At 35.1% G+C, this 115,343-nt stretch carries 78 protein-coding genes and 4 tRNA genes (2 of these 82 cut by a window edge); 34 read left to right on the top strand and 48 right to left on the bottom strand.

Annotated features, from left to right (window positions below; genetic code table 11):
• From LNP23_RS20010 to LNP23_RS20000, 3 genes are all read left to right on the top strand, one after another.
• Positions 1-1,945, top strand: partial view of a hypothetical protein gene (locus tag LNP23_RS20010; RefSeq protein ID WP_230002590.1) — the 3' portion only. The gene continues 275 nt to the left of window position 1, outside the view; the window shows 1,945 of its 2,220 coding nt (coding positions 276-2,220); the start codon falls outside the window, past its left edge; it ends in the stop codon at positions 1,943-1,945.
• A 198-nt stretch (positions 1,946-2,143) separates the two neighbouring features.
• Positions 2,144-2,971 (top strand): DNA adenine methylase, encoded by an 828-nt coding sequence (locus LNP23_RS20005; protein WP_230002589.1) that lies wholly within the window; start codon positions 2,144-2,146, stop codon positions 2,969-2,971.
• A gap of 91 nt (positions 2,972-3,062) precedes the next feature.
• On the top strand, positions 3,063-3,434 hold the full coding sequence (locus tag LNP23_RS20000; RefSeq protein WP_230002588.1) for a hypothetical protein: 372 nt from the start codon (positions 3,063-3,065) through the stop codon (positions 3,432-3,434).
• A gap of 158 nt (positions 3,435-3,592) precedes the next feature.
• On the opposite strand, the gene LNP23_RS19995 is transcribed toward LNP23_RS20000, so the two are convergent.
• The 7 genes from LNP23_RS19995 to truA form a co-directional block, all read right to left on the bottom strand.
• A complete protein-coding gene (locus LNP23_RS19995) occupies positions 3,593-4,357 on the bottom strand; it encodes a LytR/AlgR family response regulator transcription factor (protein WP_047773561.1) in 765 nt (254 codons plus the stop codon).
• A gap of 240 nt (positions 4,358-4,597) precedes the next feature.
• Positions 4,598-5,917: a RagB/SusD family nutrient uptake outer membrane protein gene (locus LNP23_RS19990; RefSeq protein ID WP_230002587.1), complete on the bottom strand. Its 1,320-nt coding sequence runs from the start codon at positions 5,915-5,917 to the stop codon at positions 4,598-4,600.
• A 12-nt stretch (positions 5,918-5,929) separates the two neighbouring features.
• Positions 5,930-9,271 carry a SusC/RagA family TonB-linked outer membrane protein gene (locus tag LNP23_RS19985; protein ID WP_230002586.1) on the bottom strand — a complete coding sequence of 1,114 codons (3,342 nt, stop codon included), beginning with the start codon at positions 9,269-9,271 and terminating at the stop codon, positions 5,930-5,932.
• 18 nt (positions 9,272-9,289) lie between these two features.
• Positions 9,290-11,890 (bottom strand): zinc-dependent metalloprotease, encoded by a 2,601-nt coding sequence (locus tag LNP23_RS19980; RefSeq protein ID WP_230002585.1) that lies wholly within the window; start codon positions 11,888-11,890, stop codon positions 9,290-9,292.
• Positions 11,891-11,976: 86 nt separating this feature from the next.
• Complete coding sequence (locus tag LNP23_RS19975) at positions 11,977-13,548, bottom strand: histidine kinase (protein ID WP_230002584.1); 1,572 nt, start codon at positions 13,546-13,548, stop codon at positions 11,977-11,979.
• A 33-nt stretch (positions 13,549-13,581) separates the two neighbouring features.
• A complete protein-coding gene (locus LNP23_RS19970; protein ID WP_230002583.1) occupies positions 13,582-15,336 on the bottom strand; it encodes an ABC transporter ATP-binding protein in 1,755 nt (584 codons plus the stop codon).
• Between the two features lie 63 nt (positions 15,337-15,399).
• A complete protein-coding gene (gene truA / locus LNP23_RS19965) occupies positions 15,400-16,140 on the bottom strand; it encodes a tRNA pseudouridine(38-40) synthase TruA (RefSeq protein WP_230002582.1) in 741 nt (246 codons plus the stop codon).
• A 276-nt stretch (positions 16,141-16,416) separates the two neighbouring features.
• Here truA and LNP23_RS19960 point away from each other — a divergent pair, with 276 nt between their 5' ends.
• A complete protein-coding gene (locus LNP23_RS19960) occupies positions 16,417-16,911 on the top strand; it encodes a metallophosphoesterase family protein (RefSeq protein WP_230002581.1) in 495 nt (164 codons plus the stop codon).
• Between the two features lie 7 nt (positions 16,912-16,918).
• On the opposite strand, the gene LNP23_RS19955 is transcribed toward LNP23_RS19960, so the two are convergent.
• The 3 genes from LNP23_RS19955 to LNP23_RS19945 form a co-directional block, all read right to left on the bottom strand.
• Complete coding sequence (locus LNP23_RS19955; RefSeq protein ID WP_230002580.1) at positions 16,919-17,635, bottom strand: sensor histidine kinase; 717 nt, start codon at positions 17,633-17,635, stop codon at positions 16,919-16,921.
• Positions 17,636-17,836: 201 nt separating this feature from the next.
• Complete coding sequence (locus LNP23_RS19950; protein ID WP_047773550.1) at positions 17,837-18,499, bottom strand: response regulator; 663 nt, start codon at positions 18,497-18,499, stop codon at positions 17,837-17,839.
• Positions 18,500-19,033: 534 nt separating this feature from the next.
• Positions 19,034-19,447, bottom strand: a complete 414-nt coding sequence (locus LNP23_RS19945) for a DUF4293 domain-containing protein (RefSeq protein ID WP_230002579.1) — start codon at positions 19,445-19,447, stop codon at positions 19,034-19,036.
• A 183-nt stretch (positions 19,448-19,630) separates the two neighbouring features.
• On the opposite strand from LNP23_RS19945, the gene rho reads away from it, so the two are divergent.
• Entirely contained in the window at positions 19,631-21,472 is a 1,842-nt protein-coding gene (rho, locus tag LNP23_RS19940) for a transcription termination factor Rho (RefSeq protein WP_230002578.1), read from the top strand.
• A 929-nt stretch (positions 21,473-22,401) separates the two neighbouring features.
• On the opposite strand, the gene LNP23_RS19935 is transcribed toward rho, so the two are convergent.
• The 7 genes from LNP23_RS19935 to LNP23_RS19905 all read right to left on the bottom strand — a co-directional run bounded on the left by LNP23_RS19935 (position 22,402) and on the right by LNP23_RS19905 (position 30,409).
• Entirely contained in the window at positions 22,402-23,424 is a 1,023-nt protein-coding gene (locus tag LNP23_RS19935) for a M28 family peptidase (protein ID WP_230002577.1), read from the bottom strand.
• Between the two features lie 7 nt (positions 23,425-23,431).
• Positions 23,432-24,409 carry a DUF3667 domain-containing protein gene (locus tag LNP23_RS19930; protein ID WP_230002576.1) on the bottom strand — a complete coding sequence of 326 codons (978 nt, stop codon included), beginning with the start codon at positions 24,407-24,409 and terminating at the stop codon, positions 23,432-23,434.
• A gap of 38 nt (positions 24,410-24,447) precedes the next feature.
• Positions 24,448-25,221 carry a dienelactone hydrolase family protein gene (locus tag LNP23_RS19925; protein WP_230002575.1) on the bottom strand — a complete coding sequence of 258 codons (774 nt, stop codon included), beginning with the start codon at positions 25,219-25,221 and terminating at the stop codon, positions 24,448-24,450.
• 101 nt (positions 25,222-25,322) lie between these two features.
• Positions 25,323-27,524 (bottom strand): penicillin acylase family protein, encoded by a 2,202-nt coding sequence (locus LNP23_RS19920; RefSeq protein WP_230002574.1) that lies wholly within the window; start codon positions 27,522-27,524, stop codon positions 25,323-25,325.
• Positions 27,525-27,526: 2 nt separating this feature from the next.
• A complete protein-coding gene (locus LNP23_RS19915; protein WP_230002573.1) occupies positions 27,527-28,393 on the bottom strand; it encodes a cyanophycinase in 867 nt (288 codons plus the stop codon).
• A 19-nt stretch (positions 28,394-28,412) separates the two neighbouring features.
• Positions 28,413-29,936, bottom strand: coding sequence for a M20/M25/M40 family metallo-hydrolase (locus LNP23_RS19910; protein WP_230002572.1), 1,524 nt, complete (start codon positions 29,934-29,936; stop codon positions 28,413-28,415).
• A 20-nt stretch (positions 29,937-29,956) separates the two neighbouring features.
• A complete protein-coding gene (locus LNP23_RS19905; protein WP_047773536.1) occupies positions 29,957-30,409 on the bottom strand; it encodes an Lrp/AsnC family transcriptional regulator in 453 nt (150 codons plus the stop codon).
• Between the two features lie 200 nt (positions 30,410-30,609).
• Between LNP23_RS19905 and rocD the strand changes: the two genes are divergently transcribed.
• Positions 30,610-31,863, top strand: a complete 1,254-nt coding sequence (gene rocD / locus LNP23_RS19900) for an ornithine--oxo-acid transaminase (protein WP_230002571.1) — start codon at positions 30,610-30,612, stop codon at positions 31,861-31,863.
• Positions 31,864-31,928: 65 nt separating this feature from the next.
• Here rocD and LNP23_RS19895 read toward each other — a convergent pair whose 3' ends face one another.
• Positions 31,929-33,701 carry an amidohydrolase gene (locus LNP23_RS19895; RefSeq protein ID WP_230002570.1) on the bottom strand — a complete coding sequence of 591 codons (1,773 nt, stop codon included), beginning with the start codon at positions 33,699-33,701 and terminating at the stop codon, positions 31,929-31,931.
• A 433-nt stretch (positions 33,702-34,134) separates the two neighbouring features.
• Between LNP23_RS19895 and LNP23_RS19890 the strand changes: the two genes are divergently transcribed.
• The 4 genes from LNP23_RS19890 (at position 34,135) to LNP23_RS19875 (ending at position 40,081) form a co-directional block, all read left to right on the top strand.
• Positions 34,135-37,707: an RHS repeat domain-containing protein gene (locus tag LNP23_RS19890; protein ID WP_230002569.1), complete on the top strand. Its 3,573-nt coding sequence runs from the start codon at positions 34,135-34,137 to the stop codon at positions 37,705-37,707.
• Between the two features lie 5 nt (positions 37,708-37,712).
• Positions 37,713-38,402 carry a hypothetical protein gene (locus tag LNP23_RS19885; RefSeq protein ID WP_230002568.1) on the top strand — a complete coding sequence of 230 codons (690 nt, stop codon included), beginning with the start codon at positions 37,713-37,715 and terminating at the stop codon, positions 38,400-38,402.
• A 126-nt stretch (positions 38,403-38,528) separates the two neighbouring features.
• Positions 38,529-39,467, top strand: a complete 939-nt coding sequence (locus LNP23_RS19880; RefSeq protein ID WP_230002567.1) for a hypothetical protein — start codon at positions 38,529-38,531, stop codon at positions 39,465-39,467.
• Positions 39,468-39,475: 8 nt separating this feature from the next.
• Complete coding sequence (locus LNP23_RS19875; protein ID WP_230002566.1) at positions 39,476-40,081, top strand: hypothetical protein; 606 nt, start codon at positions 39,476-39,478, stop codon at positions 40,079-40,081.
• Positions 40,082-40,220: 139 nt separating this feature from the next.
• Here the strand turns inward: LNP23_RS19875 and LNP23_RS19870 are convergent, their stop codons facing one another.
• Complete coding sequence (locus LNP23_RS19870) at positions 40,221-41,618, bottom strand: RagB/SusD family nutrient uptake outer membrane protein (protein WP_230002565.1); 1,398 nt, start codon at positions 41,616-41,618, stop codon at positions 40,221-40,223.
• Between the two features lie 10 nt (positions 41,619-41,628).
• The gene (locus tag LNP23_RS19865; RefSeq protein WP_230002564.1) at positions 41,629-44,619 is read right to left on the bottom strand and encodes a SusC/RagA family TonB-linked outer membrane protein; all 2,991 of its coding nucleotides are present in this window, start codon (positions 44,617-44,619) and stop codon (positions 41,629-41,631) included.
• 549 nt (positions 44,620-45,168) lie between these two features.
• On the opposite strand from LNP23_RS19865, the gene LNP23_RS19860 reads away from it, so the two are divergent.
• The 3 genes from LNP23_RS19860 to LNP23_RS19850 are packed head-to-tail and all read left to right on the top strand — an operon-like array spanning position 45,169 to position 53,100.
• A complete protein-coding gene (locus tag LNP23_RS19860) occupies positions 45,169-45,624 on the top strand; it encodes a T9SS type A sorting domain-containing protein (protein ID WP_230002563.1) in 456 nt (151 codons plus the stop codon).
• A gap of 4 nt (positions 45,625-45,628) precedes the next feature.
• Positions 45,629-52,501, top strand: coding sequence for an RHS repeat domain-containing protein (locus tag LNP23_RS19855; protein ID WP_230002562.1), 6,873 nt, complete (start codon positions 45,629-45,631; stop codon positions 52,499-52,501).
• Positions 52,502-52,512: 11 nt separating this feature from the next.
• Entirely contained in the window at positions 52,513-53,100 is a 588-nt protein-coding gene (locus tag LNP23_RS19850) for a hypothetical protein (protein ID WP_230002561.1), read from the top strand.
• Positions 53,101-54,425: 1,325 nt separating this feature from the next.
• Here the strand turns inward: LNP23_RS19850 and LNP23_RS19845 are convergent.
• The 9 genes from LNP23_RS19845 to LNP23_RS19805 form a co-directional block, all read right to left on the bottom strand.
• On the bottom strand, positions 54,426-55,823 hold the full coding sequence (locus tag LNP23_RS19845; protein WP_230002560.1) for a RagB/SusD family nutrient uptake outer membrane protein: 1,398 nt from the start codon (positions 55,821-55,823) through the stop codon (positions 54,426-54,428).
• Between the two features lie 10 nt (positions 55,824-55,833).
• Positions 55,834-58,830 carry a SusC/RagA family TonB-linked outer membrane protein gene (locus LNP23_RS19840; RefSeq protein WP_230002559.1) on the bottom strand — a complete coding sequence of 999 codons (2,997 nt, stop codon included), beginning with the start codon at positions 58,828-58,830 and terminating at the stop codon, positions 55,834-55,836.
• A gap of 321 nt (positions 58,831-59,151) precedes the next feature.
• Positions 59,152-60,801 carry an arylsulfatase gene (locus LNP23_RS19835; protein ID WP_230002558.1) on the bottom strand — a complete coding sequence of 550 codons (1,650 nt, stop codon included), beginning with the start codon at positions 60,799-60,801 and terminating at the stop codon, positions 59,152-59,154.
• A gap of 30 nt (positions 60,802-60,831) precedes the next feature.
• Positions 60,832-62,094 carry a YeiH family protein gene (locus LNP23_RS19830; protein ID WP_230002557.1) on the bottom strand — a complete coding sequence of 421 codons (1,263 nt, stop codon included), beginning with the start codon at positions 62,092-62,094 and terminating at the stop codon, positions 60,832-60,834.
• 103 nt (positions 62,095-62,197) lie between these two features.
• Entirely contained in the window at positions 62,198-62,920 is a 723-nt protein-coding gene (locus LNP23_RS19825; protein ID WP_230002556.1) for a thioredoxin domain-containing protein, read from the bottom strand.
• A gap of 9 nt (positions 62,921-62,929) precedes the next feature.
• Positions 62,930-64,030, bottom strand: a complete 1,101-nt coding sequence (locus LNP23_RS19820) for a sterol desaturase family protein (RefSeq protein ID WP_230002555.1) — start codon at positions 64,028-64,030, stop codon at positions 62,930-62,932.
• A gap of 206 nt (positions 64,031-64,236) precedes the next feature.
• Positions 64,237-66,159 (bottom strand): arylsulfatase, encoded by a 1,923-nt coding sequence (locus LNP23_RS19815; RefSeq protein WP_230002554.1) that lies wholly within the window; start codon positions 66,157-66,159, stop codon positions 64,237-64,239.
• Positions 66,160-66,181: 22 nt separating this feature from the next.
• The gene (locus LNP23_RS19810; protein WP_230002553.1) at positions 66,182-67,654 is read right to left on the bottom strand and encodes a RagB/SusD family nutrient uptake outer membrane protein; all 1,473 of its coding nucleotides are present in this window, start codon (positions 67,652-67,654) and stop codon (positions 66,182-66,184) included.
• A 15-nt stretch (positions 67,655-67,669) separates the two neighbouring features.
• On the bottom strand, positions 67,670-70,792 hold the full coding sequence (locus tag LNP23_RS19805) for a SusC/RagA family TonB-linked outer membrane protein (RefSeq protein ID WP_230002552.1): 3,123 nt from the start codon (positions 70,790-70,792) through the stop codon (positions 67,670-67,672).
• Positions 70,793-71,734: 942 nt separating this feature from the next.
• Here LNP23_RS19805 and LNP23_RS19800 point away from each other — a divergent pair.
• From LNP23_RS19800 to cobA, 3 genes are read left to right on the top strand one after another with little or no spacing between them, the layout of a single operon-like run.
• On the top strand, positions 71,735-72,238 hold the full coding sequence (locus LNP23_RS19800; protein ID WP_230002551.1) for a molybdopterin-binding domain-containing protein: 504 nt from the start codon (positions 71,735-71,737) through the stop codon (positions 72,236-72,238).
• 45 nt (positions 72,239-72,283) lie between these two features.
• Positions 72,284-72,856: a molybdenum cofactor guanylyltransferase gene (locus tag LNP23_RS19795; RefSeq protein ID WP_230002550.1), complete on the top strand. Its 573-nt coding sequence runs from the start codon at positions 72,284-72,286 to the stop codon at positions 72,854-72,856.
• 5 nt (positions 72,857-72,861) lie between these two features.
• Entirely contained in the window at positions 72,862-73,650 is a 789-nt protein-coding gene (cobA, locus tag LNP23_RS19790) for a uroporphyrinogen-III C-methyltransferase (RefSeq protein ID WP_230002549.1), read from the top strand.
• A gap of 441 nt (positions 73,651-74,091) precedes the next feature.
• Here the strand turns inward: cobA and LNP23_RS19785 are convergent, their stop codons facing one another.
• A complete protein-coding gene (locus LNP23_RS19785) occupies positions 74,092-74,448 on the bottom strand; it encodes a hypothetical protein (protein WP_230002548.1) in 357 nt (118 codons plus the stop codon).
• Between LNP23_RS19785 and LNP23_RS19780 the strand changes: the two genes are divergently transcribed.
• Entirely contained in the window at positions 74,429-74,812 is a 384-nt protein-coding gene (locus LNP23_RS19780) for a hypothetical protein (RefSeq protein ID WP_230002547.1), read from the top strand. The two genes, LNP23_RS19785 and LNP23_RS19780, sit on opposite strands and share 20 nt — an antisense overlap.
• A gap of 829 nt (positions 74,813-75,641) precedes the next feature.
• Here LNP23_RS19780 and LNP23_RS19775 read toward each other — a convergent pair.
• Positions 75,642-76,226, bottom strand: a complete 585-nt coding sequence (locus LNP23_RS19775) for a DUF4202 domain-containing protein (protein WP_230002546.1) — start codon at positions 76,224-76,226, stop codon at positions 75,642-75,644.
• A 430-nt stretch (positions 76,227-76,656) separates the two neighbouring features.
• Between LNP23_RS19775 and LNP23_RS19770 the strand changes: the two genes are divergently transcribed.
• On the top strand, positions 76,657-79,437 hold the full coding sequence (locus tag LNP23_RS19770; RefSeq protein WP_230002545.1) for a polysaccharide lyase family 8 super-sandwich domain-containing protein: 2,781 nt from the start codon (positions 76,657-76,659) through the stop codon (positions 79,435-79,437).
• 379 nt (positions 79,438-79,816) lie between these two features.
• On the opposite strand, the gene LNP23_RS19765 is transcribed toward LNP23_RS19770, so the two are convergent.
• From LNP23_RS19765 to LNP23_RS19735, 7 genes are all read right to left on the bottom strand, one after another.
• Positions 79,817-81,097, bottom strand: a complete 1,281-nt coding sequence (locus LNP23_RS19765) for a TolC family protein (RefSeq protein WP_230002544.1) — start codon at positions 81,095-81,097, stop codon at positions 79,817-79,819.
• 75 nt (positions 81,098-81,172) lie between these two features.
• Positions 81,173-82,312 (bottom strand): ABC transporter permease, encoded by a 1,140-nt coding sequence (locus LNP23_RS19760; RefSeq protein ID WP_230002543.1) that lies wholly within the window; start codon positions 82,310-82,312, stop codon positions 81,173-81,175.
• A 108-nt stretch (positions 82,313-82,420) separates the two neighbouring features.
• Positions 82,421-83,356: an HlyD family secretion protein gene (locus LNP23_RS19755; protein WP_230002542.1), complete on the bottom strand. Its 936-nt coding sequence runs from the start codon at positions 83,354-83,356 to the stop codon at positions 82,421-82,423.
• A 14-nt stretch (positions 83,357-83,370) separates the two neighbouring features.
• Positions 83,371-84,093: an ABC transporter ATP-binding protein gene (locus tag LNP23_RS19750; protein WP_230002541.1), complete on the bottom strand. Its 723-nt coding sequence runs from the start codon at positions 84,091-84,093 to the stop codon at positions 83,371-83,373.
• A gap of 102 nt (positions 84,094-84,195) precedes the next feature.
• A complete protein-coding gene (locus tag LNP23_RS19745; protein WP_047773769.1) occupies positions 84,196-84,609 on the bottom strand; it encodes a DUF2141 domain-containing protein in 414 nt (137 codons plus the stop codon).
• A gap of 46 nt (positions 84,610-84,655) precedes the next feature.
• Positions 84,656-85,573, bottom strand: coding sequence for a DUF6268 family outer membrane beta-barrel protein (locus tag LNP23_RS19740; RefSeq protein ID WP_230002540.1), 918 nt, complete (start codon positions 85,571-85,573; stop codon positions 84,656-84,658).
• A gap of 107 nt (positions 85,574-85,680) precedes the next feature.
• On the bottom strand, positions 85,681-86,574 hold the full coding sequence (locus LNP23_RS19735) for a helix-turn-helix domain-containing protein (RefSeq protein ID WP_230002539.1): 894 nt from the start codon (positions 86,572-86,574) through the stop codon (positions 85,681-85,683).
• A 359-nt stretch (positions 86,575-86,933) separates the two neighbouring features.
• On the opposite strand from LNP23_RS19735, the gene LNP23_RS19730 reads away from it, so the two are divergent.
• Complete coding sequence (locus tag LNP23_RS19730; protein WP_230002538.1) at positions 86,934-87,698, top strand: META domain-containing protein; 765 nt, start codon at positions 86,934-86,936, stop codon at positions 87,696-87,698.
• Between the two features lie 720 nt (positions 87,699-88,418).
• Here the strand turns inward: LNP23_RS19730 and LNP23_RS19725 are convergent.
• Positions 88,419-89,699 (bottom strand): DUF2130 domain-containing protein, encoded by a 1,281-nt coding sequence (locus tag LNP23_RS19725; protein ID WP_230002537.1) that lies wholly within the window; start codon positions 89,697-89,699, stop codon positions 88,419-88,421.
• A 409-nt stretch (positions 89,700-90,108) separates the two neighbouring features.
• Here LNP23_RS19725 and LNP23_RS19720 point away from each other — a divergent pair, with 409 nt between their 5' ends.
• Both LNP23_RS19720 and LNP23_RS19715 read left to right on the top strand, forming a co-directional pair.
• Entirely contained in the window at positions 90,109-90,819 is a 711-nt protein-coding gene (locus LNP23_RS19720) for a class I SAM-dependent methyltransferase (RefSeq protein ID WP_230002536.1), read from the top strand.
• 277 nt (positions 90,820-91,096) lie between these two features.
• Positions 91,097-94,774 (top strand): PKD domain-containing protein, encoded by a 3,678-nt coding sequence (locus LNP23_RS19715; RefSeq protein ID WP_230002535.1) that lies wholly within the window; start codon positions 91,097-91,099, stop codon positions 94,772-94,774.
• A 150-nt stretch (positions 94,775-94,924) separates the two neighbouring features.
• Here the strand turns inward: LNP23_RS19715 and LNP23_RS19710 are convergent, their stop codons facing one another.
• The 3 genes from LNP23_RS19710 to LNP23_RS19700 form a co-directional block, all read right to left on the bottom strand.
• Positions 94,925-95,203, bottom strand: a complete 279-nt coding sequence (locus LNP23_RS19710) for a putative quinol monooxygenase (RefSeq protein ID WP_047773484.1) — start codon at positions 95,201-95,203, stop codon at positions 94,925-94,927.
• Between the two features lie 2 nt (positions 95,204-95,205).
• Positions 95,206-95,811: an NAD(P)H-dependent oxidoreductase gene (locus LNP23_RS19705; RefSeq protein WP_230002534.1), complete on the bottom strand. Its 606-nt coding sequence runs from the start codon at positions 95,809-95,811 to the stop codon at positions 95,206-95,208.
• A 106-nt stretch (positions 95,812-95,917) separates the two neighbouring features.
• A complete protein-coding gene (locus LNP23_RS19700) occupies positions 95,918-96,904 on the bottom strand; it encodes an aldo/keto reductase (protein WP_230002533.1) in 987 nt (328 codons plus the stop codon).
• 121 nt (positions 96,905-97,025) lie between these two features.
• Here LNP23_RS19700 and LNP23_RS19695 point away from each other — a divergent pair, with 121 nt between their 5' ends.
• Complete coding sequence (locus LNP23_RS19695; RefSeq protein WP_047773479.1) at positions 97,026-97,871, top strand: AraC family transcriptional regulator; 846 nt, start codon at positions 97,026-97,028, stop codon at positions 97,869-97,871.
• 388 nt (positions 97,872-98,259) lie between these two features.
• On the opposite strand, the gene LNP23_RS19690 is transcribed toward LNP23_RS19695, so the two are convergent.
• The 4 genes from LNP23_RS19690 to LNP23_RS19675 form a co-directional block, all read right to left on the bottom strand.
• A complete protein-coding gene (locus LNP23_RS19690) occupies positions 98,260-98,730 on the bottom strand; it encodes an RES family NAD+ phosphorylase (protein WP_047773477.1) in 471 nt (156 codons plus the stop codon).
• Positions 98,730-99,230 carry a type II RES/Xre toxin-antitoxin system antitoxin gene (gene parS / locus LNP23_RS19685; protein WP_230002532.1) on the bottom strand — a complete coding sequence of 167 codons (501 nt, stop codon included), beginning with the start codon at positions 99,228-99,230 and terminating at the stop codon, positions 98,730-98,732. Before parS ends, LNP23_RS19690 begins: the two co-directional genes overlap by 1 nt.
• A 471-nt stretch (positions 99,231-99,701) precedes the next feature.
• Positions 99,702-100,466, bottom strand: coding sequence for a C40 family peptidase (locus LNP23_RS19680; RefSeq protein ID WP_230002531.1), 765 nt, complete (start codon positions 100,464-100,466; stop codon positions 99,702-99,704).
• 69 nt (positions 100,467-100,535) lie between these two features.
• Positions 100,536-101,714: an acetyl-CoA C-acyltransferase gene (locus LNP23_RS19675; RefSeq protein WP_230002530.1), complete on the bottom strand. Its 1,179-nt coding sequence runs from the start codon at positions 101,712-101,714 to the stop codon at positions 100,536-100,538.
• A 241-nt stretch (positions 101,715-101,955) separates the two neighbouring features.
• On the opposite strand from LNP23_RS19675, the gene LNP23_RS19670 reads away from it, so the two are divergent.
• From LNP23_RS19670 to LNP23_RS19630, 9 genes are all read left to right on the top strand, one after another.
• A tRNA-Ser gene (locus LNP23_RS19670) sits at positions 101,956-102,039 on the top strand.
• A 14-nt stretch (positions 102,040-102,053) separates the two neighbouring features.
• A tRNA-Pro gene (locus LNP23_RS19665) sits at positions 102,054-102,128 on the top strand.
• Positions 102,129-102,143: 15 nt separating this feature from the next.
• Positions 102,144-102,217 (top strand) — tRNA-Arg (locus LNP23_RS19660).
• Between the two features lie 94 nt (positions 102,218-102,311).
• A tRNA-Arg gene (locus LNP23_RS19655) sits at positions 102,312-102,388 on the top strand.
• 296 nt (positions 102,389-102,684) lie between these two features.
• On the top strand, positions 102,685-103,587 hold the full coding sequence (locus LNP23_RS19650) for a BRCT domain-containing protein (protein ID WP_230002529.1): 903 nt from the start codon (positions 102,685-102,687) through the stop codon (positions 103,585-103,587).
• Between the two features lie 77 nt (positions 103,588-103,664).
• A complete protein-coding gene (locus LNP23_RS19645; protein ID WP_230002528.1) occupies positions 103,665-105,425 on the top strand; it encodes a tellurite resistance TerB C-terminal domain-containing protein in 1,761 nt (586 codons plus the stop codon).
• A complete protein-coding gene (locus LNP23_RS19640; protein ID WP_230002527.1) occupies positions 105,422-106,738 on the top strand; it encodes an ATP-binding protein in 1,317 nt (438 codons plus the stop codon). The genes LNP23_RS19645 and LNP23_RS19640 overlap by 4 nt, the downstream gene beginning before the upstream one ends.
• Complete coding sequence (locus tag LNP23_RS19635) at positions 106,738-108,870, top strand: DEAD/DEAH box helicase (RefSeq protein WP_230002526.1); 2,133 nt, start codon at positions 106,738-106,740, stop codon at positions 108,868-108,870. Before LNP23_RS19640 ends, LNP23_RS19635 begins: the two co-directional genes overlap by 1 nt.
• A gap of 138 nt (positions 108,871-109,008) precedes the next feature.
• On the top strand, positions 109,009-111,996 hold the full coding sequence (locus LNP23_RS19630; RefSeq protein ID WP_230002525.1) for a DEAD/DEAH box helicase: 2,988 nt from the start codon (positions 109,009-109,011) through the stop codon (positions 111,994-111,996).
• 62 nt (positions 111,997-112,058) lie between these two features.
• On the opposite strand, the gene LNP23_RS19625 is transcribed toward LNP23_RS19630, so the two are convergent.
• Both LNP23_RS19625 and LNP23_RS19620 read right to left on the bottom strand, forming a co-directional pair.
• A complete protein-coding gene (locus LNP23_RS19625) occupies positions 112,059-112,583 on the bottom strand; it encodes an ImmA/IrrE family metallo-endopeptidase (protein WP_230002524.1) in 525 nt (174 codons plus the stop codon).
• Between the two features lies 1 nt (position 112,584).
• Positions 112,585-112,923 (bottom strand): helix-turn-helix transcriptional regulator, encoded by a 339-nt coding sequence (locus LNP23_RS19620; RefSeq protein WP_230002523.1) that lies wholly within the window; start codon positions 112,921-112,923, stop codon positions 112,585-112,587.
• A 151-nt stretch (positions 112,924-113,074) separates the two neighbouring features.
• On the opposite strand from LNP23_RS19620, the gene LNP23_RS19615 reads away from it, so the two are divergent.
• The 3 genes in view from LNP23_RS19615 to LNP23_RS19605 are tightly spaced (at most 5 nt apart) and all read left to right on the top strand, a layout consistent with a single transcriptional unit that may run on beyond the window.
• Entirely contained in the window at positions 113,075-113,389 is a 315-nt protein-coding gene (locus LNP23_RS19615; RefSeq protein WP_230002522.1) for a DUF3892 domain-containing protein, read from the top strand.
• A 5-nt stretch (positions 113,390-113,394) separates the two neighbouring features.
• Positions 113,395-114,375 carry a nucleotidyltransferase family protein gene (locus tag LNP23_RS19610; protein WP_230002521.1) on the top strand — a complete coding sequence of 327 codons (981 nt, stop codon included), beginning with the start codon at positions 113,395-113,397 and terminating at the stop codon, positions 114,373-114,375.
• A gap of 3 nt (positions 114,376-114,378) precedes the next feature.
• Positions 114,379-115,343, top strand: the 5' portion of a protein-coding gene (locus LNP23_RS19605; protein ID WP_230002520.1) for a ThiF family adenylyltransferase. It continues 697 nt past the right edge of the window; only the first 965 of its 1,662 coding nucleotides appear in the window; the start codon lies at positions 114,379-114,381; the stop codon falls past the right edge of the window.

The following is a 115,343-nucleotide window of genomic DNA, read 5'->3' as shown; positions in this document are numbered from 1 at the left end:
CTCAAAAGTAACAGCTAACTATTTGGACATAGTAAACGATTTCACTACAGGTGGTACTACTAAATTAGCGAGTAGTGAAACTGTTAAAACTCTTTTTGAAACTAAGGAAGATGTTAGTAACAAAAGTTTGATAATTACGGCATCTTCAACCAATGATGATTACCCGTCCTCAAAATCGGTTTTTGATTTTGTTAATCAATTTGTTAAAAGTGAAAATATTTTACCGGTAACAAATATTATAAACTTGGTCGAAAACAAGAAGTTAGTTCCGGGTAATTATTATATGTTAAATGATTTTCAAACCATTTACACCATAAACGGCTCGGATTCTGCGCCACCAACTTATAAAAGAGAAATTACCTCATTTGTTTCTAATTGGGCAACTATGGATGTAGGTTATGATTATGATTTAATTGTAGGTAAGCTTGTAACAATTACTAAACTCCCAATTGGCTACTCAGGAGCATTGGCGGTCGGCCAAACTACTACAGTTTCAACAATGTCAAATAATTTCTATTTCAGATTTGCAAATGGTATGCAAAATGTAGTTGGACTAAAATTTAGTTTTACCACACCAAGATACACAAATGGAGTTATTGATAATTTAATTGTTAATGATGGAAATGGCAAGCCAGTAATTCGTCCGGGAGGTGTTTTAAATACCGAAGTTCATAATGGTACAGCTTTCATGGATATGACGGCGGCGGAAAATTTAGGAGTACCTTTTGAATCTTTGATTTTAAAGGCAAAATCTACTAACGAATTTGAATTTGAAGGAAAATCAGCGACCTACCCTGATGATGTGATAGAATACCGATTGCCATCAACCGGAAGTGTTGCGATAAAAGGCGAAATTCTTAGAAGATACAATAATGTACTTAATATTGATATACGGGATGATTGGAGGGTAAAACGTTACCGTCGATGGAAAATTGACGGTAACTCAATACTTAAAATTTTGAATCAAGATCAGGCCGTAACCTCATTAACAGGCTTTGCAGGAGTTTATCAATTTACAGCAACAAAATCAACAACATCAACCCTTGAACGATTTTATATTGCCGCAGATCTTGACTCACTCGCAAAAGCAATTGATGAAAATACAAAAGTTGTCGATTTTAGAATGACTGTTGCTTCAAATTCAGCAGCTAAAGATTATACTATAATTCCTTTAGACGCATTGCATTATCCAACTTCTGTAAAAATGATGAAAGTCTCAGGAGAATTTGAGAATACTGTGATTCAAAACAACCCGGGAGAATTAAACTATGATACAGAGATCGACGCGGAGGATATTTTCAATTCAACTTTTGTGTGTTCGGTTAAAACGACAGGAACTCATATTAAATTAGAAAATAGTTTGTTTCTCGACACTTTGAGTATTGTGTCAAATACTAAGTCGATAATTACGCTTAGAGAAGTGAAATTTTTGAATTTTGTAAATATAGAGCAGCCAATAGGTTTTCAAATGATTAGCACGGTAATAGGTGCTAATTCTAACAATTACAATGGAAATCCATTTCCTAATGTAAGGTGGATGAACCTTTATTACCCGAATTCATCCAGTGTATATAATTGTTTATTGGGAGGTTCAACACCATACCTGAGTTTTAGCAATTCCTTATTAGTGGATTGCACACTTTTTGTTTATCATAGTCCGTCAGGATTGCTTACCGCAGAAAACAGTAAAGTATCTTTTAATTTTTGCACAATGAAGTCGATGTCGATCTTCAATCGAGCTCGTTTGATCAATAGTGTTTTTGATAAAATAATTTTCAATATAAACACCACACCGGCTAACACCGCACAACGAGATTTGTATGTTAATAATACTGATTTAAGGGAAACGGTTGTCAAATACAATAAAACTTCAAGAAAGTTGTATTATGAAACACAAGATGCAAATGACGTAGTAACAATAAACACATTTGCCTTGCCTACGTAAAATTTATTCTTAAATGTATTCCAGAGGAAGGAATAAAAAAAGTCCTCCAAACTAATAATACTTCCTACGGTAATTATTTTTCATTAGCAATAAAGCCACAGTGTTCGGAGGACAAAATGTCTTCTGAGCTGTGGCTTTTTGCGTCATGTTTAATTACTGTAGGAAGTACAAATATAATCAATCATCAATCAAAATCGAATGGAAAAAAAGAAAATTTTTAAATCAGCTCCTTTGCCTTTTATGGGACAAAAAAGAAAGTTTTTAAGTCGGTTCAAATCTGCATTACAAAACTATTCACCGACAGCAACTTATGTTGATTTGTTTGGTGGTAGTGGCTTACTTAGTCATGCTGTAAAGTCAGTTTATCCAAATGCAAAAGTAATTTTTAATGATTACGATAATTACAGAGAACGACTTTCAAATGTAGATAAGACCAATCAACTTGTTACAGAATTAAGGTATTTACTGAAAGATTATTCTAAAGACAGTAAAATAATAGGCGATACAAGAAAAAATGTCTTAGATTGCATTAAACAAGCTGAAAAGAAAGGGTATGTCGATTATATAACACTTTCCAGCAACCTGATTTTTAGCATGAACTATGTTAAGACATTTGAATGCCTAGAAAAGGAAACAATTTATAATAGAATAAGACAATCAAATTATGATACAACTGGCTATTTAGATGGCATTGAAGTCACAAGTCAGTGTTACAAAACTCTTTTTGTAACTCATAAAGATAAACCTGAAGTAATATTTTTGGTTGACCCGCCATATTTGTCAACAGATACTGGAACATACAAAAGTTTTTGGAAACTACGTGATTACTTAGACGTTTTAAATCTACTTGATAATACAAAGTATTTTTATTTCACATCAAACAAATCATCGATCATTGAATTATGCGAATGGATTGAAACGAAAACTCCAATGAGTAATCCTTTTGCTGGTGCTTATACAGAAACGATGAATACAGCGGTTACTTTTCAATCAAGTTATACCGATATAATGATCTACAAAACATAATTATTGTTGATTTTGATACAATTTGAGACAATCAAATTTTGCAAATTGTAAAGTTTCATTATTAATTTTGCGATAATAAATATTTTTCATTATGACATCATCAGAAGAACTAGCAGTTGATGCCCATGTACTTGAAGCATCGAATTTACGAGTGACATCGCGAGGTTATAATGCGCTTAAAAGGCTTTTATCAACAGGAAATTTATTAAGCAAATCTTTAGGAGAAGATTACGGTATTTTTGTTGATTTCACTAAGGTCTTGGATTATCTACCTTTAGAATATCAGTTTGTTCCGTTCGGCTTAGAGCTAAAAGAGCACGCTAAAATTCATTATCTTCAGAATATGATGAATAGTAAAATTCGAGAGGTTAAACAGTCATATAACTACAAACCCCAGCAACTAGGAAAAGAGGAACGTCCAGAGGCTAGTGGATGGACAAGAACAAGAGAGAAAGATGTTTAAATAGTGTTTAAATCAAAATTAAAAAGCCAGTATAATACTGGCTTTTTAATTTAATTCCCCACAGACTTCAAGTAATGACTATATTTGCAAAAAAATGGAAATTTCGTTTCATAAAGTAGGAAATTTTGATTTTGCGATTATAAACGGTTTGCAGTGCTTTATTGATCAAGCCAGTTTTTAAAGTTATTGATTTCCTTTTTGCTGATAATTATAGGATCAGTTTCTAAGGGAGAAGTGGTAAGTTTCAATTCTATTTTTTGATTAGAATGTTTGATGACTTCTTTTATAATGTTTCTGTTTACAATGTATTTGCGGTTAACTTTAAAGAAAATCACCGGATCCAGATTGTGAATAATATCGGTAAGTGTATTGTTGTACAAATAACTATTCCCTGAATTTGCATAAATAAAAAGATGTTTACCGGAGGCTACAAAATAGGTGACATCATTTTCGTTGATCGAAATAAGTTTATAACCGTGATTGACCAAAAAGTGGCGCTGTACTTTACTGGTTTCAGGATTTTCGATAGCAACAAGGGATTGTATCGTAGCATCGCTATTGAAAGTGTTTTTTATTTTTTTGAACTTCTCGAGTGCTTCCAATAAATCCTGCTCTTCAAAAGGTTTCAGAAGATAGTCGATTGTAAAATGTTTGAAGACCGTTATCGCATAAGAATCGTAGGCGGTAACAAAAATAACAGGGCAGGCGATCGTGGTTTTTTCGAAAATCTCAAGACTTTTTCCGTCGCCGAGATGAATGTCCATAAAGGCCAGGTCGACAGGATTTCCTGTAAAAAAAAGAACGGCTTCTTTTACGGATTTTAGAATAGTGATTTCCGTTATCTGTAAAATATTTTGCTGCTCTAAAATAGATTTCAGAAAACTCGATGCAAGATACTCATCTTCAACAATGGCAATTTTCATCTTCTTTTGAATGTAAGGTTAATGATGCTTCTGTATCAAAGAAGCTGGTATTTGGCTCTGCAAATATATTAGTTACGCTTAATAATTAATAAAATTGGATTGTTTTTTTATCGAAATTTTTAAGTGATTCTGTTTTATTGTCAGGAAGATAAAAATTGATAAGGATATTTTTATTTCTTCCGTTTTGAGCAAAAAAAAAGTCCAGCTTTGAAACTGGACTTTTTAGAAAACAAATAGGCATTATAGATTGGGATTATTTAATCTCGCATTTGCCGGAAAAAGAATGGTATAACGCGGATCGTTTTGTATTAGAGTGTGAGTTTCACCATGTAAAGTGTGAACGATTTGTTTTTGAGAGGTTCTTCTCAAATCAAACCAACGTTGTCCTTCTACAGCAAACTCACGTTGTCTTTCTTGTAAAATTAAAGTGTTTAAATCTGTAGCATTCATTGTATTGATTGCAGTTTCAAGTTGTGTGTATCCAGCCGCAGTATATCTGTTTTTGATAAAGCTTAATACGATTGTTCTGGCATCGGCAAGTTTATCTAATTTTAATAAAGTCTCTGCTTTTGTCAAATACAATTCAGAGGTTCTGAAAGTACATTTTTGGTCGATATTGGCTCCTTTTTGAATTTTGAATTTACTTCCGCTTGCTACAAACAAAAGAGGGAAACGTAAATCTGCTGTTCTGTTGTAGGCTGTCAGTAAGTCTGTCGAAGCATAAGTAGCACGTTGAAGACCGGTCATATATCCTTCTTCTAAAGCTAATATAGATTCTTTTGAATCGTATTTATTTGGAAGGACGGGAGTTGCTTTTAAGTCAACAAGATTGTTATTAATTACCAAGGCTTTATTAGCAGCATCCAAAGATCTTTGCCATTGTTGCATGTACAAATAAAGACGGCTTTCGAAAGCATATAAAGCAACTTTAGAAAAACGGTAATTAATACCTTTTGCCTGAGTGTCTTTGTTAATTAATTGCCCTGCTTTATCAGTATCAGAAATAATTTGATTGTAAATTACTTCAACACTTTGAGGTATGTAAACCTGCTCTAAGTCAATTTCAAGCGCCAATGGAACTCCTTTGTCTGATGCAGCAGTTGTAGGATTGTAAGGTTTTCCGAAAAGGTTAATCAAATCAAAATATGCCATTGCTCTTAAAGCATAAGCTTCTCCTATTAATTGATTTTTTTCAGGAGAATTATCTAGCTTAGAGGATGCATCATTAATGACTACATTGGTGTAAAAAATAGTAGTATATAAATCCTGATAATGAAAAGTTTGTGTAAAACGATCCGGGTTAGCATCGTTCCAGTTATAAATGTCTTTGTAGAGATTGATTTCATCTCCAAATTCATCCATAATTAATTCGTCAGTACGAACTGCAGTTAATGATTTGTGCTGTGGGTAAGTGTTGTATCCTCTGGTCAGAAGGGCACGATATTGATCTAATGTTTCCGGAATAACTCGGCCCATAGGGGTAACATCGAGATAATTATCACAGCTTGTTATTGCAAGTACTGCAACAAAAAGGGCTATATATTTTGAGAATTTTTTCATCTTTAAATTTTATTAGAAAGTTACATTACATCCTAAAGTGAATGATTTAGGAACAGGTTGCGCATAAATATTTCCGAAGGTTTCCGGGTCAAAGTAACCTTTGTAATCAGAACTGATTACGAATAAGTTTCTTGCCTCAACATTAAGTCTGATACTTTGAATGTTTATGTAATCTGTAAATGTCTTTGGGAATGTATATCCTAAACGAACACTGCTTAATCTCATATAACTCATTTCACTGGTCCATGTGTCTAAGTAGTTCATTGTAGGTATTGGATTCCTTGTCGAAAAATATTGGTAAGCCATCCATGAATCTCCTGTACCTGATGTCTTGCTCGTAATTCCAGGTAAGTTAGAAGAGGTATTTGTCGGTGACCATGCATCTAAGATATCTCTGCTGTAATTTTGTCCTCTGTCAACTTGTGTTCCGTTGTATGGAGGAGTTCTTGTAACAGTCTGTTTGATATTAAAAGAAGCAGCGATGGCAAGATCAAAATTATTTACTCTAAAGGTATTTGTTAAACCTCCTGTAAACTTAGGATCTCTGTCTCCTAAATAAACAAATAAGTCTCTAAATTCAGTCGGTGTTAATTTTGAGTCAGCAAATTCTCCAGGAAAGAAATCTCCCCAAACGTCATATAAACCAAAGAAAGTTTGAGCATTTACAGTTTCTCCTTTTTTGTTTACAAATAACGGATAACCATTTTCGTCAATACCGTTTGTTTTAAAACCAAATACAGCGTTTACAGCGTAACCTTCCTGATTTGGTAAGAAACTATTGTCTCTTACAGCCAGACGATCTACGTTACTTTTGTTGTGAGAGAAGTTAATACTTGTATTCCAAGAAAAGTTTGGACGGTCGATATTTCTTGTAGATAAAGTAATCTCGAAACCTTTATTACTTACTTGTGCCCAGTTCATGTTAGTGAACTCAAAACCATTTTCTAATGGAAGTGCTTTCAGACCAATTAAGTCTGTACTTTTTCTTCCATAGACATCAGTTACAATGCTGATACGGTTGTTAAATAAACCAAGGTCCATACCGAAGTTGGTATTTTCTGTTTTTTCCCAACGCAATTTATCATTTGGAGGACTGGTAACATTAATAGTAGGCTCTGCTTGTCCTGGAAGGATAATGGCCGTACTGTTTGTACCTACTACATAAGGAGAAGTGTTTTTGTCAATATTTCCTTGTAAACCATATGAAGCACGAAGTCTTAAGTTAGAAATCGTTAGATTGTCTTTTAAGAAATCTTCTTCAGATACTGCCCATGAAGCAGAAGTCGACCAAAGCGGTAAATATTTGTATTTTGGATCTACACCAAACAAATCAGAACCATCATATCTAACACTTCCAAAGAAGCTGTATTTTCTGTTGTAGGTATAAGCAGCCGTTGCAAAGAATGATGCAAAAGCATTCTCGTTTTTAGATTTAGCGTAGGTTCTGTAATCTGATTCTTTAGCCAAACCAGCATTTGGGAAAACAATTTGCTGTGTAGTTAAATTGTTCTCATCAAAACCAAAACCTTTAGTAGCGATCGTTGTGTTGTAATTTCTTCTTAATTCATTACCAACCATTGCTTCAACTTCATGTTTTCCTCCTAAAGTTTTAGCGTAACTCACCATTGTTTTCAGGTTGTACTGGAAAAAGTCTGAGTTGGTGTTTTGGATAACACCACCAACCGGAAGAAAATAAAGTTGATTACCACCACTGAAGTAACTCGTTTTTTCTTTTAAGTTTCTTGTATAATAAGTGTCTTTACCGGCGAATTTCTCACTAGCGGTATTGTCTAATTGTAAACCTAATTGACTTGTTACTTTTAAACTTTTGGTAAGTTTGTATTCAGCATCAAATAAGGCTTTTAAGGCTCTTGCTTTTAATTCGTAAGAAGTGTTTTCTCTTTCTTCAATGAAATTAAAAGGTACTCGACGATCTGAATATCCTGCAATATCCTGATCGTATTTGTAGCTTCCATCAGCATTGTATGGAGTTAAGTACGGGTTTACGTTTCTGGAGTACGTTGACGGACTTGTAAAAGCGTAAGAATCTGTTAAGTAAGAGGTAGTTATGTTTTGAGAACCAAAAATACTAACACCCACTTTGAATTTGTCTGTTATTTGGTAATTGTTTTTTAAGGTTACGTTATAACGCTTGAAACCAGTTCCAATAGTAGTTCCTTTTTCATCATAATAACCTAGCGAGAAGTAGTAATCAGATTTTTCTCCACCACCGGATAAACTTAAACCGTGCTGCGTATTGATAGCAGTTTGGTATAATAAATTACCCCAGTTTGTATTGTTGCCTCTTAAACTGTTGATCGATTGTTGTGTGTTTGGGCTCAAAGAAGAGAATCCACCGGCTCTGAAAGCATCTAATTCATTCGATCCGTTAAGGATACGAGCTATATCACCACCGGTGTCTCTATACGTTAAATCTGAACGTCCTGCCATATAAAGTTCTAAATCTACTTTCTCAGAAGAATTCATCAAATTCAATTTAGAAAATTCAGGTCTTTGTGTAATAAAAGTATTGGTATTAAAACTTACCACCATTTTACCGGCTTTACCTTTTTTGGTAGTTACTACAATTACACCATTTGCAGCACGTGCTCCATAAATAGCTGTTGCAGCAGCATCTTTTAATATGGTAATATCTTTAATATCGTCAGGGTTTAAGCCTGCAATAGAATAGTTGTTTAAAACATCAATATTGTCTTTGTCAAAGTTTTTAGGAATATCATTTCCTTCTAATGGTAAACCATCAAGTACCCATAACGGATCTTGTGCACCACTTAAAGAGGCAGTACCCCTGATTCTGATTTTTGCAGGTGCTCCCGGTGCTCCCGATGGTGTGCTAACAGCAACTCCGGCAATTTGTCCAACTAATAACTGGTCAATACTCGAAACCCCTGTTTGCTGGATAGCAGACATGTCAATTTTTGTAATGGCAGAAGTAAGCTTTCTTTTCTCAATTTTTTGGTATCCTGTTACCACAACTTCTTGAAGTTTTGCAGTCTCAGATTTTAAACTGATTGTGTAATCTTTTTGAGATGGTGATAATTCTAAAGTATAAGAAGTATATCCCATAAAAGTAACTCTCAGGGCAGTAACATTTTTGGCTATTCTTAATTGAAATTTACCATCAAAATCAGAAGTAGTTCCAATTGTTGAAGTTTGAATGATTCCCGCCATAGAAGTTTTGTTGGAAATCGAGTTGTTTTCGACGAAAATAGAAACTCCTGGAATTGGAGATTTATCATTTTCATCGAGTATAATTCCCGTAATGGTTCGGGTTTCCTGCGAGTATCCTGCGATGGCCAGGAGTAGCAGTAAGGCATGTAAAATTTTTTTCATGTTTTCGGGGGTTATTTATTAAAAGGTTGTGTTACTTAATGCTTTTTCAATTCTTTGTATCAAATCGCTATAATGATTTTGTGTCGATTGATCTCCGGTATTCTTTTTACTTTTTATAAGTTGAAGTACTTTTGCAAGCTCTCCTTTTTTATCAGAAGTGACTTCTGTAACTCTTTTTAAGGATGATTGGTTGATGTTACGGGACATTTTTTCCTCCTGTAGAGAAGTACATAAATGTGGCATGCTTAAGGTTTGTAGTACCTCTATTGTTTTTTTAGGTTCTGTTTTTTCAAATAATTTGTTTGTTGAAACAATCAGCACATCTACATAGTTTTTTTGCGTCATACGTTCCAGAATCGATAATGATTTGTTTAAGATCGTTGGTGCAAAAACCTGTTGGTGTATTTTTCTGAATAACTCATTTACCGTAAAAACTTTTTCTTTGGCTTCGTTACGCTGATACAATTCGTTTTCAGTAATTCTCAGTAAACGGTCATCGCTAAACAAATCGTACATAATGCCATATTGCAATTCTCTTGACAAGGTATACGGCGTATATTCGTAAGGCCCCAAAGGAGAATCTTTCAATGGATTTGTTTTATCTAATATTGGATTAAAAAACAACCATTGTGGAATCGTAAGTACATTTTTAACCAAATAATCTGCTGCTCTTTTTTGCATCAAAGCAGGAACTGGAATATAACTTTGTTTGTTATCACCATGTACCGTTACATTTAGATAAACACCGCCAATATTGTTTAATACATGACGGTTGTACATTTGCCATTGACCAATAGTTCCGATATATAATTTGGCAGTTTCATAATACGACTGATCTTTATCGTAAGTCCAGTTTAAAATATTATCAACTACACGTTTTAAGTTCTTGATACCATATTCGCTGGCTTTAACAGCATCGTTTCCTAAATCTTCAGATTGAGAACGTGGGTCAATTAAATTTCCTCCATCTTGTTGCTCACCATAAAAATAGATCGGATCGTTTTGGTGTAAAGCGATTATAGCATTCTGTTTTAACTTTTCGTTCTCGTTGGCAGCGTACCATCTGTATCCCCATTCGATAGCATATTTATCATACTCACCGATTTTTGGAGTGATAGCGGTAACATTATCTTCCGGCTGTGCTACGTAATTGTAACGGGCATAGTCCATAATAGAAGGAGCAGTTCCACCCATTTTTGCAGTGAATTCTTTCGAACGTAACGACTCAACATCATACGCAAAAGAAGAACCCATATTGTGTTTCAGTCCAAAAGTGTGACCTACTTCGTGAGAGGATACAAATCGAATGGCTTCTCCCATATGTTCATCACTAAAAGTATTTCCTCTTGCTTTCGGGTCAATTGGTCCGGTTTGTATGCGCATCCAGCTTTGTAAAGAAGTCATTACATTATGCCACCAGATAATATCAGCTTCAATTATTTCACCACTTCTCGGGTCAACAACTGATGGTCCCATCGCGTTTGATTTTTGCGAAGCAGCATACGTAATAACCGAATAGCGTACATCATCTGTATCAAAATCCAAATCGTCAGCTGTTGGTTCTTTGGCAATAATGGCATTTTTAAATCCGGCTTTTTCAAAAGCAATTTGCCAGTCATGCACTCCGTCAATAATATATTTTCTCCATTGTTTAGGAGTCGATGGATCGATATAATAAACGATTGGTTTTTGTGGTTCAACCAATTCCCCTTTTAAATAACGTTCTTCGTCTTCTTTTTTAGGCTCTAATTTCCAGCGGGTAATTAGTTCTTTTTCCAACAATGCCTGTTGAGCGTCGGCAAAATACCAGTGTTTTTCTGAGAAGTATCCAATACGCTCATCAGAAAAGCGTGGTTTCATTGGTACTTTATCCAACAAAACAATATTACTGGTTACGCCAAGCGTTACAGATAATGCAGGGCCACCTTCACTAACAGAAGTGGTTAGCTGCGATTTTACCACCACATTTTTAGGAAATGATTTTAAGTTTTCGATATAAGACAAGTCTGATTTTACAGAACCTCCAAAGCTGATATTGCTCAGAACATCGTTAAAACTTTTCTGTTTACCATCAAAGATTTTATTGACTTTAATGACAACCGAAGTCGAATCATTGTTTTTGGTTTCAATGTCAAAAACTTCGATAATTGATTCAGAAAAATTGTCTTTTACCGAAGCTGTTATGACATCTTCTTTTGGAGAAGTGACTTTAGGAACGTATGACTTTACCCATACCTTCTTTGCAATTGTATCTTTATAAAAGCGAATTACTTTATTTTCATAATTCATTCCTTTGTTTAATCCGGCGTCATTTACTTCAAAAGGAACCTGGGATAATTTGTTTACGACAAGAAATTCTCTTTCAAATAAACTATCCTGGATTTCAAAATAAACATCAGTCTTAACTTGAATGATATTGAATAGTCCCTTTTTTACAGTTCCCTTTTTTACAAGGTCATTGTATTTTTTTCCTTTTTTAGAAGAAGTTGTGTCTTTTGCTGTTTCGGTAGTGTTTTCTTTTTTCTTATTCTTTTGCGAATAAGCAGAAATCGGGCCTAATAAAAATAAAACTAATACACAGATTACTTTTAAATCAAACAGGAGTGCCTTTTCCCTCATTTTGGTGTTAATTTTAGGTTAATTTTTGCTCGAAAATATTTGTTTTTCTAACGAAAAAAAAGGGAAAGGGAGTGAATGGCTTGTTTTTAGGAGTGAATGTCGATTAAAGGCAAAATACATACGAAATTATCCTCTTTTTCTGAGGCTTCAAAATCACTTTTAGCATAGTGATTGTAAATACTCTGGAGGTAATTTAATCCAAACTGAGTACTAGGTTCTACATGCTGTTTTTTCTGCAGATTGTTGGTAATAATAACTTTATCTGCCTTAATAACGATTTTGGTGCGCAACGGAATTTCGTCTGTAGCCATGTTGTGTTTGATGGCATTTTCAACCACAATCTGAAGTGCTAAATAGGGAAGGCTTTTTGTTAAAGCAGCTTCATCTTCTATTTCGATAGAAAATAACAACTCTTCCTTAAAACGGGTTTGTTGCAGGAATATATATTTTTCGATAAATAATAGCTCCTCCTTTAATAGAACTATATTTTTTTCAGGCGGGTCAATTAAGTAACGATAAATACGAGACAGGTTTAAGGTAAATTTCTGTGCCGTTTTTACATCGCTGCCAATTAACATATAAAGTGAGTTGAGCGAATTGAATAAAAAATGCGGATTTATCTGCTCCTTCAATTGTTGGAGTTGAATAAGGGCCTTCTCTTTTATTATTTTTTCATTTTCAACCAACAAGGTATTCTTTTCCTTGATTACGATTTCTTTTTCTTTATAAGCCCTTCTGTTGGCATAAGTAAAGAGATAGAAAATAAAAAGAAGCATTATCGTAGTAATCGAATAGATAGAAGTTGCGTATTTTTTTATAGAAGTAACATCTTCATCAATAACATCTTTTGGAAAACTCACACAAATAAACCATTTAGCGCCTTTTATATCCATTTTTTTAGTAAAACGAATGACATCCAGTTTTAAGTATTCAGAAAGAGTAGTGCGTTTTACATAATCGCTTTTTTTAGTGAAAATAGTATCAGAGGACTGAATAGAAGCAATATCATACACATTTTTGCCTATGAAAGAAGTTTCGGGATGATAAATACATTTCCCTTTTTCGTCAAATATAAAAGCGTAATTAGACGTCGTGACATCTATGATCGAAAAATAATCATGCAATAACCTTAAGTTCACGTCGTAGCCATAACGAACAATGGTTCCGTCAGGACTAATTGATTTGAAATAAATTCTCCAGGCCCAGTCTTTTCCCTGCGGAACAATGGTGTTTATATGTTGCGCAGATTTATTGGTGGCCGTAAAATCACGAATATCCTTTTTTAAAGCTGCAGAGGTCGTATCATTCTCAAAGTGAATTTGACCGTCATTAATCTGAAACCAATTATTAGTAACCAACGAATCTGTTGCCTGAATTGAACTCAATACTTCAAGATTCGATAACAGATTTTTAGAGCTGCTGATTTTTAGAAGATGTTTAATCTGCATTTCATGTTCCAGAAGCTTTGAAAATTCCATCGTCATGATTTCCTGTTTTTTAACAAAATTCCGACTGGCACTTAATTCATTTGTTTTGTTGGTAAGATCTGTAATCAGGTTACTAATAAAGTACACCGAAATCACGGTAACTAAAATAGAGATCGTGCCGTAAATTAAAAACGCTCGTCTGGAGGTGGTATTGCTAAAACTGAATTTCAAAGAAAATGTATAATTTGTATGTTAATGAGAAAATTAATTTGCGACGGCAAATTGCGAATCGTACAGGTTTTTGTAATACCCATCTGTTTTGCTAAGCAGTTCCTGATGTGTTCCTTCTTCGACAATTAGACCTTTGTCCATTACTACAATTTTGTCCGCATTTACGATAGTCGCCAATCGGTGCGCAATGATAATTGAGGTTCTTCCTTTTGTAATGGTTTCTGTGGCACGCTGAATCAGTTCTTCAGAATACGTATCAATCGACGAAGTGGCTTCATCTAAAATCAAGATACTCGGATTGCTGACATACGAACGTAGAAAAGCGATTAATTGACGTTGTCCTGATGAAAGCATAACGCCACGCTCTTTAACATCAAAATCGTAATTGTCGGGCAGGCTCATAATAAAATCGTGAACGCCAATTTTTTTGGCCGCATCTAAAACCTGCTCCCGCGTAATTTCGGGATTGTGTAAGGTGATGTTGTTGTAAATTGTATCGGCAAATAAAAACACATCTTGTAAAACCACGGCAATTTGTTTTCGCAAGGAAGCCAAAGTGTAGTTTTCAATATTGTGTCCGTCAATGCAAATCGTTCCGCTGTTAATTTCGTAAAAACGATTCAGAAGATTGATAATGGTTGATTTTCCTGCTCCCGTCGATCCTACAATCGCAACAGTCTGCCCTGAGGCAACCGATAAATCAATTCCTTTTATAACTTCTTCTTCCGGGATATAACTAAAACGGACTTCTTTAAATTCAATGCTTCCATTGAAAATAGGAGCCTCAAGCGTTCCGGTATCCTGAATATGGTCTTGTGTGTCTATGATATCAAAAACACGATTGGCAGCGATCATTCCCAATTGCATCTCGTTAAATTTATCCGCGATCTGGCGCAATGGGTTAAACAACATTCCGATAAACATGGTATATGAAAATAAATCCCCAAAAGTGGTAAAATGATCTCCGTTTAAAATTCGGAATCCACCATAAACGACAACCAATCCTAAAGTAATCGAGGATATAATATCGGCAATCGGAAAGAAGATCGAGTTATATAATATGGTTTTGATCCAGGCAACTTTGTGTTTGTTGTTGATTTCTTTGAAATTTTCGGCTTCGATTCTCTCGCGGTTAAAGAGCTGTACAATCTTCATTCCCGTAACACGTTCCTGCACAAATGAGTTCATGTTGGCAATCTGCGTACGAACTTCTTCAAAAGCCACCTGCATTTTACGTTGGAAAATTCTGGTGATGTACACAAGAATTGGCATGGCAACCACTACGATCCAGGTTAGTTTCCAGTTCATATAAAACATAAAAATCAATACCACGATCATTTTCATCAGATCACTGATGATCATAAACAATCCCTGACTGAAAATACGGGCGATAGATTCGATATCAGATACAGATCTGGTTACTAATTGTCCCACCGGAACCAAATCAAAATATTTCATTCTGAAACTCAGAATGTGTTTAAAGAGTTTGGTTCGAATGTCTTTTACAATATCCTGTCCGAGCCAGTTGGCCCAGTAAACAAAATAAAACTGAGAGAAAACTTCCATCAGTAAAACCACTCCCATTAATACGATATACATTAATAAACCATATTGGTCGTGAGTCTTGATATAGCCGTCGACCGTTTGTTTTAATAAGTAGGGACGCAGTGCTGCAAAAACAGACAACGAAACAGCAAATATAATAACGCCATAGTAGCGCCATTTGTAAGGTTTGGTATATTTTAGAATTCGTTTGAATAAACGGGTATCAAATGCTTTTGCTTTCATTTTATTTTGGAGCTAATTACTTCGCTTGTTTCCTGTTCTTATTTCAGTTTTTTAACTTGAGGATTATTTTTTGATATAATCGTACGTTATATCGGTTAAGTACAATCCGTGTGCGGGAACTGAAAACCCGGCCTTTTCCCTGCTTTTGCTGGCGATAATGTTTTCAAAATCCTGCAGCGAAATTTTATGTAAACCAATATTAATTAAAGTCCCTACAATGGAGCGAACCATATTTCTTAAAAAGCGATTCGCAGAAATCGTAAAAACCAATTTGTCGTTTTCCTTTTTCCAATACGCCTCAAAAATCGTGCAATCAAAGGTGTTTACATCAGTATTCACTTTTGAAAAACATTGAAAATCGGTATGCTTCAGTAAAATTTTTGCCGCTTCATTCATCAAAGCTACATCTAAATTTTGATTAAAGTACCAGCTCAATTCTTCCAAAAATGGATTTTTAACAGTGTTGATGCGATATTCGTACGTTCTTTTGGTGGCATCAAAGCGACAATGCGCTTCATCGTGAACCAAAATCAGGTCAAAAATGGCAATGCTTTTAGGTAAATACGAATTGAGTTTATGAACCAGAGTCGGGATGTCAATTGGAGTTTCAAAATCAAAATGAGCATACATTTCCTGAGCATGAACACCGCTATCCGTGCGTCCGGCTCCCATAACATTTATGGTCGAATTTAGCAAAACAGAAAGTGCTTTGTTTAAAGTCTCCTGTACAGAAGAGGCGTTTGGCTGAATTTGCCAGCCGTGATAAGGTGTTCCGTTATAGGCGAATTGAATAAAATATCTCAAAGTAAAGGTTCATAGGTTTTGAGGGACAAAGGTACAAAGGTTTTTTTTAAAAGTGGTACAGGTTCGTTTCTTACACATTCACAAATCGTAGAGACGCACTGCTGTGCGTCTCAACAATGCGGTGATGAATAAGGTAGAGACGCACGTAGAGACGCACAGCAGTGCGTCTCAACAATTATTAAAAATTAGAACGGATCAAAGACGCACAGCAGTGCGTCTCTACGGAAAAACCTTTGTACCTTTGCGCCTCTGAACCTTCTTTTACCTTAATAGAAATTGAAAAAAATCCTCCTTCTTTCCGATACGCACAGTCATATTGATGACGTTATTTTAAAATATGTAGCACAGGCTGATGAAGTTTGGCATGCCGGAGATATTGGAGATCTGAATGTTACCGATACGATAAAAAAGCTGAAACCGTTGCGCTGTGTTTATGGAAACATAGACGATGCTAAGGCAAGACTGGAATTTCCGCTGCACAATCGTTTTATGTGTGAAAATGTTTCCGTCTGGATTACGCATATTGGAGGCTATCCGGGAAAATACAATCCAAGTATCAGAGAAGAAATGACATTAAATCCGCCGAAGTTGTTTATTTGTGGGCATTCTCATATTCTGAAAGTGATGTTTGATAAAAAGAACAATTTGCTGCACATGAATCCCGGTGCTGCGGGCAAAAGTGGCTTTCATCAAATGCGGACGATGCTGCGATTTGTAATTGATGATGATAAGATAAAAGATTTGGAGATTGTAGAAATCGGTAAAAAATAAAGATTTACTAAATTGGAACTTCTATTTTTACCGTGGTGCCTGTAACTTCATTTTTTTTAGAAGTAATATTGAAATTTCCTTTCAGTTTTTTAATTCGCGCTCTGATTCGGTTAAGGCCAAAACCTTCTGTTTCGTTTAGCTTTCCAATAGTAAACCCTTTTCCGTTATCCTGAATAGTGATTATGAGTCGATTGTTTTTTTCGTGCAGAACGATTTCAGCTTTTGATGCGTTGCTATGTTTTATAATATTGTTAAGTAGTTCTGATACAATAAAATAAATGTTCATTTCGAATTTTTCAATGTACCTTTTTTTGGTAGGAATAGAACTTGAAAATTGAAAATGAAGGTTTGAATTTGAGTTTTTCTCGCATAAATCTTCCAAAGCATACAGTAGACCAAAACGAACTAAAAGCACAGGAATTAATTCATGAGAAATATCGCGTAGACGATCGTGAACTTCTTCCAGAATCGCTTTGGCTTTAGTGATTTCGTCTGATTGAATGTTGTTTTGAGCTGTAAATGTATTGAGATGCAAACCAACAGAAGAAAGCAAGGAATTGATGTCGTCATGTAGAAAGGAAGCTATTTTTTTTCGTCCGATTTCCTGACTGTCAATAGCGGCGTTGATTATGTTAAGCTGTATTTTTTGCTTGATGTCTTTTTGTTTGTTTTTTCGTTTTAGCTGGTTATTCTGGTAGTAGAAATAGAATAAAATCAATACCATTATCACCAGAATAAATACTAAACTGACTGTGTTTTTATTCACGGTGGGATGAGACTGAAGTGGGGGACTCTTTGTGATTTTTTCAGTAATTCCAGTCTCTTTCAAGAGTTTATTGTGCTGGCTGGTAACAGCGTTTGAACTAAAGGTCCAAAAAAAGAAATAGAGTAGCAGTATCCTGAAAATTGACATACAAGAATGCACTTAGGGTTTTATTAAATTGTTTTTTAAAGCATATTTTACAAGGCCGATCACGTTTTTCATCTTTAACTTTTTCATGATGTTTTTTCGATGCGTTTCAACGGTATTGAGGCTTATAAAAAGTTCTTCGCTTATTTCTTTACCACTGTATTCCAATGAGATCAGAGTAATAATCTCCAGTTCTCTGGGGCTTAGTATTTGATTTTCTTCAAAAGAGTTTTTGTTCAATTTTGGATTGTTCCGGGTAAAGCTGGCAAAGATTTTTTCTCTTACGTGATCATCAAAATATTCCTGATCAGCGTTGACGACTTTAATGGCTTCAATAATATTTTCTCCGGCACTTTTTTTTGTGAGATAGCCTTTTGCGCCCAGTTTCATTACTTCTTTTACGATTTTTAAATCGTCGTAACTGGAAAGAATAATGACTTTACAAGGGAAACTTTTTCGGCTGAATTCCTTTAATACTTCAATTCCATCCATATTTGGCATGCTGATATCCAGTAATAAAATAGCAGCATTGTTTTTTATTACGTCTTCATATATAGTAGTTCCGTCTAATGAGCTGCCTACCACTTCAAAGTCATGGACAGTATGTAATAAATTGCTTAGACCGTCTATGAGTACCTGATGATCATCGGCAAGATGTATTCTTATTTTTTGTGTCATTGGTGCTTTTTGAATCAGGGAAACTCAAATTTATGAAAAATAACTTACAATGAGCATTTTCTTGGGTATTTTGGCAGGGCAGGTGGGACAGACTGAAACTGGATCAAGACATATTGTTGTGGAGGGACAAATATCTTGTAGTTCCGTAATTTCGAATCAAGTTAAAAAGTTGTGGGATAATTTTTAGAAATTTCTTTTGTTAGAAGTAGCAGATCTTATACTTTTTCGCCACAGCTTTTTAAGTACCTAATTTTCCAACTTCTCGCTTTGACGATCTCGCCAAGCCGCTAAGTTTTTTTTTCTATTTTTAAGTTCCATCTTTCAGTTCTCTACTTTCTCGCTTTGTATTTCTAAAAATGTTATAGAGTCTCAAAGTTTTTTTCTGTTTTTTTATTAAAACTTTGCGATTTTGCGACTCTGCGAGATTTTTACTTCCCCACAACTTTTGGACTTGATCCCTGAAACTTTTAGGCACAAAAAAACCCGGATCATAAAATCCGGGTTTTTTCACACAAATAAATTAAGTTTATAGGTTTACCTCAAACGATCTACAGATTTTACAAGATCTTCATCCTTTTTGATGGCCTTATTAGCTAAAACTAATAACACGATAGCAACAATCGGTAGAAACATCCCAATACCTTTCTCAGAAACTTGTACAGTTTCTCCAGATAAATTTAGTGATCGATATACAAATAATCCTAATAAAATTAAGTTTAATATTATATTCAGTCTGCCCATTACAAACTGGTTTTGTCTTTTTTTGTATGAAATAATACTTACAATTGTAAGCATTGTGCTTAGACCTAATACTACGGTGTAAATCTGGTCTTGCATAAAATAGAATGCTTTTCCGTTGTTTAATGTCCAAAGCGGAACAAAAAATAGTAGTACCCCCGTTACGATAAAGGTAAGAATTAAATATATAGTTTGAATTCGTTGTATCATGGTCTAAAATTGTTTTACAAAAATATATTTTCTTTTTTATAAATACTATTGTATGATTAAATTTTATTCGTATTATTGCATTATAATACCGTAAGCACTTCATACTGCGGTCAATTCAAAACAATTATCTACCTATTCTTTTTACAATATTTCCGTTAAAATAATTAAATTCATAGAACATTCATGTTTGATATTTCTGCATTAAAAGAAATGAAGCTTGCTGAGCTTCAAGAAATAGCTAAGTTAGCTAAAACTATAAAGTTTAATGGCGTTAAAAAAGAGACTTTAATCAGTCAGATTTTAGCGCACCAAGAAGCGACTGTAGCGCCGCCAGTTAACACTGTGGCCGATGCGGAAATAGTGGATGACAAACCTAAAAGAGCAAGAATTGTTCCGGTCAAAAAAGCGCCGATTAGTAAAAACGCGTCAGCGAGCAAAAATGCACCGGTTCTGGAATTTGATAAAGTAGAGGAAGCCCCTGTGATTGCAGCAACTCCGGAGGTTCCAACTGAGACTCCAAAAGAAGAAGAGGCTGCAGAGAATAAAGTTGTAGAGAAAAAAGGACCCAAAATTGTAAAATTTAATAAGTCAGCTTACGAGAAAAAGGTCGCTCAGCAAAAAGAAAAAGAAGCAGCAAAAGAATTTGTCAACGAGGAAGTTAATGAAAATAGTGATGCTTCGGCTCCAATAGCAGAAAGAACGGAAACTCCCGCTCCGACAACTGAAAAAGCAGAAACGGCTGCTCCGACAAAAAAAATAAATCCGAATCAGACTAAAAACCAGAATCCGAATCAAAATCAAAACCCGAATCAGAATCCAAATCAAAACGGGAACGGAAATGGTAACAGTACGAATCAGAATCCAAATCATAAAAATAAAAAGAATAATTTCAGAGATTCAGATTTTGAATTTGACGGAATTATAGAAAGTGAAGGTGTTCTTGAGATGATGCCAGACGGATATGGTTTCTTACGTTCATCAGATTATAATTATTTAGCGTCTCCGGATGATATTTATTTATCAACTTCACAAATCAGATTATTCGGTTTAAAAACCGGTGATACCGTAAAAGGGGTGGTTCGCCCACCAAAAGAAGGCGAGAAATTTTTCCCTTTAGTTCGTGTACTAAAAATTAATGGTCACGATCCGCAAGTAGTTCGCGATAGAGTTTCTTTCGAACACTTAACTCCGGTTTTTCCTTCAGAAAAATTCAAATTAGCCGAAAAAGGCAGTTCCGTTTCAACCCGTATTATTGATTTGTTTTCTCCAATTGGAAAAGGGCAACGTGGTATGATCGTAGCTCAACCGAAAACCGGTAAAACAATGTTACTAAAAGACATTGCCAATGCAATTGCAGCCAACCACCCTGAAGTTTATTTGATCGTTCTTCTTATTGACGAACGTCCTGAGGAGGTTACTGACATGCAACGCAGTGTTCGTGGAGAAGTAATCGCTTCGACTTTTGACAGAGAGCCACAAGAACACGTAAAAATTGCCAATATTGTACTTGAAAAAGCAAAACGTTTGGTAGAATGTGGCCATGATGTGGTTATTTTATTAGACTCTATTACGCGTTTGGCAAGAGCGTACAATACGGTTCAGCCTGCTTCAGGAAAAGTTTTAAGTGGTGGTGTTGATGCGAATGCATTGCAAAAACCAAAACGTTTCTTTGGTGCGGCCAGAAATGTAGAAAACGGAGGTTCATTAAGTATCATCGCTACTGCATTGACAGAAACAGGTTCTAAAATGGATGAGGTAATCTTTGAAGAATTTAAAGGAACCGGTAATATGGAGTTACAATTGGATCGTAAAATTGCGAACAAACGTATTTTCCCTGCTATCGATTTAACGTCTTCAAGTACACGTCGTGATGATTTATTATTAGACGAAAAAACACTGCAAAGAATGTGGATCATGCGTAAATATCTATCGGATATGAACCCGGTTGAGTCTATGGATTTTGTAAATGACCGTTTCAAAAAAACCAGAAATAACGAAGAGTTTTTGATTTCTATGAATGACTAAGGAGGAAGGTTCTGAGCTGCTAAGGTTCTGAGTTTTTTAACTTGATATTTATTGAATAAAATATATAAAAAAGAGGAGTTTTTAGCTCCTCTTTTTTTGTTTTCTGGTTTATAGGGAAGGGTAAAAGGATGAAGTCTTAAAATTTATGGAGAAGTAAAAAAGAGGCAAGTAAATCTTGTGCAATTATTTCTTTGAGTCTCGTGAAAGCGAAATGCTAAATTAGGAGGTATCATGTTTTTTAAACTTATTATTTTTGCTTGGTTCTGTGTTATTTAGGAAGGGGGAGTAGTTCTAGGTTCTAGGTTCCAGGTTCCAGGTTCCAGGTTTCAGGTTTCAAGTTTCAAGTTTCAGGTTCCGAGTGACTGAGCTTTATAGATTTTGTCTGATAGTGTCATTTCGAAGAATGAGAAATCACATCCAATATTCCATACAGTGTGTGCTCAGCTTTTGTGATTTCTCATTCTTCGAAATTTCGAGGGGGGAGTAGTTTCAGGTTTCAAGTTTCAAGTTCCGAGTGGCTGAGTTTTATAGATTTTGTCTGATAGTGTCATTTCGAAGAATGAGAAATCACATCCAATATTCCATACAGTGTGTGCTCAGCTTGTGTGATTTCTCATTCTTCGAAATGACAAATGGAGTGCGTCCAGCTCTTAGGATTAGTTTTTTTATTTGCTATTTTCATTTCGAGGCACTAATAGTTCTCTTTTATTTCTTCGCAATTTTTAGATTTGATTCCTGAAAGGTTTAAAGCGGCAGAGGTTTTTAAATTTGATTTAATATTTACAGAATAAAATATATAAAAAAAGAGGAGTTTTTAGCTCCTCTTTTTTTGTTTTATTATTTGAAAAATCTTAGAGCCTCAGCTACTTTAAACCTTTGTCCCTCGGTATTAAAAACTCAGAACCTTAGCCACTCAGCACCTCAGTACCTTACTTAATCGGTTTATCAACCACAGGTCTGTTCGCTCTATTGGCTAAATCCCAGGCAACAACAAATGCCAATTGTGTTCTTTTGGTTAAGGCATCGTATTCGATTTTTTCAGGTTCATCACCTTTACCGTGGTAATCTTCGTGCACTCCGTTAAAGAAGAATACAGCAGGAACACCATATTTGGCAAAGTTATAGTGGTCAGAACGCTCGTAAAAATGATTTGGATCTTTTGGGTCGTTAAATTTAAAATCTAAGTCTACTTTGGTGTATTTTTCGTTTTGACTTACAACCGCATTGTGCAAATCTGTAGACAAACGATCCGCTCCAATTACGTAAACATAATTGTTTGATTTGGCATGCTCTACATCGCGACGGCCAATCATATCGATGTTGATGTCGGTAATGGTATTGGCAATTGGAAACAATGGATTCTCAGAATAGTAACGAGAACCGTGTAAACCGTGCTCTTCTCCGGTAACGTGCAAGAATAAAATAGAACGTTTTGGCCCATGTCCGTCTTTTTTTGCTTTTGCGAATGCTTTTGCGATTTCGATAACAGCAACAGTTCCGGATCCGTCATCATCAGCACCGTTATAAACTTCTCCGTTTTTGATACCAACATGGTCGTAATGTGCCGAAATTACCAATACTTCATCCGGTTTTTCTGAACCTTCGATGTAAGCCCAGATATTCTCAGAATCTGGTAGGTTTTCGTTGCGTCTGGCATTTAAGAAAGCTGCCGGAACAGGTTGATAGAAGTCTGTTGCTCCTTTAGGAAATGAAATGCCATTTTTTTTGTATTGCTCAATCATATAAAGACCGGCCTTTTTCTGTCCTTTTGAACCGGTTTCACGGCCTTCCATTTCATCTGAAGCAACCGTATATAACATTGTTTTTAAGTCTTTTTCAGTGATAAGCTTGATGTATTTCGTTGGATCTGAATTGTCTTTCGACGCAACAGACTGCGCATTTTTACAAGAAAATGCAGTAGCAATTAATAATAAGAGAACAATCTTTTTCATTTTTGGTTTAGTGTAAATTGATAAATATGTAAAAAACATAAAAGGTAAGTAAAAATAGAATAAAAAAGGAATTTACAATAAACAGCATTACACTTTTAACAAATGAAACTATTCTTGATTCTCCATAAAAGCGATGATGTGCCGGATAGAAGTAATAACACATCCAGATAACCCCGACGAAGTTGGTAATATTGGAGATGAAACTTAGTGGACTATTCTCTCCAAACAGACCAATTATTTTTGTGATGCTAAATAATATCAGAAACATTAAAAGGAGAAAAGAAAAATAATGTAAGGTAAAGATCCCATGATCAAAATAGTACCATTTCTTTTTGTTGTGAAAAAGCCATAATAGAAAAGCAAAAAATGGCATTATGATAAAAAGGATTTTGGGAATATTATGAATAAAGGATTCAATAAACTTTTCAAAAATCTCTTTTTTGCTATAATGCTTTGTGATATTATAAACTTTTGAGTAAGCCCAATATTCAAATTCTGAAAGTTTTTCTTTTTCTTTTCCGTATTGCTGAATAGAATCGATTTCTTTCATAGGTCTCATATCTAGATAGTTGCTGGAGATTTTCAATTCCTCATCCTTACTGTTTTTATCCGTTTTAGCTATTTCTGCTGATAATACTTTTGCGTTTTTATTGAAATCTTCGCTGACTTTGTTTGGAAATAGGGCAATTAAAAGAAAGGTTATAAAACTGATAAAGATGTATAATCGGACAGGAGCCAAATAAGACAGTCTTTTCCCTGAGAGATACTCTTTGGTTAACGTGGAAGGTTTGAAAAGTAAGTTTCGTATAGTCTTCCAGAAAGCATTTTCGTAATGGGTTAAATCTTCAAAAAAATGAATAAATAAATGGTGAAATGTTTTTCTGGTATCACTGTTTTCCTGGCCGCAATTTGGACAAAATTTTTGCTCCACGACATGTCTGCAATTCAGACAGGTTTTATCTTTTCTAATGGTACTTTTTGACATTGGTTGTATGGACTAAGTTGGTTTTGGTAAGCTGGTTGTTATTTTTTTAAGACTTCTTTTAAGAAAAGTTGTAAATGTTCAAAAGCTCTTTTTGCAGCAACCGGATTATAAGCAGCACCTTTTGAATTGTCGTTTCCTGCTTCAGGATTTGTAAAAGAGTGAACCGCATTGGCATAATAAATCATTTGCCAATCGGCTTTTGAATCACGAAATTCTTGTTGAAGAGTTGTTATTTCCTCTTGTGATACATAAGGATCATCGGCACCGTGGCAAATCAAAATTTTTGATGAAATTGGTGCTACTGGTCTTGTACCTTCTTTACCCAGTCCGCCGTGAAAAGAAACAATACCTTTTAGATTTAGTTTTCCGCGCACTGCTTCAAGGACCCCGCTACCACCAAAACAATATCCAATTGCGACAATATTATCAGTATCGGCACCGGATTTTATTAATTGTTGTAAAGCAAGGTTGATCCTGTTTTGATATTCAGTAAAGTTGGTTTTGTAATGACCGGCTATTTTTGATGCTTCAGTAGTATTTTTAGGATAGTTTCCTTCGCCATAGATATCAGCAATAAAAACATGATACCCTAGTTTCGATAAATTTTCTGCAATTCCTTTTGAAGCATTATCGATTCCGAGCCATGCCGGCAAAAGTAAAATTCCCGGATTGCTAGGGCTTTTTTTGGCTGATTTTATAAATAATCCGTTTAAGGTCTGATTTCCGTCGGCGTATTTTACAGGTTTTAATTGAGCGCTTATAGTGCTAGAAAATAGAATGGTAGCAAAAAGCAGCATAGTGTGGTTTTTCATAAATTTACAATTTTTAACAAATATCAGAAATATTACGATACAAAAAAACCTCGAAAGATATTTCCTCCAAGGTTTGATTTTGAGATGCTAAAAGTTAAAAATTACTCTCCCGGGTGATAAGTACGTTCGGCATTTTTTGTAATATCTTCTTTGTAGAATAAAACGTCTTTAAACTTTCCTTTTTGGTACATTTCTGCCTGATCGGTAAAATGTTTAGAAGTTTCATCACCACTATTCCCTCCGGCTAATAATGATTTTGCTTTTATTTTTGGACCAAATTCAACGGCACAAACAAAACTATTACCATTGTAACCGTAACGTTTTTTTGAATTGTTTTGGTAATTGCTTTTAAAGGCAGGTAAACTTCCCCAGGAAGAAGGGCCAAATGCGATTGGTAAACTCGGTTTGGAGTCATCGTATTGTAGCACCAGATCTCCGCTTGTACGTTGAAAACGGTTGATTTCGCCCCACGCAACCTGCCAGGTTCCCCATTTGGTTTTTAATTCTTTTAAAACCGATTGTAATTGCGGGATTAGTTGTGAAGTCGTTGCATTTTGGGCAAAACGTTTGGTGTTTTCGACCTGATCCGGTTCACCTTCATCAATGTAAGCTTTTTGAATAATTGGGTCTAATTTATAAGCCCATTCAACGGCGAGGGTAGTTGCAACGGAGTTTTCTTTGGCATAATAGTCCCAATTTTTTAATAAAGTGATCGGCTCAATTAAATCAGAGTATTCAGGATCAGTAGCTTTTATGTTTTTTTCGAAGACCGTGATCAAACTTGGAATGAGCACTTCAAAAATGGATAACTTAGTGTCGTAACCATCAGCGATTACTTTATCAAGCGTATAGTTGTTTCCTTTGCTAAAAATTCGAACCGCATTTACACCTCTGAAATTTTCCCCGTCGGGAGCCATATAAGGCAAATAGTTTTCTTTTTTTGGACTATTTTCTGCTGCCGAAGTATAAGGTGTTGAATTGCAATTCTGAATCCAACCGTTTACAGGATTGTACAAATGAACGGTTTCGTTAACGTCATGCAAACCTTTCCATTGTGTAGCAGAAACAGATCCGTCTATCACTTTAGACCAATTAAGTGTTTTGTCTCTAATCGGGATATAATTACCATGCCAATAGGCAATATTTCCTTTGTTATCAGCATAAACGGTGTTGTTTGAGGTGTTGGCTTTTAGATCCATGGCTTTTTTGTACTCCTCAAAATTCTTTGATTTGCTTCTTACCCAGCTTTGAATTAAGCTGTTCATAGAACGATTCATCGATTTCAAACTAATCCATTTTCCATCACGTTTGGCCATAATCGGACCGTTATTGGTAAAATAGGTTTTGATTTTTTTAGCAATTAATTTCTCTTTTTCAGTGTAATTTATTGTGATTTCTTTCTCAATAACAGGAACTAACTTTTTATCAAATTCATAAAAAAGTTTTCCCTTTTTGTTGGTGATTTTTTCCGCGTACATATCAGCAACATCTACATTGGATGAGGTGTGCATCCAGCCGCAATTTTCGTTGAAACCCTGATAGATAAAAAATTGCCCCCAGGTTACAGCACCATATGCATTCAATCCTTCTTCGCTCGTGACTTGAACTTCGGGTCTGAAATAAAAGGTAGTGTGTGGATTAATGTACAAAATCGAATTTCCGTCAGCTGTTTTAGACGGAGCAAAAGCAAAACCATTTGAACCGGTTTGTACATTTTTTTCTCTTTCTACGTAAGCTACCTTGTCATTGTTTCCGGAATAAAAGGCTTTAAGTTCTGCGGTCGAAAGATCCGCAGTGCTAATGGCACCAATACTTCCGTCTGTCCATAAAAGCGGATACCAAGGCTCAAAATGCGTTAAAAGGGCAGGTTTGACCTCGGGATGTTTGTATAAATAAAAATTAATCGCGTCGGCATAGCTGTTCAAAAGTTTTTTAAGCCATACGGGTGCTTTTTTGTAGTCAGATTTAGCTTCTTCGGCGTCAATTAAAAGACGAATTTCTAAATCATTGTATAAAACCGATTCGCCTTTAATTTCAGCAAGACGACCCAGTTTTTCAATATAATTCATTTCGATTCGTTTAAAATCATCTTCACATTGCGCATAAAGCAAACCAAAAACAGCATCAGCATCCGTCTTTCCGTAAATATGCGGAATGCCCCAATTGTCTCGGATAATGGTTACTTGCTGCGCCAATTTTTCCAGTCGATTGGCTTCTTTTGTATTGATTTTTTGTGCAAAAGCGGTTAAGGTTGTGCAAGAAACCAAAACGATAAGTTTAATCTTTTTTAAATGCTGTAACATGATTATTTGATGTTAAATTTTTGTCCTGCCGTATAAATTCCCATTTGTAAATTCTCAATCGAAATAAGATTGTTCTTTTTAGATTTTACAATCCCTTTTGGGTTTTTAATTACAATAACTTCGCTGTCTCCGGCTACTTCAATTTGATTGTTTCTAACAATAATGGCGGTAGCTTCATCGATTCCAATTCCTGTCAAATGAGGAAATTCAACCATTGCCGAAAGCAATCTGTTGTAGCGGTTTCTTTTTAAAAAGTGCTGGTCAATAATGGCGGTTTTCAATAAACCTAAGCCTTCAGCTGTTTCTAAATTGTCGTGTCGGATATTGTCAAAAGTACCGGAGTATTCTTTTTCCAGTTTTTGGTTTCCGGTAATCATTTTCTCAGACATTACTGCCGCTCCGGCACTTGTTCCCGAAATGGTACTTCCGTTTTCGTAAGCTTTTTGTATGGCCGTTTTTATCGGAGTATTGTGTACAACTTTCATAAAACGGAGCTGATCACCACCACTTATAAAGATTAATTTTGCTTTTTGTACTGAATCTGCCAGTTTTTTATTTTGTGCGGTTTCGGTATTGAAATTCAACATCACAATTGGATTTTTCGTCAGTTTTACCATTTGATCTTTAAAAAACTGAAACGAACCGTCCGGCTCTTCGCTTGACATGGGTAAAACGACAATATAGTCTGTTGCTTTTAAATCTGCGACTTCCAGTACTTGTTTCATCAGTTCATCAGACCGGTCTCCGCCACCAATTATAAATAATTTCCCTTTTGGATTTTGGGCTTGCGCAACAGTGCTGGAAAAGCTCAGGATTGTAATTAAAATAAAAAGTACAAAAGAATAAGGCAAATAAAGTGGTTTTTTCATGGCAGTTATTTTTTGGTGGTTATTTGGTTGTTGAATGCGTTTCTATGAATTGTAACACGCTGCTATTGACTATAGAAAGAATGTCTTTTTCTTTGTTTAAATCGACTTTTACGGCCTGATCTCTTGGACTGTGGTAATCCGCATGAAAGCCGCTGAAAAAAGTCATTATCGGAATTCCTTTTGTTGTAAAAGAAGCGTAATCGCTCCCGGTATGTCCATTAGTTTCCCAAAGATCAAGTTCAAACGGATTTTGAAGGTTTTGATTGCCTGCAGCAGCGATTTTTCTTAAGTTTTCGTCTTCTTTTTGAGTACCAATACTTAAAATGCGTTGTTTGGTATCTTCGGGAGCACTTCTTGAAATCATGTCCATATTAACACAAAGAAGGATTTTCTGTTGGTTTAAATCTAAATGCTGAACAAAGTATTCACTTCCCAAAAGTCCCGTTTCTTCGGCAGTCCAAGAGGCAAAAACAATGTTGTATGGCGGTTTTATTTTAGATGCTGACCAGTTTTTTGCCAAAGCCAACATTCCTGATACACCCGAAGCATTATCGTCAGCGCCATTGTAAATAGAATCCTTTTTGATGCCTAAATGATCGTAATGCGCTCCAATTATAATGGATTTAGAAGTATCTTTTCCCGGAATCATCCCGATTACATTGCGAACCGGAAAAGTTTCTGACTTCAAGTCAATTGAAAAATTACATTTTTTATTTTTTAATAAGGAAGAAGAAGTTTTTAATTGCTGTGCCGCTTTTTTTTCTGTTTCGGCTAATTGAATGGAGGTCCCAGTCAGAATTTTTTCGGTCGCTGGTGCAGATAGTCTAAAGATGGGAATAGAAAGGGACGTGGGATTTTCTAAGGAATCGAAAGTGTAATTGTCTGTTGATTTTGGTTTAAAATTCCCCGTCACATCCAAAAAAATGACAGCTATAGCCCCTTGCTGTATGGCGTTTTGGATTTTGGTTTCTTCTAAATTATTTTCTTCGGGAAACCATTTCTTAAATTTTTTAAAGCCAACTGAAGCAGTGTCTTTGTAACCCGGATAGCCTTCTAGAACTAAAACAACTTTATCTTTTGCTGATATTTTTGTATAGTCATCATAGTTTTCTTTTGAAACGCTTAATCCATAGCCGACAAATACAATTCCGGCTTCTTGTTTTGAAGATTTGTCGACAGGCGTTACTTTGTATTCTGATTTTGGAGAAAGTAAAATTGTGTTGTTATTTCCGCTGTCTATAGCTAAAGAAACAGATTGAACTGCATGTCTTTTGATATTGAAGTCCTGAAAAAAAGTATTGTTTTTGGATGGAGACGAATTGTTGTAGGGAAGTAGTTGGTACAATTCCATCATGGATGCAATATAGTCTGCGGCTTTAAATCCGCCTTTACTGGTTGGTTCACGGCCTTCCATCCAGTCAGAAGCTAAAAAAGACAATGTTCCTGAAAAATCACTTTTTACAGGATTTGGAACACTGGTTTGCGAAAACAAAATTGATTTACAGAAGAATAGAACAACTAAAGAAAGTTTTTGTAATCGCATACTTTTTTATTTTAAGTTTATTATAAGCTTATATTTCGTTTAAAAGCACAACCTAATTCTACCATTGAATCTGTTTTTGCAATTCCCGGAATATTATCGACTTTCTCGTATAATATTTTGCGCATATGTTCGTGGTTTTTTGCTGTAATTTTGAGGTATAGTGTATAGGAACCGGTTACAAAATAACATTCTGTAATTTCGGGTATTTCTTTTAAAGCTTCGATAATTCTTTCCGAATCCGAATCTTTATTCAATGTTATTCCGGTAAAAGAAGCCCAATCGTAACCAATAAGTTTTTCGTTTAGGATTGGCTTGATGCCCGTAATGATCCCTTGTTCAAATAAACGATTAATGCGTTGGTGCACCATGGTATTTGAAATTTTAAGATTAGTAGCGATCGTAGAATAGGCAATTCTTCCGTCTTTTTCTAATTCCTTTATAATTTTCACATCAAATTCATCTAAAATATCCATGTAACTTTTTTACGTTTAGTTTATGTAAAGATAAAAATAAGTCTAATGTACCTGAGTAAATATTAAATTTTAAAATGACTTAATTACATGTTAAAATAAGTTATATTGGTTTTATTAAGCTTATTTATAAGTTAAAAATAACTATTTATTCGCAATAAATCAATAAATTTTATATTTTTGCATTAATAAAAGAAAATATCATGGGACATAAACTAGAATCACTTTCATCAAAATCTGAGGTTTTGATCGAAAAAGAGAACAAATACGGAGCTCATAATTACCACCCGCTTCCGGTAGTTTTGGAAAAAGGAGAAGGCGTATACGTTTGGGATGTGGACGGTAAAAAGTATTATGACTTTTTATCTGCTTATTCTGCCGTAAATCAAGGACACTGTCATCCAAAAATTGTTGGAGCCATGGTGAATCAGGCGCAAACGCTTACTTTGACGTCCCGTGCCTTTTACAACGACCAATTAGGAAATTATGAAGAATATGTAACCAATTATTTTGGTTTTGATAAAGTTTTACCAATGAATACGGGTGCGGAAGCAGTAGAAACTGCTCTAAAACTTTGTAGAAAATGGGCGTATGAGGTAAAAGGAATTCATGAAAATCTGGCTCAGATTATTGTTTGTGAGAACAATTTTCACGGAAGAACGACTACCATTATTTCTTTTTCGAATGATGAAGGAGCGCGTAAAAACTTCGGTCCTTTTACAGACGGATTTATAAAAATTGAATACGATAATTTAGCAGCTCTTGAAAAAGCGCTGGAATCATCAAAAAATATTGCCGGTTTTCTTGTAGAGCCAATTCAAGGAGAAGCAGGAGTTTATGTTCCTTCTGAAGGTTATTTAGCAAAAGCGAAAGAACTTTGTGAGAAACATAATGTTTTGTTTATTGCTGATGAAGTTCAGACGGGAATTGCCCGTACAGGGAAATTATTGGCTGTTCACCACGAAAATGTGCAACCTGATATTTTAATTTTAGGAAAAGCAATTTCAGGTGGAGTTTATCCGGTTTCTGCGGTTTTGGCGAATAACGAAATCATGAATGTAATCAAACCGGGACAACACGGATCTACTTTTGGTGGAAATCCTGTTGCTGCGGCTGTTGCCATTGCGGCACTTGAGGTTGTTAAAGACGAAAAACTGGCTGAAAATGCAGAACGTTTAGGGATTCTTTTAAGAAAAGGATTAAATGAAATTGCAGAACGTAACGATTTAATCACCCTGGTTCGTGGAAAAGGATTATTGAATGCCATCGTAATCAACTGCGGTGAAGATTCAGATCTGGCTTGGGAAATCTGTCTGAAATTCAGAGATAACGGATTATTGGCCAAACCAACTCACGGTAATAAAATCAGATTGGCACCACCATTGGTTATGACTGAGGCTCAAATTGAGGAATGTCTTGAGATTATCGAGAAATCTTTGAATGAGTTTAGAAGTTAAAATTTCATTTTATTATTAGTTCATATAGAAACCATTCGTTGCGACGAATGGTTTTTTTTTGAGATCTATTTAAATGCATTATCTCGAAATGTCTCTTTGCCATTCATCAGAGTGAGCAAAATTTGTGTTTTACTGATGTCCTGCGGTGGTATATCGAAAAGGTTTTTATTAAGAACAATTAGATCTGCACGTTTGCCAACACGCAACGATCCGATACGGTCTTCCATTCCTAAAATGTAAGCAGAATTAATAGTACTGGCCCGCAATGCTTGTTCAAGTGTAATTCTTTCGGATGCAGGAGGCATAATCGGTCGCTTGGGTGTGCCGCGTCCGCTAATCATTTCACGAGTTATCGCTACCTGAATTGCTTCCAACGGCTTGAAAGTGCTGTAGTAACCTGCGGCTGGCCAGTCGGTGCCAAAAGCAATGCGTCCTCCGGCGGCGGCCACAGAACCGATACGCATAAATTCTGTACTGACTACTTGTTCTCCCAGACGATCAATGGCAACACCCAGGTTCGCGGCATCCGGCATAGCCCACTGTGCTGAAAATTGTGCGCTAACATCTAGTAATTTAAAGCGTTTGATATCAGAATCTGTCAGATACATGATGTGGCTGGCCGTATGACGGGTCTTATTTTTTGGATAGCTGGCACGGGCAGCTGCAACGGCATCGAGATAAACACGTGCTGCTCGGTCGCCAAAAGCATGAGAAAACGTATTGATACCTGCTGCATGAGCACGGGTAACAACAGCTGTCATTATAGCTGCCGGAATAATCAGATCACCGCTTGTATTTGGTTTATCAGCATAGGGTTTTAGCATAGCAGCAGTGTATTGCGCATCGCCGCCATCGACATTAATTTTTAAAGTAGTTGCGGAAACAAGTTCACTGTTAAAGCGACGACGAAGCTCTTTAATAATGGGTAACGGATCTTCTTTCGGGTTGTTGTAATAGTGAGCACCTACTACTCGTACGGGTAGTGTACCAGCTTTTTCGAGCGATTGGTACATTGCAAAGCCGTCTTCTTCCTTCATACCGATGATACCGGCATCGAACACAGCTGTGATGCCCGCTTTGGAAAATGCTTTCAGACTATTTTGCAACGTTGTCAACATCTCCTCAGGATTGGGAGGTGCAAGTGCCGCTAAAAGCTGGAACATAGCAGCCACTTCTATTACATATCCGGTAGGCTTTCCGGTTTTAGGGTCTCGCTCAAAACGGCTGACACCGGGAACAGGGTCGGGTGTTTGAGCTGTAATATTGGCTATTTCGAGAGCCTTAGAATTGACCCATGCCGAATGGCCATCAATGGCAACCAACATCACCGGACGGTCGGACACAATTTTATCGATATCTTCTTTCTTTGGTCCTGTGGCAGGGAAGGCTGTATAGCGCCAGCCAAATCCACGAACGACCACATCTTTTGGGTTTGCATTTGCATAGTTTTTCACTGCAGCCAGCATTGCTTTCGGATCATCAAATTGAAGATCAGCACCCAATGTAGTCCAAGATAACATTGGATGGATATGTGACTCTACGAAACCCGGCAAAACCATTTTTCCGTTGAGTTCCACAACCTTTGTATTTGGCCCAACGAAGGGCTCGACACCTTCTGCATTACCAACATATACAATAGTATCCCCACGTACGGCAACGGCCTCTGCCCATTGCTGGCGCTCTTCTACAGTAAATACTTTACCACCACGAAGCACAATGTTTGCCGGAGCAATAGTGGATGAATGACTTTTCTTATTGAAAAACTGGTAGGTGAAGTATCCTCCCGCGATCAATAGCAACACAAGTACAAGACGAAGTAACATAGATTGTTTTAACATAATCGTACTGAGATTTAAAATGAGTTTCTAGTATAATTTAGTTTCACTCAAAGTTAAGATTATTGTGAATAAACCTCAACTTAATAGATAAAGTTTTTTATTTTTTAAAAATATAATATTCTGATGGTTAGATTTTTATAGATGTACTGCGTGATTTTAGGTTTGCTAAACGTCATCGTAATGAAATGCAATGTAGATTCAGATCTTGCTTAGGAATGTCTTGAGATTATCGGGAAATCTTTGAACGAGTTTAGAAGTTAAAATTTCATTTTATTATTAGTTTATATGGAAACCATTCGTTGCGACGAATGTTTTTTTGTTTAAAAGCTAATTAGAGTATTTATTTGGATTTATTGATTTGATGACTGCACTAATTTAGAGCTAATTTATGTAAGGAAATAAAAAGTGTAAAGTCATTAGTTTAGAGGATTATATGGGAGTAGTTAGTAATTTTACTTATGATAACTGGGGAAAATTAACCAATACCACTGTAACGAATTCTTCAACGACTCCAATTTCTACAACAATTGTGTATGAAAAATTGGGAGATGGTGGGTATACTACCACTAGCACTAATAATTTAGAAGCCAAAACTGTTACTCAATATGATGTCTCAGGAAGAGTTGTATTAAGTTCTACAAAAGGATTTACTGCAAATACAATGGTATCTAAACAAATTGTTTATGATGGATTGGGGCGTAAACAAAAAGAAAGCGAACCTTATTTTTCGGCACCCAATCTTTGGACGATTTATGAATATGATTACTTAATGAGACCAACTAAAATAACGGCGCCTAAAGGAAAGATACAAACCTTATCGTATTCTGTTTTAACAACTACTAGTAATGACGATGGTAAGATTACAACTGCTACTGTAGATGCATTAGGAAATAAAGTACAAAGTACAGATCCCGGAGGGAGTATAAACTTTACTTATTTTGCGAATGGGCAATTAAAAGAGTCAGATTATCAAGGTAACAAAGTAAAAATAAATATTGACGGTTGGGGTAATAAAATTTGGTTGTCTGATCCGAGTGCAGGAATCTATACCTATAGTTATGATGCTTTTGGTCAGTTAAAAACAGAGACCACACCTAATGGAATAACTACCTTTGTCTATGATGATGCAGGTAGGCCAACTGAAAAGACGATTGTAGGAACCAATACGAGTACCAATAGTAAGACAACCTATGCTTATAATGTCTTAAATCAAATTACAAGTAATACTTTTGTAGACAATACAGAGGCAAAAACCACAACAGTCAGTTATGAATATGATCCTCTAAAAAGACTATTTAAAACTACAGAAACAACCCCATATGCTACTTTTGTAAAACAATTGTCGTTTGATATTCTCGGAAGAGTTGAGAAGGAAACCTCTACAGCAATCGCAGCCGGAAAAACCAGTGCTAAAACAGTAAAAAACACCTATCAAAATGGATTTCCATGGCAAATTGTAGACGATAGCACACAACAAATATTGTGGCAATCCAATACATTGAATGAAAGAGGACAGCTTTTAACAGCAGCATTAGGAAACGGAATAGCCATAACAAATGCTTATGACCAATATGGTTACACGACTCAAATCAAACACGATAAAACGAGCCCTACGCTTGTAAATGTTGTAACACTTAATACCTCTTTTGAAATTAAAAGAGGAAATTTAAACAGCCGTAACAGTAACTTGTTCAGCAGAAATGAAATTTTTAAGTATGATGACTTAGATCGTCTGACGGAATATACTAATGCGTTAGGTATTCAGGAAACGCAGGTTTATGATGACAAAGGAAGAATTACACAAAATGCTGTAGGTACTTACGAATATGATACTGCCAAAACCTATCAAAACAAAACCATAACACCAACTCCCGAAGCCCTTGGTTATTATGGAATGAGAGAAGGGATTTTTAACGATAGTTTTGAAGACAGAACCGGTTGGGGAGTTGAAAGATACCCTAATACAGCGTTCTATAGTTATGACAATACTAAAGCAGCCCGAAGTGGAAAGAATACTGTAAAGCTCGCTAATACAGTGGCAACAGAGCAATTCTTATTTTCGGATAAGTGGGTTGATATTGATAATGCAGTTGCTACTCAATATACTTATTCAGCTTGGGTTTATAGTGATAATCCTCAGTCGCAGATATTTTTGTATATGAAAGATGCAGCTAATGCGGTTACACAAGTAAGTGCTGTAAGTGATGCAAAAGGAGCATGGACCCAAATTGTAGGTACATTTTTAGTTCCTGCAAATATTAAGAAGTTACGTCTACGTTTAGATAATAATGGATTAGGAAACGTTTGGTACGATGATGTTCAGATTCGTAAAACCAGTGATGCAGCGACTTCAACCAGGGCCTTAAATGTTACTTACAATAGTTTTAAAAGCCCTATACAAATAGAGGAAACAGGAGTAGATAAAATAAGTTTTACCTATAATGATGGTAATGAACGTAGCAGTATGTTTTATGGAGGTTTACACGCAGATAAACTGTTAAGGACATACCGTAAACATTATTCAACAGACGGTACGATGGAAGTAAAACAAAATATGGTCACCGGAGCCATTGAGTTTGTAACTTATATTGGAGGAGATGGGTATACAGCACCAGTGGTTTTAAAAAGTGATGGCACAATACAAAATTATTTATATTTACATAGAGATTATCAAGGTACAATTGTAGCAGTAACCAATCAGACAGGAGGATTAGTTGAAAAACGATTGTTTGATGCTTGGGGTAATATCGTAAAAGTTCAGGATGGTGCAGGCAATATTTTGGCAGGTTTAACCGTTCTGGATCGTGGATATACAGGACACGAACACTTGCAAAGTGTTGGAGTCATACACATGAACGGGCGTTTGTACGATCCAAAGTTGCACCGCTTTCTACAACCCGATAATTACATACAGGAACCTTATAATACACAGAATTACAATAAGTACGGATATGTTTTAAACAACCCGCTTAAGTATACGGATCCGAGTGGTGAATATGCGGAAATTGGATTTGGAGTTGTTGTTGCTATTGGTGCGGCTATCGCAGCAGTAACCTACACATTGACCGCTTTATTGGCAGACGTTCCTTTTAATGTAGGAGGATTAGTAAAGAGTACCTTTATTGGAGCAGCAAGTGCTGCCGTGACTTTTGGGATTGGTAGTGCGGCATCAACAATTACGAATTTTTATGTTAGAGCAGCCTTTAGTGCAGTTGCTCATGGTACTTTTCAGGGCAGTATGACCGCAGTTTCTGGAGGTAAATTTTGGACTGGTTTTGCCGCAGGAGCTTTAAGTAGTATTGCTTCAAGTGCTTTTAGTTGGGATGGTAATGGTGCAGCCAAAGGTTTAGGTTGGGCAAGTAGTGTCAGAGGCAGCGATATTGGCATGATTGCTTTTGGTACTGTTTCGGGTGGCACCGGAGCAGCTCTAACGGGAGGTAATTTTTGGCAAGGCGCTGTAACGGGGCTTGTGGTTAGTGGACTGAATCATTTAGGGCACAGAATTATTGAACGAGGTATGATTGTCGATAGACTTAAGGCTGCTGGTTATGATAATCCTCAAGCATCTGCAGATTATGAAGGGCTTAATTTGAATGAATTTGCAGCGAAAGTTTTCCCTGATTTGATGACAGATGCTCATAACCCTAGATTTGAGAAGAGAGAGATTATTGATGGAGATATTACAACTCTTGGATTAAGTTTAGGCTCTGAATCAAATGGGAATCATATTTTTGGAGGTAAAGTATTAATAGCAAAGGTGGCTTTTTCGAGTTATCTAAAATTAGCTAGTACGGTTGGTCATGAATTAGTTCATGTTGCAAATTATTATAATGGTAATTATAACTCTTGGTTTAGGAGAGGAGGAGAAGACTATCGTAATGCAATAGATGAATTTCAATCATATGATTGGGAAGCAAGAAATGGGGGGACTTATAATCCAATTAACTATGATAATTATAGAATGCAGGCTAGACTTTGGAATAAACTAGTAAACAATTTTAATTAAAAAAGATGAAATATTTATTTATACTCATTTTATTTTGTCAAAATATATTTTGTCAAAATATATTAAGTGACAATAGTAAAAAAATTAGTATTATTATTTTAGATTCTAAACTAGAGGATGGACAATTTGTTAATGTTAAAATCAAAAATAATAGCAAATTAAATTATTGTTTCGTGATTGATACCTCATTTTATACTCGAAATAGATTGTCTTATGATGGTAATTTTGAGAATTTTTCAATTTATTTGTATAAAAATGGTATAGAAAAAAAAATACCGGCATCAAAGGAAGTAACTAATCATATAAAATTCAAAGACTCTATTGTTGACAAAAGAAAAGGAAAAGCGATTGAAAAGAAGAATGATACACTTATAGTTGATGAGTATTTTCTTTATAAAAGTTTATATAAGAATGGATTCGTCCGTACTTTAAGTGTTATTAAAGTTAAATCTGGAAAGTCTATATACTTAAGAATCCCTTTTAATCTTGTTATTAAATATTTGAATCAAGGCGTGAATCAGTATTATAATATAGATAGGACAAAAAAGTATAGTGTAGGAATAGAATATATGATTAAGCAAGAATATATAGATAAATATATTCATAAGAAAGAAAAGAATTCTTTTGAAAATGAAGGGTATACGTTTTTTATAGGTAGCTTGGTTTCAAATAATGTGTCCTTAGTTCTAAAGTAAGTTTCATAAAGTAAATCATTCGCCCAACGAATGGTTTATTTAGTTAAAATATAATTTAGTTACTAACCGTAACTTAGATTCTGTGTAATTATTTTACTGGCAGACGTTCCGTTTAGTGTAGGAGGATTGGCAAAGGCTACTTTTATTGGGGCAGCTAGTGCTGCGGTAACTTTTGGACTTGGTAGTGCAGCAGGTAGTTTATTTAGCAATTTTTACTCACAGGCCGCATTTCAGGCTGCTGCACATGGTACTTTTCAGGGAGGTATGACAGCTATTTCTGGAGGTAAATTTTGGAGTGGTTTTGCAGCAGGAGCATTGAGCAGTATTGCGGCTAGTGCTTGGGGTGGAGGTTTAACAAGTACTAGTCAGACAAATGGAGATATAACCACATTTTATGAAAGAACTGTTTCTGGACTTGGATTTGGAGGTGATGTAGGCACTATAGCTTTTGGAGCTGTATCAGGTGGAGCGGGGGCTTATTTGGCTGGAGGTAATTTTTGGCAAGGAGCGACGACAGGATTAGTAGTGAGTGGTTTGAATCATACAATTCATGGAGGAGAAAACAAAAAAAATTCACTTTATTCAAGAAGGTACGCAGTTGATAAAAATGGAAATGTTATAAGTGAAAGTCTAAATTATTTTAGTCGTAGTAAAGCAGATATAAATCTACATAATAGAGCAGAATCAGAGCCTTTAAGAATGAATGAGTTGACGATTTATAGTCATGGTAGTCCTCGCGGTTTTGCAAATTCTCATAATCTTAATGCAAGTGGGAATCTTGTAGATATTTTGTATGAAGACAGTGCTATGTGGAGAAATCTTGTGAATGGGGAAATAAAAAGTTTGACAATGGTTTTAAAATCTTGTACAACGGGTTTCTTAAACGGAAATAATATATCGCAATATTTGACAAATTTGCATGGAGGTTTAACAATTTATGCAGCAGCTCAAAATTGGACAGCTAGTGGTACAGTAGAATTTACTAGGGGAGGAAAAGTACAGAATGGATGGTATAATATCTTTAAGAATGGATCTTGGACAAAAGAGAGTGTTGATATTAAATAGTAAAGCATATGAAATTAGTAAATATTTTATTCCTATTGTTTTTTACGTTTATATTTTCATCCTGTAAAAGAGAGAAGGTGATTGAAAAAGAAAAAGTCAATAACAATAATGATATAATTAAAAAAGAATTTAAAAGATCAAAATATTTTGATGAAGATAGAATTAAAGATGCGAAATACGCTGTAAAATATAAGGGAGATAAAGCTTCTTATGCTGAATTAGAATTATACTATGTATATAATGATTTGAAAAAAGAAGAAATTATTCCTTATACATTAATAATGGTCGAAAAATATCATAAATATGAATATGCATCTACTGCATTTATGAATTTATTAGAATTTTATACAGATGCAAAATTCACTTATGATGGAACGTATATTAGTTTATTACCATATCTGAAAAATTTTAAAAAGTTAAATTTAGATCAGAAAAATTATTTAATATATTTTTTGAAAACCGGAGTAAAAAATGAAAACCTTGGATGTGTTCGTTATTTAGAAATATTAAATCGTGAAGGAATTGGTATTTCTCGGAATATTAAAATGGCAGATAGTTTAAAAAAGAAAGTAATACAATTGGAATACAAAAAACATTTGAGGGTAAAAAAATAAGGGCATATTAAAATGGATAGGCTTTCTGAAGTGTTTTCATAAAATTACGCTAACAAACGTCTTACTATTTCAAGACAAGATAATTCATAAAAAAACCATTCGCCGCAACGAATGGTTTTTTAGTTAAGATGTAATTTAGTTACTGACTATAACCCGGATTTTGAGTAATTAACTTATTAGCATCCATTTCTGTTATCGGAATAGGGAATACTAATTTATCAGCATCAAACGGAAGCAAAGACGAGCCATCACCTTTATCACTAACATCAATAGAACCTTTTGTTCTTTTGATATCATGAATTAAAAAACCTTCCATTGCCAGTTCTAGTTGGCGTTCGAGTAAAATATCATTTAAAGTTACCGCAGTTAGATTTTTGGCATTGGCTCTTGTTCTGAGAATGTTGATATCGTCGAGAGGTGTATTTCCGATGGCGGTTCCGGCCTGAAAATTGGCCTCGGCTCTTATTAAATACATTTCAGCCAGACGAATAATGCCAACATCGGCAAATTGATCGGTGTATTTTGAAGTTAGTAATTTTCCGTTTGAGGGATTTTCATAATTAAATTTTCCTCTGTCATCATTGGGATCGGTGAATTTAGCTAAGTAGGGATCTCTAATATAAAAATCACCGTTGCGACCTCCTCTGTCTTCCGAAGCATAAAAGGTAACAGCATCATTTTTACCGGTTTGTTTGGTGATTTGAATAGCAAATACATCTTCGGTTTTATCCGTATCGTGATTAAAGGCATCGGCATATTTAACAGATAACCCATGGCCACTGTTGGCAATAACATCATTTGCGGCATCTCTGGCTGCTGTATAATTGCTTTGTTGCAAATATACTCTGGCCAATAGTGCTTTTGCGGCGTATTTGTCGGCATAAAAATCATTTTCTGCGGGAAGATTGGTATAAGCGACATTTAAACCGTCAATAATAACTTTATAGACTTCATCTACTGTACTTCTTTCTTTAGAAAGGTCAACACTAAAATCATAAATTGCTTTTGGTCGTATGACCACCCCTAATTGTGTATTGGCTTTGCCACTTTCATAGGGTTTTGCAAAGAAACGAACCAGATCAAAATAAGCTAAAGATCTTAAAAAGTTAGCTTCACCAATCATAATGGCTTTTCTTTCAGGATCTTTTACTTTATCGATGTTGTCGATAACCGTATTGGTGGCATTAATAATTTGATAACATTTGGCATAGGTTCCTTCAATGATAACATTATTGGCTAACATTGATTTGTTGTACATTTGACCTAATTCGCCATAAGTTCCCTTCCATCTCAAGTCAGTTGTAGCCGTTACACCGGTTACGCCAAGCAAATCCGCATAAAGTAAAATTCTTCCACCATAGGCCTCTTTGTTTGCGGCCAATGCGTAGGTTCCTATCAGTACATTTGTTACTCCGGCTTCAGTGCTTAAAGTAACGTTTGCATCTCCTTTTTGTTTAGGTTCGATATCGAGTTCATTTTCGCAACTTGCATAAAACAACGCGAAAACGATCAGTAGGATTAGTTTATTTGATTTCATTTTGTAAGTTTTAAAAATTAATATTTACTCCTAAAGCCATTGTTCTTGCAGGAGGTGCTGAATAGAAATCTTCTCCGATTACTTTATCGTCTCTTCTTGCTTCGGGATCAAATCCTTTATAATTGGTGAACGTAAGTAAATTTACACCTGTAAAATAGAGTCTAAGACTGCTCAGTCCGGTATCCTTTATGGCTTGTTTAGGCAGTGTATATCCTAATGTAAGGTTTCTTAAACGCACAAAATCTGATTTGTCTAAATAACGAGTTGATTTCTGTGTACCATTTTTCCCTCCAAATCTTGCTTGTGGTACATCCGTAACATCTCCGGGTTTTTGCCAGCGATTTAACTGATCTGCCGTTTGATTGTCATAAACATCAGCAGCGGTAGATTGGTAAGAACCCGCATCGTTGTAAATACTGGCACCCCATTCTCCCTGAAAAGTAAAGGTAAAATCAAAACTTTTGTAGGTAATCGTATTAGTCATACCTGACATTAAAGTAGGGAACGGATTTCCAACAATCACTCTTCTTGCTTCAGCATAGTTACTTGTCATCTCTTTATTGAGCGTACCATCAGGATTTACAGTGTTTTTGAAAAAAAGAGCATCTCCGTTTTCTGAATTAACACCGGCATATTCAACTAAATAAAAAGAAGAGATATTGGCACCGGATCTGTTAATTGTATTACCTAACACAATGTCACTGTTGTTATTCGGCAATGATTTCACTTTTGATTGGTTGGTGGTCAGGTTAAAACTGGTGTTCCATGTAAAGTTTTCCTTTTCAATATTTTTGGTATTTAAAGTAAATTCAAAACCACTGCTTCTGATTGCTCCAATATTTTTATTGATAGAAGCTGCTCCCGAACTTATTGGAAGAGGAACTTCAAACAATAAACCATTAGTATCTTTTTGATAGTAGTCGGCCTCAAGGGTGATTCTGTCCCAAAAACGAGTTTCAAAGCCAAAATCAATTTGTGTAGATTTCTCCCAGGTCAGATTATCATTCCCCGTCTGATCGAAAGTTAAACCTGATTTTACGTTATATGGATTTGTTCGGTATAACTGGCGTGAAGCAAAATTACCTATCTCAGCATTTCCTAGTTTCCCCCAGCTTCCTTTTAGTTTTAAGTAGGTTAAAACAGAATTGTCTTTAAGAAAGTTTTCCTGAGAAACAATCCAACCAGCAGAAAGGGCAGGGAAATAGCCAAATCGGTTGTTTTTCCCAAATCGAGAAGAGCCGTCACGACGAATACTTGCTTTAAAGAGGTATTTGTTATTAAACGCGTAGTTTAATCTTCCGAATTGAGAAACAAAAACATAATCTGTTTCGCTACCATGGCCTTCGTTTACTTCGGCACCACCATCTATGGTATTAAAATTATCATTTGGAAAATAAATACTGGTTACATCCTGATATCTTCTGTGGTACTTATTATACTCCATACCGACAACAGCATTAAAGCTGTGTTTTTCTGCAACAGTTTTATCAAAAGTAAAGTAGTTGCTCGAAATATAATTTTCGGTGTTTACGGAAGAGGCAAAAACGGCGCCGTCAGTAGCCATAAAAGGAGCATTTTTCCCTTCCCAATTATCTTCTGTTTGAGATAAAAGATCATAAGAGAAATCAGAATTGAATTTTAGAGAGGGTAAAAATTTATATTCTCCGTACACTTTTCCTGTTAATCTTCTCATGATGGTTTTCCAGAACGTATTGTCTTTGGCTAAAAGATAATTTGAATATTCGGTATTAGGATTGGCACTACCGTCTGCTAATCGGGCAGGTGAGATTGGAGCTTGCGCTACTGATTGTAATGGAGTTGTGAAGGAATTATCGTCCTGAACTCTGTTGATTAAGGATCTTGAAAAGCTTAAGTTCATACCCACCGTAAAATTGTCAAAAACTTTATGCGATAAATTTGTTCTAGCTGTTATTCGTTTTAAATCATTACTGTCAATGATACCTACCGTATTGTTGTAAGCTCCTGAAATGAAATATTTTGTTTTCTGATCGCCTCCGGAAAGTGAAAAATCTGCATCAGTCGTGTGACCGGTCTGAAAAGCAATATCCTGCCAATCGGTGTATGTTTGTCCGTTTCTCCAGTCTGAACCTTGAGATAGATTTTCTAATTCTTCCTCGACAGATTGCAGATCGTTTGCATTTCTTCCTGCCTCCAGTAATAATTCTACATATTGTTTAGCATTTAACCATTTCTTTTTATGTGTGGGTTCGCTAACCCCTTGCGAAAGGTTGATACTGAAAGTTCCTTTTCCTTCTTTCCCTTTTTTGGTGGTAATAAGTACAACTCCATTAGCACCACGAGCACCATATATTGCTGCAGACGAAGCATCTTTTAGGACATCAATAGACTCAATCTCATTGGTACTTAAAGTAAGCAGTGGGTTGGTTGGCGCACCATTGCTGGACTCATCATCGGTAATTAACGGAATGCCGTCTAACACGTACAAGGGTTGTGTTCCGGCACTGATACTGGCCGCTCCACGAACTCTGATGTTAATTCCTCCATCTACTTTACCATTTGTTTGCGTGATTTGTACGCCGGCTAATTTACCCACCAATGCATTTTGTACGTTGGCAACGGGTACTTGCTGGATATCTTTTGCGGTAACTCTGGCGATATTATCGGTTGAATTTTTCTTAGATTGGGTTCCGTACCCTACAACTACAACAGCATCAAGTTCATTTGAGATCCCCTGAAGGGTTATTTTCATTGATTTTGATGCCGGAATTTCCAATGTTTTCATTCCTACATATGAAACAGTAAGCGTTTGTCCTTCTTTTGCACTGATTGTAAACTCTCCATCAAAACTAGTTTGGGCAACCACTTGGGTTCCTTTTAAAACTATGTTAGCTCCGGGAATCGGTAATCCTGCCTTGTCAAAAATCTGCCCGGTTATTTTTACTTCCTGGGCGATTGTTATTTGAATAAATAAAATCAATAGCAGTGTTGCAAACCTTTTAAAATTTAGATCATTTTTCATGTTTATTTTATCTAAGATTAGTTTTGTAAACGTCTTGATTTTATGTTAATTAATGATAATGCCTTTATAAGTGTATTAAATTGATTTATTATTGTTTTAGTTGCAATAGACCAACATTTGTACAGAAATGATTGGTTTTTGTTGAAATTACATCGTTTTATTAATGGACATAATTGCGTTTTATGCAGATCAAAACGCAATTAAAAAACAGCCAAAAGAGGAAAAAATAAGGGAGTCTTTCTGAAGTATTTTATGAAAATTTTTGCAAAAGAACAGTTTGCTATTTTTAACTAGAATTCGTTTTATTGACTAGTCTTAAAAAAAATGTATCGTTTATTTAGAACTAGTCACATGTAAAAATTGAACGAATTAGAGTTTAATAATGAATTTTAACATTTGCAAAAAACGTTCTCAAGTCAGGTATTTTCGGCATATTGCTTTTTGGAGTTTTTTTTATAGAGGAATAGAATAAATAAAATGTTGCACAATGATTTTAATTTTATTTATTTGTAATGGTTTTAAGTTTGATAATCAGTAAATTAAGTACTTATGAGAAGTGTTATTACGATAGTTTTGTTGGCTACTTTCGCTTTAGCTAATGCGCAGCAAAAAATTACATTCGGATACGATACAGCCGGAAATCAGATAAGCAGGGTACTATGTTTAAGTGGCTGTACTGCTAAATCAGCGAATCAAACTAAAGAGATTGATGCTATAGTTGATGGGGATTTACAAAAATTCTTTCCCGAAGATGTGATTTCGTATTATCCGAATCCTGTCAAAGAAGAACTTTATCTTAAATGGGAATTAATAGATAATAATAAAGTTTCTTCGGTAGTCGTCTATGGATTAAATGGACAGACATTAGAAACTTTTTCGAGAACAGAGACCATAAATACGCTTACTATTTCTTTTCAGCAATATTTGACAGGTATTTATCTTGTTGTATTAAACTATACCAATGGAGAACAAAAAACAGTCAAAATTATTAAACAAAAAGACTAATTCTATGAAACAGATTTACTTATCCTTTTTTATTTTATTTACTCCGTTTGTTTTTTCTCAAAATTTCACGGATACAAAAGGTGAACTACAGATTTCGGCTTCAGGTACTGCAACTTATACTTTACCTATTGCAACTCCTCCCAGTATAAAAGGGGTAGCACCAATAATAAATCTTAACTACAGTAGTGGTGTACGTGGAGGTATAGCGGGTCAGGGCTGGAGTATCAATAGTATTTCGACTATTAGCCGTATAGCAAGCCGTCGCGATATTGATGGTTTTGTTGATGGTGTTGATTTTGACGTTGATGATAAATTGTCATTAGATGGAGAACGATTGCTTATAAAAACAGGGACTTATTGGACAGCAGGATCAACATACGAGACGGAATATAAAAGCAATACTAAAATTGAATTAAAGATAGAAGGTACAATAACCTATTTTATTGTAACCGCTCCGGATGGTTCCAGAAGTTGGTACGGTTCTAAAGGATCGGGAAGTTTGCAAAATTCTGTTTCTGTAAATTCATGGTATATTGTACGATATGAAGATGTGAATGGTAATTTTATCGATTATAATTATAGCACTGTTGCCTACAATGGTACAAACCAATTGTATATTAACAATATTGTTTTCAGCGGAAACACTGTAGCAGGTATAGCTGCTCAAGATAAAATTAGTTTTTTTTATAAAGCAGCAACACGTATCGAAAGGGATTATTTAAAAGGAATCCCGGTTTATGCAACACAAATATTAGATAACATAAAAGTTTATGCAAACAATGTAGTTTTTAGGACTTATAAGCTTACACACATAGAGGATACCAGTTTAGGTTATCAGAGACTAAAAGAAATACAGGAGATAAATGCTCAGAATGAGTTGTCAAATCCGGTTATTTTTGACTATTGTTTAAGTCCTACTACACCTCAAAGGATAGAGAAAGAGTACACAAATAATTTATTGTTTAATGAAATAAGCCTTGCTGGTGATTTTGATGGTGATGGAAGATTAGATTTTGTAGCTAATGATCAGCTTTTTACAAATTTATTTAATGGTAATACCGGAAATTCCCCTTTGAATATTACAGGAATGTCACCACTATATAAGTCGGTAATTACTACTTTAAAGAATGGAAAGATGAATCAATATAATTCAATTCTAAACTTAAAGGATACATCGTTAAATAGTTTGATATTTGGTATATATAGTACTGTAAATAACACTTTTGGTTTAGATTATGAGAAAGTAATCTCTATTCCTAATGCAGGGGAATGCAACTCTAATTGTGTGCCAGATAGATGTGCTACTGGTGAATTTAAAAAATTTAAAAATGAATATGTTGAAGGAGATTTCAATGGGGATGGTATTTCTGAAGTTTTGATTTTAGGTTACAAAGAATTTAGAAACTATAATTCTGATGACCCTACTACTAGAGATTGTGTGATGGATGAAGAAATTGGAACTACACCAAACGTTTATCGTTTGTTAGATCTAAATCCAAATAGTTCAACAACTCCCAATACACCAGGATACGCACAATTTAGTTCGACACATTTTTCTAGAGATCAGAGAAGATATGTATTGGATTTTAATGGAGATGGAAAATCTGATATTTTGTTAGTTAAGAGTAATAAAACTTATAAAGTAGTTAGTTTTAAGAACTTGACGATTGCGCCGTGGGTTGAGGTTGAGTTACTTGGAGCTGGAACATTAGATCAATATTCTACAACAAAACAAATGTTATTTGGAGATTTTAATGGGGATGGAAAAACAGATATAATGCTTCCAACCAGTGAAGGTGCCGCAAATCAAACACAATGGAACATCTATTATAGCAATCCGAATCCTGCCGGAGGAGAATTTTTTGTAAAAGAAAGTCTTGATATTGTGGAATACTGGCCTGATACAGGAAGTTATTACAATACCCAAAGACATTATAGTACTTATTATGCAATGGACATTAATGCTGATGGCAAATCAGATTTGGTACGTGTCTGGAGAAAATATTATAAAGATGATTGGAGTATCAATAATCATGATACGCAATGGGAGGTTTCGGGTTTTATAAACAATATAGGTAAAGTTGGAGCTTCCGGTTTTGCATTAGGTTATAGTTCTACGGTATTTACCTCCAATTCTCCTGATATTCCAATTCCTGTGACATCAAATTACAGATATGATGGAGCAAATACGGATCTGGTTTTAGTGAGAGGTCATTATAATAAAATTGAATACTATCAATTCAATAAAAATGTAGATACAGAAAACAGATTAAAATCGGTGACAGAATCCAGCGGTAATATCAAACAAACAGTTGAATATCTGCCAATGGAAGCAGTTGGAGGGGGTCAGGGTGATATTTACACTGATTTTTATTCTTCCGCCAATGTAGTAACCTATCCTAATATTGAAATTATCAGGAATTCTGGAAGTTTTTTGGTGTCTAAATTAACGGCCACTATTAACGGTATTTCTAAATTTCAGGATTTTAGATACCGAGGATACGTGTCGAATTATAATTATGGAACCGTCGGTTTTACTAAAACTACACGAAGCAGCTGGTACTTGTCAGCTTCTGATACCAAAATTTGGACAACAGTGTATAATGATGTAGCACTTAGAGGTGCAAATACGGTTACGTGGACCAGTACCAATCCGTCTACGGTTTTTGATGCCACTCCGAGTGGGTTATTAACCACGAAAACCAATGTTTTTTCAACGTATACCAATCCAACATCAAAGTTGTATAATGTATTGTTGAGTACACAAACAACACTTGATGCCTTGACGGGAGTTAAAAGTGAAAATACTTATACATATGATGGTGTTGTAACATCACCAACCTATTATGGTTTAGAAACAAAAAGTGTGATTAAACAATATAGTGGCGCAACACTTCAAGGATCTGTTACAACAGATTCTCAATATGATAATAATCCAACAGGTGTGGAAAGTGCTTATTATGTTGGACGACCTAAAAAGGTAAATACATCTGCTAATAATGTTGCTTCAGGAGATACCCGTACCGCCGAAGAGGTCTATACTTATACGGGTGCTAACTTGACCAAAACGGAAAAGAAAGGGCATAATACTTATGCTATTGTTGAGGACATGACCTATGATGCATTAGGAAATTTATTGACTAAAACAGTTTCAGCCCCTACAGCTGTGCCAGTGCCAATTGCCAGAACAATTAAGGATGAATATGACACTACCAAACGATTTGTGGTTAAAAAAACAGATCACCAAGGATTCGTAACCAATTTTACCTATAATACACTCGGTCAGGTTACCCAGTCTACAAATTATATGGGAGTAGTTAGTAATTTTACCTATGACAGCTGGGGGAAATTGACCAATACCACGGTAACGAATTCTTCAACAACTCCAATTTCTACAACAATCGTATATGCGAAATTAGCAAATGGTGGATATACGTCCACTAGCACTAATAATCTGGAAGCCAAAACAGTTACGCAATATGATGTCTTAGGAAGAGTTGTAGTAAGTTCTACAAAAGGATTTACTGTAAATACGATGGTGTCTAAGCAAATTGTTTACGACGGATTGGGACGCAAACAAAAAGAAAGCGAACCTTATTTTTCAGCACCTACTCTTTGGACGACTTATGAGTATGATTACTTAATGAGACCCACCAAAATAACGGCGCCTACAGGGAAAATACAAACTTTATCGTATTCTGTTTTAACGACTACCAGTAACGATGATGGTAAGATTACCACTGCTACTGTAGATGCATTAGGGAATAAAGTACAAAGTACAGATCCTGGAGGAACTATAAATTTTGCTTACTTTGCGAATGGACACATGAAAGAGTCTGATTATCTTGGTAATAAGGTGCAGATGAATATTGACGGTTGGGGTAATAAAATTTGGTTGTCTGATCCGAGTGCAGGAATCTATACCTATAGTTATGATGCTTTTGGTCAGTTAAAAACAGAGACGACACCTAACGGGACGACTTCTTTTGTGTATGATGCAGCAGGTAGACCAACCGAAAAAACAGTTGTAGGAACCAATACCAATAGTAAGACGACTTATGTTTATAATGCTTTAAATCAAATTACAAGTAATACTTTCGTAGACAATGCAGAGGTAAAAACAACTACAAATAGTTATGAGTATGATACGCTAAAAAGATTATTTAAGACGACAGAAACGACACCTTATGCTATTTTTGTAAAACAATTGTCATTTGATGTTCTGGGAAGAGTTGAAAAGGAAACCTCTACAGCTACTGCAGCCGGAAAAACCAGTGCTAAAACAGTAAAAAATACCTATCAAAACGGATTTCCGTGGCAAATTGTAGACGATAGTACGCAACAAGTATTGTGGCAATCGAATACATTGAATGAAAGAGGACAGCTTTTAACAGCTGCTTTAGGAAACGGAATAGTGATAACAAATGCTTATGATCAATATGGTTACGCTACTCAAATCAAACACGATAAAACAAGTCCTACGCTTGTAAATGTCGTAACACTTAATACCGCTTTTGAAATTAAAAGAGGAAATTTAAACAGTCGTAGCAATAACTTGTTCAGCAGAAATGAAACTTTTAAATATGATGCCTTAGATCGTTTGACGGAATATACTAATGCATTAGGTATTCAGGAGACACAGGTTTATGATGACAAGGGAAGAATTACGCAAAATGCTGTAGGTACTTATGAATATGATACTGCTAAAACCTATCAAAACAAAGCCATAACACCAACTCCGGAAGCTCTTGGTTATTATGGCTTGAGAGAAGGAATTTTTAATGATAGTTTTGAAGACAGAACCGGTTGGGGAGTTGAAAGATTCCCTAATACAGCATTCTACAGTTATGACAATACTAAAGTAGCCCGTAGTGGGAAGAATTCTTTAAAATTAGCAAATACTACAACTACAGAACAATATGTCTTTTCAGATAAGTGGGTTGATATTGATAATGCAGTTGCTACTCAATATACCTATTCAGCTTGGGTTTATAGCGACAATCCACAACCAGAATTGGTTTTAGTGATGAAAGACGGCTTAAATGTTCTTAGTTATAGTAGTGAAATAACAAGTACAAAAAATAGTTGGATACAAGTTGTAAAAACATTTTTAGTTCCTGCAAACGTAAAGAAGTTACGTCTGCGTTTAGATAATAATGGATTAGGAAATGTTTGGTACGATGACGTTCAGATTCGTAAAACCAGTGATGCAGCGACTGCAACAAGAGCCTTAAATGTTACGTACAATACTTTTAAAAGCCCGGTACAAATAGAGGAGACAGGAGTAGATAAAATAAGTTTTACCTACAATGATGGTAATGACCGTAGCAGTATGTTTTACGGCGGTTTGCAAGCAGATAAACTGTTAAGAACGTATCGTAAACATTACTCAGCAGATGGTACTATGGAAGTAAAACAAAATATGGTCACAGGAGCCATTGAGTTTGTAACTTACATTGGAGGAGATGGCTATACAGCACCTATAGTTTTGAAAAGCGATGGAACAACACAAAATTATTTATATTTACACAGAGATTATCAAGGTACAATTGTAGCGGTAACCAATCAGACAGGAGTGTTAGTTGAAAAAAGACTGTTTGATGCCTGGGGTAATATTGTAAAAGTACAAGATGGTGCAGGCAATATTCTTGCAGGTTTAACCGTTCTGGATCGTGGCTATACAGGACACGAACATTTGCAAAGTGTAGGAATCATACACATGAATGGACGTTTGTACGATCCAAAATTGCACCGTTTTCTGCAACCTGATAATTATGTGCAAGAGCCTTATAATACTCAAAATTACAACAAGTATGGATATGTGTTAAACAATCCGCTTAAGTATACGGATCCGAGCGGCGAAGAGGCAATTACATTAGGAGCGGCGGTAATTATTGGAGCTGTTATAGCGGCAACTACCTATACTCTGACCGCTTTATTGGCAGATGTCCCGTTTAGTGTAGGAGGATTGGCGAAAGCTACCTTTATAGGAGCAGCAACTTCTGCCGTGACTTTTGGTATCGGTAGTGCAGCATCAACAATTACGAACTTTTATGTTAGGGCAACAGTGAGTGCAGTTGCTCATGGTACATTTCAGGGAGGTGTGACTGCTATTTCGGGAGGAAAGTTTTGGAGTGGTTTTGCGGCAGGAGCTTTAAGCAGTATTGCGGCTAGTGCTTTTGGGAAAGGGATTAATCATGAGGGACTGGACGCTAATGGCAAAATGATAAATCCAACACAAGTTTGGGGAGGAGCTGGGAGTCTTTCTGATTCAGGTTTAGGTATGATTGCTTTTGGAACAGTTGCTGGAGGTGCAGGGGCAAAACTTAGTGGCGGTAATTTTTGGCAAGGGGCTGTAACTGGTTTGGTAGTTAGTGGATTGAATCATTATGTACATATGATTGAAGAAAGGCAAGATTTAGACGCTTTTGCAAAAGAGAAATTTGGAGATGACTACAAATCTAAATACGGTGTAAGAAATTTAAAATGGGGAAGTGAAATGAATAGACGAGGTATAATTACAAGTGATGGTCTTGCTAAATATGATCCAAATTTACAAATGATCTCCGTAGGGAATGATCAAGTAGGGGGCTTTAGTCTGAATGGAACCACATATATTTCAGATGGAGTTGCTAGTTATGGTTCTGAATTTTTAGAAGTAACCATAGGTCACGAATTTGTGCATGATTATCACAATAAAATCTTTAATGGTAATTACAACCATAGTGCTTCCGAATATGCTGCATATAAGTACACAATAAATTACATGAAGGATAGTATTAGCTTAAAGCAAAATGTGCAAGCTTATACCAATCTTCAACGTAATTATGTTAGTGGTGGAAATAGATATAATAGGGTGCCCGGTCTTTTACCTTAAATAAAACATGTATGAAAAAGTTAGTTTATATAATTTGCATTTGTTTTTTGATAATGAGTCATAAACAAAACAACAATTTTGAAAATATTAATTTCTATTATTTAGGATATGAAAGTAAAACATATTTAAATAATTTTGTTTTACTTCAATTTGAAATTGAAAATCTGACAAATGATACGATTTATTTATCAGAGAAGAATATTGACTTAAAGATTTTTAAAAACAAAAAAAATATTAATGAAGATAATCTTCCAACATATTTACCATTTATTAGACCAATAAAAATTAAAGAATTTAAATGTGAAGAGAAAGAAAGATATGAAAAATCAATAGAAGAATTAAAACTTAAATTCGCAAACAAACTTTATGAGAAAAATTTTAGTAGAAATACTATCTACAAAGATTCTAAAGATTTTATACTAGAAAATATAATTAGAGATTGTATTGTTTTAATGCCTAATGAATCTATTGACTATAATAAAGGTTTTTATTCTAAAAAATTCGATAAGAATTGTAAAGTATCTGTTAAATATTCAGAAAATAAGAGGTTTACTTATTTTGTAAATGATAGTGGGAAAAGAATTGATATTAACGATTAATAAGACTGTGGAGCGACCTTACAGGAGGTAATTTTTGGCAGGGTGCTATTACAGGATTAGTTGTCAGTGGGTTGAATCATTTTGTGTACAGAATTCTTGAACGAGGTATGATTGTCGATAGGCTTAAGGCTGCTGGTTATGATAATCCTCAAGTATCTGCAGATTATGAAGGGCTTAATTTGAATGAATTTGCAGCGAATGTTTTCCCTGATTTGATGACAGATGCTCATAACCCTAGATTTTAGAAGAGAGAGATTATTGATGTTGATATTACAACTCTTGGATTAAGTTTAGGCTCTGAGTCAAATGGGAACCATGCTTTTGGAGGTAAAGCATTAATAGCAAAATGGCTTTTTCGAGTTACTAAAAATTAGCAAGTACGGTGGGTCATGAGTTAGTTCATATTGCAAATTATTATACTTGGTTTAGAAAAGGAGGAGAAGACTATCTCAATGTAATAGATGAATTTCAATTCTATGATTGGGAAGCGAGAAATGGGGTACTTATAATCCAATTAACTATGATAGTTATAGAATGCAGGCTAGGCTTTTATTTAAATTAGTAAACAATTTTAAATGAAAAAGATGAAATATTTATTTATGCTCAGTTTGTCTTTTCAGAATATATCAGGCCAAAATATAGTAAGTGATAATGGTAAAAAAAAAGTATTTTAGATTCTAAACTAGAGGATGGGTAATTTGTTAATGTTGAAATTAAAAATGATAGTAGATTAAATTATTGTTTCGTGATCGATACTTCGTTTTATACTCAAAACAGATTGTCGTATGATGGTAATTTTGATAATTTTTCAATTTATCTGCATAAAAATAATGCAAAAAAAAACCGGCATCAAAGGAAGTAATTGATCAAAGGAAGGTCAATGATTCTATTCTTGACAAAAGAAAAAGAATAGTGATTGAAAGGAAGAATGATACACTTGTAGTTGATGAGTATTTGATTTATAAAAGCTTATATAAGAATGGATTCTTCCTTACTCTAAGTGTTATTAGAGTTAAATCTGGAAAGTCTATATACTTAAGAATCTCTTTTTAATCCTGTCATTAAATATTTGAATCAAGGCGTGAATCAGTATTGTAATATAGATAATACAAAAAAGTATAGAGTAGAAATAGAATATATGATTAAGTAGGAATATGTAGATAAATACATTCGTAAGGAAGAAAAGAATCCTTTTTAAAATGAAGGGTATAAGTTTTTTACAGGTAGCTTGGTTTCAAAGATGTTACCTTAAATTCGAAAGTAAGTTTCATAAAAAAAAACCATTCGTCGCAACGAATGGTTTCCTTTAGTTAAAAGTAATTTAGTTACTGACCATAACCTGGATTCTGAGTAATAAGCTTATTAGCATCCATTTCTGCTATTGGAATAGGGAATACTAGCTCGTTTGCATTATAAGTTAATAATCTCGGTTCTCCTTTACTGTTTTGGCTGGCAATTGATTGTTTTGTTCTTTTAATATCGTGAATTAAAAATCCTTCCATTGCCAATTCTAGTTGGCGTTCGAGTAGAATATCATCTAAAGTAACTGTTGTTAAATTTTCTGCATTGGCTCTTGTTCGGATAATGTTGATATCGTCAAGAGGTGTATTTCCGATTGCTGTTCCCGCCTGGAAATTGGCTTCGGCTCTTATTAAATACATTTCAGCCAGACGAATGATGCCAACATCGGCAAATTGGTCGGTGTACTTTGAAGTTAGTATTCTTCCGTTTGCCGGATTTTCGTAATTAAAGTGTGCTCTATCATCATTAGGATCTGTGAATTTATCTAAATATGGGTCTCTAATAGAAAAATCACCACCGCGTCCTCCTTTATCTTCAGAGGCATAAAAGGTAACAACATCATTTACGCCAGTTTGTTTGGTGATTTGTATAGCAAATATGTCTTCAGTTTTATCGGTGTCATGATTAAAGGCGTCTGCATATTTAACAGATAAGCCATGACCACTATTCTCAATAACATCATGTGCGGCATCTCTAGCTGCCGGATAATTACCTTGCTGTAAGTACACTCTGGCCAATAGTGCTTTTGCGGAATACTTGTCGGCATAAAAATCGTTTTCTTCGGGAAGATTAGTATAGGCGAGATTTAAACCATCAATGATAACTTTATAGACTTCATCAACAGTGCTTCTTTCCTTAGAGAGGTCAACATTGAAATCATAAATAGCTTTTGGTCGTATAACCACCCCTAATTGTGTATTGGCTTTGCCACTTTCGTAGGGTTTTGCAAAGAAACGAACCAGGTCAAAATACGCCAAAGATCTTAAAAAATTAGCTTCACCAATCATAGTGGCTCTTCTGTCGGGATCTTTTACTTTGTCGATGTTTTCGATAACTGTATTGGAAGCATTTATGATTTGATAATATCGAGCATAGGTTCCCTGAATAATTACATTATTGGCTAACATTAATTTGTTATACATTTGACTTAATTCACCAAAAGTTCCTCTCCACCTGAAGTCCGTGGTAGCTGTGACACCTGTTACACCAAGTAAGTCACCATAAAGTAAAACTCTTCCACCATAAGCATTTCCGTTTGCGGCTAGTGCATAGGTTCCAGTCAGCACATTTGTTACTCCGGCCTCAGTGCTTAGGGTAAGAGTAGCATCTTCCCTTTGTTTAGGCTCGATTTCAAGATCATTTTCACAACTTGCAAAAAACAATGTGAAAGCTATAAGTATAATTAATTTATTTGATTTCATTTTGTAAGTTTTAAAAATTAATATTTACTCCTAAAGCCATAGTTCTTGCAGGAGGTGCTGAATAAAAGTCTTCTCCGATTCCCCCATCATCTCTTCTTGCTTCGGGATCAAATCCTTTGTAGTTCGTAAAAGTTAGCAAATTTACAGCTGTAAAATACAATCTCAGACTGCTCATTCCGGTATCCTTGATGGCTTGTTTAGGAAGCGTATACCCTAACGTAAGATTTCTTAAACGTACAAAATCTGATTTGTCTAAATAACGGGTTGATTCCTGTGTACCATTTTGTTTTTGAAATCTAGCCTGAGGTACATTCGTAATATCTCCGGGGTTTTGCCAACGATTTAACTGATCTGCTGTCTGATTATCATAATAATCGGCAGCTGTAGATTGATAAATACCCGCAGTGTTATAAATACTGGCTCCCCATTCTCCTTGAAAAGTAAAGGTAAAATCAAAACCTTTATAGATAATCGTATTGGTCATACCTGACATTAAAGTAGGGAAAGGATTCCCGACAATAACTCTCCTTGCTTGAGAATAGTCGCTTGTTAGATCTTTATTGAGCGTACCATCAGGATTTAGAGTGTTTTTGAAAAAAAGAGCATCTCCATTTTCTGAATTAACACCTGCATATTCCACTAGGAAAAAAGAAGAAATATATTCTCCAACTCTGTTAATAGTATAGGAGCCAACAGCAATAACATCGGCATTGTTATTAGGTAATGATCTTATTTTTGACTGGTTAGTTGTTAAATTAAAACTGGTATTCCATTTAAATTTTTCGTTATCAAAGTTTTTGGTATTCAGTGTAAATTCAAAACCATTACTTCTGATCTGCCCAATATTTTTGTTAACAGAAGCTGCTCCCGAACTTATCGGAAGTGGTGCTTCAAATAATAAACCATCAGTATCTTTTTGATAGTAGTCTACCTCAAGTGTAATCCTGTCCAGGAAACCTGCTTCAAAGCCAAAATCAATTTGGGTAGATTTTTCCCAGGTGAGATTATCATTACCCGCCTGATCAAAAGTTAAACCTGATTTTAAGTTATAAGGATTTGGTCGGTACAATTGGCGTGAAGCAAAATTGCCTATTTCAGCATTTCCTAATTTCCCCCAGCTTCCTTTTACTTTTAAGTAGGTTAAAACGGAATTGTCTTTCAGGAAACTTTCGTTAGAAATAATCCAACCCGCTGAAAGAGCCGGGAAATAACCAAATCGGTTGTTTTTTCCAAATCGGGAAGAACCGTCACGACGAATACTAGCTTTAAAAAGGTATTTATTATCAAATGCATAATTTAATCTTCCGAATTGAGAAACAAAAACATAATCCGTTTCACTACCATGGCCTTCATTTACTTCGGCACCTCCATCGATGGTATTAAAATCATCATTTGGGAAATAAATACTGTTTACATCCTGATATCTTCTGTGGTAATTATTATACTCCATACCGATAACAGCATTAAAACTGTGTTTTTCCGCGAAAGTTTTATCAAAAGTAAAGTAGTTACTCGAAATGTAATTTTCGGTGTTTACAGAAGAGGCAAAAACGGCTCCATCAGTAGCCATGAAAGGTGCATTTTTTCCTTGCCAGTAATCTTCCGTTTGAGATAAAAGATCATAAGAGAAATCAGAATTAAATTTTAAAGACGGTAAAAATTTATATTCTGCAAAAACTTTTCCGGTTAGTCTTCTCACAATGGTTTTCCAAAACGTATTGTCTTTGGCTAAAAGATAATTTGAATACTCTGTATTTGGATTGGCACTACCGTCTTCGAGTCGAGCAGGAGAGATAGGAGACTGTGCTACTGATTGTAATGGACTTGAAAAGGAATTATCGTCCTGAACTCTGTTGATTAACGATCTGGAGAAGCTTAAGTTCATACCCACGGTAAAATTGTCGAAAACTTTATGGGATAGATTTACTCTTGATGTTAATCTTTCTAAATCATTACTGTCAATGATCCCCACCGTATTATTGTAAGCCCCTGAAATGAAATATCTTGTTTTCTGATCGCCTCCCGAAAGTGAAAAATCTGCATCAGTAGTATAGCCGGTCTGAAAAGCAATATCCTGCCAATCTGTGTTTATTTGTCCGTTTCTCCAGTCTGTACCCTGAGATAAAAATTCTAATTCTTCTTCTACAGATTCCAGATCTTGCGCATTTCGTCCTGCCTCCTGTAGTAATTCTACATATTGTTTAGAATTCAGCCATTTTCTTTTATGTGTGGGTTCACTAACCCCTTGCGAAAGGTTGATGCTGAAAGTTCCTTTTCCTTCTTTCCCCTTTTTGGTGGTAATAATTACAACTCCATTGGCGCCACGAGCTCCATAGATAGCCGCAGACGAAGCATCTTTTAAAACATCTATAGACTCGATTTCATTGGTGCTCAATGTAAGTAAAGGGTTAGTTGGTGCACCATTGCTGGACTCATCATCGGTGATTAACGGAATACCGTCTAATACATACAAAGGTTGTGTTCCGGCACTGATACTGGCCGCTCCACGAACTCTGATGTTAATTCCTCCATCTACTTTACCATTTGTTTGCGTGATTTGTACACCGGCTAATTTACCTACTAATGCATTTTGTACGTTGGCGACAGGTACTTGCTGGATATCTTTTGCGGTAACTCTGGCAATATTATCTGTTAAATTCTTCTTAGATTGGGTTCCGTATCCTACAACTACAACTGCTTCAAGTTCATTTGAGGCATCCTGAAGGGTTATTTTCATTGATTTTGATGCTCCAATTTCCAACGTTTTCATTCCTACATAAGAAATGATAAGAGTTTGTCCTTCTTTTGCATTGATTGTAAATTCTCCATCAAAACCAGTTTGGGTAACCACTTTGGTTCCTTTTAAAACTACGTTTGCTCCGGGAATCGGTAATCCTGCTTTGTCAAAAATGTGTCCGGTTATCTTAACTTCTTGAGCGAGTGTTACTTGAATGAATAATGCAAATAACAGTGTCGCTAACCTTTTAAAACTTAGATCAATTCTCATGTGGTATTTTATTAAGATTAGTTATCTCAAATATCTTAAATATATGTTAATTAATAACAATGTTTTAGCAATAAAAATAACAAATAACCTAATTATTGTTTCATTTATAACATTTGAATTAAAATAGTTGTTTTTTGATAAAATAAAGTAGTTTTATTAATTGATAATTGAATTATTTTCTTTTTAACTAAAAGGTTAGTTTTTGTTTTGTGTTTAATCGAAAAATGTAAAATATTATTAGGTTGTAATTGAAATTTAAAAGGCGATTGTTTAACACAACCGCCTTTTGTTTATAATTGTTTAAAATATCAAAAAAAACAATTATTTCTTTAATGCTGCACCACCGGGCATCAGCTCTGTTTTTAGTTTGAATTTGCTGTATTCGACAACTCCTGTCCGGTCAGCCCATTCAAAATAAGCTGCCGAAAGTTGGTTTACAATTCCCGCATTTTGTTGGGCAACATTGGTCGTCTCACCTCTGTCGGTTTCTATGTTGTAAAGCTCCCATTCGTAAGACGGATAGCTAGAAACCAGTTTCCATTTGCCGTCTCTTACGGCTCTGTTTCCTGCTCTTTCCCAGAACAATGGTGTGCCTCTATCGACCTGCGAAACATTATTAAATAAAACAGGTAACAAACTACTCCCAACCAAAGGATTTGTCGTCACACCATTATATGCTTTGGGATATTCTATTCCGGCCAGTTCGTAAAAAGTAGGAGCTAGGTCTATAATGTGTCCAGTTCCTTTATCGATTCTTCCGGCTTTTATTTTTGAGGGATACCAAGCAATAAAAGGGGAACTAAAGCCACCTTCGTGCATGTTGTTTTTATATTGTTGTAATGGAGTATTGGATAAATAGGCCCAGTTTTGTTCCTGATAATCAAATGAACCCGAAGTTCCAATTGGTCCTTCATTTCGGACTAAACCTCGTCCTAAAGGATTGTAGGTATTGAAACCACCTTGCGCTCCATTATCAGAAATGAAAATAATCAAAGTGTTTTTGTCTTTTTTCAATGCTTTAATCTTCTCCAGAACTTTGCCCACATTCTGATCCATATTGTCTACCATTGCTGCGTATACTTCCATTTTGGCTTTCCAGAATTGTTTTTCGTCGTAAGTTAGTTTGTTCCATTCCGGAACTTCGGGATCTCTTGGTGCTACGGTCTGATCTGTGGGTAAAATACCGTTTTCTTTTAGTTTTTGAATTCTTCGGTCTCTTAACACATCCCAGCCTTCATCAAATTTGCCTCTGTATTTGGCAATATCAACAGGTTTTGCCTGCAAGGGCCAGTGTGGAGCCGTAAACGCCAGATACAAAAAGAATGGTTTGTTTTCTTTGTTTTGTTCGTCCAAGAAAGTAACTGCATTATTCCCAATCTCATCCGTAAAATAATATGAATCATCTTTTGGATGTAATTCTTCGTTATTTCGAAGCAATTTCACCGGATAAGGTTTTTTTCCGAAAGGCAGCGGCTTGGTGTCAAAGTAACTGGCAGCACCTTTTAAGATACCATAAAATTTATCAAACCCTCTTTGGTTGGGCCATTGTGCCTGATCTTCAGAACCAACATGCCATTTTCCGGATAAGAGGGTACTGTAACCTCCGGAGCGAAAAACCTCTCCAAGCGTGAGAGACTCTTTGTTTAAATACCCTTGATAGGCGGGCAATCCTAAATTCACATCAAAAAAACCTACACCGGCTTTGTGCTGGTATTGTCCTGTTAATAATGAAGCTCTGGTTGGCGCACAAATTGAGTTGTTGTAAAATTCACGCAGTCTTGTTCCTTCTTTTGCCAGTTTATCAAGATTTGGCGTTTTTATTTCCGAACCATAATTTCCCAAGTCAGAATACCCCATATCATCGACCATGATCAGGATTATATTGGGTTTTGAAGCTGCTGTTTTACTTTGCGCCTGAACTAAAACTACCGATAGAAACAGGAGTGGTAGTAGGGTTGCTATTTTTTTCATGCTGTTTTTGTTTAAAATTGGAATCTAAATTTACTTATTGAAAAGCAAAAATGCAATTAGGAGTGTAATGATAATATTGAATAATTGTGCAATCAGAAAGGCATATAATGGTTTTTTACTGGTATTGCTTAGTAAATCTTTGAAATTGGTTTCCAGACCAATACTGGTAAAAGCCAAAGCAAACCAAATCCCTTGTAGATTTTTTAAACTGTCTTTTACCTCGTTTCGAATTTCCGGAGCAATCAGGAAGGAAAAAAGGAGGGAGGCAGCAATAAAACCAATTACGAATTTTGGGAAACGTTGCCAAATTACGCCTAAAGTTGGTTTAGAAACTTCGGTTGCAGATTGTGTATTGTCGTTATACGTCCAATAAACTGAAATGGCAAAAGCGGCTAATCCTAACAATACATTTTGCGAAAACTTTACAATAGTACTGATTTTTAAAGCGGTTTCGCCAACCAATGTACCGGAAGCGGCAACAGCTCCCGAAGTATCAATGCTTCCGCCTAACCAAGCTCCGGTTACTTCTTCCGGAAAGTCGAAATATTTGGCAATAATCGGCATAAAAATCATCATTGGTACGGCCGTTACCAGTACAATCGAGATGACATAGGACAGTTTTTTGGCATCTCCTTTTATAGCCCCCGAAGTCGCAATGGCAGCAGAAACGCCACAAATAGAAACTGCGCTCGAAATCATCAGGGCAAGTTCGTCATCTATTTTTAGTTTTTTGCAAAGCCAAAAAGCAAAGTACCAAACCGACAATACCACCAGTAATGCCTGAAATAATCCTAATGATCCCGCTTTAAGAATATCGGAAAAAATAACACTGGTACCCAATAAAACCAAACCTATTTTCACAAAGACTTCTGTCGAAAGTGCGGCACGAAACCAGTCAGGAAGTTTGAAGAAATTACCAATGGACAAACCGAGAATCAGACTAAAAATAACGGCTTCTAAATTGAATCCTTTCAAAACAGAATTTCCGGCAATAATTAAAGCAATGACGGTCAGTAAATAGACTAAAGGAAAAACAATTAAGAAGTTTTTGACCGATTTCCCAACGAGAAAAACACCTATGGTTCCTATAGAAATGAAATATAAAAACTGTAATAGAAGAATTTGAAGATTGCCGGAATCAAAAACATCGTTTTGTAAATCGGTTAGATTTGACCATTTGAAAACGGGCACTGAAGGAAGAAAAATAAATAGGGAGATCCCAATTATTAAAAATCCTAAAATGACGACGGTCCAGTCTTCGTGAATTGTAAATTGTTTTGTTTTAATTGACATGTAAAGATTTTATTTGAAAAATGAAAACCAATAATAGGAGATGAGGTCGCTATAATGGTTTTCATTGAATACGGTTTAAACGGCTGTTATAATTGAAATTGGGTTAGTTTAAATTGTTTGCCAAAGCCAAATCAACTTCGTTTTTCAAATCAGCAGAGCCTTCTTTTTTAAAGGTTATTTTCCCGTTTTTGTATAAGATCAGAGTAGGGAAAACTTGTATTGTTTTTAAATCAGCAATTACCTGTGGGCTGTCTTCGAGTTCAATTTCTACAATTTTTAAATTTTCGCCATATTGGGCTTTCAGAGTTTCCAGAACCGGTTTGACTTTTTTGCAGGCACCGCAATATTTGGATCCGATATCAACTAAAACGAAATTATTCTCTGTAATGAGTTTTTTATATTCGGCTAGAGATAATTTGCTTTTCGAATTGCTGTAAAAAGGTTTTCCGGCACCAATCCAACTTGCAATTCCACCTTCTAAACTATAGGCTTCCTTAAAGCCATTTTTTAGTAATTCGTCTGCAAGAGCCACACTTCTTCCGGCTCCGATGGAATAAATGAATACCGGTTTTGATGGATCTAAATGGGCCACATATTTGGCGTAATTTTCGGATTGAAGGTTCAAGTTGACGGCACCTTCGATATGATTTAAAGCAAATTCTTCCGGACCTCTCGCATCAATTAGCTGTGGGTTCTTTTGACTTTTAATTTTAGAATAAAAAAATCCTAACGGAACGATTGTCTGACTCCGATTCTGAGAAAAACAAGCAATTGTAATTAGAAATACAATTGCTGTTATACGGCGTTTTATTGTTTTATTTTTCATGGTCTTTTTTTAAGATTCAACATGCTCATAATAAGCAGGGCCCGCCGGTGCTGGGACATTAGAAGGAATATTAACATTACTGTAGTTATTCGCTTTTTGTGCAAGGGGAGCAGCAAAAACGCCATCAGCCAAAGCACTTCCTTCTTTTTTAGATTTGAAAATCGGCCAAAGAAACTGGGCATACCATTCTTCTTGTTTGTACGATTTCATTCCATACGATTTTGGAAATTTGCGAGTGATCAAACCTGTTCCGAAGATGATGTCCCAAAGAAAAAACATATTACCAAAGTTGCCTTTAAAATGACCAACACCATCGCCACTTGTGTCAGCATGATGCGCATGATGTGTGGCGGGAGTCGAAATAAAACGTTCTAAAACCCAGGCAATCGGATGCAATATTCTGTATTTGTAAAAAGGTTTATCCCAGGCAATACTGGAATGGGCACCCAATGTGATAAAACTTTTTATAACCGTAACAAACAAAGCGGGTAATCCTAAACCTAAAAACGTTAAGGTCGCGGTCAAATAAATTTGTGAAAAGAAAACGGTATAAATAAAATTCTGTCTTGATGCCATCGCCATTCCCATGTAAGGAGCCGAATGGTGTGTTCTGTGAAAACGCCATAAAAACGGAACCTGATGATGCAAACGATGGTACCAGTACTGCGTTAAATCATCGGCTACGGCAATCAGGAAAAAGCCACCCCAAAACGGAACCCAGGAAAGCGTGTTTGCTAAGTTGGGAATTAGAAAAGGCAAAGCGGTTAAACTGAAAAACGCAATTACAGGAGGTAATAGTAGTTTTGGAGCCAAAAAACAGATGATGTCTACTTTGCGTTCTTGTCCTGTCCATTGATCGTCATAAAGACCCGCAGCGAATTCAATAACGCCCAGTATAAGCATGAAAACGATTAGACCCCAACTGCGGATGTTGGCAAAGACCGGCTTCGCAAATTCTAAAAATGAAGGCAGCGTAAGGTGTGATTCTGCTATGATACCATTGTTTAGTTTGAAATATAAATAAATGGCCAATACTGGCAAGCTGTATATAAAAAGACTGATTCCAAAGTCTCTTGCTAAGTTTTTTTGTGGATTGTGAATTACTCCCATGATTTTTTATTTTAAAAGTTGATTTACTAATGCTAAACCTCCAGCCAAAATGACTAGTGGTACTAAAAATACAATCGCCCCAACGACAATCTTTTTTCCAATAATTTCATAGTCTACTCTTTTCATACTGATTTAATTTTAAATGATTCAAATAGAATCAGGTCTTTTAGGTTTGTCAAAAAGACCTGAATTTTAGTTGTAATGAATTAATGTGATCCTCCTTCGGGTTGGGTGGCTTTCTTAATAAGTTCTTGAATGTTTTTGTCTTTATCCGGTCCTGAATTGTGGATTCTTCTGCTGAAAACATCCTGCCAGTCAATTAGCGGATAAACATTGTTTTCTTTTGCCTGCTCATCAAACAGTTTTTTAAGTTCAGCTAATTTTTCAGGGTATTTTTTAGCAAGGTTGACACGCTCATTAAAATCTTCGTTTAAGTTGTACAATTCCCAAACATCGGTATCAAAATTGCTTTTTGCAGGAGGTTCATTTTTGCCTAAGCTATTTTTTAAGGCAAAAGAATCAGGAAGATGAGCAGCGGCAGCTTTCCAACCGTCTTTGTAAATGGCTCTGTTTCCAAAAATATAGTAGTACTGTACTTTATGTAAAGATTCTGCTTTCGGATCATTTAAAGAAGCGTATAAAGAAGAACCTTGTATTTTATCCTGCTTAATTTCTTTGATATATTCCGGAGCTTTAACTCCAATAATATCTAATGTTGTCGGAAGTATATCGGTAACATGGCTGTATTGATTTCTGATTCCACCTTTGTCTTTAATTCCTTTTGGATAGAAGATAATCAACGGATTACGGGTTCCTCCTTCAGATTGTGCATCTTGTTTCCAGTTTTTAAAAGGCACGTTTGTTGCTTGAGCCCAGCCTAACGGATAGTTGGTATTGAGCCCTTTTGCCGTACCAATTTCCCCGATATGATCTAAGTTGGCTTGAAGATTTTTTTCGTCAGAAACACCCTGAGAAAATAGATTTTGGTTGATGGTACCTTGTAAAGTCCCTTCTTTACTGGCTCCGTTATCTCCAATGGAAACAATAATTAAGGTGTTGTCTAATTGATTGGTTTCTTTCAGGTGATTTACAACTCTTCCTATTTCGTGATCGGTGTAGGTAAGATATCCGGCATAAACTTCCATGAATCGGGCATATACTTTCTTTTCGTTTGGACTTAGTTTTTTCCAATCTGTAATAAGCGGATTGCGTTCCGGAAGTACAGCATTGGCAGGAACTACTCCTAATTTCTTCTGATTGGCTAATACTTTTTCGCGATAAGCATCCCAGCCTTCATCAAATTTACCTTTGTATTGATCGCTCCAAGATTCTGCAACCTGATGAGGTGCGTGAACGGCTCCGGGCGCATAGTACAAGAAAAATGGTTTTCCCGGAGCTGCTTTTTGTTGTTTGGTAATATAGCTGATCGCTTTGTCTGTGATCTGATCCGTTAAATGTCTTCCGTCCGGAGTTACGTGTGCCTGATCTTCTACCAAATCCGGTTTATACTGATCGGTTTGGGAACCTAAGAAACCAAAAAAGTGATCAAATCCTTTACCGGTTGGCCATCTGTCAAACGGACCGGCATCTGTAGCCTCTTCATCAGGAGTAACACCATATTTACCAACGGCAAAAGTGTTGTAGCCGTTAGCGTGTAAAATTTCGGCAATTGTTCCTTTGTCAGCAGGAATTCTTCCGTCCCAACCAGGGAAACCGGCAGACAAAACGGTGTGTGAAAATCCGCTAACATGTACTCTTCCTGAATTTCTTCCCGTTAATAAAGCGGCTCGTGTCGGAGCACAAATTGCGGTGGTGTGAAAATTGGTGTATCGTAAACCATTGTTGGCCAGATTATCAAAAGTTGGTGTTTGTATTAGACCTCCAAAAGCACTTGCAGCTCCAAATCCAACATCATCAAGTAAGATCCATACCACGTTTGGTGCTCCTTTTGGTGCCGTTACAGGCTCAGGCCAGTATTCTTTGGAATCGGCTAAAGTTTTTCCGATAGTTCCTTTAAATTCGGTGTCAGGATTTAATTGTGCAAATCCGAATTGTGCGGCTAGTAAAGCCGTAATCAAAAGTCCTTTTTGCGGACTTTTGATTGTACTGTTGTTTTTAACTTTTTTCATTGGTGTTGTTTATTTGGGTTAATTAATATCCTGTGTTTTGTGGTAATCCAACTGGGTCGATACTTCTTTCGCTTTGTGGAATTGGGTATAAATTGTTTCTCTCAGAAACCGAGTTTTTGGCAGTAACTTTTTTTACTTCGGTAACCAGAGTTCCCCAGCGTACTAAATCGTACCATCTTTGGCCTTCCTGAACGAATTCTTTTTTGCGTTCTTCCTGAATAGCCGCTCTGAAAGTAGCTTGTGTTAATCCGGAATAATCGATCGTTGCATCAGGAGTGAATATTGGTTTTCCGTAAGCTCTTCTTTTTACCTGATTTAAATATTCGTAGGCTTCTGCTGTCGGGCCACTTTTTTCATTGATCGCTTCGGCATAAGACAATAAAATATCTGCATATCGAATCAGCGGGAAATTAATGGCAACATTACCGGGAGAAGCCAGGTTGGTAAGGTCCAGATACTTTTTGAAAATCGGTTTCGGAAAAGTATATAACGATCCTGTCGCCGGATTGAACAATTGTTTGGCATAACTCACATCTCTTCGGGTATCCTGAGGAGCATAGATGTCATAAAATAAGGCGACATCTGAAATAATATCTGCAGGTTCTGTTGCGGTAAATCCGGTAAAAGAAGTTCCTTGAAAGGTACTGCCGCTAGAACCGTTTCCTGCCTGATTGGGTTCGAATTGAACAGAGAAAATATGTTCTTTTCCATTCTTTTTGGCTTTGTTGAATACGTCTGCAAAATTTTCAAAAAGAGCATATCCGTACCCCCCGTTAATTACTTCTTGAGATTTTGAAAGGGTTTTATCCCAGTCTTTTCGGGTGATGTATACTTTTACTAACAATGATTTTGCAGCTCCTGATGTAGCGCGACCGGCATCATTTGCAGGATAAACTGCTGGCAAACTTTCCGCTGCTGTTAAATCAGAGATAATTTGAGCGTAAACTTCCTCTACTGTTGCTCTTTTTGATTTTAAACTTTCAACATTAATAGAAGTTGGTTCATGTAAAACAATTGGAACGCCTCCCCAAAGACGAACCGCTTGAAAATACAATAACGCTCTTATGAATTTTGCTTCATTAATCAATCGGGTTTTGATTACTTCCGAGCCAGAAACTTTTGGAATATTGTCAATCGATACATTGGCTCTGTTGATTCCGGCATAAATCTGACGCCAAGCTACCTGAACACGATCTGTAGTTGCATCATGTGTCAAACTACTCAAGGCTCTTACTTGTGGATTCGTTGCAGAAACTCCCGCAGCAGCATAATCAGAAGCCATGTCGGTAAGGAAATATAGATTTCTGCCAAATAAGCTTTGTTCACCAGGATCATTATTTAAGGAAGCATAAACGGCTGTTACGCTTGCCACTGCATCATCTTGCGTTACAAAGTATTTATCTTCCGTAACAAATGAGATTGGTGTTAGCTCGAGATCGGTGCACGATACCAGCAGACTTGCACCTAATAGAATTGTGTATAGTATTTTTTTCATTGTTTTATTTTTTACTTAGAAAGTTACGTTCAGACCGGAAATGAATGTTTTGGAATTTGGATAGGCGCCAAAGTCAATGCCGGGATATAAATTGTTTTGTTCGTAGGAACTTACTTCAGGGTCATAGCCTTTGTATTTAGTCCAGGTTATCAGGTTTTCTGCAGAAACATAAAATTTCACACTGTTGGCTCTTAATTTTTTAGCAACGCTTTTAGGTAAGGTGTAACCTAAAGTGATTAATTTTAATCTTAAAAAAGAAGCATCTTCAACATAACGTTCTGAAACTATTGCCAGAGGAGAACTCGATGCTCTTGGGATCTCATTGCTCTGATTTGCAGGTGTCCAACGATCATTTAGGACTGTTGACGCATTCGTTCCAAGTGTAGAGATTTCCAGTTGTTGGTTCAGGGCATTAAAAACTTTTCCGCCATAAGAACCCTGAAAATTAACTTGCAAATCAAAATTTTTATAGGATATGGTGTTACTGATACTTCCCACAAATTTGGGTTGTGAGCTTCCAAGATCTCCTTTGTCGGCGGCTGAGATTATTCCGTCTCCGTTGGTATCTACATATTTGCGGTCTCCAACTTTGGTATTGGCCAGACTGTTTATTTTAGGTTGTGTATTGATTTCGTCCTGAGTCTGAAAAATACCGTTGGTTCTGTATCCCCAGAAAGTCCCGAGAGGTTTTCCAACTTTTACAATCACGGGTTGTTGCTGTAATAAAGAGCCATTTGGAACGATAGGGAAAAATTGAGTAACTCCGTTTCCTATTGCAACGACTTTGTTTTTATTGGCCGAAAACACAAAATTAGAGTTCCAGGAAAAGTTTTCGGTTTTTAAGTTCTCGGTGATCAAACCAATCTCGATACCTTTATTTTCAACCCCTCCAATGTTTTGAAGTACAGTGGCATATCCTGAAGTAAGCGGCACGGGTACATTGATCAGTAAATCATTGGTTTTTTTGTAGTAAACATCAAAAACAAAATTTATTTTTCGGTCTAATAAGGACAGGTCTAAACCAATGTTATACTGATTTGTTTTCTCCCATTTTAAATCGGGATTGGCCAATCGGGTAGGGGCTAGTCCGGTGTTGATGGTGCCTCCGAAAGAATAGTTAACAGAACCCATAGAAGCCAGAGAAAGATAATTTCCAATTTCTTGATTTCCTGTTGTTCCGGCGCTAAGTCTAAGTTTTGCTTCTGTAACTCCTTTTAAGTTTTTAGCGAAATCTTCTTCTGTAATATTCCATGAGAATCCAGCTGACGGGAAATACCCCCAAAGTGATTCCGAACCAAATCTGGATGATCCATCGGCACGAGCAGACAAAGTAAAATTATAACGGTCTTTATAAGAATAATTGACCCTTGTTAACCATGATTTCAAAACACTTTCAAAAGCATCACTATACGGTTTTGTCGGAACACCATCTTGTAGGGCATTATAGAGATTATGATCATTCACGAAAGTGTTGGCACCGGCAGTAACCACTTCACCTTTGGTATATTGCAGTGTGTATCCGGCCAAAGCTGAAAATTTGTGGTTCTCTCCAAAACGAGTATTGTAATTCAGCGTGTTTTCATTCAATACAGAACTTACCAGTCGGTTACCAACTGAAGCCAATCCTTTGGTAGAAGCTCCGGTTGTGGTGTAAGAAGGAGCGTAATAATTTTGTTTGGTATTGATCACATCGCCACTTACCGAAACTTTAGCAATTAATTCTTTGGTAATTTTATATTCCCCAAACAAACTGCTCAGGATTCTATTGATTTTGGTTTCATTAACCGTATTTTCCAAATCATTGATCGGATTGGAAATATATCCGTTTGTTGAGGTCGCGTAGGGGTTTTTGGTGACATTGTAACTTCCGTCAGGATTTTTGATTGGAACTACGGGAGCAATTAACAATGCACTAATCAGCGGACTTGGTTCTCTTCCTGAATTGGAGGAGCCAATTCCATTTGAGGAGGAGTTGGTATAATTGATGTTCACCCCGAACTTAAAAACTTGAGAATAGTTTCTTTCGTAATTGGCTCTTAAGGAAATTCTTTTAAAATCTGTCCCGATTACAACACCTTGCTGATCAAAAAAACTTGCTGAAATAGCATATCTCGAACGGTCATCACCCCCTGAAAAAGTCAATTGATGGTTTTGAATTGGAGCTGCGGTTCTAAATGCAGCAGATTGCCAGTCGTAATTTCCGGAAGTTCTAAAATCTTCAATTTGTGCGGCAGTAAAAGAAGGCGCCTGTCCGATACTGGCCTGAACATCATTACGCAAACTGGCCCATTGAGAAGCATTCATCAGATTTAGTTTTTTAGATACGGATTGTACCCCAAAATAACCTTGATAAGAGATTCTGTCTACTCCTTTTGTACCCTTTTTTGTTGTAATAAGTATTACTCCGTTAGCCCCTCTAGAGCCGTAAATGGCGGTTGCAGAAGCGTCTTTTAGGACTTCAATAGACTCAATATCACCAGGATTGATCGTAGATAATACGTTAACTCCTGCTCCGGCCAGAGCGACTCCGGCTGTACCGTTGCTATTGTCATTGTAAACCAGGATGCCATCGATGACGTATAGCGGTTCGTTACCGGCAGTGATAGAATTTCCACCCCTGATGCGTACGCTGGAAGAAGCACCCGGACGTCCCGAGCTTTGTGTTACCACTACACCCGGAACAGCTCCTCGCAATAAATTGTCTGCTGATGAGGTGACCTGAGCAAGATTGGCTTTTGGAATTGAGGCTACAGCTCCTGTAATGTCTTTTCTTTTCTGAGAACCATATCCGACAACTACTAATTCGTCTAATTCCTGGCGCTCTTCTTTAAGGTTTATAATTACCGGATTTCCTTCGACAACTATTTCTGTTTTTTTATATCCAATGTAACTTACGATTAAAGTATATGGAAATTTTTGACCGGTTTGAAAAAAGAATTTTCCTTCTGTATCTGTTACAACTCCGTGTGTCGTTCCCTTAATGGTTACAGAAGCGCCGATAATAGGTTGATTAGTAATGTCATCTACGACGGTTCCGTCTAACTTTGATTGTATGAGTGGTGTGGTGTTTTGGGCATTAATTCCTGCCGATAACAGCAAGATAGAAAGCAATGAGTATATCTTTAATATTTTTTTCATTTCTTTGTATTGGTTTTAAGTAATTAACAAGGAGCCTTGAAAGTTGATTTTTCAACTCTCTGTTTGTTTCCTTTATTTCACGATAATGTTGTTCTTAAGCCTCGCCATTTCTGTTGCCGCAGAAATGGCTTTTTTTTTAGTTACAGCAACAGCCTTGCATTTTTTTCATTTTAGTTTTTTTAGTTATTAATTTTTTTTTGGATTGTAGGTATCGTTTCAATAATCAGTTTAGTGCAAAGCAATGCAGCAAACAGATTTTTGTAATTTCAGTAAATATTTTTGTGATGATTTTTTAAAAGATTCGTTTTTTAAATCAGATTGATTTTTGTGATTAAAGAATAATCAGCGCGAACGAATTAATGGCGAAGTTTAGCAACAGAAGCACATATAACAAAAAATGTTAGATGTATATTTTTTAAGTAAAATGGAATACGAAATGCTTTCAGTTGTTTTCAAAATATAGTGCTTTTGGTTTTAAATATGATTTTAAACTCTACTAATTCTATAGACAAAGTTAATTTTAATATAATAATATCCAAAAAAAAGTTTAATTATTTTTTTTGAATGTTAAAATGAGGGTGGTTTTTTAGTTTGTTGAAGGTATTTAAAGTGTTGGTTTTTATAGGAGTGGAGTTTGTTTTTTCATTTTTTTAATGCGTGATATTATTTTTTAATGACAGCTTAAAATGTAGTATTTTGTACTTTGTTTTTCATTTTTTAATTCTTTAAATGATCTTAAAAAATGACAAAAAACAGGAGGCAGGACATAAGTGTAGCTTAAAAAAATGACTTTGCTTCCAAACTACATTCAATTTAAATGGTGATTTTGAATAAATTAGACTAATTTTATAGACATTAAAATACGACTGATTTTTTTACACGATCTATTGCAAAGGCACCTCTGTTTTTTAGCTGTATTTAGCATAGTATATATTTATAATAATGATAAAAGTTAATAAAGCTTTAACTGATTTGAACGCAACCAGTTCAAAATCACCTCTGCAAAAAATTTCTGTAGCTAAAGCATTTGATTGTGTTTTGGGAGAAGCCCTATATGCACCGATTGCAATACCATCATTTAGATTGTCAACAGTAGAAGGCTATGCTTTTATTCGCAGTGAGAAACACCAATACGATCTGATTTATGATATGCCGATTGTAGATCGTCTTAGTTTAAATGTAAAAAATAATGAAGCCGTATTTGTTGCTTTAGGTACTTTTATACCAAACAACGCAGATACAATTGTTACGGAAGAGTATGTTATGGCCAATGATAAATCGATTTTGATTACCATTATGCCGGAACAATTTGCTGGTGTTTCTTCTAAGTTGCAACCGATCGCCAAAGGAGATCTTGTTTTTGAATCGGAGATTTTGATTACACAGGAGGTAATTGGTTTTTTAATTTCGTTGGGAATTACGGAGATCAATGTTCATCAAAAGTAAAAAATAAGTGTTTTTGAGTAACGTCTAATCTATAAATTTTTTGTTATGAAAGCGTTAACGGTATTTATTCTTTGTGGAGGAAAAAGCTCTGACCTGCAATCTGATAAGGGATTGGTTTTATTTCAGGGAAAACCTTTTATTGAGCATATCATTCAGGCGGTTTTACCCCTTACACAAAAAATAAAATTGGTTACCACAACGAGCGAATACGATTATTTAGCCTATAAAAAAATACCGGACATTATTACCGACAAAGGACCATTAGGAGGTATTTACACCGCATTGATGCATTCTAAAACCGAATTTAACCTGATCCTGAGTTGTGATATTCCATTGATTTCTACTGAATTATTATCGGAGTTAATTTCAAAACATACCGATGAAGCTGGAGTTACTGTTTTTGCATCTGCTAGTAAAATTCATTCACTAATCGGAATTTATTCTAAAAAAATGCTGCCACTTATAAAAGAAGCAATCGATTCAGACCAATTGAAAGTGACGGATTTATTAGCTAAAATTCCACATCAGGTGATTACGATTGAAGAAAGTGAAAACTTTCATCTTACCAATAGTAGTTCGGCTGACGAATTAAACGACTTTAATATCAACATAAGTTAACAGAAATGCAAAAAGTAAAAACGCCAAAATTAACGGTTGTAGGAGCAGGTCCCGGTGATGTTGAATTGATTACATTGAAAGCAATAAAAGTTTTAGAAAGTGCTGATGTGGTTCTCTACGATGCTCTGGTCAACGAAGAATTGTTGCAGTATGCAAAAAATGCGGAAATTATTTTTGTTGGCAAACGCTCCGGTTGTCATGCCTATACACAAGATCAGATTAATGAATTGATTGTTGTAATGGCCAACCGTCATGGACATGTGGTACGTCTAAAAGGGGGTGATCCCTTCATTTTCGGAAGAGGAAGTGAAGAAATTGAATATGTAGAAAAATGGGGCTTAGAAACCGATATTGTTCCCGGAATTTCATCTGCTTTGGGAGTTCCAGCTTCTGCTGGAATAAGTTTGACACAACGTAGGATAGCAGATAGTTTTTGGGTGATTACAGGAACGACTTCGAATCATGAACTCTCTAAAGACATTCATTTGGCCTCAAAATCGGCAGCGACAGTAGTGATTTTAATGGGAATGCATAAATTAGAAGAAATCATTGCTATTTATAAAGAAAACAGAACAGATGATTTGCCCATCGCCATTATCCAAAACGGAACGAAAGCTACAGAACGAAAAGTAATAGGAACCGTAAGTTCAATAACACAATTGGTTGCTGCGCACGAAATTGCAGCACCGGCAATTATCGTGATTGGAGAAGTGGTTAAAAACAACTCCAAATTGATTTCTTATTTTAAAGAACATTTTGATGATGAGTTTATATTACAGAACTTGGATTTATAGTAGAGAATCTTGTTAATTTGGTTTTTAACCGCAAGGTTCGCTAAGAGATAAAAGTTTTTGGCAATTTGAGTCTTTAAAATTACTTCAAAATAAGTTTAGTTCGTATTCCGTAAACCCTCTATCTACTTTGTGCAAATCTTAGCGAATCTTGCCTTTAAGATTAAAAATAAAGTAAAGGTTCACAAAGATTTTCTTTTTCACGCAGATTTAGCAGATTGGGCTGATCTATTTACTTCTTAAAAAAATCTGCTAAATCTGGGTGAAAAAAAAATAGGTATAAAATTAAAAAGAAGCCATACTGTTATAATTAAACTTTGCGTTCCTTGCGTAAACCCTTTGCGTTCCTTGCGGTTAAAAAAAGTAAACACAAAGAAAACTAAGCTTAATTTTAAAAATCATAAAAAAGGGTTCAACTATTAAAAGTCAAACCCATTCGTAGTATTATTTCTTTTTAGATTTTGATTTTTTTGCTTTCTTTTTAGCAATTTTTTTTGCTTTAGCTTTTAGTTTCGCTTTTTTCGCTTTTTCTTTCTTTTTGGCTTTAGCTTTTTGTTTTGCCTTTTTAGCCTTTTCTTTCTTTTTGTCGTTTTTAGCTTTCTCTTTTTTCTTGGCTAGTTTCTTTTTGGCTTTCTCTTTTTCCTTGTCTTTCATCTTTTTCTTTTTATCTTTTGATTTATCCTTTTTAACTGTTTCTTCATTCTTTACAGCGACAGTCTTCTTGGATTTATTATCGTCTTCTGCATTTGTCAAAACTGTAGCTTTCACAACCACTTTAGGATTGATAATTTTTTCTGCCAAAGCTCTTGGTGTAGTAGTTTTGGTCGGTGATGTAGTCGCCGCTTTTTTTGCCAATGCTCTTGGAGTAGTGGTTTTGGTCGGTGATGTAGTTGCCGCTTTTTTTACCAGAGCTCTTGGAGTTGTAGTTTTAGTCGGTGATGTAGTAGCAGTTTTTTTTGCCAGAGCTCTTGGAGTAGTAGTTTTAGCCGGTGGTGGAGTGGTGGTAGCGGGTTTCTTAGCTACCGGTTTTTTTGCAGCTGTTGTCGCAGAAGGAGTTTCTGCTTTCTTTACCTCTGTAACTGTTGGAGCACTATCTGTTTTAGGTAAGTCAGTACTTTGTGCGATAGTTTCGTCTGTTTCTTTTTCCATATGGTATTTACTTTAAAGTTGAATCTTGTGAAATTACGACCGATAAAAAATTAACAATGTTTCTAAATCGTTAATTCTTAGTTAAGTAAATATAAGCAATAAAAATATACGCTAATGTTAAGTTTTATTGTAATGAAAGAAAAATAGGATTATTTTAACACTCAAAGTGCCGGTAATAGAAATGATAGAAGTGCTTTTTTAAAGAAAAGAAAAATTCCAATATTTTTAAATTCCAAATTCCAACTTTTTACGGATCAGGTGCAAAAGTTGAGGATTAAGTAAAAGTGTACTTAAACCATATAAGTGATGAAAGTTCATTTTACGCTACTCGCCGAAAAAAGAGTAAATTAAAAAGTTGCGGAAAAAATAAAAATTTCGTTAAGTCTCTGTTTAAATTTCATTAGAAAGAATTTTGAATCCGTTTTAATCCGTGTCTTCGTGATAACGAATCTGTTCAATCCGTGTCTGAATTTAAATTGTAACATGTGTGTATAACCATTCTGTAGAATTGGACGCGGATTATCCAGATTTGCAATAGAAAAACGCTGATAAAAACGGATTTTTTATACTGAGAAAGCAATAGGATCGAATAAGTCGAAGTACTTTTATTTATTACTTCTTTTTGCCCACTCTCCAACTTTTGCACTTGATCCCTTTTTACGAGCACTTGATTTTTTTTAAACTTTGCGGCTTTGCGACTTTGCGAGATTTCGCTTCTCCATAACTTTTGCACTTGATCCATAAGTAACCTTATGGCTGTAAATACTAAATTTATTGTACAGCCTTTGGGAAGCGTTGTTTAAAGGCTTCATTTAGATGAAAAATACTAAAAAGAAATGCTGTAATTACAACCCGAGCGAAGCTTTTATAAGTTCCAGATTAGCTGCGGTATAGTTTATTTTTAAAGCTTCCTGATGTCCTTTATCAGACATTTTATCCCAGGTTTTTTTGATGATATTTTTGAGTTTTTCCTCATCATGTTTGTGCACAAAAGGATCAAGGTAGTATTCTAAAAATACGAGACAGATAACATCTTCCAATAGTTGTGTTTCAAGATCTTTTTTAAGTAGTTTTTTTTCAATTAAAAAAGACACACGGTCAATAAAGGTACTTTCGTAACCTGCTTTTTCTAAAATTGCAGCCGTAGTTACAGCATGGAATTTTTTCAGTTCTTCTCTCCATCTTAAATAACCAACACGATCCATAGGATACGATTCACGGGCAACCTTCCATCGGCAGATATGCTGTGCTTTTGAGGCAATTTGAACCTCTTCTGAAGCTTCCGGACAGAACTGCATCAGCCTTTTGTACATGCGATCCGAGTATAATAATTCTTTCGGATATTCGATGTTTTGATCGGTTTCAATGTTAGGATCTTGTGCGTTTTCAGCATCGATCCACTCGCTGGCTTTTTGGAAAGGTGTACTCATTTTAGTCATAGAAATAGACTTCAAATATAGGCAATTAATCTCTAAAGTAAAGGAATGCTTGAAAGTTACCGCCAGGAGATTTTGGTGAACTTAATAGCATTTAAAAACAATTCAAAAAAAACAAAAGCAGCTAAATGCCAATCACTTTCGTTTTTGACACGATCGAAACGTGCCGGTAAAGTTCTTCAAAAAGAAAAAACGGCTCTTTTGTGAAAAAAATCTCATAACGAATCGCTGACAGAAAAAATAGTTGTATTTTTCCAAAATAATTCCAAAGACAAAATTTAGTTACCTATCTAGTGGTTAAACACTTTATGTAGGCAACTAAGTTTTGTCTTTTTTTTTTATTCTCAAGTAGTAACGGAGTTTCGATTTCGGTTCGTCATAAAGAATAAAATGTAATGTTTAATCATTCAAATAATAATCAAACATGTGTAAAAAATCTAGTATAGTGGCATGGCTAGTTGTCTTAGTGTTCAATTTGTCCTATGCGCAAACCAGTGAGGTAAATAAAATTAGAAAAAAATATCAGGATTGGCTGACGGACGAAAATGTTGATTATACCAAAACAGAGGTAAATGAAAGGTACAGTCGGTTTTTGAAAAACGGAATTGCCGCCAAAAATTTATCCTCTTATGATTTTGCCAATCCCGGCCCAGTATGGGATTTTACCAAAAGTAAAGACCAAAGTGCTTATCAGGTATTGGTTGAGCAAAAACTAATCCGTTTGGTATTTCTTTACCAGCTAAAAGGGGCAGTAAATATTCCTAATCCGGATTACCACAGTACTGCACTTAGAGAGGTGATCTTATCTCTTTTTAGCTATATGAAAGCAAAAGGTATTAGCAGTACTACTGATTTTAATTATCGGACAGCTCCTGCAACTGAAGAAGTACTTATTAATAGTAGTATCTGTTTGCGCTCATCGGCATATGCTACTGCCATTTTTCTGATGAAAGAAGAGTTAGTTGCTGCCGGTGAGTTTACTCATCATATGGGAGCACTGAACGCTCTTACCGCTTTTATAGCTCCCGACTATTTGGATTTTAAGTTTACCAATCCCGGATTCAATACAGATGTCATTCGTTCTTCTTTTCAACAGCGGCTTTGTTATGTACTTGCACAAGATGATTCTGATATAACAAAGCTTGCTAATATGGATTTTCTAAAAAGGTTTATTGACAATGCACTAAAAATCAGCAATGGATGGAACGATTGCATTAAACCTGATTTTATCACCTACCATCACAGAGGAGCCTACTCTAATACCTATGGATCAAATGCTTTACAACAGTCTTCTATTCTGAATATGATGCTGAAGAATACGGCCTATGAATTAAATACAGAAGCGCAAAGTAATTTAAAAAATGCCATTCTAAACTATAGTAAATTTAGTAAGGATTTTGAAGTTCCTTCGGGGCTTGCCGGAAGATTCCCAACCAACACGACTGCAGTTAATGATTTGAGAGCAGCGATGGCCTTTTTATATGTAACAGATCCAATAACTAATTTGGATGCCGGAAAGGAGTTTGTTCGATTGTGGAATCTTTCTGCTACCGCCAATACTGCCTTGCTCAGACAAAGCGAATTGTCGATCACATTGGTTAATACGCTTGGCGGAGTGGGGGATATTTTACAAACTTTAAATTCAGGAATTACCCCTTCTTCAGAAATAACGGAAGGACAATTTAATTTTCCATATGCAGGTTTGAGTGTGCATAAATATAACGGCTATCAGGCAAGCGTAAAAGGAACAAGTAAGCACATTTGGCATTTCGAAAATTCAGCAACCGAAAATGTTTTCGGGCGGTATACTTCTGCCGGAGCTTTGGAGTTATTAACCTCAGGAAATCCGGTAAGTCGCAGTTCAAATGGTTATGTAGAAAACGGTTGGGACTGGTCGCATGTACCGGGAACTTCAGTTGCTTATCTTCCATTAAGTGTACTTGGAAACGGGATTTCGAGAGAAATGAATGGCAAGTCATTTTTAACTCATGCCTCTTTGGATGATAATGGTGTTTTTGGAATGGATTATAAAGATATAAACTCTGCTGGAGGCATGACAGCTTTAAAATCTAATTTCTTTTTTAAAGACATAATACTTTGTCTGGGATCTGATATCAAAGATACAAATGGAACTTATCCCATTCATACCACTTTATTTCAAACAGCACTTGCAGATATCAACACTGCGACTTATGTAAACAATATAGCAGCTACAGGTATAAATTTCACACATACACAAACAGCCGGTTCTCTATGGACTACTGACGCTGTGGGAAATGGATACGTACTACCTGAAAATTCAAACAATACTGCTGAGATAACGATTAACAGAACCACACAAAATTCACGAAATAATAGCAACACTTTGGATACCAATGGAAATTTTACCACGGCATTTATCAATCATGGTATTGCGCCTGTCGACGGAAAATTTCAATATGCCATCGTGATGCAGGGCGGTCCAATTAAAACAAAACAACTTGCGGATAATTTTTCGTCTTATTTTACGATTTACCAACAGAACAATCAGGCACATATTGCCGAATACAAACCGGATGCTATATTTGGTTATGTTATTTTTGATCCTGCCAGTATATTGAATTATGATGTAGTAGTTAGTGTAAACAAGCCGGCAGTTGTAATGACTCAAACAATTGACAACGGAAAAAAATTAAAAGTAAGTCTTACCAATCCAAATTTAGGTTTATTAGGCGCAAATGAAACCTACAATTTGAGCCAGATTAGCAGTCAGAATTCAATTCTTAACAGAGTTCCGCAAGCCGATTTGGTTACGCTTACATTAGTCGGTAACTGGGATTTAGCATCCCCTTCAAATAAGGTTACGATCGCGGAAAATGGCGTTAATACCAATGTTACCTTTAGTACAATCAACGGATTAACCATTCAAACGGAATTAGTACAAACCACATTAGGAATTAATACTCCAAATAAGGAAACATCCAATGATTTTAAAGTAACTGTTACGCCCAACCCTTCAAAAACGGAATTTAAAGTACATCTAACAGGAGATTCTACAGAGCCCGTTTTTGTAAATGTATATGATATTTTAGGAAGAAAGCTAAACATGCTAAAGTCCAACAATACACAAACTATAGTAATAGGTGCTAATCTGCTTCCAGGTGTATATCTTGCAGAAATAAGTCAAGGTAAGAATGTGAAAAAAGTTAAATTAATAAAACAGTAATTAATTCAAGTTGCTGGTTAGAAAAATATAAAAAGAAGCATCAAAAAGGAGGAACTAAATATGGAAGTCAAAAAAGGCGAAAATGCTATTTTTTGCTTGTAGAGTAGTGGCGGGTAAAATACCATTATTTCGCCACTACTTTCTAAAATCAATAGTATTAAGCTGAAAAATACAGCCACAGAAATGTATATCTATAAAAAAATAAGCCCGGGTGAAATACAAACAGAGAAATAGCAGTTTTCTAATCTGTTCTGAATATCTTTTTTTTTGCAATTAAACAGAACCCGACTCACGGCGGAATTATAGAAACAGACAAATATATAGGTGCTTAAAGAACAATGTTTTTCTTTATGAAATTTGTTACTAATTCTCTTCAATCTTACAGGACTAATTTTCCTGCTGCTTTTTTCCAATCAAGCCAGGATACGATCAATTGTTTTTTAAGTTGATTATGAAACAGTTCCAGATTTTGCAATTGAATTTCTTTGTCATTTAGCTCATAAAACGATATTTGATCAAACTTATACCGTTCTTGGTAGATCATCACAATCTCAGAGGTGAGCTTACTATTTTCACGCACTGTTTTTAGCTGTTCCAGGATATTAGTGTATACAGTAACAGCGTTTAAGGCATTGTATTTACTTTTATTCAGATTCTCTGTAATTTTATCATTATTCTGTTTTTGCTGAAACTTTAGCTGATCTATTCTTTTTGCCGTGTTCTCTCCGAATAAAACAGGCAACTTCAGTGACATGCCGATATAGCTATTTCCGTACCAGCTATTTTGCTGAAAAGGATTCATGTTTTCTGTAAATTGATCGGCTCCTAAATAACCGTTAATCGTAATCAATGGACTATATTTCGTTCTTTCCAGTTTTTTTTTGTTCTCCAATACTTGATTTTGCGTTTTTAAAATTTCAATTGGAGGCAATGTTTCAATTAGACTTTCATCCAGATTAGTACTACTTTCATCCATGCTGTATTTTTCTAATACTACAGAAGAAGCAATAGAAGATTCGTTTCCGATAACGTACAGAAAATATTGTTTTAAAACCAATATGTTATTTGCTGCATTGCGATATTTTTGAACGGCATTATTGTGTGTTACTTTAGCGTCGTTTACGGCAACTTTTAAAACCCTTTTGTTTTTGTATTTTTGGTTAATAGTCTCCAAACTCAATGCTGTCCGCGCAGTATCACCAACAGCTTCATTTTCTTGTTCTTCAGCTACCAATATGTTTAAATATACTTTTGAGACTTCATAAGTCAGTTCCAGCTTTGCTTCTTTTTCATTTAAAGCGGCTAGTTTCTCCTGAAGTTTAGATTCAATTATTAATTTTGAAATTGAGATATCCAACAGTGGTTGTTGTAGCAAAACACCTGCGTTTTGAGAATAATTAGCCCCTAATTTTATTGGAATCATGCCATCTGATGATACACGGGAATTAAAAGCTTCGGCCGGTAAAACACTTGTAGCAATAATTGGATTGTATTGATAATTATAATTCAAGGCTACTCTGGGTAAATATTTTGCATTTAATTCTTTTGTCTTTAATTGATTGATTTTATGTTCTGTTTCCAACGAAGCCAATAACTTTCTGTTCTTTTGTGCCGCTTCAATTGCTTTATCTAAGGTCCATGTCGGGTTTTGTGCATTCATTTTAAAAAAGCATAAGAACAGAAGACATCTTATAAAACAGATAGGCATTGAATTATTTTTCATTATAACAATTTTTTAACCCCTAAATACAGAGGCAGGTTCTACATTTTTTATTCTTCTAATAGCAAACACGGCCCCGAAGAGCGAAATAGAGAAAGTGATGGTTAGAATGGAGAAAAGTATTATTGGACTAAAATCTATCACTATTCCCGTTTGGTACATTCCGTTTTTAAAACCCAGTAAGAAAACAAGGGCAACCATAAATCCAACAACAGCAAATAAAGTGGCTTGTGTAAGGATCAATTTTCTAATGTATGAATCAGTAGCACCAATTGCTTTTAAAGTTCCATAATCCTTAATTCTGTCAAGTGCCGATGAATACATCGTTAAGCCAATGATAAAAAAACCTGCTATAATGGCAAATCCCACCAAAGATCCTGTACTGGCACCTAAACCTGTAGAAGCCAAAACACTCTTTATTGTTGATGAACTCAAGGACGACGTGCGCCATGCTCTTACTCCGTAAATAGAACGATTGATTTCATCTACGATCTGGTCTACATCTTCCCCTTTTTTTACATTGACCATTAAAGCACTTATATCAGTCGAAGAAATACCACTGTAAAACCTTGCCCTGTCTATTGTAGTGTACATCAAATAACCGCCCCAACCTCTTATTCCTTTTGTTTGTAAAGTGATGACGGCTCTTTTTCCATTGATTTCAAAATAGGTTCCAACATTTGACGACCCCCCGAAATTACTTCGGTCAAAATAATCTGCAGACACACCCGCTTCCTGCAATAAATCCGGAAGTTTTCCTTGTATAATCTTGGTACTATCCGGACCCGCCTTAAAATAAGGAAATTCACTCCCTATAATATTTACAACAGCACTGGTTCCATCAGGAAATTTTGCCTTACCGTTTGTTACAACGATTGGAAATGCCTCTTTTACACCAGCCAAACTCTTGATCTCTTTTTCTTTTCGGATATCAATCAAACTAAGCTGATTGGCATCTGTTGTCTTATTATCAACAACCCAAATATCTGCGGTTATATTTTTTACCAACACGCTCATTAATCCTGTCAAAAAATTAAATGTTCCAATTTGTTGTCCGATGAGGAAAGTACTGATTACTATTCCAACTACTACTCCTATGCTTTTTGTTTTATCGAAACGGATAAACTTCCAGGCTGTTTTGATACTAGATTTCATACTTAGCGTATTATTTGTTTCTATTGAAATATGGAACTCGTGTATCTATATTGGCATTTGCGGCCAGACAGAAGTGGTACTGTTGCCATATTTGTTTGTGATTCGTAATTAATTTGATGTTTGAATAACACATTCAATTCGGGAATTAATTAAGTACTTCGTTTGGTTTTTCAATAGGATTTTTATTTCCCGGACTCTCCTGTCTTCCTGATCTCCTGCTTTTTCAGAAAAAATAGATTTACGTTTAAGTGCCGAAGAGGCAAAAATTACAATACCCGAGCCAATCGTTTTATTGGAGCCAATTTGGCGAATAATGGCTTTTTGACCTTTTTTAATCTTGTCAGCAAACAATTCATCAATTTCACAAGTAGCAACCAATTTACTTTTCGGAATAAAATCTGCAAAAGACTGATTTGGTGATAATGCAGCTCCTATCGTTGCATTCATTGTCATAATTTGTCCATCGTCCAGTGCTTTTATCAAATACCGTTGCAACTCCTTGTTTGATACTTCCAGTTCTTGTTTAATTTCTTGAAGTCTTGAGTTTGCAATCAGAATCTTGCTTTGCAGTTGTTCTAAATTGGTTTGGAAAATTTTAGTTTCTGTTTCAAGATTATCGACGTTCTGTCTTGTTTCAGCACCCTTTTCTTGCAGGTTTTTCAGACGTTCCAATTCAATTTGTTTGTTAGCAACATTTATTTTGTGCTCTTTTAAATTCAATTGTGCCATGTTTATCTCAACTCTTTGTGTCTCCATACGACTTTTAATCTGCGCTTTTTTTGCATCTTGAACAGAATGCTCTAATTCGATAATTAAATCATCTTTGACAATGACATCATTTTCTTTTTTATGGATAGCCACAACAACACCACCAACTTCTGTTGCCAATGAAGATAATTTCTCATCCGGTTCAATGCGTCCCAGTCCTACAATAGCTGATGAAGTAATTTCATGGGCAAAAGCTTTCTCATCGGGTTTTGCTTCTTCTTTTTTATTGCAGCTACAAAATAGTATGGCTATTAGATAAATTAAAGTATATTTCATTCTTTATATTTTGATTAATGATTCTTTATAAATGTTGTGTTTTCGGTCTCAGTTGCAATTCCGTTATCTACATAAATAATTCTGTCTGCGAACTCCCTAAGTCGCATATCGTGTGTAACTACAATTACACTTTTTCCATTTTGAGCAAGTGCTTTTAATTCATTCATTACCAGACCAACACTTTTAACATCTAATGCAGCCGTTGGTTCATCACAAAGCACAATTGGCGGATTGGTTACCAATGCTCGCGCAATAGAAACTCTTTGTTGCTGGCCTCCGCTTAGCATTTTGGGTAGGTTTTTCATTCGATCTTTCATCCCTACTAATTCAAGCGCTTTTTCTGCTTTTTTTCTGGCCTCAGTCTCACTCATATTCATAAGTTGCAAGGGCATCATTACGTTTTCTAAAGAGTTAAGTGGCGCTAAGAGATTAAAACTTTGAAACACGAATCCAATTTTATTCAACCTCAAAGCCGATAATTCCTTAGCCGAAAGTGTATTTATGTGTTGACCATCTATAAAAACATCTCCTTTTGTTGGGTAAATAACACAGCCTAATAGCGATAATAGTGTAGTTTTTCCTGAACCGGAAGGGCCGATTATTAAGGTAAGTTCCCGGGTTTTAAACTGAATCGTTGTTGCTTTTAAAGCTGTAATCAAGGTGTCACCGGTTTGATACTCCTTGCAAGCACCTTTTACCTCTGCAATAACCTTTTTTTTAGAAGTGATCTCTTCCATAATTTTATGTCATGATTTAAGTTTGCTTATGATAATTGTACTGTTGGAAATGCCTGTCATTTCATAAAAGACAGGCTTTTTTTAAGCTAAGATTTCAAATTCCTAATAAAGATTTATTTTAATTGTAGCGTCATTATTTAAAATATAAACAGCGCAATCTCGAAATGTTGGTGCCCCACCGTCCGGTAGAAAATTAGTACTATTTCCGACAGGCTCTTTGGGCATTCCCAACCAGTTGCTGTTTAGTTTTCCATTAGTATCCAAATCCTGAAAAACAGTAATAGCATAAGTCCCTCTTGGTAAATCGATTTGAAATTTCATAGTCTCCTGATTCACTTTTTGGACTTTGGTAAAGCAGGCTCTTTTAAGAAAATTTTCCTTTTTATCGTAGACATTCAGTACAACAGTCCCTTTTCCTTTTTGAACATTGTATACATCAACATTCGTTTTTACCTGTTGTGCATTTGTAAAATACGATACTCCCAATAACAGGATACTTAGAATAGATTTTTTCATTTTCTCTTTTAATTTTATAGTTTTTAGTGTGATTCTATTTGCGTAATTATTTCCCAAAACGATAGCTCAGCATCATTTTTACATAGGGCATTTCTTTTGCTTTATAATTACTAATGGTATCATTCTGAGCATTAAACAGTGTGTATTTGTTGGCAAAACCTAAACCTCCTTGCAATTGCAACCAAAAACCATCAAAAAGACGCTGATTAATTTGCAGACCGCCATGAATAGCCGAAAACTGAGCATAATCGATCTCTTCTCCTTGATAATTCTTGTAGTTTTGTAAATTGTGAAGTGTCCAGTCAATCGATCCTGCCAGACCAACTTGCGTATTATTGCCCAGATTTCTGAAAATATTGACTCTTGGCCAGTATATTTGAGCAAACCACTTACCATTATTGCTCTTATAATCCAGAGATATAGCGGGCGTTATTAAAAACTTGCCAAAAGCATACATGACATGAGGCCCAATCCCGATTTCAAGATTTGATTTTTCTCCAAACTTTCTTGAGACTCCAAAAATGCCATCGAATACCATATCATTCATCGAAAACGAGTTTTTAAAATCAGAAGCAATTGTGGGGATAAAAACGCCAAAAGCAGCCCATCTTTCTCCAAAAGGATGTCGTACAACTAGGGTAGGTTTGATTTCTTGTATTTTCGTGATGTAATTCGGACTAATTTCAATATCCCTATCAAATGTAAAGTCTAAAATCCGATAGTTGATTATCCCAAGAATTCGCGTTTTTCCAAGTTTAAAAGAGGGGATGGGTAACCAGAAATCGTAAGTAGTATAGTTGAATTTATTCCCATAGTACGGATCTACTGCCGACAAATTCTTAAAGCTACTTTTTCCATTTACAGTGATGCCAACCCCGGCTCCATCTGTTATTAATTGAGAATAAAATTTATTTGGAAGACAAATAAACAAGGTCAGTAAAACCAATGACAGTACTTTTTTCAAAATAACATTTATTAAATTTAAACACACAAGCTGTATCAGCTCTCTAAGATTTTCTTAAAGCAAAGGTGCAGTTAAAACAATAATTGTTACTAGGATTTAGTTTGCCGTTACTCGGACAAATCGTGCGTAAGTGAATTTCGGTACTGAGAAGGAGTTGTACCGGTTATTTTTTTGAAAAGTCGTCCAAAGTAAGAAGGATCCTCGTAATTCAATGCAAAAGCAATTTCTGAAATATCTTTAGTCAAATCTTGTAGAAGAATCTGGCTTTGCAGAATACTAACATTGTTAATCCATTCCTTTGGAGCTATTCCGGTGGTTAGCTTAATGCACCTATTGAGATAATTTACAGAGATTTTCAATTTATCGGCATAAAAGGTTACCGATTTATTCTCCGTATGATATTTATAAACCAGCTCTTTAAAGGAAAAAGTGATTTCATTACCACGATGCACCGTTTTATTGAGTTCTTTATTTGAAAAAATAATTTTCTGGAAAGCTGCCTGCATGAGTGAATAACAAATTTCGATATTGGAATTTTCATTACGAAATTCCTGACTTAACAAGCAAAACAAAGAATTTAGCCATACACTTGTTTCTTCAGGTAATTTAAGAACTGAATTAGTGGCAAAAATCTGTATCAACTCCTGTTTCGACAAAATATGATTGAGGACACTCTCTTCAAATAAAATAAAATGCCCCGTTATAATCTGGTCAATTTCTTTCATTGCGGTAATATGTCCTTGTTTGACAAACAATACATCATTTTCAGTTATTGTTATCACCTCATTATCTACTTGCTGTTTTGCATTGCCTTTGGTAACATGAACAATGAAATTATAATCGGGTCTGAAAAGTGGGGTTGGAATCTGGAGGTACTCTGTTGTAGTATTTAAATCATAGATCTGCAAAGGAGTTTTTAAGAAATCAAAGTCCTGAGAAGCATCAGACATAAATTGTCTTGGGAATTCTTCTGATGAAATAATTTTAATATTCTTACCCATACCAAAAACTTAGCTGTTGAGCTACAAACTTAAGAAACGGTTTTGTTACATCTGTAGAATAAAGCCAATTAAAATTATCCGATTCGCAAATAGTAAAGATTTATTCTATGCGGTTGTAAAACCATATTTCGAAGAATTAATTCAACCTAAAATTACTATAAGTGTCGTTCTTGGGAAAAGCTTTTTAATAGCACTGATGGTTGTTTTTATTCTTTTTCTTATTTTTAATTTTGCTTCTGTATTTATCCCGTTTTTCTTAAATTTAACCAAATTAGACCTAAAAAAATCTTAAAAAAAGGATGCGACCGATTTTTGGCTCGATTTTTTCAAGTGTGAGGTCATAATAAAAATTAAATGATATGAAAAAAGTACTTTTACTATGTGTATTAATGTCCGTGATGTTAAGTTGTAAGTCGGTGGCGGTTAAAAATTCAAACACAAAAGAAACAACTTCTGTAACAAGTTCCGAAGAAGAAGAGGGTTCTGTTTATTTTAAAGCGACTGGAAATGAACCATTTTGGGGATTGAAAATAGGAAAGGAGAAAATTGTCTTTACGTCGCTGATTGAAGGAATGGAAACCATCAGTTTTGACGCTGTAGAGCCAATCAGAGCTATGGATGCTAATGTGAAGATGTATAAAGTAAATAATGGAAAAATTACGGCAACAATTACTACACAACAATTTGATTGCCAGGATTCAATGTCAGGAGAGGTTTCGCCTTACACCGTTAAGATTGAAATTAACGGGAAGACTTTAAACGGTTGTGGTAAATACATTACGGATTACCGTTTGTATGATATCTGGGTGTTAGAAGAGTTAAACGGTAAAAAAGTGACGCTTTCAGACTTCCAAAAAGAATTGCCAAGAATCGAGATTAATTCAACTGAGAATAAATTTATGGGTTTTGGAGGTTGTAATTCTATAGGAGGAACTATCTTTTTTGAAAAAGGATTATTGAGATTTTCTAACGTCGCTTCGACTTTGATGGCTTGCGCGCCGGGAAATAAAGAGGCTGAATTTGTGAAAGCATTACAAAGCACTAACACATATTCGATTGGAGATCTTAGACTGAGACTTTCTAATCCTGACGGAACCTTGTTGGTTTTCAGAAAAGTAGATTAAATACGGTCTTTTTAAATAAATATAAATTTTGCCATTCTGATTTTCGGGTTAGAATGGCAAAATTCGTTTTGGGTATAAAAGGAAGTGGGTAAATAGTATGCAGACTGTATAATTAAGGATCAAGTCCGAAAGTTATAGGGAAGTAAAAATCTCGCAGAGTCGTAAAATCGCAAAGTTTTAATGAAAAAACAGAAAAAAACTTTGCGGCTTGGCGTCTTTGCGAGATCGTCAAAGCGAGAAGTTGGAAAATTAGTTACTTATAAAGCTGTGGCGAAAAAGTATAAGATCTATTACTTTTAGCAAAAGAAATTTCTAAAAATTATTCCACAACTTTTTAACTTGATTCGAAATTACAGAACTACAAGATATTTGTCCCTCCACAACAATATGTCTTGACCCATAATTAATTTAAGTTGCTAGTTGTTTTAGGTTTGAAATTAGACCGCCTATACCTCATTTCTGAATTATAATAATGTAAGTTTCCAGTAAAAATTAAGATATTTTCAAAAGTATCGTTTTGAATAGCCTCCTGCTTCAGCTGGAGGATTATAAGTAGTTCAAGATTTAATGGTTTTAGCCGAATTATGCCCTGGTTCTTTCGGCTAAAGCCAATGATTCAGCTCTCAATCATATACCTCCAGCTGAAGCAGGAGGCAAATCAACCCTTTTGTGCTTTCGTCAAATAGGATCAACTAATTATTAACTAGTAATTTGAATTACTTATTCTAGTTCTTTTGTTTTTTCTTCTTCATCGTCTTGGATAAAATCAAGCTCTAAAGCTCGTACCGTTTGTACCGCATTTCCGGCAATACCACGAATTGAGCCGTACATGCCTAAAGTATTGTGAACCACTTTTTCGATCTGCTTTTCGCGTTGTTTCCAAATACGTTGCATCGCTCTTTTCTCTGAATCCAGATCACTTTGCATTTGGGTAAAGCCTTCCACAATTCCTTCTACTTGTAAGCGAAATTCATTGCTAGTTAGAAAATCATACAACATCGACATTTTGTCTCCTTTGTTTTCCTGTGCCTGAACAGCCTGACTAACTTGTATTAAAGATTGGCGTAAAACGGCACTTAAACCTTTAAATTCCTCGTAGGTGCAAATCCAGATTCCATCACGCATGCCCATTCGATCCATTCCTGAAGGCATAACTTCCGTAACCAAAACCCCGATATTGGCTTTTTTGGTTCTAATGTCGTTTTTAAACTTCTCAATCCAGGCGGGCTGAAAAGCTTTGGTTCTTTTGCTTTCGTAATAAATAGAGCCACAATTTTGCAATTCGCGAGTGTTTACAATCTGCAAGCAATCTGCTCCGTTAGCGCCTTTTTTAACTTCGTCGATAGTGTCTAACGGGAAATTATTAGCCAGCCATTCTTCGATTGCCAGTTCCATAACCTCACCTTGCAATTGCATAGAACCTTGTTCCTGCTTGCGTTTCATTTCTTCGATCAGCTTTTTTTGATCGTCGGATTGTTTTTGGTATTCTTTTATTTTTAATTCGTTTTTTTCTTCTTCCTGCTTTCTGATTTTATCTCTTTCTAAAAGCAAAGTGGCGTTAAGTTGTTTCTGTGCTTCGGCTTCGATTGCTTCTTTCATTTCGAGTTTTTCTCGTTGAAGTTTGGCAATTTCGCCTTCCATCTTATTAAGTTCACGGAGTTTTTCTGATTTTTCAGAAAGCTCTTTTTCCATGGCAAGCAAACGATCTTTGTTCTCCTCGTCGAGTTTGGTTTTTAGCTTTTCAGTGATTTCCTTTTCGGCCGTTTTTTTCTCGCGTTCCAGACGTTCTGCGAAAAGTTCATTTTCCTGCTTCTTTTTAGCCTCAAATTCTAATTTGGCTTTCTCGAATTGCTCGTTTTTAAGCTCTAATTCTTTGGTTTGAGCAGTGGCTTTTTGCTGATATTCTTTGCGAATACTGTCTTCTAACTGGTGTTTTAGAATGTCATTGACATCGATAGTTGTTCCGCAGTTTGGACACTGAATTGAAGATTGCTCGGCCATTTTTATTGATTTTATTGAGGTAATGTAATTTTCTGCTAAGGTATTTAAAAGTTAAGGCTTTTTTGCCACGAATTTCTCGAATTTGCACAAATTTTATAAAGAGAAAAATAGAGTTTCGGGTGGAATCTTATTTTAATTGACGATCCGCTTGACGTAAATTTTAATTCGAGAAAATTCGAAAAATTCGTGGTAACTTTTTTTTTAAAAGTTCAGAAAAAACAACTGTTGAGTTTCGTAATTTCTAAAGTATCTTCTTTTAAAGCAAGTATCAAAGTGTTAGTTTTGTTTTAAGTGAGAAGTAAGATGTGAGAAGTAATAAAGAATAAAGAATAAAGAATAAAGAATACATCCGCTTAATCTGCTTAATCTGCGAGAAAAAAAGCTATATAAACCTGAATACTAAAAAACGATGATGAATAAATCAACCACAGCAGAAATTAGAGAACGTTTTGATAATGACGTCGAACGATTTTCCAATTTAAACACGGGACAAGTCGCTACAATCGATGCTACAATCTCTTTAGAATTAATTACGGAAGCTTCAAAACGAATTGTTCCCAACGCCAAAAATGTTTTGGATATTGGTTGTGGAGCAGGAAATTATACCTTAATGATGCTTTCTAAAATCCCAAATCTGAATGCAACTTTAGTCGACTTAAGTCAGCCGATGCTGGATAAAGCTTTAGAAAGAGTATCAAAAGAAACGAACGGTAAAGTCGAAATTTTGCATGGGGATATCCGTGAAGTGGTTTTACCGGAAGAACAATTTGATATTATTCTGGCTGGAGCAGTTCTGCACCATTTGCGTGATGATCAGGACTGGGAAACAACATTTTCGAAATTATTCAGACTATTGAAACCGGGTGGTTGTTTGATGATCTCGGATCTGATTACGCAAGATACCGCTTTATTAAACGAATATACCTGGGAACGTTACGGCGATTATCTAGAAGGAATCGGAGGAGCCGAATACCGTCAAAAGGTTTTAGATTATGTCGAAAAAGAAGATTCTCCAAGATCAATGAATTATCAGTTGGATTTGATGAAAGAAGTTGGCTTTAGCAAAGTAGAAATTTTGCACAAGAATATGTGTTTCGGTGCTTTTGGAGGAATTAAGTAATATTTTGGTTTTTTAAGATAAGCTACTGTAAAAGGTAGCTTTTTTTATGATTTTTAGTTTTTAAAATTCAATAAATAAGTTAAAACTAGGTAATATACAATTGTTTTGCAATAACATAATATCTATTAAATGCATTTCAATTAAATATTTTTATGAAAAAAAAAATATCAAGTAAAAGAGATTAAAAAACGAAGTTATTTTGAAGCTTAATTTTTTAATCGATTTTACGATAGTACTGTATGTGAAAGTACAACTAACCTAAAAAAAAACTATTATTTTGAAAAAAAACTACTTTTTTGCTGCAGTTTTTCTGTGTCAGTTCCTCATTTCCTTTGGGCAGAATCCAATCGGTTGTGGAACCAAATTATCCCAACAGGAAGAAGCTGCTTTTCTAAAATCTTTGTCAAAAATTAAAACATGGAAAAAATCGAACACCCGGAAAACCGTTGCTACACCTTATATTATTCCGGTGGTGTTTCATATTCTTGCAGACGGAACTAACATCAATAATGCTTTTACCAAAGAGCAAATGAAGTGCAGAATTGATGATGCATTGCTTACGGTAAACAAAGATTTCAATGGTCTGTTTCCGGAATACGCTACGACCGATCCTCGTTTTGATGCAATCAAAAGCAAATTAAATATTCAGTTTGTTCTGGCTACCGTTGATCCGGAAGGAAATCCTTTGGAAATTCCCGGCCTGGACTGGCATCCAGAAGCACATGTAGTAGATGGCTACGATGCTAAAATTTATGATTACATCTGGTACGGTAAAAACAGTAAGTATTATTTGGATGTTTTGGTTGTTGATGAGCCCAATACCGGACAGGGATCTGTTGGTTCGGGACACGCCTTTTTGCCTATTCAGGATGCGATCCCACGTGTTGCTTACAATCACAGATATATTGGGAGTACATGTGGCTCAAATGCGAGTGCGACTTTTGCAAAGGTAATGACGCACGAGTTTGGTCATTATTTTGGATTAAAACATACTTTTCAGGATGATTGTGATGCCGTTAATGATGGAATGGCCGATACGCCACCAACAAAAGTGGCCGAAGGTTGTGCTCGAAATGTATTAAATAGCTGTGGCGTTTACCCCAATGCCGAAAACCATATGGATTACAATACAGATTGCCAGAATATGTATACCAGAGACCAGACCAATGCCATGACGTATTGGTTAGATGACAAGACTGTGGCTAAATATCCACGTGGTTTGTTGTGGCAGGAAAGTAATCTTAGCTCGGTTGGGGTTATTGAAACGGCACCAATCGCTAATTTCAACAGCAATACAACGGCAATTTGTTCAGGAAAAACAATCGCGTTTAAAGATCGTTCTTTGGGATTACCAACTTCGAGAGTATGGACTTTTGAAGGCGGTATTCCTGCAACCTCTACAGATTTAAATCCGGTTGTTCAATACCATACAGCAGGAAAATTCGAAGTGACCTTGCAGGTAACGAATGCTCTTGGAATGAATACCAAACAAGTGCTGAATTATATTGAGGTAGATCAAAAATCGGGAGTGAATTTAGTCGAAAATTTCACTGGTGTTTTTCCTCCTTTAGGTTGGGAAATTACAAATCCGGACAATGGTTTAGCTTGGGAAAAACGAAAAGATGTAGGGCACAATGATAGTTCGTGTATGATTATGAACAATGCAGATAATGCAGTAGTAGGAGCTTTAGACTATATCAGATTGCCTTATCTTAATTTTGCAGCCGGACAAAACAGTCAGTTGTTTTTTGATTTGGCTTATACCAAATTTGATGATGCGAGTCCGGATGTTTTAAAAGTAGAAGTTTCAACAGATTGCGGACTTACTTGGAATGAGGTGTATTCGAAAACACATACCCTTTTAGAAACCACGCAGGTTCCTACTGCTTTGGCGAATAATTGGGTGCCGGTCTCAGACGCTAATTGGCGAAAAGAAATTGTAGATCTTAGTGCCTATCAGGGGAATAGTAATGTTTCTATTCGTTTTGTAAATGTGTCGGGTTACGGCACAAGGATTTGGATAGACAATGTAAATGTTGCTATTATTCAGACGGCTACTCCGGTTTCTGATTTTGCTTCCAATGTCAGAGGGACGCGTTGTACTAGTGTTACAGCTCCTTTTTTAGATGTTTCAACAGGAAATCCAACGTCATGGGAATGGTCTTTTCCAGGGGGGACGCCTGCGAGCTCTATCGAAAAAAATCCGATTGTGACTTACAATTCACCGGGTTCGTATGGGGTGACACTTTCAACCAAAAATGGAAACGGTACAGGGACAACAGTAACTAAAAATAATTTTATAACGGTTGTAGATCCTGACAGAACTTCTTTTATCGAAGGTTTTGAAAATTCTTTCCCTCCCGCAGAATGGGAAATTAGTAATCCCGATCATAAATTGACTTGGGAAAAACGAGCCAATGTTGGACATAATTCTCCCTCTTGTATGGTAATGAATAATGCGGACAATGCGAAAGTAGGTGAGATTGATGAGATTATCCTGAAACCCGCTGATTTATCTGTTGGCATAACTGATTTCTCCTTTGATGTTGCTTATGCTAAATTTGATACGGAAAGTCCCGATGTTCTTGAAATTCTGGCTTCAAAAGATTGCGGTCTTACATGGGAAAGTGTTTATGTAAAAACACATACTGAACTGGAAACCTATGTCAGTGCTGATCCCAATAATTGGGTTCCGGTTTCAGATTCGGATTGGAGAACAGAAAGGGTATTATTGTCGAATTTTAAAGGGGTAGCGAACGTTTTGTTCAAGTTTAAAAATACTTCGGGATACGGCTCAAGAATATGGATTGATAATGTGAAATTCACTTTTGACAGTAAAGAAACACCCTTTTCGGAATTTGTAGTGGAGAGTCAAAAACAGTGTAGCGATTTACCAATAGCCTTTAGAGACAATTCAACAGGAGAGCCTACTTCATGGTCCTGGTCGTTTCCGGGTGGTACGCCGGCGACTTCTACAAGTAAAACGCCTGCTGTAATTTATGATAGTCCGGGAACTTATACGGTAACTTTGACTGCTTCTAATTCTTATGGAGCAGGATCGGTTATGGCAAAAACGGATGTGGTCGTTATTAATGGCAAGAACAGTCTTCCTTTTTCAGAAAATTTCGAAGCAAGTTTTCCTATTCAGGATTGGGAAATCATTAATCCCGACAAAGACGTTATTACATGGGAAAAACGTTCGGATGCCGGTAAAGGAGATTTGTCTTGTCTGGTGATCAACAATGCTGATAATCCAACTGGTTTGATAGACGAGTTGATTCTTAAAGCAATGGATTTTTCCTCTTCTGCTACTCCGTTTTTATCCTTTGATCTGGCTTATACACAGTACTTAAATGCTTTTGATCCTGCACCTGCGCCGGATAAAATAGATATCGAAGTATCTTCGGATTGTGGGGTAACCTGGACAAATGTATATGCTAAAAATCAATTGCAGTTGCAAACCGTTTCACCACCAATTCAGGACGATCCTGCAACAACGGCTGCAAATGAAACCAACGATTGGATTCCGACCAAAGATTCGGATTGGAGAACAGAAAAAATTGATTTAAGTATAGTTAAAAATCAAAAGAGTGTGTTGGTAAAAATCAAAAACACTTCAGGTTATGGAACCAGAATTTGGTTTGATAATTTAAAAATAAATAACGGATCTAATTTAGCAGTAACAAAACCAAAAGGAGCGAACAATTTGTCAGGAGTTCAGGTGTATCCGAATCCATCCAGTAATGTGTTTCATGTGATCACACCGGTTTCAGCAGATAGTTATACTGTGACGGTTCATGATATTGGCGGAAGGATGATTTACAAAGAAACTTTCTCCGGAGAGAGTACTACTGATAAAGCCATTAATTTATCGGGAAAAACAAAAGGAGTATATTTTCTTAATGTAACTTCTTCAACAAAAAAAGGATATACGCAGAAGATCATTAAACAATAGATTTGAATTTTATAGAAGAAGGCTGTCTCAGGACGGCCTTTTTTATGTTTGTCTAATAGGTTGGACTATTGATTTTATGGCTACTTATTGATCTATAAGATAAACCTACAAGGTTTTGAAAACCTTGCAGGAGTATTGAATTTTATGGTTTTATAAAAGTTGGGTTGTCTTGTAAACCTGAACCGGAGCGGCTAATAAGGATTCGCTTTTGGCAATAAAATCCAACAGATAAGATTGATTGTTGTGTAAATCAAGTCCGGCTTGGTCCTTCCATTCTTCCCAAATGATAAACACATTTTCAGCGGTATGCAGGTCATAACGAATACAAGCCGCTTCTTTTCTGGTTTCGGCGACCAGATGGATAATTCTACTTTGAATTTCTGTTAGGTGCTCTTTTTTACTCTTTATGATAGCTGTAATCGAGATCATGGTTATAAAGTTTTGAAAGTTTCTTCTAAATGGTTGGTATAGTCTTGTTTAAAGATAGTAATATTTTCCGGTGTGGCACCTTTTTCAACATCGTGAAAATGAAAACTGTCTACTTTTTCTATTCCGGCAAACGTATTCATTTTATGAAAACCAAACATTACACCATCATCAACAGAGGTTTCTTCGAAGAATTCCCCCGGTAAAGTAAAAGCTGTTTTTGGAGCATTCCAGCTCGTGGTCAACATGTATTTACGACCGTGTAAAAGCCCGCCCGTTCCATAATTAATGTCCGGATTTACACGACTTCTTCCGTCACTTTTATAGATTCCGTTGTTATGACCCTGAGTAAAAACATCGTCAATGTATTTTTTAAAAAGATTAGGTAATTGAAACCACCAGATTGGGGTGTGATAAATAATTAAATCTGCCCAAACGAATTTTTCTACTTCATGCTGCAGGTCAATTTCATCTTCTATATGAGTTGTTTTTATTTCGTAATTATTGTTTTGGGAAAGGTATTCAATGGTCCAGTCCTGAACAGTTTGATTGAATTTTCCGCCTGAATGCGCAAATTTTTGCCCGCCGTTTATTATAAATATTTTTTTCATAGTGTAAATGTTCTTCTGAATTCGTGTTGTAGTTTTTAATACAGGCTTGTTTTTTATGTGAAAATAATCCTGTGTTTCTACGTATGGTGTAATTTTGTGTTTGTTGTTATTTTATTTTTGAAATGGCCTGATTGATAAAATCCAATTCTAAAGCAGTAAGATCGAAATCCATTGCTTTTGCGTTTGAAATCGCCTGTTCTGCATTTCTTGCTCCGGCTAGAACAATAGTAATTCCTTTTTGTAAAGTGGTCCAACGTAAAACTAATTGCGCTAAATTGACTTCTTTTGCGTGTGCTAATGAACTCAATTCTTCGATTAAGGTTTTGACTTGCTGAAGATCAAACTGACCAAAATAACCATTTCTGTGATCGTTTTCTTTTAGTTTGGTGTCGGTAAAATATTTTCCGGTCAATAAACCTCTTTCCATTGGACTGTAGGCGATGATTCCGATATTTTCTGCAACGGTAAGCGGAATTAAATCGGCTTCTATTTTGCGATTCAGCATGCTGTACGAAACCTGATTTGATGCTAACGAAATTGTTTTCTGAGCTTCTTTCAGTTGTGAAACATCATAATTGCAAACTCCGGCAGCTCTTATTTTTCCTTGTTTGATTAACAAGTCCATAGCTTCCATAGTTTCCTGAATTGGAGTAGTGGAGTCCGGCCAATGGATTTGCAGTAAATCAATATAATCAGTTTTTAGTCTTTTTAGACTTTCTTCAACTTCTTTGATTATATTTTCTTTGGAGGCGAATTTGTAAACCGGTAGTTTTTTTTCGTTGTCATCTGCATCAAAGAAAAAATCTCCTTTGCCTTTATTGCTTCCGTCCCATACCAGTCCAAATTTGGTTAACAATTGCACTTTTGATCGGTTTTGTGATTGTAGCGCTTCACCAATCATTTCTTCGCTTAAACCAAATCCGTAGAAAGGAGCAGTGTCTATTGTGGTCACTCCATTGTCGATGGAAGCATGGATAGAATCGATTGAGTCTTTCTTTTCATTTCCGCCCCACATGTTGCCTCCAATGGCAAATGCACCATAAGTTATTGCTGATAATTCGAGTTCAGTATTGCCTAGTTTTCTATATTCCATAATCGTGGTATTTTGTGCTTTAAAAATTATTAGGCAAAATTATACTGTTTTTACGACTTATAATTTGTACATATTTGTGTTTTTTAGGTATATTTGCAAACTGAATTAAATTTGCTATAAAATGAAAAAAGAAAATTTATACGAACCATTTACTGTTTCATTTGAAACGCTGGACGAATATCCGGATGTTGGGGACCGTCATAATTTTTTTGAATTGGTGTATGTTTTAGATGGAACCGGCTCGCAATGCATTAACAAAACTATTTTTGAATATGATGGTGGACATTTGTTTCTGTTGACACCTGAGGACTGTCATAATTTTACGATTAAGACGACAACAAAGTTTTTCTTTTTGAGATTCAACGATATTTATTTAAAGAATTCGAGTTTACAGAGCGAGAACATTCAGCGATTGGAATATATTCTTCAAAACGCCAATCATCAACCGGGTTGTATTTTAAAAAACGAGTCAGATGCGTGTTTGGTAAAAGTAATGATAGAAGCGATTTGCAGAGAACATCAGGATAAAGACGTTTACAATCAGGAGTTGATTCAGCAATTGATAAATACGCTGATTATTATTGTAGCGAGAAATATTGCCAAATATCTTCCCGAGCAGGTAAATATTGGTTGTGAAGCCAAGGCAATGGATATCCTGCAATATATTCAGAATAACATTTATTATCCGGAGAAAATAAAAGCCGAGTCCATCAGTGCGCATTTCGGAATTTCAAATACCTATTTAGGCCGTTATTTCAAAAAACATGCTAACGAAACGATGCAGCAATACATCAGCAATTATAAAACGAAATTGATTGAGCACCGCTTGCAGTTCAGCGAAAAACGAATCAATGAAATCGCCTATGAATTTGGTTTCACAGATGAAAGCCATTTCAATAAATTCTTTAAAAAACATAGAGGAAATAGCCCTTCGGAATACAGAAAAACGATCCGGATTAGTGCTTAAAAAAGTTTTTGATCCCAGATTTAAGAAAGAGTTGGTAGCTTAGAAACATAAGAATTAGGGAGTTTTTTTTGACACGAATTACACGAATTTACACTAATTTTTTTGTGTGTTCTTGAAATTGGCTAAATCATTTTAATCCTTTAATCAGTGGCAAAAAATTGCACCAAGAATTTTAAAGATTAATTCGTGAAAATTAGTGTAATTCGTGGCCAGATTTCCCTTGTATTGCTGTTGAATAAGTTGAACTAAATCATTTTAATCCTTTAATCAGTGGCAAAAAATCGGCACCAAGAATTTTAAAGATTAATTCGTGAAAATTAGTGTAATTCGTGTTGGTTTTTTCTTTGTATTGCTATTGAATAAATTAAATCTAATCTGTGGCAAAAAACTATTTGCTTTTAAATCGGGAATCAAAAGCCATTCTGGTCGTGCTTAAAACTTTGATTTTTAGTGTGTCGCTATGGTTTGGGTTTATTAAGTAGTTATACTCCATAGGCACAATGCTACTAGGTACTTTTAAAACTGCAGCCTCATCATAATTTATAAAATCATCCCCTATGATTTGAGTTACCGAAATAGGTGGTTTAGAGTCCCAGTTCACGGGTAAGTCTTCTATGTGTACTTCTTGAATTGTAATTTCGTCCGGTATTTCGATTTCTACATAAAAACGATCAGTAGGTAAGTCTTCGCTTAAATCCAAATGAACAGAGACTTCAAGTGTTGCTAAAGCTCTGCTTTCTGCAGTATAAACCATTTTTGTGTTTAGGCTGTTCCAGCGATACCCTTCGCACATTGAGGCTCCGATTCCTTTTAAAGTTGCGTCCAGGTATTTTTCCCGTTCAATTCTGAATACTACCATCAGGCTAAATTTCCAAACTCTAATCGGTTTAGGCTGAATTTTACCTCGTTAATTCCGGTTACGGTATCGAGCATGTTTTCAGGAACATTTCCGCCAATGGACAGGTTGGGTTTTTTTAGCCAACGTTGAAATTTCTCTTCTTCATTATTGAAAACCTCGAGGCCGTAATCTATTAATTCGTTTATCAGAATGACTAATTCGCTATCTCTGCTGTCCAGAAGAAGGTGTTCGCTTTTCTTCTTATTGTAAGTAGTTTGAGGAATTCCCACAATCGTCAAAACCGATTTTACAGGATTGTTTAATCTTCTGCTGATGACTTCAATTGAATCATACGGAATGCCGGATCTTATAACAGCAACGCGCTCAAGTTTGTTGCCCCAGCTGTATTCTTTACCGTCAGAGTTTAAAGTAGATCTTTTTATTGAGATTACTTTTCCCGAGGCATTTTGAATACTTCTTTTAGTATCGAAAGGTTCTGTTTTTTGCTTTACATTTTTCATGACGCAACTAATTTGCTGTAAATATACAACAATTTTGTTGTTCTTGTAATTATGATCGTTTTAAAATGTTGTTTGTCAATTGTGAAAAGAGTAAATTGTTTTTTGATAAGCCCATAGTTTACCCGAATATTTCTTAATTTTTACTCGTTTAAATGATGGAGTATGAGGTTAATTTTTAAATAAAACAGAGGTCTTTTTACCACAGATTTCAAAAAAGTTCGTTTGGGACTTTGACAAAGAGTTGTTAACTTTTTCGGGATGTTAGTAAAATAAAATAGCACGCAGATTTTGCCGATTTTGCGGATTTTCGCGGAAGACAATAAAAAAAGCAGTTTGAGTATAGCAAACAGGCTAAGTGAATCTGCGTAAAAAACAAAAGGATTAAAATAATTAAATAATCTGTGGAAATCCTTTTAATCAGTGGCAAAAAAAAATGTGGTAATTGGTGAAATTCGTGGCAAAAGAAAAAAATTATATAATCTTCTTAATAACCCTAAGTTTATGCGTGTGTTTGTTGGTTTCCGGATTGTAAATCCCTAAATGGTCTAAGCGATCAATACGTACTTTTCCACTGGCGTGAATGATGTAATTGTTCTCCATAATGATGCCTACATGAGTGATATTTCCTTCGTCATTATCGAAAAAGGCCAGATCACCGACTTCACTTTCTTCAATAAAACTCAAAGGTTCGCCATCAAGAGCTTGTTGTGAAGCATCGCGATGTATTTTGTAACCATTAAGTTTGTATACCATTTGTGTAAATCCCGAGCAATCAATGCCAAACGGAGTTTTTCCACCCCAAAGATAAGGAGCGTTGAGGTACATAAAAGCAGTACTTATTAAAGCACTTTTGGGTTTTACGCCACTTGTTTTGGTGCCTTCAAAATCGAAATTACTCGTATTGATTTCACTGTTATTCAAAAAAGACAAAGAAGCCCCAAGCGGAATTGGTAGCAATAAATTGGTATCAGGAGTAGTAATATAATCAATCAGATCGGCATTTAGAATAATAGCTTCATTGCTTAATTGATTGAAATTAGCTTCAGAAATAACCTGATACTGTTTTGAATCGACCCAGCCTTCGTAGTCATCAAATTGAATTCTTATTCGGGCCCATTGATTTTGACGTTCTAATATTTCGAGGTGCTCACCAAATAAAAGTTGTGTGACGATTTCACTTCTGTCACTTGGTTCAGATCGAACGGGTACTATAGCTAGATTGCAAATTCCGAACATTTAAGGTCTTTTATAAGTTGAAAATTAGGAGTTATTTTGGTTGTAAATAACTCCTAATGTAATATGTTTTTAAGCTCTTTCGATAACAATAGCCGAAGCACCACCACCACCGTTGCAAATTGCTGCAGCTCCGGTTTTAGCGTTATTTTGTTCTAAGACATTCAATAAAGTTACAATAATTCGGGCTCCCGAACAACCTAGTGGATGTCCTAATGAAACAGCACCACCATTTACGTTTACTTTATCGTTATCAAGTCCAAGGATTTGTGAGTTGGCTAAACCAACAACAGCAAAAGCTTCATTGAATTCGAAATAATCAACATCGCCAATTGCGATTCCAGCTTTGTCTAACGCCTTCGGTAATGCTTTTGCAGGGCTTGTAGTGAACCATTTTGGCTCCTGAGCCGCATCTGCATATCCTTTGATGAAAGCAAGTGGTTTTAATCCAAGTGCGATTGCTTTTTCTTCCGACATTAAAACTAATGCAGCAGCTCCGTCATTGATCGTTGAAGCATTGGCAGCAGTAACAGTTCCGTCTTTAGTAAAAACAGCGCTTAGAGAAGGTATTTTGTCCAATTTTACATTGGTATATTCTTCATCTTTAGAAACGATAACCGGTTCTCCGCGTCTTTGTGGTACTTCTACGGGTACAATTTCAGCATCAAATTTTCCGGCATCCCAGGCTTTTGCACTTCTTTCGTAAGATTGAATGGCATAATTATCCTGATCTTCACGTGTGATTTTGTATTCTGATGCACATAAGTCAGCGCAAACTCCCATTGCGTTGTTATCGTAAGCATCAGTCAAACCATCTTTTTGCATTCCGTCCAGCATTGTCGCAGGACCAAATTTGTTTCCGTTACGCATTTGCACGTAATGTGGAATCAAACTCATGTTTTCCATTCCTCCGGCAACTACGATTTCGGCATCACCACAAGCAATTGCCTGAGCAGCGAACATAACGGCCTTCATTCCCGAAGCACAAACTTTGTTTATAGTTGTACAAGCAACGTTTTCAGATAAACCGGCAAAAAGTGCAGCCTGACGTGCTGGCGCTTGTCCAACTCCGGCTTGTACTACATTGCCCATGAAAACTTCATCAACTAATTTTGGGTCCAGGTTAATTTTTTGAAGAGCTCCTTTTATAGCGGCAGCCCCTAGTTTTGGTGCGGGTACGGTCGATAAACCTCCCATGAAACTTCCGATAGGTGTTCTAACGGCAGAAACGATAACAACTCTTTTGTTCATTTTCTGTGTGATATTAGTTAATCAAGCAAATTTAATCTTTATTTATACAAATTCAAATTTTGAGTGAATTGGATTGAATTTTAAATTTAAGATGAAATTTTTGTTAATTCTATTTGTTTGATTGTTAAGTGTTTTAGAAAAAAGATCAAAAAAAAACAAAAAAAAGCGTCGAAATACTTGTGAGATATCTAATGTTGTCATACCTTTGCCACCGCAAAACAGGACACGTTTCCTTGAGCTTGGAGAGGTGCCAGAGCGGTAATGGAGCAGATTGCTAATCTGTCGACGGGTAACCGTCGCCAGGGTTCGAGTCCCTGTCTCTCCGCTTAAATTTTGCCTCGGGGTGTAGCGTAGCCCGGTTATCGCGCCTGCTTTGGGAGCAGGAGGCCGCAGGTTCGAATCCTGCCACCCCGACTACAATTAGATAATGGACGCATAGCTCAGCTGGATAGAGCACCTGCCTTCTAAGCAGGCGGTCGAAGGTTCGAATCCTTCTGCGTTCACATTCAAAACCACTCGACAGAGTGGTTTTTTTGTTAATATCGTTGCAGATCAAGCAACTTCCTTCTAAACAGAAGGTTAGAAAATTGAAATTATGGACGCATAGCTCAGCTGGATAGAGCACCTGCCTTCTAAGCAGGCGGTCGAAGGTTCGAATCCTTCTGCGTTCACCAAAAGCCACTCCATCGAGTGGCTTTTTTGTTTTAGAAAAAAGCGAAAATGATAGATTAAGTCGCTCTAAAATTACGCTTAAACACATTCCGTAAAATCAGGTATAAATACTGATTATTCCTTGTTTACTTTTTTCTATTTTTCGCAATCAATTACAAATGTAAAATATGGTTTTCCGTAAATTTTGTTTAAGGAATAAACTAATATTTGTTTGAAAATTTAGATTTGTTTTTTAAGTCTAAGTCATTAAAAATTAAATCGCATAAAACTTCATATTTGTAAGAAAAACAAATGTATTATGAAAAATATCAATACTGAACTTTTAAAAGTTTTGACTTCAAAATCTCAGGCAGATAAAGCTATTAGTTCTCTAAAAGGACTTTTGCTGGGAATTATGTCTGATAATGAAATTACTGAAAAAGAAATTATAGAACTTAGTAAGTGGGTAGCGGTTCATAAAGAGCTAATTAATCGTAATCCGTTTAACGAGTTTATGACGGTTATAGAAAATTCTATTTCAAATAAGATTCCGCCCAAAGAAACTATAGAAGATTTATATTGGTTGTGTCAGAAATACGAGAACGACGATTATTATTATAGTACTGTAACTTCTGATTTACAGATTCTACAAGGAATTTGTCATGGAATATTAGCAGATGGAATTATAAGTGATAAAGAAATTTATAGTCTTCAAGAATGGTTGGATGAAAACGAACATCTAAATTCATATTATCCTTATGATGAAATTAGAAGTTTAGTTTTTTCTGTTTTAGCTGATAACAGAATAGATGATGAAGAAAAGATTGTTTTAATGGCTTATTTTAAACAGTTTGCTGCCATTCAGGATGATCAAATCAGACAAAAAATTCAGGATGAAACTATTGATGTAAATATTTCAGGACTATGTACAAGCGAACCAGACGTTACGTTTGAAGGCAAAACTTTTTGCATAACCGGAGTTCTTAAAAGAGGAAATAGAGAAAATCTTCAAAGAGATATCATTAAATTAGGCGGAATACCAACCGAAAGTATTTCTAAAAAGACAGATTATTTAATTGTGGGTGATAATGGTAATCCTGCATGGGTATTTTCCTGTTACGGACGAAAAGTAGAGAAAGCCATAAGCTTAAGAAAGGAAGGACATACTATTACGCTAATACATGAATTTGATTTTTCAGACTTAATTGATGATTTATTGTAATTTTTTTTCATTTAAAAGCATTAGATAATATTAAATTAAAATATATTTGATTACAAAACTACTTCACATTCCTTTTTATGGATAATTCAATTATTGACGTCGCAGGCGAATCTTTCAGCCTTTCAAATCTTTCATCGAACAATTCTGCCATACATTACTGGGCAAATAAACCCGTTTATTCCTATTCTGAAATAAAGTCTGCAACTAATGCGCAAAGGGTGTATTATAAAACATTTAAGTTTAACTTTTTAGGGGGTCTCTATGCAGATTTACAAGGGAATGACAACTATGCATTTGTTTTGCTTTATGATTTTTTGAATGAGTATCAAGATCATAGAAATCCAATGCGATTAGAAAAACAATTGCGGGATCTGGGAAATAATTATGCTGTAACTAGAACATATTGTCTTTCATCACTAATTAAAAAACTGGAAGAAAGGGATGATCGTAATGCGATAGAAAGAATTAGAAAAGAAGAAAATTATTATGTTGGACAAAACAATTCTGATTATTGGAAATTAGGGACAAAAAACAAGACAAAACTTAATCTCAGTAACAATGATGTCGATTTATTAAATAAACTTTGGAATCCAAACAACAACTTTTTTAACATTGAATTTTGTGGCCTGGAAATTATCAAATTTTATTTATACGTAATTAAAAAACTAGACGAAAAGTATCAAAAGGAATCTTCATCCTTAAATATTGAATTAACGAAAATTGCTGATATAATAGCGCAAAAGCATTATAGGTACAGAAAAGGTTCTGAAAATTATAACTACTCGCTACAGACTATTCTGAACGATATTAATTTTAATATTTTTAAATATTGTGAGAACATCGTAAGGGAGAATTACGGACAGAAAAGGAAACTTTCAACTGAATTACAGTATGCATCGGCTTATATAAAAGAAGAATATGATGATAAATTAATTCTAAGATTAAAAAAAATATTAGAAATATACAGACCAACTATTTTAGATCCAGACGAGATTACAGATCTTGAATTAAACGCACTTAATTCAACACGGTGGAAAACAAAATTGGATGAATTGTCCATTAATTATAAAAACGATTCAAAGAAATTTATCGAAGATGTAGTCAATTTAGGCCATTCAAATAAAAATAATCCTGCTGTAGAAAATATTTTCTTTGAGGCTGCTAAGTTTATGGTGAACCAGGATAATGAGGCAGCTCTTAGTTTATATATTTATTATTTATATTACGATCTTAAGTCTGCAAAATTTGATAATAAACCATTAAATAAAACCATCCTTAAAAGTCTGTTTAAGAAAAGCGAACAATTGGTTAACTTTCAGGATGTTGTCGATAAGCTAATAAAGGATCAAAACCTGCAAGAAGCTTTAAAATCAATTCCGTTGGTTTATACACCAAAGCGAAAGAAAATACAATTAGACAGAAATGCTATTCAGGAAGTACATGAAAAACATTCCGGTACTGTTGAATTGCTGAACGAATATTTAAAAGATGACAATGAGGAGGAAACAGATGATTTTTTATCTGCAATAGTTGATAATGAAAAATTGGTACTTACAATACCTTCAGCTTTAGAAACTAATAAAATCTCCTCATTTGATGATTCCATAAAATTTTCAAATATTCAACTCGAAATACTGGATATTTTTTTAAATGAAAATTTATCAATCCTTCAAACAGATTTGGAAATTTTTGTAAAATCAAAAGGAATGTTTAGAAACCAACTGGTTGAAAGCATAAATGAAATATGCTACGATACACTGGACGATATTTTAATTGAGGAAGAAGACGAACTATATACTATAAACGAAAATTATTTTAATAGAATTTTAGCAATATGATAGACAATATTAAACCTAAGGAAGCAACCGCAATTATCAATTCATTAATTGGAGGCGTGGTTCCAAAAATTGGTATTCAGCATATCACCGTTGGACGTTCTGAAGAAATAAATTCAGTGGTAAGCGCACTCGAGGATGTGAAAAACGGACACAGCATGGTCAAATTTTGGATTGGAGATTTCGGGTCAGGAAAATCTTTTATGATGCATCTTTTAAATACTGTGGCATTAAAACAAAAATTTGTTGTAACTAATGCCGATTTTACACCCGATAACAGGCTTTATTCAAACGACGGAAAAGGAGTTGCACTCTATTCGGCAATTATGGATAATGTTGCCATCCAAACCAAACCTGAAGGAGGTGCATTACCAACTTTGATGGAAAAATGGATTGAGCAAATTGTATTGAAAACGGCTCATGAAAATAATATATTGATTGAAAATATCCGGGATGAAAAATATTTAAGTCTCATTCAAAATAATATATTAAAAACCATCAACGAGATCACAGAAGTGGGTGGCTTTGATTTTGGAACAGTCGTTATGAAATATTATGAAGGATATATTAAAAATGATGAACAATTAAGAAGAAATGCCCTGAAATGGCTAAAAGGTGAATACAATACCAAGACAGAAGCCAAACAGGATTTAGGCGTAAGAGAGATAATAAATGATCTAAACTATTATGACATGCTTAAGAACTTCTGCAAGCTATTTGTAAGCATGGGTTACAGTGGTTTTATGATTAATCTAGACGAAGCAATCAATTTGTATAAAATTTCCACATCAGTAATGAGAGAGAAAAATTATGAAAAGATTCTTAGTATTTACAACGATTGTTTTCAGGGAAAAGTGAGTAATTTATTCATCAATTTTGCAGGGACTAAAGAGGTTTTAGAAAATGAGCGACGTGGTTTGTTTAGTTATCATGCCTTAAAATCAAGATTGGAATCGAATAAATTTGAAACGGCAGAAATTAGGGATTTTGCACAGCCTGTGATTAAATTACTGCCGCTTGACCATAATGAGGTTTTTGTATTATTGAAAAAACTTAAAGAAATTTTTGACTATAATTATAAAGTTTCTACCAATATTTCAGATGATGATATTCAGAATTTTATGGAAGAAATGTTTAATAAACCAGGAGCTTCTGAATTTTTGACTCCCAGAGAGGTTATCAGGGATTTTTTAAACATTTTGAATATCATCAGACAAAATCCAAATCTGGATAAAGGGAAATTATTCGGAGATATCGAAATTTCAGACGAGAGACCCGATACAACCGTTTTAATGGATAGTATAGAAGAGTTATAATGTCATTTGAACTATTATCAGACCCCATCCGAAAATATATTCGTGATAAACGATGGGAACAATTGCGTCCCATTCAAAATGCTGCAATTACAAGAATTTTAACTACAGATAGTCATTATATTTTAGTGTCAGGAACAGCTTCAGGAAAAACAGAAGCAGCTTTTTTACCCATATTATCTCAGGTAAATTTTAATGAACGAGGCGTTCAGGTTTTATATATTTCGCCACTTATAGCCTTAATAAATGATCAGTTTCTTCGGGTTGAGGATTTGTGTAAAAATTTAGAAGTCAGCGTTGTAAAATGGCATGGGGAAGCCAATAAAACTTCAAAAGAAAAATTAATAAAAGATCCATCCGGAGTAGTTTTAATTACTCCGGAATCTTTGGAAGCTATGTTTGCCAACAAACCTTTTAATGTAAAACAGCTGTTTTCGAATGTGAAATTTGTGGTCATTGACGAAATTCATTCTTTTATAGGTTCTGGCAGAGGTGTGCAATTAAAATCTATTTTGTCAAGATTACAGCATTTAAATGAAAATCAGTTTAGAATAATTGGCCTTTCTGCAACTTTAGGCGATTACGATGAAGCAAAGAAATTTACCGGTAATAATTTGCAAACCATAGTTTTAAGGGATAGTACACAAAAAGAAATTGACGCAAAGTTTAAATTTTTTAAAAGCGATGGTGATGAATTGCCTTTAGAGCTGTTAAAAGATTTGTATTTAGAAACCAAAGACAGTAAGGTTTTAGTATTCCCAAACAGCAGAGGTCTTGCAGAAGTGGTAGCAGTCAAGCTAAAGAAAATCTCGGAAAAAGTAAAAGGACATGCAAATTATTTTTCACATCATTCTTCTGTTGATAAGGAAGTTAGGGAATATGTAGAATATTTTGCAAAAAGCAATAGCAGACAAAACTTTTGCATTTCCTGTACGTCTACTTTAGAACTCGGAATTGATATTGGCTCAGTTGACCAGGTTGTGCAAATAGATGCTACAAACAGCATTGCATCCTTAATACAACGAATTGGAAGAAGCGGCAGGAGAGAAGGTGCAAAAAGTTCCCTTTTTTTATATGCTACAAATAAATGGAGTTTACTGCAATCGTTGGCTTGCTGGCTATTGTTTAAAGAAAAATTTATCGAACCGAAAGACTCGATGAGTTTTGCATACGATCTTTTGTTACATCAGGCATTATCAATCACAAAAGGGCATTCAGGCATTGAGTTTAATGATTTAGTCAAACTATTGAATCAAAATTTTGCTTTTAATGATATTGCCATTTCTGATATTGAAGAAATTTTAAATCATTTGATCCATATCGATTTGCTGGAAAAATTACGAAATGAAGTAATTATCGGGATTGAAGGAGAAAAAATCGTAAACAATAGGGACTTCTACAGTACTTTTATTCTGGAAGATAATTTTAAAGTGGTAAACGCAGGGATAAAGATAGGTGAAATCCCAATGAGTCCGCAGATTATAGAAGATGAAAATATTTTACTGGCCGCAAAAATATGGAAGATTAGATTTGTAGATTTAAAAGCAAAAAAAATTGAAGTGATACCAACAAACGATGGCAAAAAGCCAATGTTTTCAGGCGGAGGCGGAATGGTTCATCCAGCGATTAGGCAAAAAATGTTGGAAATAATATATCAGGATGAAGTATTTAAAGAACTTGATGAAGAAGCTTCAGGCGAATTAGACGAAATGAGAAATGATTTTGCCATTTTTAATATAAAGAATCCTAAATCAGAAAGACCCTTACTAGTTGCAGATAAAAAGCTGTTATTCTATTCTTTTACAGGAACGAAAATCAACAGTACGTTGCAATTTCTTTTTAATGCTGCAGGAATAGAAAATTCAATAGATGATAAAACCAGCGTATTTGAAATTGCAATTGCGAAAGAAGATTTTTTGGGCAAACTAAATCTTATTCGTGCAGATGCTCATAATATTGACGAAATAATTACTGAAGAATTAGAGCAAAATCCTGAAGCACTAAAAATATCCAAATGGGGAATCTATCTGCCGGTAAAATTTCAAATTGAATGGATGAAACAAAATTATTTTGATATAAAACAAACTCAGGAATTTTTACTTAGTGTTAATATTGTAGACAATTTTAGTGTTTAATTTTAGAGATTAGGATACATAAAAATAAATACTGCAATGACAGATTTTGTTTATAATTTAGGAGCAAAATTTTAAACTCTGAATATTTATCATAAAGAGAAACAGAATTTGATTACAAATTTGAGAGAGTCAGAAATTATGGAATATAAAAAGTGGTTAACATATTGGAAAAAAAGCTTATCGGATTCCTTAAAAGCAGATATTAATATTGATAAACTTCAACATTTTGAAATTGAGAGTTTTGTAATTGACATGCAGCAAATAGAAAATTTGAGCAGCGTAAACAACCTGATAAATTTTGAAGAAGCACGAATAAATAAAAAGAAAGGGGCTTTAAGTAAAAAAAGTGAGAATTGGGTTGATTTAGATGAAATCCAAGTTTTAATTTCTCCAATAAAAATAAAACCTACAACCGAAAATCTAGTTTTCTTAAAAGATAAACACCCTAAGTTTCCTTTTTGGTATTTTGCTAAACTTAATAGAAATGGCGGATTAGAACTTCCTGAAGAATATTTTCCAGTTTTCCAAAGAAAGTATTTAGAACCCTTAGCTGATGAAAGAACTGAATTTATATTTGGTACTGTTGAAAATGTAGATAATGCAACTGCTGCAGGTCGGGAACGATATGTGAATTATCAGGAATATATAGATTACGTAAAAGATGTTTTCGAATTAGCCATAAATCAGAAGATTGAAAATTATAAAACAGAGGGTTATGAAACTTTAAAAAATGCTATTGTTTTATTGCCAGATGAAGATATAAACGCTGCGATTGGTATAATTCATTTGTATGAGAAGATATTAAAAGAAGACAGAATTCCTGAATTACTAAAGACATTTATAACGCTAAATAATCCTAAAGAAAACAATCCGTTAAATGTCTCTGAATTCATTGATTCAAATTTTTTGCATATAGGACAAATGGGATTTGATTTCCCTATTTCAATATCACAACGTAAAAGTTTGAATACCTTTTTAAAAACGAATGACAAAGTTTTTGCAGTTAATGGACCTCCTGGAACTGGAAAAACGACTTTGTTGCAAAGTATTGTAGCTAATAAATTTGTAGAAAGCGCTATAAAAGGTCATCAACCCTCTATAATTCTTGCTTGTTCAACGAATAATCAAGCAGTAACAAATATAATAGATAGTTTTTCACAATCAAATACAAAGCCAGGTAATTTAGAAGGCAGATGGTTACCAGAAATTGAAGGATATGCAACTTATTTACCAGCTAATGGAAAAACAGAAGCAGAACTAAAAGGAATAAACTACAAGAAGCAAAATGGTGAAGGCTTGTTTAATAGAGTTGAAAATCATTCGTACTTAAAAATAGCAAAACCTTATTTTACTGAAAAGTGTTCAAAATATTTAGAAGATAAGATTTTAAATATTAATGATGGTATAAAAAAAATCCAAAAGGAAATTTTAAATATCCAGACAATATTAAATGAAGCATCTAACATATGGAAAGATTACTTAGAAAATGAAGAACTATTTTCAAATGGTTATCTAAATAATATCAGCATTCGTAAGACATATTATTCTGAAAACATTTTAAACGAAATGCAGTTTCAATCTGATATTGAGATTTTAAATAAATTAGAAGAAAAAATTATTTCATACTTTAATAATGAATCGTTCTTTAGAAAGCTATTTTGCTATTTTGGGTTGAAATCAGCTTTAGCGAATAGATTATCTGAAGTTAGAATTTTATTGAGAGATTCATTAATAAGTGAAACTAAAGAATTTGTTTATACAAAAAGTGCAATACTTGAAAAGATTGACAATAAAATAACAACCGCAAAAACGATTATAGAGTCTATTAATAATTGGAAAGAATGGAAAATGTCTAATTCAATTACTGGAAATCCGCCTAAAACAGAAGAAGAATACTGGGAATTTGAGTATTTAAAAATTAAAAATGGTACCAAACTAAATTGTTTTTATGATGAGCTAGATATTTCTCTTCGTCACAAAGCATTTCAACTTGCTTTGCACTACTGGGAAGGGAGATGGTTATTGAAATTAGAATCTGATTTGAATGATGAAAATTTCGAAAGAAAAGGATTTGATGCAATCATAAATAGATGGCAGCGACAAGCAATGTTAACGCCTTGTTTTGTAAGTACATTTTACATGGCTCCTAAATTTTTTAGTTTTCTCAGGTTTTTCAAAAAGGGAGAAGATGGTAAAAATATTTTTGACACACCTCCACTTTATAGTTTTATAGATTTATTAATTGTTGATGAAGCAGGCCAGGTTGCACCGGAGGTGGGAACTGCAATATTCTCCCTTGCTAAGCAGGCAGTAATAGTTGGTGACGTTAAACAAATAGAGCCTGTATGGAATATAGCGAATAAAATTGATATTGGCAATTTAAAAAAATGCAACATCATTAAAAGTTATGATGATCTTATTTATGAAAAAGAGTTTGATCACAAAGGTTTTCTAGCTTCAACGGGAAGTATAATGAAAATGGCTCAAAACGCTGCTAATATTAGGCAGTCTGGAGTAAAGGAAAAAGGTGTTACTTTGGTTGAACATAGACGTTGTTTCGATGAGATAATTAATTATTGCAATGTACTTGCTTACGATGGAAAGTTGATACCACTTAAAGGACCAGCAAAAAGCGATTTACTATTTCCTCCAATGTATTGTATTCACATTGAAGGAAATTCTATCGTAAAAAATTCAAGTAGATACAATGATAATGAAGTAAATGCAATAGTTAATTGGGTAGTTCAGAACAAAAGTAAAATTGAAGAAAAGTATGGAAAAGTTGAAGATTCTATTGGTATTATTACCCCTTTTGTCGGACAAAAAAATAGTTTGAGATACGCTTTAAAAAATGCCGGGCTTAATATTGATACATTAAAATTAGGAACTGTTCATGCACTTCAAGGGGCCGAAAGACCTATCATTTTATTCTCAATGGTTTATGGCAAAGGCGATTCAGGTACAATGTTTTTCGATAGGGACAATAAGCCGAATATGTTAAATGTCGCGGTTTCAAGAGCTAAAGACAATTTTATTGTTTTTGCAAATACAGAAATATTAGATAAAAAGAGCAAGACTCCATCTGGTATCTTAGCAAATCATTTAATTTATGAAATGAAAGTGTAATTCATCACTATAAAATTGCACTAAAATATTACCAAGCCTATTGATTATTGCTCAAAGGTTAATTAAAACATTCCTAAAAAAGAATAACCTAAATTATTCAATCGATAGTTCATTGCTTGAGTACTAACTTTAAAAACATCCGAAAGATAAATTATTGGATCTGTGCCTGCAGGAATTTTTTTTATTTCTTCTTCAATAAACACTTTTGGCATAAGTAAAGACGCTGCGAAAGAATTCGCCTCTTTCTCTTTTAAAAGCTCTCCGGTTGTAGAATCTAAATTTCGATAAAGAACTGTCTCATTTTTATCGACAAATAATGGAGTGTCTTTGTGTAAAACGAAATGGCCTAATTCGTGGGCAATCGTGAATTTTTGTCTTTGTGGAGCTTCATTTTCATTATACCTGATGTATGGCTTTTGTTCTTTTATGACAAATAGTCCTGAAATTGAACTGTCAAGTGTGGCAGGTTTAGCGTCAACACCTAAATATTCTGCTATTTTAAGAACGTCTATCTGATTTGGGGCATCAATGTTTAGTTCTGATAAAATACTGAAAGTTTTTTCTTCAATTTTTTTATAGAGTATCATATTATATACTGTTTAATATGTTTTCGAGGTTTACTTTTTGTGATAAATCCAGATTTTGTGTGTCTAAAATTTTAGATAATTCTGGACTATTAGAGTTTAAATTCGATTGAATTTCTTCAATTGACGGGATCAAATCATGAATATCAATTTTAAAATATAAAGATAATTCATAAAGTAAAAATAATGGAATTTGATGTCTTCCTAATTCAATATTAGAAATTGAAGCTCTTGATAGGTTTAATTGTAAAGAAAGATCTTCTTGACTTAAACTTCTTTCTGTTCTCAAGGATTTAATTCTATTACCAATCATATAGTAGAGAATACCTTTAAAGTCTCTCATAATTTATAGATTTTAAAATATGATGCAAAAGTACGACATGTTTATCAGATTAGCAAATAAAATGCCAAATTGACAGATTGGTAAGTGTTTTATCTGTTTGGCACAAAAATTGAATTTTTGTTAGATACATAAACATGTAAAACTAATAAAAATGGCAAAATTAGCTGACTATTTTATTTCAGGTGTTTGGAAAGACAGCTCTGAAAGAATCACAGATGTAATGTTACATACTGTAAATGAAAATAATTCATTTAAAATGGGTGTAAAAACATCTGAATCAAATGCAATTAACTTTTTGAAAGCAAAAAAAACTATAAAAACAATTACTTGGGGATATCCTGACTGGGAAATTGGTGCATTGGTAACGGTTGTTACTATTGGAAATATAGAATATTTAAGAACGATTGCAAATGCTTCTGTAAAAGATAATTTAGATAATTCAATTAATATGATACCTATAAAATAAAAAATATGGACAAGAGCTTACATTTAGATTCGGTAATTAAAACGCATCAAATAACCAAAGAGGAGCAGCTTTTAAATAAGCACAAAGAGAAGAACAAGGAGGTTAAAGAAGCTTTAGAAGAAAATTATGGGGATAATATTTATTCTCCGTTTAATTCTGGTTCATACGCAAAGAATACAGCAATGAATACCAAATTTGATTTTGATATGGTTTCACCATTTAAGAGAAACGCTTTTGGTTCAAAGGGAACGTTGAAGGAAATGTTTGATGATGCATACGATTTTTTATATGAAAAATATAAAGATGTCGCTACGGTTAGAAAGCAAAAAGTTTCGGTAGGAATCGAGTTTCATAGTGATGATGATGGGGATGTCGTAAAAATTGATGTTGTTCCTGGACGAGAATTAAATCAAGATCAGTATAGTGACGATGAAAATTTGAATTTATATGTATATTATAAGTACGGTAATTATGATGCAGGAAGTGAAAGAATTAAAACCAATGTTCAAGCACAAATTAAAAATATCAAAGACAGAGCTACTAAAGAAAAGGAATCTATTAGAAAAATTATTCGCCTTTTAAAGGTGTGGAAAAATACTAAATATAATTACCCGACTAAATCATTTTTTTTAGAATTGATTACAATTAAAGCTTTTGATAATAAGGAAATTACGGGCAATTTATGGAGTAAATTAGAAACTGTGCTAGAATATATTCGTGATGAAGTAATAAAAGATAGCTTCACACTTAAAGATCCAGGGAATAGCTCTAATGATTTAATTGATTCACTAACTGAATCAGAAAGAGACACACTTTCTTACGATATGAAAAATATGCTTGAAAGAATTAAGGATAATGACGAAAACATCAAAACTTACTTTCCAGAAAACGCAAAATTTCTTGAAGAAGAGAAAGCTGATAATAAATATGAAAATAAAGGAAATGGATTCTATTCTGCTCCACCAAAAAATGAAAGATTCGGTTAATTGATGGATGCACGACTAAATAAGATACAACAAGTCATTTCTGAACTAAATGGAATTTCAATTGAAACTCCATTTAGTTCAGATTGTGATTTTAATATTGTTGGAAAAATAAAGGTCTCATTAGATAATAGCGTAGAAATTCTAATTTTTGATGTTAGGATTTACCCTGAATATCCATTGAAGAGACTAGATACTGAATCAATAACTTTTTCTAACACTAGCTTTTTAGAATATGGCCATGTTATGGGAGATGGTTCTATTTGTATTCATACCTCTCATAATATAGATTTAAAGAAAAAAATTGAAATAGATATTAATTCATTAAAAAGATGGATCTTAAAATATTATTTAAATAAAGAAAATGATAATCATTATGAGCACATAATTCTTCAACCGAAAGAATTTAATAACATTCATTTTTCTTACTTGTTTACAGAAGTTGATTATTCTTTTAATAAAAATCAATTTGGTTTCTTTGATTATTCAAAAATAAACGATGGCTTATATCTTGACAAAACGATTACTAATCATATTGTTCAAAATTTTAAAGATCCATTCAGTAGAATAATTACAGAATGCAAATGGAGCAATTCCATTAAGCAATTAGGGAACAAAAACATGGGTTTATTTGTGTTTTTGGATAATCCTCCCACAACAAGGAAAAAATTTATAATTAGTAATTGGGAAGATTTAAAAAGTCTAGTAACACAAGATTTTTTAAAATTTTTAGACAATGTTCAAAAAAATAATCAAAAAATAAAAGGGGATCCAATTCCTTTATTAATTGGTTATAAGATTTCTGACTTAGAAATACATTGGCAAGTAGCAATTTTAGAAATTGGAAAATTTCCTATCGAATCTTTCAAAGAGAATCAAATTTGGAAAGGTAGATTTATTGATAAAAATATTATTTGGTGTATTACAAGAAACTGTTCCTATAATTATTTTTTTGGAAGAGGAAAATTAGG

The organism is Flavobacterium cupriresistens (assembly GCF_020911925.1).
Classification (GTDB): domain Bacteria; phylum Bacteroidota; class Bacteroidia; order Flavobacteriales; family Flavobacteriaceae; genus Flavobacterium; species Flavobacterium cupriresistens.
The sequence above is the reverse complement of the archived record's forward strand: the minus strand, read 5'-3'. Positions and strand labels throughout refer to the sequence as shown.

Excerpts from the sequence above, each read along its gene's own strand:
- LNP23_RS20005 (WP_230002589.1), top strand. The coding sequence starts at position 2,144 with ATGGAAAAAAAGAAAATTTTTAAATCAGCTCCTTTGCCTTTTATGGGA.
- LNP23_RS20000 (WP_230002588.1), top strand. The coding sequence starts at position 3,063 with ATGACATCATCAGAAGAACTAGCAGTTGATGCCCATGTACTTGAAGCA.
- LNP23_RS19995 (WP_047773561.1), bottom strand. The coding sequence starts at position 4,357 with ATGAAAATTGCCATTGTTGAAGATGAGTATCTTGCATCGAGTTTTCTG.
- LNP23_RS19990 (WP_230002587.1), bottom strand. The coding sequence starts at position 5,917 with ATGAAAAAATTCTCAAAATATATAGCCCTTTTTGTTGCAGTACTTGCA.
- LNP23_RS19985 (WP_230002586.1), bottom strand. The coding sequence starts at position 9,271 with ATGAAAAAAATTTTACATGCCTTACTGCTACTCCTGGCCATCGCAGGA.
- LNP23_RS19980 (WP_230002585.1), bottom strand. The coding sequence starts at position 11,890 with ATGAGGGAAAAGGCACTCCTGTTTGATTTAAAAGTAATCTGTGTATTA.
- LNP23_RS19970 (WP_230002583.1), bottom strand. The coding sequence starts at position 15,336 with ATGAAAGCAAAAGCATTTGATACCCGTTTATTCAAACGAATTCTAAAA.
- LNP23_RS19955 (WP_230002580.1), bottom strand. The coding sequence starts at position 17,635 with ATGGTATTGATTTTATTCTATTTCTACTACCAGAATAACCAGCTAAAA.
- LNP23_RS19950 (WP_047773550.1), bottom strand. The coding sequence starts at position 18,499 with ATGACACAAAAAATAAGAATACATCTTGCCGATGATCATCAGGTACTC.
- LNP23_RS19945 (WP_230002579.1), bottom strand. The coding sequence starts at position 19,447 with ATGATACAACGAATTCAAACTATATATTTAATTCTTACCTTTATCGTA.
- rho (WP_230002578.1), top strand. The coding sequence starts at position 19,631 with ATGTTTGATATTTCTGCATTAAAAGAAATGAAGCTTGCTGAGCTTCAA.
- LNP23_RS19935 (WP_230002577.1), bottom strand. The coding sequence starts at position 23,424 with ATGAAAAAGATTGTTCTCTTATTATTAATTGCTACTGCATTTTCTTGT.
- LNP23_RS19930 (WP_230002576.1), bottom strand. The coding sequence starts at position 24,409 with ATGTCAAAAAGTACCATTAGAAAAGATAAAACCTGTCTGAATTGCAGA.
- LNP23_RS19925 (WP_230002575.1), bottom strand. The coding sequence starts at position 25,221 with ATGAAAAACCACACTATGCTGCTTTTTGCTACCATTCTATTTTCTAGC.
- LNP23_RS19920 (WP_230002574.1), bottom strand. The coding sequence starts at position 27,524 with ATGTTACAGCATTTAAAAAAGATTAAACTTATCGTTTTGGTTTCTTGC.
- LNP23_RS19915 (WP_230002573.1), bottom strand. The coding sequence starts at position 28,393 with ATGAAAAAACCACTTTATTTGCCTTATTCTTTTGTACTTTTTATTTTA.
- LNP23_RS19910 (WP_230002572.1), bottom strand. The coding sequence starts at position 29,936 with ATGCGATTACAAAAACTTTCTTTAGTTGTTCTATTCTTCTGTAAATCA.
- LNP23_RS19905 (WP_047773536.1), bottom strand. The coding sequence starts at position 30,409 with ATGGATATTTTAGATGAATTTGATGTGAAAATTATAAAGGAATTAGAA.
- rocD (WP_230002571.1), top strand. The coding sequence starts at position 30,610 with ATGGGACATAAACTAGAATCACTTTCATCAAAATCTGAGGTTTTGATC.
- LNP23_RS19895 (WP_230002570.1), bottom strand. The coding sequence starts at position 33,701 with ATGTTAAAACAATCTATGTTACTTCGTCTTGTACTTGTGTTGCTATTG.
- LNP23_RS19890 (WP_230002569.1), top strand. The coding sequence starts at position 34,135 with ATGGGAGTAGTTAGTAATTTTACTTATGATAACTGGGGAAAATTAACC.
- LNP23_RS19885 (WP_230002568.1), top strand. The coding sequence starts at position 37,713 with ATGAAATATTTATTTATACTCATTTTATTTTGTCAAAATATATTTTGT.
- LNP23_RS19875 (WP_230002566.1), top strand. The coding sequence starts at position 39,476 with ATGAAATTAGTAAATATTTTATTCCTATTGTTTTTTACGTTTATATTT.
- LNP23_RS19870 (WP_230002565.1), bottom strand. The coding sequence starts at position 41,618 with ATGAAATCAAATAAACTAATCCTACTGATCGTTTTCGCGTTGTTTTAT.
- LNP23_RS19865 (WP_230002564.1), bottom strand. The coding sequence starts at position 44,619 with ATGAAAAATGATCTAAATTTTAAAAGGTTTGCAACACTGCTATTGATT.
- LNP23_RS19860 (WP_230002563.1), top strand. The coding sequence starts at position 45,169 with ATGAGAAGTGTTATTACGATAGTTTTGTTGGCTACTTTCGCTTTAGCT.
- LNP23_RS19855 (WP_230002562.1), top strand. The coding sequence starts at position 45,629 with ATGAAACAGATTTACTTATCCTTTTTTATTTTATTTACTCCGTTTGTT.
- LNP23_RS19850 (WP_230002561.1), top strand. The coding sequence starts at position 52,513 with ATGAAAAAGTTAGTTTATATAATTTGCATTTGTTTTTTGATAATGAGT.
- LNP23_RS19845 (WP_230002560.1), bottom strand. The coding sequence starts at position 55,823 with ATGAAATCAAATAAATTAATTATACTTATAGCTTTCACATTGTTTTTT.
- LNP23_RS19840 (WP_230002559.1), bottom strand. The coding sequence starts at position 58,830 with ATGAGAATTGATCTAAGTTTTAAAAGGTTAGCGACACTGTTATTTGCA.
- LNP23_RS19835 (WP_230002558.1), bottom strand. The coding sequence starts at position 60,801 with ATGAAAAAAATAGCAACCCTACTACCACTCCTGTTTCTATCGGTAGTT.
- LNP23_RS19830 (WP_230002557.1), bottom strand. The coding sequence starts at position 62,094 with ATGTCAATTAAAACAAAACAATTTACAATTCACGAAGACTGGACCGTC.
- LNP23_RS19825 (WP_230002556.1), bottom strand. The coding sequence starts at position 62,920 with ATGAAAAATAAAACAATAAAACGCCGTATAACAGCAATTGTATTTCTA.
- LNP23_RS19820 (WP_230002555.1), bottom strand. The coding sequence starts at position 64,030 with ATGGGAGTAATTCACAATCCACAAAAAAACTTAGCAAGAGACTTTGGA.
- LNP23_RS19815 (WP_230002554.1), bottom strand. The coding sequence starts at position 66,159 with ATGAAAAAAGTTAAAAACAACAGTACAATCAAAAGTCCGCAAAAAGGA.
- LNP23_RS19810 (WP_230002553.1), bottom strand. The coding sequence starts at position 67,654 with ATGAAAAAAATACTATACACAATTCTATTAGGTGCAAGTCTGCTGGTA.
- LNP23_RS19805 (WP_230002552.1), bottom strand. The coding sequence starts at position 70,792 with ATGAAAAAAATATTAAAGATATACTCATTGCTTTCTATCTTGCTGTTA.
- LNP23_RS19800 (WP_230002551.1), top strand. The coding sequence starts at position 71,735 with ATGATAAAAGTTAATAAAGCTTTAACTGATTTGAACGCAACCAGTTCA.
- LNP23_RS19795 (WP_230002550.1), top strand. The coding sequence starts at position 72,284 with ATGAAAGCGTTAACGGTATTTATTCTTTGTGGAGGAAAAAGCTCTGAC.
- cobA (WP_230002549.1), top strand. The coding sequence starts at position 72,862 with ATGCAAAAAGTAAAAACGCCAAAATTAACGGTTGTAGGAGCAGGTCCC.
- LNP23_RS19775 (WP_230002546.1), bottom strand. The coding sequence starts at position 76,226 with ATGAGTACACCTTTCCAAAAAGCCAGCGAGTGGATCGATGCTGAAAAC.
- LNP23_RS19770 (WP_230002545.1), top strand. The coding sequence starts at position 76,657 with ATGTGTAAAAAATCTAGTATAGTGGCATGGCTAGTTGTCTTAGTGTTC.
- LNP23_RS19765 (WP_230002544.1), bottom strand. The coding sequence starts at position 81,097 with ATGAATGCACAAAACCCGACATGGACCTTAGATAAAGCAATTGAAGCG.
- LNP23_RS19760 (WP_230002543.1), bottom strand. The coding sequence starts at position 82,312 with ATGAAATCTAGTATCAAAACAGCCTGGAAGTTTATCCGTTTCGATAAA.
- LNP23_RS19755 (WP_230002542.1), bottom strand. The coding sequence starts at position 83,356 with ATGAAATATACTTTAATTTATCTAATAGCCATACTATTTTGTAGCTGC.
- LNP23_RS19750 (WP_230002541.1), bottom strand. The coding sequence starts at position 84,093 with ATGGAAGAGATCACTTCTAAAAAAAAGGTTATTGCAGAGGTAAAAGGT.
- LNP23_RS19745 (WP_047773769.1), bottom strand. The coding sequence starts at position 84,609 with ATGAAAAAATCTATTCTAAGTATCCTGTTATTGGGAGTATCGTATTTT.
- LNP23_RS19735 (WP_230002539.1), bottom strand. The coding sequence starts at position 86,574 with ATGGGTAAGAATATTAAAATTATTTCATCAGAAGAATTCCCAAGACAA.
- LNP23_RS19730 (WP_230002538.1), top strand. The coding sequence starts at position 86,934 with ATGAAAAAAGTACTTTTACTATGTGTATTAATGTCCGTGATGTTAAGT.
- LNP23_RS19725 (WP_230002537.1), bottom strand. The coding sequence starts at position 89,699 with ATGGCCGAGCAATCTTCAATTCAGTGTCCAAACTGCGGAACAACTATC.
- LNP23_RS19720 (WP_230002536.1), top strand. The coding sequence starts at position 90,109 with ATGATGAATAAATCAACCACAGCAGAAATTAGAGAACGTTTTGATAAT.
- LNP23_RS19710 (WP_047773484.1), bottom strand. The coding sequence starts at position 95,203 with ATGATCTCGATTACAGCTATCATAAAGAGTAAAAAAGAGCACCTAACA.
- LNP23_RS19705 (WP_230002534.1), bottom strand. The coding sequence starts at position 95,811 with ATGAAAAAAATATTTATAATAAACGGCGGGCAAAAATTTGCGCATTCA.
- LNP23_RS19700 (WP_230002533.1), bottom strand. The coding sequence starts at position 96,904 with ATGGAATATAGAAAACTAGGCAATACTGAACTCGAATTATCAGCAATA.
- LNP23_RS19695 (WP_047773479.1), top strand. The coding sequence starts at position 97,026 with ATGAAAAAAGAAAATTTATACGAACCATTTACTGTTTCATTTGAAACG.
- LNP23_RS19690 (WP_047773477.1), bottom strand. The coding sequence starts at position 98,730 with ATGGTAGTATTCAGAATTGAACGGGAAAAATACCTGGACGCAACTTTA.
- parS (WP_230002532.1), bottom strand. The coding sequence starts at position 99,230 with ATGAAAAATGTAAAGCAAAAAACAGAACCTTTCGATACTAAAAGAAGT.
- LNP23_RS19680 (WP_230002531.1), bottom strand. The coding sequence starts at position 100,466 with ATGTTCGGAATTTGCAATCTAGCTATAGTACCCGTTCGATCTGAACCA.
- LNP23_RS19675 (WP_230002530.1), bottom strand. The coding sequence starts at position 101,714 with ATGAACAAAAGAGTTGTTATCGTTTCTGCCGTTAGAACACCTATCGGA.
- LNP23_RS19650 (WP_230002529.1), top strand. The coding sequence starts at position 102,685 with ATGAAAAATATCAATACTGAACTTTTAAAAGTTTTGACTTCAAAATCT.
- LNP23_RS19645 (WP_230002528.1), top strand. The coding sequence starts at position 103,665 with ATGGATAATTCAATTATTGACGTCGCAGGCGAATCTTTCAGCCTTTCA.
- LNP23_RS19640 (WP_230002527.1), top strand. The coding sequence starts at position 105,422 with ATGATAGACAATATTAAACCTAAGGAAGCAACCGCAATTATCAATTCA.
- LNP23_RS19635 (WP_230002526.1), top strand. The coding sequence starts at position 106,738 with ATGTCATTTGAACTATTATCAGACCCCATCCGAAAATATATTCGTGAT.
- LNP23_RS19630 (WP_230002525.1), top strand. The coding sequence starts at position 109,009 with ATGGAATATAAAAAGTGGTTAACATATTGGAAAAAAAGCTTATCGGAT.
- LNP23_RS19625 (WP_230002524.1), bottom strand. The coding sequence starts at position 112,583 with ATGATACTCTATAAAAAAATTGAAGAAAAAACTTTCAGTATTTTATCA.
- LNP23_RS19620 (WP_230002523.1), bottom strand. The coding sequence starts at position 112,923 with ATGAGAGACTTTAAAGGTATTCTCTACTATATGATTGGTAATAGAATT.
- LNP23_RS19615 (WP_230002522.1), top strand. The coding sequence starts at position 113,075 with ATGGCAAAATTAGCTGACTATTTTATTTCAGGTGTTTGGAAAGACAGC.
- LNP23_RS19610 (WP_230002521.1), top strand. The coding sequence starts at position 113,395 with ATGGACAAGAGCTTACATTTAGATTCGGTAATTAAAACGCATCAAATA.